Origin of the sequence: Companilactobacillus sp. FL22-1, assembly GCF_043951805.1 — a bacterium.
Lineage (GTDB): Bacteria > Bacillota > Bacilli > Lactobacillales > Lactobacillaceae > Companilactobacillus.
This window is the reverse complement of the sequence record NZ_JBINJY010000001.1, coordinates 57,672-173,014: the sequence shown is the minus strand read 5'-3', so window position 1 is coordinate 173,014 and position 115,343 is coordinate 57,672. Positions and strand designations below refer to the sequence as shown.

The 115,343-nt window shown below is 37.3% G+C and carries 104 protein-coding genes and 2 pseudogenes (2 of these 106 cut by a window edge); 75 read left to right on the top strand and 31 right to left on the bottom strand.

The features are described from left to right. The 6 genes from ACG72T_RS00785 to ACG72T_RS00760 all read right to left on the bottom strand — a co-directional run. Positions 1–685, bottom strand: the 5' portion of a protein-coding gene (locus tag ACG72T_RS00785) for a sulfite exporter TauE/SafE family protein (RefSeq protein WP_395264033.1). 50 nt of this gene lie to the left of the window's left edge; only the first 685 of its 735 coding nucleotides appear in the window; its start codon is at positions 683–685; its stop codon lies off the left edge, out of view. A gap of 91 nt (positions 686–776) precedes the next feature. Beyond that, positions 777–2,243 (bottom strand): cardiolipin synthase, encoded by a 1,467-nt coding sequence (gene cls / locus ACG72T_RS00780; RefSeq protein WP_395264032.1) that lies wholly within the window; start codon positions 2,241–2,243, stop codon positions 777–779. Between the two features lie 111 nt (positions 2,244–2,354). Then, positions 2,355–3,053: a zinc metallopeptidase gene (locus ACG72T_RS00775; RefSeq protein ID WP_395264031.1), complete on the bottom strand. Its 699-nt coding sequence runs from the start codon at positions 3,051–3,053 to the stop codon at positions 2,355–2,357. 5 nt (positions 3,054–3,058) lie between these two features. After that, positions 3,059–3,508 (bottom strand): hypothetical protein, encoded by a 450-nt coding sequence (locus ACG72T_RS00770; RefSeq protein ID WP_395264030.1) that lies wholly within the window; start codon positions 3,506–3,508, stop codon positions 3,059–3,061. A 29-nt stretch (positions 3,509–3,537) separates the two neighbouring features. Beyond that, entirely contained in the window at positions 3,538–6,297 is a 2,760-nt protein-coding gene (locus ACG72T_RS00765; RefSeq protein ID WP_395264029.1) for a YhgE/Pip family protein, read from the bottom strand. 33 nt (positions 6,298–6,330) lie between these two features. Then, positions 6,331–7,086, bottom strand: a complete 756-nt coding sequence (locus tag ACG72T_RS00760; protein WP_395264028.1) for an alpha/beta hydrolase — start codon at positions 7,084–7,086, stop codon at positions 6,331–6,333. A 69-nt stretch (positions 7,087–7,155) separates the two neighbouring features. On the opposite strand from ACG72T_RS00760, the gene ACG72T_RS00755 reads away from it, so the two are divergent. Next, the gene (locus ACG72T_RS00755) at positions 7,156–7,866 is read left to right on the top strand and encodes a ribonuclease H family protein (protein ID WP_395264027.1); all 711 of its coding nucleotides are present in this window, start codon (positions 7,156–7,158) and stop codon (positions 7,864–7,866) included. Between the two features lie 86 nt (positions 7,867–7,952). On the opposite strand, the gene ACG72T_RS00750 is transcribed toward ACG72T_RS00755, so the two are convergent. Further along, positions 7,953–8,900: a DUF1002 domain-containing protein gene (locus ACG72T_RS00750; RefSeq protein ID WP_395264026.1), complete on the bottom strand. Its 948-nt coding sequence runs from the start codon at positions 8,898–8,900 to the stop codon at positions 7,953–7,955. Positions 8,901–9,074: 174 nt separating this feature from the next. Here ACG72T_RS00750 and ACG72T_RS00745 point away from each other — a divergent pair, with 174 nt between their 5' ends. The 18 genes from ACG72T_RS00745 (at position 9,075) to ACG72T_RS00660 (ending at position 27,207) form a co-directional block, all read left to right on the top strand. Beyond that, positions 9,075–10,130: a D-alanine--D-alanine ligase gene (locus ACG72T_RS00745; RefSeq protein WP_395264025.1), complete on the top strand. Its 1,056-nt coding sequence runs from the start codon at positions 9,075–9,077 to the stop codon at positions 10,128–10,130. 102 nt (positions 10,131–10,232) lie between these two features. Next, entirely contained in the window at positions 10,233–11,144 is a 912-nt protein-coding gene (locus ACG72T_RS00740) for an L-lactate dehydrogenase (RefSeq protein WP_395264024.1), read from the top strand. 171 nt (positions 11,145–11,315) lie between these two features. Beyond that, positions 11,316–12,239, top strand: coding sequence for an L-lactate dehydrogenase (locus ACG72T_RS00735; protein WP_395264023.1), 924 nt, complete (start codon positions 11,316–11,318; stop codon positions 12,237–12,239). Between the two features lie 320 nt (positions 12,240–12,559). Next, entirely contained in the window at positions 12,560–12,997 is a 438-nt protein-coding gene (locus ACG72T_RS00730; protein WP_395264022.1) for a CAT RNA binding domain-containing protein, read from the top strand. 51 nt (positions 12,998–13,048) lie between these two features. After that, positions 13,049–13,417, top strand: a complete 369-nt coding sequence (locus ACG72T_RS00725; RefSeq protein WP_395264021.1) for a PRD domain-containing protein — start codon at positions 13,049–13,051, stop codon at positions 13,415–13,417. A gap of 199 nt (positions 13,418–13,616) precedes the next feature. After that, a complete protein-coding gene (locus tag ACG72T_RS00720) occupies positions 13,617–15,098 on the top strand; it encodes a PTS transporter subunit EIIC (RefSeq protein WP_395264168.1) in 1,482 nt (493 codons plus the stop codon). Between the two features lie 16 nt (positions 15,099–15,114). Further along, the gene (locus ACG72T_RS00715) at positions 15,115–16,332 is read left to right on the top strand and encodes a MalY/PatB family protein (protein ID WP_395264020.1); all 1,218 of its coding nucleotides are present in this window, start codon (positions 15,115–15,117) and stop codon (positions 16,330–16,332) included. Continuing rightward, on the top strand, positions 16,325–16,801 hold the full coding sequence (locus tag ACG72T_RS00710) for a PTS glucose transporter subunit IIA (protein WP_395264019.1): 477 nt from the start codon (positions 16,325–16,327) through the stop codon (positions 16,799–16,801). Before ACG72T_RS00715 ends, ACG72T_RS00710 begins: the two co-directional genes overlap by 8 nt. 352 nt (positions 16,802–17,153) lie before the next feature. Further along, a complete protein-coding gene (locus ACG72T_RS00705; RefSeq protein ID WP_395264167.1) occupies positions 17,154–17,870 on the top strand; it encodes a GntR family transcriptional regulator in 717 nt (238 codons plus the stop codon). Positions 17,871–17,900: 30 nt separating this feature from the next. Continuing rightward, complete coding sequence (locus tag ACG72T_RS00700) at positions 17,901–18,389, top strand: PTS system mannose/fructose/N-acetylgalactosamine-transporter subunit IIB (protein WP_395264018.1); 489 nt, start codon at positions 17,901–17,903, stop codon at positions 18,387–18,389. A gap of 26 nt (positions 18,390–18,415) precedes the next feature. Further along, positions 18,416–19,345 (top strand): PTS mannose/fructose/sorbose/N-acetylgalactosamine transporter subunit IIC, encoded by a 930-nt coding sequence (locus tag ACG72T_RS00695; protein ID WP_395264017.1) that lies wholly within the window; start codon positions 18,416–18,418, stop codon positions 19,343–19,345. Next, positions 19,332–20,147 carry a PTS system mannose/fructose/sorbose family transporter subunit IID gene (locus ACG72T_RS00690; RefSeq protein WP_395264016.1) on the top strand — a complete coding sequence of 272 codons (816 nt, stop codon included), beginning with the start codon at positions 19,332–19,334 and terminating at the stop codon, positions 20,145–20,147. The genes ACG72T_RS00695 and ACG72T_RS00690 overlap by 14 nt, the downstream gene beginning before the upstream one ends. A gap of 12 nt (positions 20,148–20,159) precedes the next feature. Further along, positions 20,160–20,585, top strand: coding sequence for a PTS sugar transporter subunit IIA (locus ACG72T_RS00685; protein ID WP_395264015.1), 426 nt, complete (start codon positions 20,160–20,162; stop codon positions 20,583–20,585). Further along, positions 20,578–22,593, top strand: coding sequence for a hypothetical protein (locus tag ACG72T_RS00680; protein WP_395264014.1), 2,016 nt, complete (start codon positions 20,578–20,580; stop codon positions 22,591–22,593). The genes ACG72T_RS00685 and ACG72T_RS00680 overlap by 8 nt, the downstream gene beginning before the upstream one ends. A gap of 28 nt (positions 22,594–22,621) precedes the next feature. Further along, the gene (locus ACG72T_RS00675; RefSeq protein ID WP_395264013.1) at positions 22,622–23,794 is read left to right on the top strand and encodes an SIS domain-containing protein; all 1,173 of its coding nucleotides are present in this window, start codon (positions 22,622–22,624) and stop codon (positions 23,792–23,794) included. 79 nt (positions 23,795–23,873) lie between these two features. Continuing rightward, positions 23,874–25,034, top strand: a complete 1,161-nt coding sequence (nagA, locus tag ACG72T_RS00670) for an N-acetylglucosamine-6-phosphate deacetylase (protein WP_395264012.1) — start codon at positions 23,874–23,876, stop codon at positions 25,032–25,034. A gap of 148 nt (positions 25,035–25,182) precedes the next feature. Further along, entirely contained in the window at positions 25,183–26,343 is a 1,161-nt protein-coding gene (nagA, locus tag ACG72T_RS00665; protein WP_395264011.1) for an N-acetylglucosamine-6-phosphate deacetylase, read from the top strand. Positions 26,344–26,463: 120 nt separating this feature from the next. Then, complete coding sequence (locus ACG72T_RS00660) at positions 26,464–27,207, top strand: glycerophosphodiester phosphodiesterase family protein (RefSeq protein ID WP_395264010.1); 744 nt, start codon at positions 26,464–26,466, stop codon at positions 27,205–27,207. Positions 27,208–27,630: 423 nt separating this feature from the next. On the opposite strand, the gene ACG72T_RS00655 is transcribed toward ACG72T_RS00660, so the two are convergent. The 6 genes and pseudogenes from ACG72T_RS00655 to ACG72T_RS00630 all read right to left on the bottom strand — a co-directional run bounded on the left by ACG72T_RS00655 (position 27,631) and on the right by ACG72T_RS00630 (position 36,704). Further along, positions 27,631–29,028, bottom strand: coding sequence for a hypothetical protein (locus tag ACG72T_RS00655; RefSeq protein WP_395264009.1), 1,398 nt, complete (start codon positions 29,026–29,028; stop codon positions 27,631–27,633). A 244-nt stretch (positions 29,029–29,272) separates the two neighbouring features. Continuing rightward, positions 29,273–29,548, bottom strand: a complete 276-nt coding sequence (locus tag ACG72T_RS00650; RefSeq protein ID WP_395264008.1) for a hypothetical protein — start codon at positions 29,546–29,548, stop codon at positions 29,273–29,275. A gap of 272 nt (positions 29,549–29,820) precedes the next feature. Further along, positions 29,821–31,773 carry a hypothetical protein gene (locus ACG72T_RS00645; RefSeq protein WP_395264007.1) on the bottom strand — a complete coding sequence of 651 codons (1,953 nt, stop codon included), beginning with the start codon at positions 31,771–31,773 and terminating at the stop codon, positions 29,821–29,823. A gap of 330 nt (positions 31,774–32,103) precedes the next feature. Further along, entirely contained in the window at positions 32,104–33,483 is a 1,380-nt protein-coding gene (locus tag ACG72T_RS00640) for a zinc ribbon domain-containing protein (protein ID WP_395264006.1), read from the bottom strand. Between the two features lie 231 nt (positions 33,484–33,714). After that, positions 33,715–35,618: pseudogene (locus tag ACG72T_RS00635) on the bottom strand (ATP-binding cassette domain-containing protein). Positions 35,619–35,951: 333 nt separating this feature from the next. Next, positions 35,952–36,704, bottom strand: a complete 753-nt coding sequence (locus ACG72T_RS00630; protein WP_395264005.1) for a tyrosine-protein phosphatase — start codon at positions 36,702–36,704, stop codon at positions 35,952–35,954. 93 nt (positions 36,705–36,797) lie between these two features. On the opposite strand from ACG72T_RS00630, the gene ACG72T_RS00625 reads away from it, so the two are divergent. Beyond that, positions 36,798–37,526 (top strand): glycosyltransferase family 2 protein, encoded by a 729-nt coding sequence (locus ACG72T_RS00625; protein WP_395264004.1) that lies wholly within the window; start codon positions 36,798–36,800, stop codon positions 37,524–37,526. A gap of 913 nt (positions 37,527–38,439) precedes the next feature. Continuing rightward, positions 38,440–39,117 (top strand): type 1 glutamine amidotransferase, encoded by a 678-nt coding sequence (locus ACG72T_RS00620; RefSeq protein ID WP_395264003.1) that lies wholly within the window; start codon positions 38,440–38,442, stop codon positions 39,115–39,117. A 74-nt stretch (positions 39,118–39,191) separates the two neighbouring features. On the opposite strand, the gene ACG72T_RS00615 is transcribed toward ACG72T_RS00620, so the two are convergent. Then, complete coding sequence (locus tag ACG72T_RS00615; RefSeq protein ID WP_395264002.1) at positions 39,192–39,779, bottom strand: hypothetical protein; 588 nt, start codon at positions 39,777–39,779, stop codon at positions 39,192–39,194. A gap of 218 nt (positions 39,780–39,997) precedes the next feature. Between ACG72T_RS00615 and ACG72T_RS00610 the strand changes: the two genes are divergently transcribed. From ACG72T_RS00610 to ACG72T_RS00595, 4 genes and pseudogenes are all read left to right on the top strand, one after another. Continuing rightward, a complete protein-coding gene (locus ACG72T_RS00610) occupies positions 39,998–40,963 on the top strand; it encodes a helix-turn-helix transcriptional regulator (RefSeq protein WP_395264001.1) in 966 nt (321 codons plus the stop codon). A 14-nt stretch (positions 40,964–40,977) separates the two neighbouring features. After that, a pseudogene (locus tag ACG72T_RS00605) lies at positions 40,978–42,170 on the top strand (oligosaccharide MFS transporter). A 177-nt stretch (positions 42,171–42,347) separates the two neighbouring features. Next, on the top strand, positions 42,348–43,028 hold the full coding sequence (locus ACG72T_RS00600; protein ID WP_395264000.1) for a hypothetical protein: 681 nt from the start codon (positions 42,348–42,350) through the stop codon (positions 43,026–43,028). A gap of 25 nt (positions 43,029–43,053) precedes the next feature. Next, positions 43,054–44,289, top strand: a complete 1,236-nt coding sequence (locus ACG72T_RS00595) for a hypothetical protein (RefSeq protein ID WP_395263999.1) — start codon at positions 43,054–43,056, stop codon at positions 44,287–44,289. Between the two features lie 48 nt (positions 44,290–44,337). On the opposite strand, the gene ACG72T_RS00590 is transcribed toward ACG72T_RS00595, so the two are convergent. After that, a complete protein-coding gene (locus tag ACG72T_RS00590; RefSeq protein WP_395263998.1) occupies positions 44,338–44,577 on the bottom strand; it encodes a hypothetical protein in 240 nt (79 codons plus the stop codon). 121 nt (positions 44,578–44,698) lie between these two features. Here ACG72T_RS00590 and ACG72T_RS00585 point away from each other — a divergent pair, with 121 nt between their 5' ends. The 5 genes from ACG72T_RS00585 to ACG72T_RS00565 all read left to right on the top strand — a co-directional run bounded on the left by ACG72T_RS00585 (position 44,699) and on the right by ACG72T_RS00565 (position 50,773). Beyond that, positions 44,699–45,079 (top strand): YueI family protein, encoded by a 381-nt coding sequence (locus ACG72T_RS00585; RefSeq protein ID WP_395263997.1) that lies wholly within the window; start codon positions 44,699–44,701, stop codon positions 45,077–45,079. A gap of 14 nt (positions 45,080–45,093) precedes the next feature. Continuing rightward, positions 45,094–46,074, top strand: a complete 981-nt coding sequence (locus tag ACG72T_RS00580) for a ribose-phosphate diphosphokinase (protein WP_395263996.1) — start codon at positions 45,094–45,096, stop codon at positions 46,072–46,074. A 264-nt stretch (positions 46,075–46,338) separates the two neighbouring features. Further along, positions 46,339–47,172, top strand: a complete 834-nt coding sequence (locus ACG72T_RS00575; protein WP_395263995.1) for a PRD domain-containing protein — start codon at positions 46,339–46,341, stop codon at positions 47,170–47,172. Positions 47,173–47,280: 108 nt separating this feature from the next. Then, positions 47,281–49,284 carry a beta-glucoside-specific PTS transporter subunit IIABC gene (locus ACG72T_RS00570; protein WP_395263994.1) on the top strand — a complete coding sequence of 668 codons (2,004 nt, stop codon included), beginning with the start codon at positions 47,281–47,283 and terminating at the stop codon, positions 49,282–49,284. Positions 49,285–49,321: 37 nt separating this feature from the next. After that, positions 49,322–50,773, top strand: a complete 1,452-nt coding sequence (locus ACG72T_RS00565; protein ID WP_395263993.1) for a glycoside hydrolase family 1 protein — start codon at positions 49,322–49,324, stop codon at positions 50,771–50,773. A 102-nt stretch (positions 50,774–50,875) separates the two neighbouring features. Here the strand turns inward: ACG72T_RS00565 and ACG72T_RS00560 are convergent, their stop codons facing one another. Beyond that, entirely contained in the window at positions 50,876–51,253 is a 378-nt protein-coding gene (locus ACG72T_RS00560) for a hypothetical protein (protein WP_395263992.1), read from the bottom strand. Between the two features lie 234 nt (positions 51,254–51,487). On the opposite strand from ACG72T_RS00560, the gene ACG72T_RS00555 reads away from it, so the two are divergent. Together ACG72T_RS00555 and ACG72T_RS00550 are read left to right on the top strand one after the other, a co-directional pair. Continuing rightward, positions 51,488–51,685 (top strand): hypothetical protein, encoded by a 198-nt coding sequence (locus ACG72T_RS00555; protein WP_395263991.1) that lies wholly within the window; start codon positions 51,488–51,490, stop codon positions 51,683–51,685. A 64-nt stretch (positions 51,686–51,749) separates the two neighbouring features. After that, entirely contained in the window at positions 51,750–51,914 is a 165-nt protein-coding gene (locus ACG72T_RS00550) for a hypothetical protein (RefSeq protein WP_395263990.1), read from the top strand. Between the two features lie 73 nt (positions 51,915–51,987). On the opposite strand, the gene ACG72T_RS00545 is transcribed toward ACG72T_RS00550, so the two are convergent. Next, positions 51,988–54,312, bottom strand: coding sequence for an HAD-IC family P-type ATPase (locus tag ACG72T_RS00545; RefSeq protein WP_395263989.1), 2,325 nt, complete (start codon positions 54,310–54,312; stop codon positions 51,988–51,990). A gap of 87 nt (positions 54,313–54,399) precedes the next feature. On the opposite strand from ACG72T_RS00545, the gene ACG72T_RS00540 reads away from it, so the two are divergent. From ACG72T_RS00540 to ACG72T_RS00520, 5 genes are all read left to right on the top strand, one after another. Then, positions 54,400–55,062, top strand: coding sequence for an HAD hydrolase-like protein (locus ACG72T_RS00540; RefSeq protein ID WP_395263988.1), 663 nt, complete (start codon positions 54,400–54,402; stop codon positions 55,060–55,062). Positions 55,063–55,130: 68 nt separating this feature from the next. Continuing rightward, complete coding sequence (locus tag ACG72T_RS00535) at positions 55,131–55,883, top strand: hypothetical protein (RefSeq protein ID WP_395263987.1); 753 nt, start codon at positions 55,131–55,133, stop codon at positions 55,881–55,883. Between the two features lie 14 nt (positions 55,884–55,897). Next, on the top strand, positions 55,898–56,260 hold the full coding sequence (locus ACG72T_RS00530; RefSeq protein WP_395263986.1) for an iron-sulfur cluster biosynthesis family protein: 363 nt from the start codon (positions 55,898–55,900) through the stop codon (positions 56,258–56,260). 66 nt (positions 56,261–56,326) lie between these two features. Further along, positions 56,327–58,006 (top strand): hypothetical protein, encoded by a 1,680-nt coding sequence (locus tag ACG72T_RS00525; protein ID WP_395263985.1) that lies wholly within the window; start codon positions 56,327–56,329, stop codon positions 58,004–58,006. Positions 58,007–58,099: 93 nt separating this feature from the next. Continuing rightward, positions 58,100–59,758, top strand: coding sequence for a hypothetical protein (locus tag ACG72T_RS00520; RefSeq protein ID WP_395263984.1), 1,659 nt, complete (start codon positions 58,100–58,102; stop codon positions 59,756–59,758). A gap of 59 nt (positions 59,759–59,817) precedes the next feature. Here the strand turns inward: ACG72T_RS00520 and ACG72T_RS00515 are convergent, their stop codons facing one another. Continuing rightward, positions 59,818–61,206: a hemolysin family protein gene (locus tag ACG72T_RS00515; RefSeq protein ID WP_395263983.1), complete on the bottom strand. Its 1,389-nt coding sequence runs from the start codon at positions 61,204–61,206 to the stop codon at positions 59,818–59,820. Between the two features lie 226 nt (positions 61,207–61,432). Between ACG72T_RS00515 and ACG72T_RS00510 the strand changes: the two genes are divergently transcribed. The 7 genes from ACG72T_RS00510 (at position 61,433) to ACG72T_RS00480 (ending at position 65,718) form a co-directional block, all read left to right on the top strand. Beyond that, entirely contained in the window at positions 61,433–61,990 is a 558-nt protein-coding gene (locus ACG72T_RS00510; protein WP_395263982.1) for a hypothetical protein, read from the top strand. Between the two features lie 123 nt (positions 61,991–62,113). Then, positions 62,114–63,010 carry a phosphogluconate dehydrogenase (NAD(+)-dependent, decarboxylating) gene (gene gnd / locus ACG72T_RS00505; RefSeq protein WP_395263981.1) on the top strand — a complete coding sequence of 299 codons (897 nt, stop codon included), beginning with the start codon at positions 62,114–62,116 and terminating at the stop codon, positions 63,008–63,010. A 56-nt stretch (positions 63,011–63,066) separates the two neighbouring features. Beyond that, positions 63,067–63,483: a fluoride efflux transporter FluC gene (locus ACG72T_RS00500; protein WP_395263980.1), complete on the top strand. Its 417-nt coding sequence runs from the start codon at positions 63,067–63,069 to the stop codon at positions 63,481–63,483. Continuing rightward, complete coding sequence (locus tag ACG72T_RS00495; protein WP_395263979.1) at positions 63,480–63,824, top strand: fluoride efflux transporter FluC; 345 nt, start codon at positions 63,480–63,482, stop codon at positions 63,822–63,824. Before ACG72T_RS00500 ends, ACG72T_RS00495 begins: the two co-directional genes overlap by 4 nt. A gap of 13 nt (positions 63,825–63,837) precedes the next feature. Beyond that, complete coding sequence (locus tag ACG72T_RS00490; RefSeq protein ID WP_395263978.1) at positions 63,838–64,257, top strand: DUF805 domain-containing protein; 420 nt, start codon at positions 63,838–63,840, stop codon at positions 64,255–64,257. Between the two features lie 57 nt (positions 64,258–64,314). Then, the gene (locus tag ACG72T_RS00485) at positions 64,315–64,881 is read left to right on the top strand and encodes an SOS response-associated peptidase family protein (protein ID WP_395264166.1); all 567 of its coding nucleotides are present in this window, start codon (positions 64,315–64,317) and stop codon (positions 64,879–64,881) included. 6 nt (positions 64,882–64,887) lie between these two features. Continuing rightward, the gene (locus ACG72T_RS00480; RefSeq protein ID WP_395263977.1) at positions 64,888–65,718 is read left to right on the top strand and encodes a methyltransferase domain-containing protein; all 831 of its coding nucleotides are present in this window, start codon (positions 64,888–64,890) and stop codon (positions 65,716–65,718) included. A gap of 71 nt (positions 65,719–65,789) precedes the next feature. On the opposite strand, the gene ACG72T_RS00475 is transcribed toward ACG72T_RS00480, so the two are convergent. After that, positions 65,790–66,344 carry a TetR/AcrR family transcriptional regulator gene (locus ACG72T_RS00475; protein WP_395263976.1) on the bottom strand — a complete coding sequence of 185 codons (555 nt, stop codon included), beginning with the start codon at positions 66,342–66,344 and terminating at the stop codon, positions 65,790–65,792. Positions 66,345–66,483: 139 nt separating this feature from the next. Here ACG72T_RS00475 and ACG72T_RS00470 point away from each other — a divergent pair, with 139 nt between their 5' ends. The 3 genes from ACG72T_RS00470 to ACG72T_RS00460 are packed head-to-tail and all read left to right on the top strand — an operon-like array spanning position 66,484 to position 70,479. Then, positions 66,484–68,868 carry an ATP-dependent DNA helicase gene (locus ACG72T_RS00470; RefSeq protein ID WP_395263975.1) on the top strand — a complete coding sequence of 795 codons (2,385 nt, stop codon included), beginning with the start codon at positions 66,484–66,486 and terminating at the stop codon, positions 68,866–68,868. Beyond that, positions 68,849–69,565, top strand: a complete 717-nt coding sequence (locus ACG72T_RS00465; protein ID WP_395263974.1) for a hypothetical protein — start codon at positions 68,849–68,851, stop codon at positions 69,563–69,565. Before ACG72T_RS00470 ends, ACG72T_RS00465 begins: the two co-directional genes overlap by 20 nt. Further along, complete coding sequence (locus ACG72T_RS00460; RefSeq protein ID WP_395263973.1) at positions 69,562–70,479, top strand: sce7725 family protein; 918 nt, start codon at positions 69,562–69,564, stop codon at positions 70,477–70,479. Before ACG72T_RS00465 ends, ACG72T_RS00460 begins: the two co-directional genes overlap by 4 nt. A 143-nt stretch (positions 70,480–70,622) precedes the next feature. On the opposite strand, the gene ACG72T_RS00455 is transcribed toward ACG72T_RS00460, so the two are convergent. Next, a complete protein-coding gene (locus ACG72T_RS00455) occupies positions 70,623–71,486 on the bottom strand; it encodes an NAD(P)-dependent oxidoreductase (RefSeq protein WP_395264165.1) in 864 nt (287 codons plus the stop codon). A gap of 146 nt (positions 71,487–71,632) precedes the next feature. Between ACG72T_RS00455 and ACG72T_RS00450 the strand changes: the two genes are divergently transcribed. The 7 genes from ACG72T_RS00450 (at position 71,633) to ACG72T_RS00420 (ending at position 80,122) form a co-directional block, all read left to right on the top strand. Further along, a complete protein-coding gene (locus tag ACG72T_RS00450) occupies positions 71,633–72,484 on the top strand; it encodes a YitT family protein (RefSeq protein ID WP_395263972.1) in 852 nt (283 codons plus the stop codon). 185 nt (positions 72,485–72,669) lie between these two features. Next, the gene (locus tag ACG72T_RS00445) at positions 72,670–73,248 is read left to right on the top strand and encodes an NAD(P)H-dependent oxidoreductase (RefSeq protein ID WP_395263971.1); all 579 of its coding nucleotides are present in this window, start codon (positions 72,670–72,672) and stop codon (positions 73,246–73,248) included. Between the two features lie 103 nt (positions 73,249–73,351). Next, positions 73,352–75,238, top strand: a complete 1,887-nt coding sequence (locus tag ACG72T_RS00440) for an LTA synthase family protein (protein ID WP_395263970.1) — start codon at positions 73,352–73,354, stop codon at positions 75,236–75,238. A gap of 120 nt (positions 75,239–75,358) precedes the next feature. Continuing rightward, positions 75,359–77,245 carry an LTA synthase family protein gene (locus ACG72T_RS00435; protein ID WP_395263969.1) on the top strand — a complete coding sequence of 629 codons (1,887 nt, stop codon included), beginning with the start codon at positions 75,359–75,361 and terminating at the stop codon, positions 77,243–77,245. Positions 77,246–77,369: 124 nt separating this feature from the next. Then, entirely contained in the window at positions 77,370–78,476 is a 1,107-nt protein-coding gene (locus tag ACG72T_RS00430) for a DMT family transporter (RefSeq protein WP_395263968.1), read from the top strand. A 114-nt stretch (positions 78,477–78,590) separates the two neighbouring features. After that, positions 78,591–79,514, top strand: coding sequence for an aldo/keto reductase (locus tag ACG72T_RS00425; RefSeq protein ID WP_395263967.1), 924 nt, complete (start codon positions 78,591–78,593; stop codon positions 79,512–79,514). 14 nt (positions 79,515–79,528) lie between these two features. Next, the gene (locus ACG72T_RS00420; protein ID WP_395263966.1) at positions 79,529–80,122 is read left to right on the top strand and encodes an NAD-dependent epimerase/dehydratase family protein; all 594 of its coding nucleotides are present in this window, start codon (positions 79,529–79,531) and stop codon (positions 80,120–80,122) included. 21 nt (positions 80,123–80,143) lie between these two features. Here ACG72T_RS00420 and ACG72T_RS00415 read toward each other — a convergent pair whose 3' ends face one another. Continuing rightward, positions 80,144–80,812 (bottom strand): ABC transporter ATP-binding protein, encoded by a 669-nt coding sequence (locus ACG72T_RS00415; RefSeq protein WP_395263965.1) that lies wholly within the window; start codon positions 80,810–80,812, stop codon positions 80,144–80,146. After that, positions 80,812–81,870: an ABC transporter permease gene (locus ACG72T_RS00410; protein ID WP_395263964.1), complete on the bottom strand. Its 1,059-nt coding sequence runs from the start codon at positions 81,868–81,870 to the stop codon at positions 80,812–80,814. The genes ACG72T_RS00415 and ACG72T_RS00410 overlap by 1 nt, the downstream gene beginning before the upstream one ends. Positions 81,871–81,997: 127 nt before the next feature. On the opposite strand from ACG72T_RS00410, the gene ACG72T_RS00405 reads away from it, so the two are divergent. The 5 genes from ACG72T_RS00405 (at position 81,998) to ACG72T_RS00385 (ending at position 88,234) form a co-directional block, all read left to right on the top strand. Continuing rightward, positions 81,998–82,558, top strand: a complete 561-nt coding sequence (locus ACG72T_RS00405; RefSeq protein WP_395263963.1) for a TetR/AcrR family transcriptional regulator — start codon at positions 81,998–82,000, stop codon at positions 82,556–82,558. 95 nt (positions 82,559–82,653) lie between these two features. Continuing rightward, positions 82,654–84,276: an APC family permease gene (locus ACG72T_RS00400; RefSeq protein ID WP_395263962.1), complete on the top strand. Its 1,623-nt coding sequence runs from the start codon at positions 82,654–82,656 to the stop codon at positions 84,274–84,276. A gap of 830 nt (positions 84,277–85,106) precedes the next feature. Beyond that, the gene (locus ACG72T_RS00395; RefSeq protein ID WP_395263961.1) at positions 85,107–86,735 is read left to right on the top strand and encodes an APC family permease; all 1,629 of its coding nucleotides are present in this window, start codon (positions 85,107–85,109) and stop codon (positions 86,733–86,735) included. 108 nt (positions 86,736–86,843) lie between these two features. Then, positions 86,844–87,380: a DUF1836 domain-containing protein gene (locus ACG72T_RS00390; protein ID WP_395263960.1), complete on the top strand. Its 537-nt coding sequence runs from the start codon at positions 86,844–86,846 to the stop codon at positions 87,378–87,380. A gap of 5 nt (positions 87,381–87,385) precedes the next feature. Further along, positions 87,386–88,234: a DegV family protein gene (locus ACG72T_RS00385; RefSeq protein ID WP_395263959.1), complete on the top strand. Its 849-nt coding sequence runs from the start codon at positions 87,386–87,388 to the stop codon at positions 88,232–88,234. A gap of 90 nt (positions 88,235–88,324) precedes the next feature. Here the strand turns inward: ACG72T_RS00385 and ACG72T_RS00380 are convergent, their stop codons facing one another. Together ACG72T_RS00380 and ACG72T_RS00375 are read right to left on the bottom strand one after the other, a co-directional pair. Next, positions 88,325–89,722, bottom strand: a complete 1,398-nt coding sequence (locus tag ACG72T_RS00380; RefSeq protein ID WP_395263958.1) for an SLC13 family permease — start codon at positions 89,720–89,722, stop codon at positions 88,325–88,327. A gap of 16 nt (positions 89,723–89,738) precedes the next feature. Next, on the bottom strand, positions 89,739–90,728 hold the full coding sequence (locus tag ACG72T_RS00375; RefSeq protein WP_395263957.1) for a hydroxyacid dehydrogenase: 990 nt from the start codon (positions 90,726–90,728) through the stop codon (positions 89,739–89,741). A gap of 296 nt (positions 90,729–91,024) precedes the next feature. Here ACG72T_RS00375 and ACG72T_RS00370 point away from each other — a divergent pair, with 296 nt between their 5' ends. After that, positions 91,025–92,245 carry a mandelate racemase/muconate lactonizing enzyme family protein gene (locus tag ACG72T_RS00370; protein WP_395263956.1) on the top strand — a complete coding sequence of 407 codons (1,221 nt, stop codon included), beginning with the start codon at positions 91,025–91,027 and terminating at the stop codon, positions 92,243–92,245. 14 nt (positions 92,246–92,259) lie between these two features. After that, complete coding sequence (locus tag ACG72T_RS00365) at positions 92,260–93,387, top strand: lactonase family protein (RefSeq protein ID WP_395263955.1); 1,128 nt, start codon at positions 92,260–92,262, stop codon at positions 93,385–93,387. Positions 93,388–93,401: 14 nt separating this feature from the next. On the opposite strand, the gene ACG72T_RS00360 is transcribed toward ACG72T_RS00365, so the two are convergent. After that, positions 93,402–94,313, bottom strand: a complete 912-nt coding sequence (locus tag ACG72T_RS00360) for a LysR family transcriptional regulator (RefSeq protein WP_395263954.1) — start codon at positions 94,311–94,313, stop codon at positions 93,402–93,404. 97 nt (positions 94,314–94,410) lie between these two features. Here ACG72T_RS00360 and ACG72T_RS00355 point away from each other — a divergent pair, with 97 nt between their 5' ends. After that, positions 94,411–95,739 carry an enolase C-terminal domain-like protein gene (locus tag ACG72T_RS00355; RefSeq protein WP_395263953.1) on the top strand — a complete coding sequence of 443 codons (1,329 nt, stop codon included), beginning with the start codon at positions 94,411–94,413 and terminating at the stop codon, positions 95,737–95,739. A 162-nt stretch (positions 95,740–95,901) separates the two neighbouring features. Here the strand turns inward: ACG72T_RS00355 and ACG72T_RS00350 are convergent, their stop codons facing one another. Continuing rightward, the gene (locus ACG72T_RS00350; RefSeq protein WP_395263952.1) at positions 95,902–96,429 is read right to left on the bottom strand and encodes a PadR family transcriptional regulator; all 528 of its coding nucleotides are present in this window, start codon (positions 96,427–96,429) and stop codon (positions 95,902–95,904) included. Between the two features lie 71 nt (positions 96,430–96,500). Between ACG72T_RS00350 and ACG72T_RS00345 the strand changes: the two genes are divergently transcribed. Next, the gene (locus tag ACG72T_RS00345; RefSeq protein ID WP_395263951.1) at positions 96,501–97,919 is read left to right on the top strand and encodes an MFS transporter; all 1,419 of its coding nucleotides are present in this window, start codon (positions 96,501–96,503) and stop codon (positions 97,917–97,919) included. A 59-nt stretch (positions 97,920–97,978) separates the two neighbouring features. Here ACG72T_RS00345 and ACG72T_RS00340 read toward each other — a convergent pair whose 3' ends face one another. After that, complete coding sequence (locus ACG72T_RS00340) at positions 97,979–99,325, bottom strand: cytosine permease (RefSeq protein ID WP_395264164.1); 1,347 nt, start codon at positions 99,323–99,325, stop codon at positions 97,979–97,981. A 199-nt stretch (positions 99,326–99,524) separates the two neighbouring features. Here ACG72T_RS00340 and codA point away from each other — a divergent pair, with 199 nt between their 5' ends. Both codA and ACG72T_RS00330 read left to right on the top strand, forming a co-directional pair. Next, on the top strand, positions 99,525–100,757 hold the full coding sequence (gene codA, locus ACG72T_RS00335) for a cytosine deaminase (RefSeq protein WP_395263950.1): 1,233 nt from the start codon (positions 99,525–99,527) through the stop codon (positions 100,755–100,757). Positions 100,758–100,812: 55 nt separating this feature from the next. After that, on the top strand, positions 100,813–101,496 hold the full coding sequence (locus tag ACG72T_RS00330; RefSeq protein WP_395263949.1) for a GTP pyrophosphokinase family protein: 684 nt from the start codon (positions 100,813–100,815) through the stop codon (positions 101,494–101,496). Between the two features lie 110 nt (positions 101,497–101,606). Here ACG72T_RS00330 and ACG72T_RS00325 read toward each other — a convergent pair whose 3' ends face one another. Then, on the bottom strand, positions 101,607–102,149 hold the full coding sequence (locus ACG72T_RS00325; protein WP_395263948.1) for a GNAT family N-acetyltransferase: 543 nt from the start codon (positions 102,147–102,149) through the stop codon (positions 101,607–101,609). Between the two features lie 283 nt (positions 102,150–102,432). Here ACG72T_RS00325 and ACG72T_RS00320 point away from each other — a divergent pair, with 283 nt between their 5' ends. Together ACG72T_RS00320 and ACG72T_RS00315 are read left to right on the top strand one after the other, a co-directional pair. Continuing rightward, positions 102,433–104,103, top strand: coding sequence for an alpha,alpha-phosphotrehalase (locus ACG72T_RS00320; protein WP_395263947.1), 1,671 nt, complete (start codon positions 102,433–102,435; stop codon positions 104,101–104,103). A gap of 48 nt (positions 104,104–104,151) precedes the next feature. After that, positions 104,152–104,883 (top strand): GntR family transcriptional regulator, encoded by a 732-nt coding sequence (locus ACG72T_RS00315; RefSeq protein ID WP_395263946.1) that lies wholly within the window; start codon positions 104,152–104,154, stop codon positions 104,881–104,883. A gap of 59 nt (positions 104,884–104,942) precedes the next feature. On the opposite strand, the gene ACG72T_RS00310 is transcribed toward ACG72T_RS00315, so the two are convergent. From ACG72T_RS00310 to ACG72T_RS00300, 3 genes are all read right to left on the bottom strand, one after another. Beyond that, positions 104,943–105,665 (bottom strand): GntR family transcriptional regulator, encoded by a 723-nt coding sequence (locus ACG72T_RS00310; RefSeq protein ID WP_395263945.1) that lies wholly within the window; start codon positions 105,663–105,665, stop codon positions 104,943–104,945. A 142-nt stretch (positions 105,666–105,807) separates the two neighbouring features. After that, positions 105,808–106,884, bottom strand: coding sequence for a GDSL-type esterase/lipase family protein (locus ACG72T_RS00305; RefSeq protein WP_395263944.1), 1,077 nt, complete (start codon positions 106,882–106,884; stop codon positions 105,808–105,810). A gap of 162 nt (positions 106,885–107,046) precedes the next feature. Beyond that, positions 107,047–107,886 (bottom strand): hypothetical protein, encoded by an 840-nt coding sequence (locus ACG72T_RS00300; protein ID WP_395263943.1) that lies wholly within the window; start codon positions 107,884–107,886, stop codon positions 107,047–107,049. A gap of 301 nt (positions 107,887–108,187) precedes the next feature. On the opposite strand from ACG72T_RS00300, the gene rpsN reads away from it, so the two are divergent. The 8 genes from rpsN to ACG72T_RS00260 form a co-directional block, all read left to right on the top strand. After that, complete coding sequence (gene rpsN, locus ACG72T_RS00295) at positions 108,188–108,457, top strand: 30S ribosomal protein S14 (protein WP_395263942.1); 270 nt, start codon at positions 108,188–108,190, stop codon at positions 108,455–108,457. Between the two features lie 511 nt (positions 108,458–108,968). Then, entirely contained in the window at positions 108,969–109,118 is a 150-nt protein-coding gene (locus ACG72T_RS00290) for a teichoic acid D-Ala incorporation-associated protein DltX (RefSeq protein WP_395263941.1), read from the top strand. Positions 109,119–109,139: 21 nt separating this feature from the next. Continuing rightward, positions 109,140–110,660, top strand: coding sequence for a D-alanine--poly(phosphoribitol) ligase subunit DltA (dltA, locus tag ACG72T_RS00285; RefSeq protein ID WP_395263940.1), 1,521 nt, complete (start codon positions 109,140–109,142; stop codon positions 110,658–110,660). Continuing rightward, complete coding sequence (gene dltB / locus ACG72T_RS00280; RefSeq protein ID WP_395263939.1) at positions 110,653–111,873, top strand: D-alanyl-lipoteichoic acid biosynthesis protein DltB; 1,221 nt, start codon at positions 110,653–110,655, stop codon at positions 111,871–111,873. The genes dltA and dltB overlap by 8 nt, the downstream gene beginning before the upstream one ends. 11 nt (positions 111,874–111,884) lie before the next feature. Continuing rightward, positions 111,885–112,124: a D-alanine--poly(phosphoribitol) ligase subunit DltC gene (dltC, locus tag ACG72T_RS00275; RefSeq protein ID WP_395263938.1), complete on the top strand. Its 240-nt coding sequence runs from the start codon at positions 111,885–111,887 to the stop codon at positions 112,122–112,124. A 3-nt stretch (positions 112,125–112,127) separates the two neighbouring features. Continuing rightward, complete coding sequence (gene dltD, locus ACG72T_RS00270) at positions 112,128–113,396, top strand: D-alanyl-lipoteichoic acid biosynthesis protein DltD (protein WP_395263937.1); 1,269 nt, start codon at positions 112,128–112,130, stop codon at positions 113,394–113,396. Positions 113,397–113,732: 336 nt separating this feature from the next. Continuing rightward, on the top strand, positions 113,733–114,857 hold the full coding sequence (locus tag ACG72T_RS00265; protein ID WP_395263936.1) for an acyl-CoA dehydrogenase family protein: 1,125 nt from the start codon (positions 113,733–113,735) through the stop codon (positions 114,855–114,857). A 9-nt stretch (positions 114,858–114,866) separates the two neighbouring features. Then, a protein-coding gene (locus tag ACG72T_RS00260) for an electron transfer flavoprotein subunit beta/FixA family protein (protein ID WP_395263935.1) crosses the window boundary here: on the top strand, positions 114,867–115,343 show its 5' portion. The gene runs 321 nt beyond the window's last position; only the first 477 of its 798 coding nucleotides appear in the window; it begins with the start codon at positions 114,867–114,869; the stop codon falls past the right edge of the window.

Sequence of the window (115,343 nt, the reverse complement as noted above, 5' to 3'; positions counted from 1 at the left end):
AAACATATTTTGTAAATTGCTGACTATCAATCTTTGACCCAATCCAGTTACCAAGTGGTACAACGATAAAAAGTAGCGGAATAATGGCTGCCAAAAGTTTGACCACTTCCATGCTCCACATTCCTGATCCAAGTTTTCTTAATACGACTAAAGTTCCCACACAGACGAAGTGTCCTTGAAGGATGCCGCGCAATTTATCAGCATCCCATTTTTTAGCGGTTCCATAGACGACGATCGGTACGCCATGACTATTGAAAGATGCTCCTAAAATTCCCGAGATAATTCCAGCCACATAGTCGTATTTATCGCTAAGCTGCAAGCTTTTTTGACTAGGGTGTCTCAATGCATAGAGGTTGTAAACTCCGTACAAGATAATGAAACTTCCCAGGACTTTCATGATGATAATTGGTGAACCGAGTTTAATAATCAAAATACCTACAGGAATACCCAGCAATGAACCGAGAACAAGTCGTTTCAAGGTAGGCAAATCAATGTGCTGACGGTACTTGATTGCTACTGGAATAGCGACTAGAAGACCGAGTGCCCCAATTAAAGCAGTAGAGGTTTGGATATTAAACGAAATTAAGGCCAATAGAGGCATAGTTACGAGTGCTTCTCCGAAACCAAACACAGTTCTCATCAAGGCCCCAAACAGAGCAATCAGTACTACGAGTATGTAAGTCATTAAATAAATCTCTCCTTATTTTTTTACTAATCATAAATAAGAGTGACAACCTTTTTTAGCTGTCACTCTTATTTTGTAAGCTGATTTTTAATTAGAGAATTGGTGATAACAATCTGGAGAACCGTTGCTTGAAGTGGAGCCAAGCACCTTGTTCTTTGATTATATCTGGAGTCAAAAGAATCGAATCGTCCATATCTTTTTCAAAAGCCCGAGCAATTTGATGAGCTACCTTGGCATCATAAATAAAAGCGTTGGCCTCAAAGTTCAAGGAGTAACTTCTAAAGTCATGATTCATTGAACCAACGGAACAAATTTTGCCATCAAAGACAGAAGTCTTCGAATGTAAAAAGCCTTTTTGATAACTGTAGATTTTGATACCATAACTCGTCAGCAAGTTAGCGTAATACTGAGTAGCCCGATAGATAAAGGGATGATCAGGCATACAAGGAATCATGATCCGGACATCAACACCTGATCTGGCAGCAATCGTTAAAGCTGTAAACATAGGATCATCTGGGACTAAATAAGGTGACTGAATCCAGACACTCTTCTTAGCTGATACGATCATATCAATGAAGCCATCCTTAAGGATCTCTTCTCGACTATCAGGACCATCAGTAATGATTTGGATAGGTAAATTAGCGTCCGTATTAAATTTATCGGATGGGAAGTACTTTTCAGTAAAGGCTAACGGCTTAGCATTTCGGTCTAGTGAAGCATTCCAATCTCTGAAAAAACGTTCCTGCAATAGCAAGGTAGCCGGACCAAAGATCCTAGAATGGGTGTCTCGCCAATAACCGAATTTTTCAGTTGTATTAACATATTGATCACCAACATTGAAGCCACCGACCCAACCAAATTTACCATCAATGACAACAATTTTTCTGTGCAAGTGATAGTTGAGTCGAGTTTTGGCAATGACGTTTTTTGAAGTGATGAAAGGTAAGACCTCGCCACCAGCAGCTTGGAAAGTCTTGAAATATTTAGGCTTAGTCCCATTAGATCCCCATGGATCGTAGAGTAAGCGGACTTCCAGACCCTCTTTGGCTTTTTGCGTCAAAAGTTCTAGGAATTCATCCCCAATGTGACTTTTGATGAAAGCATAATATTCAACGTGGACGGTTTCTTTGGCGTTTTTAATGTCTTCAAACATCTTTTCAAATTTAGCTTTACCATCGAAGAAAAGTTCAATCTCGTTGTGACGTGTCAGAGGAGCTTCCTCAGTCTCATTAAAGAATCGAATGATATGTTCTGCATAGCGCGTTTCATCGTACCGTGAGGCGTTTTGAGGTCGCTTTTGAGCAGTGATCGCCATTTGCTTCAACTGACTTAAACTGTAGTGTTCCTGTTTGCTAATATTAAAGATTTTTTCTTGAGCAATCCCACGACCCAAGAAGGCGTAAATTAGGAATCCCACAATTGGTAACAAGACCAGCACTAAGATCCAAGCCCAAGTAGTAACAATATTACGAGGTCGATGGAAAACTGTAATCAAGGCTGAAATGGTATTGACTGTTAAGACAATGAGAACTAGCCAGATGATCCATACATCAATCATAAAATAAATTCCCCTCTATTATTCTTACTAGAAAGTTTACTTCAAAAAACTAATAAAATCTAATTTTTACGGCTTTTAAGAAAAATAAAAAAGCCGTTTGCACGGCTTTCATTAATTTCGATTGTTACCAAATATTAAAATTAAACGTAATAGCTGTAGAGCAGTTGAAATAACCGCTGCTACATATGTTAATGCAGCTGAGAATAAAACTTTTCTGACCATTGGCACTTCATCGCTGTCGAGAATGTCTCCTGAGCTTAAAATACTAATAGCTCGGTTGGAAGCATTGAATTCAACTGGTAAAGTTACGACTTGGAATAAGACGACTAGAGCAAAGAGCCAGATTCCGATGGTGATCAATGTGTGGTTCATTCCTAAAAGGGCACCAATAATGATCAAGGGAATTGATACATTCGATCCTAAATTGACGGCTGGGACTAGAGCAGCTCTCATTCGCATAGGAGCATAGCTGGTCTGATCTTGAATCGCATGTCCACATTCGTGAGCAGCGACACCGATGGCCGCAACTGAAGTTGAATCATAAGTCGATTCAGATAAATTTAAAGTCTTATTGCCAGGATTGTAATTATCGGTCAGTTTACCACCGACACGATTGATTTGAATATCTTGTAAGCCCGCACTATCCAGAATATATCTGGCGGCATCAGCACCGCTTTTACCACGATGACTGGTGAACTGATCATATTTTTGGAAATTATGATTTACGTACCAGGATGCCCAGAGACTGATGACTAAACCAATCAGAATCAATAAATAGCTCGGACCAAAACCATAACCATATCCGTACATATATGTTAACTCCTCTTTAATGTATTGTTGTTAGAAGTATTATATCCATTATTTGTGAAGTTTTCTTGAAAAAGATGATCAAGTTGATTAATTTTGATTGTTTTTAAAGCCAGTTGGTCTTTGACAAAGCTTAAAAGTCGATCGGCAATCTCTTGCTTTTCCGCATTCGTCAAAGTTTTAACAGTGACCATTAAGGCGGCAGAATGCTGATTCAAATCAAGGTCGCTCAAAGAGATCTCAGCTACGATTTCGTCATGGTGTTTCCGATTCAAAAACCAGTAGATACCTTCATTCCGCATGATAACTTTGGCGGTATTAGAAATATATTCTGTCGTCGGATCGATCTGCATACCCAAGAATTCACTTACAGCTTTTAAATTAAAATGGGTTGGAAAATCCCAAAAGAAATTTTGGGTGATGAAAGGTCGATAAGACTTCATTTTTATCTCAGACATTGAAACAACTTCTCCCTTTTACAAACAAATTACTCAACGAGCATACTCTTCTTAGCACTCTTGTGTAGCTTGTGGATGAATGGTTTGAGCTTTTCAGTCGTAAGTAGACCTAATAAGTAGAAGGCTACACCAAAGGCTATTAATATAATAATATCTTTCGTGGCATTAGGCCAATATATTCCACCGACAGCTTCACGGATCAAGTTGACCGCATAAGTAAATGGCAAGTACGGATTAATAAATCGGAAGAACCCATCTGACAAGACTACTGGGAAGTTTCCACCGGCACCAGAGATGGACAGAACTAAGATGATGATTCCTAGGCCTTTACCGACGGTCCCAAACATCTGAACTAGTGAGTAGAGAATGGAAATAAAGACTAGACTGACCAGCATACAGAATACTACCAGCAAGACTTTTTCCTTGGTATAAGCATGCAGAATGTATAAGTTACCCAGAGCTGCGGCAATGGCTTGAAGTTGATTCAAAAAGCCAAAGGTCAAGAAACGGCCATTAAATCTTTGCTTAAAGGTGTAACGCTGTTTTTGACGTTCATTGAGTTCAAAATGCACTGTGAAGACACTGGAAAGCAATAATGCACCGACCCAAATACATAGCGCCAAGTAGAATGGAGCACTAGCTGAACCGTAATTTGGTACGTCATACAAGTTATCCTGCTTCAACTTAACAGGGTTAGAGAAGAAGTCGGATTCCTTATTCGCATCGGATTTCATCAATTTGATCAAGGCGTCTAAATCGACATTCTTTTCGCCTTTCTTGAGCAAGGAAGCGGAATGATGAATATCTTTCTTCAACTGTGGCCAATCATTTTCGATGAAGTTGTTGGCAGTAGATAGAGCTTGTTCAAGTTCAGGTGTCTTGGAGTTGACCAAGTTCAAAGTTGTAGTCAATTCATTTTCGATCTGAGGCAATTGATATTGTACAAAGAACGTTGCTGTGGCCAATTTCTTTTTGAGGGTAGGGTAATCATTATTGTAGAAATCATTAGTTAAGTTGATTCCGGTAATAATATTACTCATATTGCCGTTCAGTAATTGATTGGCATCGTGTATTTCATTGCCCACGGCAGGTAATTGTTTTTGATACTTTTGCAGATAAGTTAAAGCTGTTTCTAGGATACCCTTGGTATTGTTCAAAAGACCAGGAACAGCAGGGATGATGTCCGTGTTGATATCGCTTAGAGTTGTTCCAGCATCTTTTAAGAAGGTCGAAATACTACTAATAGTGCTAGATACACTATCCATAATATTGAGACCCTTCAAGGTATTGATACCATCGGCTATCTTATCAGCCTGTGTTTGTAGATCAGCTAGTTTAGCCTGCAATTGAGTTGTATCCAAGCTGTCATAATTGTCCAAAATGTCATTAGCTTTGGCAGCTAAAGTATCATTCAAAGCAGACAAGTCATTTAAGTGTTGGATTGGCTTATCCAAAGCTGTAGTTGGATCTTTGCCAAGTTGTTGAGCAACATTGTTGTAAAGTGTTTGTAAGTCAGACAATGAAGAAGCAATCTGCTTACTTACAGTTGATAGTTGAGTTGCATCGTCAGCTACATTTTGAATTACAGTCTTTAATTGTTCTTTAAGTTGTTGATTGGTTGGGTCATCTTTGATCTTATCAATCAACTTACTGATATTTTGCATTGAGTTACTGATCTGAGTAGCAATATTAAAGATCATCGACAATCCTGTATCAATGGTAGTTTTGATCACTGGTATAGCCTGCTGGATCTTTGGAATCAGTTCATTGTTGGCTTTTTCAACAGCACTTTGCGCATCTTTACCAAGTTGTTGCACTTCAGGCATTACTTTTTGAACTTTTGTAATCACGGAAATACCATTTTCAACTTGATTTATGCTGTTGGTCATTAATCCAGAGATTTTTCCAAAGTCATTGTCGACTTCATTGATCTGTGAACCAGCGTTTTGAATTTCGGGGATTTTTGTCTTAAGGTCCTTGGCAGCAATCCCACCAGCATCTGCTAGAGGCAAGAAATTATTCAAATTAACCAATTTTTGTGCATCTTGATTCAATAGTGGCAAGTAACCGTACATATCGTTGGCTTCTTGTAACTTCTGGTTCAAGTTTGGAACTAAGGTGTTAGCCTTTTGGACTTTGTCCATAATACTTTGTAATTCAGGCATATTATCATTGGTCGTGATCAATAAAGCCGATAGACGTCTTAACATAGGTAGATTATGTTGTAGATCACCACCGGATTTGTTCAGTACGCTAGTTATCGTTTTACTGATAGTTCCGACAAACTCATCTGAGATAGTATTTTGTAACGTCGTTGCACCTGTCTCAGTCAGCTTCGGGGCAATGGCGTTTATCTTCTGATTAACTTTGAAGACCAGCGTAGGTTTCTTGATATTACCAGATAAGAAACTAATGATATCCTTCGAAAAGTTTTTAGGGATATAGATACCAGCATAGTAGGAACCGTCTTTTACCCCTTGATCAAGTTTTTCTTTGGAACTGACAAAAGTCCAGCCCAATTTGTGATTCTTTTTTAGATTGGAAATCAGTTGATCACCAATTTCGATTTTTTGACCTTGCAATTCAACAGCTTGATCATCTGAATAAACTGCGACTTTCAGGTCACTAGTGTTGGAATATGGGTCCCATAAGGCCCAGACGTTGAACCAACAATAAAGACATGGCAAAATGACCAGTGCCAACATGAGTAATGTCGCTGGTTTTGATTGTAATGTCCGTTTAATATCTAGTCTGAATAGCTCCCAAGCTTTGATAGAAATCCCCTCCAAATTCCTGTTAAAACTGAATGCCGTTATATAACGCTAGGATAACGGATTGTTGTAAATAAATCCATTAACAGTGTCTAAGATTTCCGAATCATCGTGAAGCATTGAATGCTCAGCGGTTGAGCCTTTAATTAAATATTCAGTGTACTCCTTGACCCTTGGTTTAAGGATGTAGGAGATGGATTTGGCTGAAGTCACTGAAATGTATTTGTCGCTGTTTGAGTGGTCATCAACATTACCAAAAATATTTATAACACGAAGATCATCTGAAACGTTATTACGGTTAACAAAGATTCTAAAATATGTTGGACTCATAAATGCTGGACGTCCATTTGGTTTGAGACGATTAATATTAGGTAAGTCGCCTAAACCAATAATTCCATTGAATGGTCCAGCAATGAGTACTAATTTCTTTAGCCTTGGCATGTATGAACGCATTTTTTCACGTAAACTTGTCAGTACTAAAGCTACGGCACCTAAAGAGTGCCCAATTGCGTCATAGGTTTCAAACTCGTGTTTTGTCCGTAAATCGAATAAGAGTTTTAATAACCAATATTCCATCTGGTTGCTGCCAACCCATTTATTTTGAAAAACCACTTGAACAATAGGATGTTCATCCTCAGTCCAGATTCCTTCATATGTGATTTTGCCACGCCAGTTGATGGTGGCTTTAAGGAACTGGTCTTTTTTCTTACCATTACAGTTCAAAGCTGATTCAATCATTTTCTGTGTCGTATAATCCCCACCCCGAAAACCGTGGATGTAGAGAATTGGCCATTGCCCATTTTTCATAAATTCACCCCAACAAGATATTATTATATAATTATTATTGAGAAATTTTAACCAAATGAGGTATGACAATTGCAAAAATATTATGCAGTAAGACGTGGAAAGAAACCAGGTATCTATTTGACCTGGGCAGAATGTAAAGCCCAAGTCGATGGATTTTCGGGTGCGAGATACAAAAGTTTCACTGATCGAGCCCAAGCTGAAGCCTTTTTGGGTGGCAAGGATTCTTACATTAAGAGTACAACGAAATCAAAATTGAAACCACAAACAGAAGCAAATAAGCGAAAAACTTTAGATATTGCAGATTTTGAAACTGTCGTTTATACCGATGGTGGTTCCAGAAATCATGGTAATTTTAAAGGTGGACACGTCATGACATCGGACAAAGGTGCCTGGGCCTACCATATCAGCAATCATGGTGAAACATTTGAAGGTACGGCAGGTGAATTTGGTGCAACTAATAACCGGATGGAGATAATGGCCCTAATCCAGAGTATTAAACGATTAAATGAATTAAAAATCAATCAACAAAATACGATATTTGTCTTAGATTCTCAATATGTATTGAATGCAATCACCAAGGGATGGCTCAACGGCTGGAAAAAACGCGGTTATAAAAAAGCTGATGGAAGTGTCCCTGCAAATGTTGAATTATGGAAAGAATTAGATGGGTTGTTACCAACTATTCCACAAAAGAGCTTTGAATGGACTAAAGGTCACGCACAGAATATCGGTAATAATCGAGTTGATGAATTGTTGAATGAGACGATGGATAAGATGTAATAGGAAATGATCAGATAACCGAGATTTCAGCAGTCAAATAAAAAAAGCCCACAAAGTTAAAATAACTTTGCGAGCATAAATTACTTTTAATGGAACAAACCGCTAAAGAAAGATACGATACTATCCCAAATTCTTTGTAAGAAGTTACGATTTTCTTGAGTATTTAAATTGTTGAAGATGTTTTTAGCTTTACTCATGATATCGTTACTCAATTTTGAAGCTTGTTCTTTAAAGTTGGAATTCTTCAAAGCTCCAGAATCTCTAATTTGGACCATCAAATTGATAATTTGTTGTTTTTGATTGTCAGTAATGATGTTTTGAAGATTATTCTTTTGTAAGTTGTTATTAACAATTGTAGTAATTTGGTTGACGGTAATATTGCTACCTTCTTTAGCCATGTCTGATTTAATACCAGCAACGGCATTGTTTAGTTGTTTGTCAGTATAACCATCGGTACCCTTATTGGCGTCAGTAATGCCACTCAAAACGTTCATTTCTTTTTGAGCTGCGTTAACTTGGCTCTGATTCAAAGAATCACCACTATTAGAATAAGCGGCATAGATACCAGCTAAGGCACCAGAACCATCGATTGGGGTAGCGGATGTTACATAAATATTGGCATCGCTGATACCTGCTGTAACAGCGGCATTCCGATATTGATCGGCAGTAATAGTTGTAATATTGTTTTTACCATTATAATCGACGATTTTGACATTGATACCAGAACCGGATGATGTCTTTTGAATCAAAGCAGATGACCAAACTCCAGAGTTACTTGTAAATGAATTACCACTTGGATTTAAGTATTTCACTAGAGTATCGCCGGTAACGGTAATTGTATTGTAATTGCTACCGCCGCTAATTTGTGAAGACAAGGCATTGATTGTTCCTTGCTTTTGGTCAGAAGTTAAAGATGTACCTAAGGTCATAACTGGCTGGTCGCTTAAACTATCAGCTTTAACATTTTGTGCTGAAAAAACTCCCAGTGTAATCACAGATAATAAACCTAATAAAATAATGTTTAATTTTTTCAAGGCTATATCCTCCTTAACGCTAATTAAACCAAAAATGTGTGAATAATTCGAGAATTTATAAAAAAAATTTCTTAAACCTAAAGCTGAAATGGTTTTCTGCTTGGGATTGTGCTATTCTATAGGTTCTAGGAATACGCTTAAATAAGAAAAAAATAAAGGATTAGGTGAATAACAATGAAAATTGTCGTTCTTTCAGGTGGAAGAAGTACGGAAAGAAATGTTTCTTTATCTTCCGGAGTTAAAATCACCAACGCACTTCGTGGCAAGGGTTATGAAGTAGCTTATATTGATTCATTTTTAGGTAAGGATGTTGCAGAAGATCAAATAGACGATCTCTTTACAACTGAACCAGAAAGCGAAAGCAAGTTGATCATTGATGACGAAGTTTTAACTGATGAAAAGATCAACGCTCTTAGAACTGACGGTACTAGAGGGTTACTTGGCCCCAACGTATTAAAGATTTGCCAACATGCTGATATTGTTTACATGGGCTTACATGGTGAAGATGGTGAAAATGGTAAGATGCAAGCTGTTTTCGATGTCTTTGATATCAGATATACCGGAAGTGGTACGTTAGCTTCTGGTTTAGCAATGGATAAGAAATATTCTAAAGAAATTTTTGTTCAAGACAATATCCCAACTGCTAAGTATACAACTACTAAGACAGCTAAGATTTTGTCAGAAGATATTCCATTCAACTACCCAATGGTTGTTAAACCTTCCAATGGTGGTTCAAGTGTCGGAACACATATCGTCGAGAATGCAACAGAATTGAGAGAATCAGTTGCTGATGCTTTGAGATTCGATAGCGAAGTTTTGATTGAAGAATATATCAAGGGCCGTGAATTTTCAGTTGCGATTGTTGATGGCTTGGTTCTTCCAGCGGTTGAAGTTACTGTTGATACTGGTTGGTATGACTTCCAACACAAGTTCCAAGAAAATAATGTTACACACTTTATCACACCACCAAATAACTTAGACGATGAAATTCATAGCAAGATGCAAGCTTTGACAAAGAAAACTTTCGAAGCTTTGGGCATGAGTAATTACGGCCGTGTCGACTTCTTACTTCGTGATGGTCAATTGTATGTCATGGAAGCTAACACACTTCCTGGTATGACACCATTGTCATTGATGCCAAGAGAAGCCGAAGCAGCTGGTATTTCATATGCTGACTTGTGTGAAAGAATCATTAAGAGCAAAGTTAAGTATTACGAAGATAGAAAATAAACGTAAGCCGTTAATTCAATTTTGAATTAGCGGTTTATTTTTTTGAGTGTAGAATAAAGAGGGAAAGATATTAAAAAAATTAGATTGCGAGGAAGTTTGCTTATGACAAGAAGAATTGGAATTATTGGTATGGGTAATGTTGGTGCAGCTTGTGCGCACTATATCGTTGCTGGTGGTTTTGTCGATGACTTAGTATTGATCGATCAGAACGAGAAGAAGGTTAAGGCAGATGCACTTGATTTTGAAGACGCTATGGCTAATTTGCCTTATCATACAAACATCTTTGTAAACGATTATTCACAATTAGACGATGCTGATATTATTATTTCAGCAGTCGGTCATATCAGTTTGATTGGTGGCGATCATCCTAATCGTTTTGGCGAACTAAAACCAACTGGAGAATCGGTAACTGATGTTGCTAATAAAATCAAACAGACTAAGTTCCATGGAATTATGGTAGTTATTAGTAATCCTAATGATGTTATGACTTCAATGTATCAACAAATCCTTGGTTTCCCTAAAGAACGTGTCATTGGTACGGGAACGCTTTTGGATTCAGCGAGAATGAAACGTGCAGTTGGTAACGCCTTTTCTGTCGATCCCCGTTCAGTTGAAGGTTATAATTTGGGCGAACATGGTAACTCACAATTTACTGCTTGGTCGACCGTAAAAGTTATGGACCAACCAATTGAAAAATTGGCTAAAGAGTCAGGATTAGATTTGGAAAAAATCAATGAAGATGTCAGAATGGGTGGCTTCACAGTCTTTGATGGTAAAGGCTACACCAACTATGGTATTTCTACAGCTGCTGTCCGCCTCTCATTAGCCATCTTAAATGATGCAAAAATCGAATTACCAGTTTCAAACTATCGTGAGGAATATGGCGTTTACTTATCATATCCAGCTATCGTTGGCCGTGAAGGTATTCTCAAGCAATTGCAATTGGACCTTCCTCAAGAAGAGCTAGATAAACTTCAATATTCAGCCGATTATATTAAGAAGAATCTTAAATAGAGAAGATTGCTTAATTTCAAAATATTATGAATTCCCAGTGGATAACAACTGCTGGGATTTTTTTGTTGCCAAAATGGCTACAATTTAACTAATTAAGTTAAATTAATTATTTTTTAATGAAATTAGAGTATAATGTCAAATACAACTTAAGTTTGAATGAGAGGTAATTTTATGACAAGAAAAGTAGCAATTATTGGAACAGGTAACGTTGGTGCAGCTTGTGCACATTATATCGTTTCAAGTGGTTCCGTTGATGACTTAGTAATGATTGATATTAATGAGAAAAAAGTGAAGGCGGATGCCTTGGATTTTGAAGATGCGATGGCCAATTTACCATTCCACACCAATATTTTTGTCAATGATTACTCTCAATTAGATGATACTGAAGTAATTATTTCAGCAGTCGGAAATATTAAACTGCAAGATCGTCAGACACCAGATCGGTTTGCGGAGCTTGATTTTACTAGTAAAGCAGTTGAAGACGTCGCCGAAAAAATTAAAGCTACTAAATTTCATGGCAAAATTGTGGTAATTAGTAATCCTAATGATGTGATGGTTTCTATTTATCAGAAAATTACTGGTCTACCAAAAGAATGTGTCATGGGAACAGGAACCTTGCTTGATTCTGCACGAATGAAACGCGCAGTTGGTGCAGCGTTACATGTTGATCCACGTTCGGTTGCAGGATATAACTTGGGTGAGCATGGTAATTCACAATTTACTGCTTGGTCAACGGTTAAGGTTCTCGATCATTCAATTACTGAATTGGCACAAAAAGACGGATTGGATTTGGATAAGTTAAATGAAGATATCCGAATGGGCGGTTTTACAGTTTTCAGTGGTAAAAAGTATACCAACTATGGTATTTCAACTGCAGCGGTCAAGTTAACAATGGCAATTTTGAATGACGCATACATTGAATTGCCTGTATCAAATTTCCGCCAAGAATATGGCGTTTACCTCTCATATCCAGCAATTGTAGGACGCAAAGGAATCGTTAAGCAAATTCAATTGGATTTACCTCAAGAAGAGTTAGATAAATTACAATACTCTGCTGACTTTATTAAGAGCAAGCTACCCGCTGAATTTAAATAGTGTTAGGTGAGCGTATCCGTTTGTATGTGTTCATATAATTTAAAATATTTTTAATATAGGTTTTTAAAATTAGTATATTCAAAAAGTAAAAGGCATATCGCTAGTATAAGAATATGCCTTTTTTTTGCCGTTATAACGGGGAATAAGAAAATACAAATATTATTTTTTTTGGATTATAGTCAAGCCTTGATGAAACGGGGATATGTTTAAACTGGTATCACTTTTTTTTGGTTTGCTTAAAAATACACCGTTGACATAACGGCGTTATTAATCTATTGTTCGAAATGTAAACGGTTACTAAAAGACTGGTGGTGCCATCCATGTTTATACGACAGATTCTTAATAACAATGTAATCTTAGTCGAGGATTCTAACCACATCGAAAAATTAATATGGGGAAGGGGTATAGGATTTCAAAATAAAAAAAATCAAAATTATGAGCTAGGGACCAACGATAAAGTTTATACAATACAAAATAGTGAAAAAAATGATGAATTTATTAATCAATTTAATCAATTACTGAAAAAAGTACCGTATGAATATTTCAAGGTCACCAGCAAAATTATTGATATTGCAAAAGAATATACTGGCAATAAATATGACGATTTTCTTTTAATTACCTTAACTGATCATATTTATTTTTCAGTTGGTAGAATGAAGGACGGAATATTTATCGGAAATCCTTTTTTAAATGACTTGAGAGTTCTTTATGAGAGAGAGTTTAATGCGGCAAAGGTAGGTCTCAAGCTTATTGAATAGGTTTCAGGGATAAGTATTCCAGACGATGAAGCTGGATACATTGCGATACATTTGATTGAAAGCAAAATTGAAAGTAATGATGAGCCGAGTGAAATTAAAACAGAGATACTTTTACAGAGAATTGAAGAGATAAGCAATCTTGTTTCTAAGAAAATTACAATAGACAAGAGTGATATTAGCTACAATCGTTTTTTAATTCACTTGAAGTACTTAATGATTCGTTGGGCAAGGGGAACTGATGAAACTGACGAATTGAGTGAATATGAATCAAAATTATATTCTGAAATGGTAAAACATGATCGTAGATTGAGAAAAATATTAAATCTTGTCGTAAAGTATTTTGAAGATCAATTAAACTTTTCACTGAATACATCAGAAAAACTATATCTTGCACTACATATAAAAAGATTATTCAAATAATGGGCTTGTAACTTTAAGTAGGCAATACCTTGTAATCAATTTTATTGGTTATTTGGTTTTGTCTCTTTTTTTGCTTTCAATTAATAAAAAAACAAGGAGGAAACTTCAATTGAGTAATAACAACGAAGCAGTAAACGAAGAAAAGATTAGCCGCAAAACGAAAATCTATGGTTTTTTTCAAGATCTAGGTAAGTCATTTATGTTCCCTATTGCCACTTTAGCAGCAATGGGAATTTTGGTTGGATTAGGTAGTTCTTTTACCGCTCCAGCAATGATGGCAAGAATGCCATTCTTTAAGATTCCAGCCGTTTACAGTATCTTTAGTTTTATGAACACTGTTGGAAGTTTTGGATTTACGTATTTACCTGTAATGTTTGCAATGTCGATACCTTTTGGATTAGCAAAGAAAAATAAAGGTGTTGGAGCAATTTCAGCTCTTGCAGGTTACATTTCTTTAAATATGGGTATTAATTTTATGCTTCAACAGCAACATCAATTAGTTAGTGCAGCTAAAATGCAGTCTGCTGGACAATCATTGGTCTTGGGTATACAGACATTAGAGATGGGCGTTTTGGGCGGTATCTTTGTTGGATTGATCGTTTATGCATTGTTAGAAAGATATCAAGAAATAAAACTACCAGATGCCTTTTCTTTCTTTGGTGGTATTAGATTTATTCCCATTATTAGTGTGATTGTATGTTCGATACTGGGATTAGGTGTGCCATTTGTTTGGCCAACTATTCAGGGATGGATTATTGGATTAGGCCATGTTATTCAAAATGCAGGTGTCTTCGGTCCGTTCTTGTATGGAATTGCCTTAGCTGTCTTAAAGTTAATGGGACTCCATCATATTTTGTTAGCAATGATTCGTTTCACGGATGCTGGTGGTACTGCAGTAGTTGCAGGAAAAACAGTTCATGGTGCCTTAAATATATTTTATGCTGAATTGAATGCAGGAGTTCCAATTTCTGGTAAAGCAACGGCGTTCTTATCACAAGGATTTATGCCAACTTTCATGTTTGGTTTACCAGCAATTTGTTTAGCAATTTATTTCACAGCTAAGTCTAAAAATCGTGACCGAATAAAAGGTATTCTGATTTCCGCAGCTTTAGTAGGTTTTGTATCTGGAATTTCTGAACCAACAGAATATCTCTTCCTATTCGTTTCACCAATTCTTTATGTATTCCATACAATTATGCAAGGTCTATCTTTGTCTGTTATGGCATTGTTAGGCGCTAGAATGGGTAATACCGATGGTGGTGTTATTGATTGGATCTTGTTTGGCTGGTTACAACCCGGATCTAAGTGGTGGATATTAATTCCAGTAGGGATAGTCTGGTTTGCAATATACTTCTTCGTTTTCCGTTGGTATATTTTAAGGAAAAATGTCAAAACACCAGGTAGGGAAGATGATGGAGCTGCGGTTATGACTAAAGGAAATGGAATCTATGATCCAAAGGTTATCTTAGGGGCTCTAGGTGGTGCTGGAAATATCACATCACTAGATAACTGTGTTACACGTTTGAGATTGATGTTAAAAGATCCTTCAAAAATGAATGAAGATACTTTGAAACAGTCAGGGGCTCTTGCAGTTGTTAAAGCTGATAAAGCCGTTCAGGTTGTATACGGTGCTCAAGTTCAAAGTGTAAAAGATGGTCTAGAGAAGGAAATGGGTATATAGGAGGAGCAACTTTAAAATGAAATATGATTTTGACGATATTGCAGACAGAGGCATTGACAATGCTAGAAAATGGGATAAAGAAATTGTTAATAAAAAATTTCCCGGACTTCCAGATGATTTTATTCCACTTTGGATTGCTGACATGGACTTTAAAGCTGCTCCAGAGATCAGAGATGCGCTAACTAGAATGTCACAAAATGGAGCATATGGCTATACATACGCTACTCAAGAATGGTTTCAAAGTGTTATCAATTGGCAGCTGAAAAAACATAATAATCACATTGAACAAGAATGGGTGACCTTAGGATATGGAACAGTTCCAAACATGCACTGTTTAGTTCAAACTTTAACTGAACCAGGTGATTATATAATAATGAATACACCTGTATATGGTCCGTTTGCTTATGCTGCCGAGCATAATGATAGACGAGTTATCACAGTTCCTTTGATTTTAAAAAAAGATCGTTATTATTTAGACTTTGATAGAATCGAAACAGAGATGAAGAAGAACCATCCAAAGATAATGATGTTTTGCTCTCCACATAATCCTAGTGGAAGAATTTGGAGTAAAGACGAGCTACTTAAAATAGCACAGCTATGTTTTGAAAATAATGTAGTTATGGTTAGTGACGAAGTTCATTCTGAGCATATTATGGAAGGACAATTTATTTCTGCACTCCAATTGCCAGAAAAATACCTGAATAATTTAGTTATGTTCACTTCCCCAAATAAAGCATTTAATCTTGGTGGACTTAAACTATCATACTCAATTATTCCAAATGAACAGTTAAGATCAGCACTTAGGATGCAATATATAAAAAATTCTGTTACCTCTCCTAATGTTCCGGGACAAATTGCAATGACTACTGCATATAATGAATGTGGTGAGTGGTTAACACAGTGTGAAGCTTATATAAAAAAGAATTTACAAATTTTCGAAAAGGCTTTGGAAAGCGATTTTCCAGAATGGAAATTATTAAAGGTAGAATCCTCATATTTACCATGGGTAGATATTTCAAATTCTGAATTCGATATGCATACTATTGCACAAAATATGGCAATGAATGCTGGTGTCGTTGTTGGTATAGGTGATGATTACGTGGCAGACGCCAATGACTTCTTGAGATTCAACCTAGGTACTTCCAGAGAACTTGTTGAAGAGTCAATGGAGAGGATGGCTAAGGAATGGAAAAGAATGAAACTAAATAGTCAAAGGGTGTTGAAAAATGTTTAATTTTTTTAAGAAGAAAAAAGGCAATGAACTAGCTGCTCCCATAGATGGAAAATTAATTTCAATTGAAAATGTATCGGACCAGGTTTTTTCTCAGAAAATAATGGGTGATGGTTTTGCGGTCGAGCCAGATTCAGATGTAGTAGTCTCACCAGTGAAAGGTGAAATTGTAAGCATTTTTCCAACAAAACATGCAATCTCTATAAAAGACACTAAAGATATGGAAATATTGCTTCATTTAGGGATTGATACTGTAGATCTGAATGGTAAGCCATTTGAAATGTTGGTAGAAGAAAAGCAACATGTCGAGGTTGGTGATCCGCTAGTAAGAATGAGTAGACAGGAAATTAAAGACAATAAAAAAGACGATACCGTCATACTAGTGCTACCTGGACAAAATAACCTTCACTTTGATCCAAGTATTACAGAGCGAGAAGTTAAAGCTGGTGATATGTTAACAACAGTTGGATAATTTTATATATCAAAAATTATCAATAAATAGATATAGCACTATATGAAAGAACGCATGCATAACGCTACGTTCTTTTTTCTTTATCTTGGTATATAAGACATTTGAGTGATTGTAAATTCATTAATGAAAAAAGATTATACTTATGAAAAATTGGTTAGACCAATTTCAAAGTGGTATCTTTTTATGAACCCATAATAAAAAATACCACTTAATTTTTACAACGTTATAAGTGTTGATATAAAAGGATTATTAAAATAAACCACTCAAAAAATGGTCTATTCCACATGTTGCCATGCTATTTGTAACCGTATACAATGGTCTTGTGGTTGATACCAGAAAGGATTCGATTCGTATGAAAATTACTCTTCAAGAACAGTTAATCAACTTGCTGACTAATTACATTCAAACTTTACCAGCAAATGCAAAGTTACCATCCGAACGCGAACTGGCAGAAAAATACGAATTATCGCGTACGACTGTTAGAGCTGCTCTAATGGAGCTAGAAATTACTGGCTTGATCAGACGTGTTCACGGAAAAGGCACATTTGTGAATAGAGTTGATTTAAATAGTGATTTGAATAGTAGTTACAGTTTCAACAAGCAGATGATTTCACTGGGGAAGAAACCACAAACCAAACTTCTTAGTTTTGAACGAAAGGAGGCTAACGCATACTTTGCTAAGAATTTGGAAACTGAAGTAGGTAGTCAAATCATTAAATTAAAGCGACTACGTTATGCTGATGGAATTCCTGTGATGCTGGAGCGCACCTATTTACCAGCTGATCACTTCAGTTTAATGACTGAATCGATGTTGAATAATCGCTCATTATATTCAGTTTTTTCAGAAGAGTTCAACGAACAGGTTTATTATGCCGATGAATATTTTCTCGCAGGCATCACGAGTGTTAATGATAGTAAATATTTAGACATAAAAGAGGGAACCCCTTGTTTGAACCTTCGGCGCCAGACGTATAATCCGCACAATCAAATTATTGAATTTACATTGAGTGTTGCAAGAAGCGATCAATTTGCTTATCACATTCGACACGATGTCAGTAATAAATCCTAAAGAAGAGTAAACATTTGGAGGTAGAAAGTTATGGGTATTATTGCAGTAAGAATTGATGAAAGATTAATTCACGGTCAAGTGGCCAATTTATGGACAACAAAATTACAAGCTTCAAGAATTATGGTAGTTGATAACGATATTATAAAGAACGACATTCAAAAGACTGCCCTTAAATTGGCTAAACCAGCTGGAGTTAACTTGAGTATTTTAGGAACAAAGAAATCTTCAGCTAACATTTTAGCTGGTAAGTACGACTCACAAAAAGTATTCCTTGTAGTAAAGAAACCTGAGACATTGGTTGAGATGATCAACGAAGGGGTTACATTCGACACTATTAATGTTGGAAATATGTCACAAAAGGATAATACTCAACATCTTACACAATCAATCAATGTTACTAGCGATGATTATGATGCATTCCAAAAAATCTTGGATGCTGGTGTAAAAATCACTGCCCAAATGGTTCCAAACGACGATGCAAAAGACTTCTCAGGTATCTTAAAGGAATTCAAGAAATAACCACATATTAATTGGGGGAAAAAACAATGGAATTTACAATCGTTCAAATATTACTTTTAACGGCATATTCTATGTACAACATCTATGATGAACTTCAAATGAACTCATCATTAAGTCAACCAGTCTGGGCCGGAATGATCTCTGGTTTAGTCATGGGGGATATGAAGACCGGTCTTATTATCGGTGCTGCTCTACAACTAACAGTTCTTGGTGTTGGTACTTTCGGTGGTGCTTCAAAGATCGATGCTAACTCAGGTACAGTTTTGGCTACAGCCTTTTCAATCGGTACAGGTATGAAAGCTGCTACAGCTGTTGCCGCTATCGGTGTACCAGTTGCTGCTTTGTTAACATCATTTGATATCTTAGCTAGATTTGCTAATACTTATTTCCAACACAAAGTTGATAAGGATATTGAAAACTTCAACTACAAGGGTATTGAAAGACATACTATCATGGGTGCACTTCCATGGTGTCTATCACGTGGTATCCCAGTATTTCTAGCTTTGGCATTGGGTCAAGGCGCTGTTAAGACAATGGTTACATATCTAAACGGTGATCTTCAATGGTTAAACACAGGTCTACAAACAGCCGGTGCTACATTACCTGCTGTCGGATTTGCTATCTTGCTACACTACTTACCAGTTAAGAAACACATCGCATACTTGATCCTAGGTTTCACAATTACAGCCTTGCTTTCAACATTATTCTCAAGTATCCAAGCACTTGGAACAGGTTTGACTGCTGCTAGCAAAGCATTTACAACAACCTTCAATTCTCTACCAATGTTAGCAATTGCCCTAATCGGTGGTGCCTTTGCCATTCTTGAATACAAGAAATCAATTGCTAAATTGAACGCCACACCAGCTGCTGGTTCAAAAGCCGGTTCTGATGACGAAGATGAAGAAGACGAAATTGAAGACGCTAATGGGGAGATAAACGGTGATGAAGAAGAATAAAGAATATACATTAACTAAAAAAGATTTCACTCAAATTAATAAGCGTAGTTTGTTCGGTTTCCAAATGGGTTGGAACTATGAAAGAATGCAAGCCTCTGGATATCTGTATACAATCTTGCCACAACTAAGAAAAATTTATGGTGACGGTACTCCTGAATTGAAGGAAGCTATGAAGACTCATAACCAATTCTTCAATACAAGTAATTTCTTTAACACAATCGTTACTGGTATCGATCTTGCCATTGAAGGTAAGGAAGGTGCCGACGGTCTTGATACTGTTGCTGGTATTAAAACTGGTTTAATGGGACCATTCGCTGCCATCGGTGATTCATTGTTCGCTGCTTTAATTCCAACTATCATGGGTGCTATTGCTGCTACAATGGCCGCACAAGGTAACCCAATTGGATTGTTCCTTTGGTTAGCTGTCAACATTGCAATCATGGTCTTTCGTTGGAAACAATTGCACTTTGCTTATACAAGAGGTACAAAACTTGTTTCAGAAATGCAAGGTCAATTGAACGCTTTAACAGATGCTGCTACATTGCTTGGTGTTTTCATTGTTGGTGCTCTAATTGCAAGTATGATCAACATTCAAGTTCCATTTATAGCTCATTTGGGTAAAGTTACACTTCCTGTTCAAAACAATATCGATATGATCTTACCAAAACTTGTTCCAGCTGTAGTTGTAGGTTTGGTTTACTGGTTACTAGGTAAGAAAGGTATGACATCTACAAAAGTTATCTTTATCGTTATTATCGCAGCTGTTGCTCTATCAGCAATCGGTGTACTTGGCAAAATCTAGGAGGATTTAACAATGGCATTAATCTTGATGAGTCATGGAAATATGGCAATCGAAACTTTAAAATCAGCTGAATTAATTATCGGAGAATTACCAGAGACATCAGCTTTGGGTCTTCAAAAATCTGACGGACCAGAAGATCTTAAGGCCAAAGCTGAAGCAGAAATCAAAAAGTATTATGACAAGGAACCAGTGTTCTTGATCGTAGATTTACTTGGTGGAACTCCAGGAAACGTCGCTGTCAATTTGACGCAAGAATATCCTAAGATGCAAGTTATTTCTGGCTTGAACTTGCCAATGGTCATTAATTACGCTAATCAAAAATTCATCGGCTCAGATATCAAAACAGCCGATCTAATGAAAGAGGCCAAAGACGGCATCGTTGATGTCAACGCCTTTATCAATGCTGATTCAGATGAGGATGATGAAGAGGATGAATAATCCTTACCGGTATACTTTACGATTAGCGATAGATAAAAATATTTATGATGCTGAAAAAAAACAAAATTTACTTGAATTTGTTAAAGAAGCACATATTTCCGACGTAGCTTTTTTTATCAATCAAGAAGAATTGTCAGACGCACATATAACTCTTGAAAAAGCCAAAGAATTAATCACTAATGTTGATGAAATCAGTCAACCTTTGAAAGAATTAGGTATAACGATCAGCTTGAATCCATGGACAACTATGAATCACTCCGACCGAGGAATTCATATTAAGCCGGAACTCGATATTAAGTCAATGGTTAATTATCAAGGTGTTAAAAGTATTTCAATGGCTTGTCCTGGATATCAAGGCTGGGCTGATTATATTAGTGATATCTATGCAATTTGGGCCAGCATTCAACCACATGAACTGTGGCTAGAAGATGACTTTAGACATTACAAGAATGCACCATTTAAATTGGGATGTTTTTGTGATGATCACATGAAACAATATAACGAGCTTTTAGGAACAGATTTGTCACGGGCAGATTTTGTTGAAAGAATGTTTACTGGTGGCGAAAACAAGTATCGCAATGCCTATTTGACTGTTGCCAGAAAAGAGATTTTACAAGTAGCTCACTTAATTGAACAAAAGGTCCATGCTGTTTCACCCACGACGACCTTAGGTTTAATGAGTTCATGGCCTGAAGTTCACGCACTGGAAGGTCGTGATTGGCAAAAGCTCTTGGATGAATTGAGTGGTGAAAACACTCCAGCGGTGTCACGTCCACATTTGCCAGCTTACAACGAAGTAAGTCCACAACAATATGCACGTGATTTTGAGAAATATACCGTTGCTACAAGAACAGAAATCGGTCAACGTCATAAAATCTATCCAGAAATGGAAAGCTTCTTGTATTCTCCATATGCAAAATCAAACAAGTTTACGCAATTTCAACTAGACACGACTAGTTTAGTTCATGCCAATGGCGTTTTACTCAACATGTTCAGCATGATGGGTGATGGAATCAATCCAACTTATCGTTATGCCTCCCTGTTAAACGATGATAAAGCATATTTAGACTTCTTAATGGAGAACGGCATTGATATTGAACATCGAAGTGGCGTAATAGTGCCGATGAATCAGGATGTTGCTAAAACTAAGATTGATCAAACAGGTACGCTTGAAGGATTGATGGCTTCGCAAACACAATGGCTAGAATTGCTTTCCACAATGGGAATCGCAACCAAGCCAGTAAATTATCTTGATCAGGAAATCAAAAATAAGTGTGTTGCGATAACTGGTAATTTCCTCAATACCTTGTCTGATGATCAAATCAAGCAGATCTTTACCCGTAATTTCGTCTTGTTAGATGGGGATGCGGTGATTATCTTGAATAATCGTCATTTGTTAGACTTGATCAATGCTACAGAGATTGAAGTCATCAAGAATCGTTCAGGACATCAATCGTTTGAACAATTCGATGGTGAAACTATTTCTGGTATCAATAATCCAAGATTGACGATGCTGACGCACACTGGCGACTACGTGAAAATTACTTATAAAGCCGGTGTCAACGTGCATTCATCTGCTTATGACCGCTTAGAGAATAAATTGGGTCCAGTTACAGTAACTGATGATAAATTTTATGTATTACCGATGACTGATTCGCCTAAGTACGGTTGGCAAGCTCAATATACTGACATCCGCGAAGGTGACTTGAAGAAGTTCTTTGAAGAAGAATTGAGTATAGCTCATTTGGTCGATATGTATAATTGCAAGTTAGTGATTGATGAAGATCAATCTCAGATGATCCTCAGTAATTGGTCGATCGATGACATCAAGGGTATTAATTTCTTCTTAAAGGATCGCAACGTTAAACAAGTTTCCATCACTTATCGAGGGGAAGACGGTACTGTTCAAAATGAAATTTTAGATGTTGAGTTAGATTCAAACGGAATCTATCACGTCGACTTCACAGTCAAAGAGTTGGCTGTCTTACACATCAAGTTCTTAGGTTAAAAATTATTTAGAGAAGGGATTCAATATCATGTTTACAAAAACAGATCAAGAATTAGAAAAAATGGGTGCTAAAATCACTACCCGTGAAATTCAACAACAACCAGATTTATGGAAGGAGGCTTTCCAAAACTATACCGACAAGAAATCAGAAATAGATGACTTTTTGAACAAGGTAACTTCTAGCTACCCTAACCAAAAAATCAGAGTCATCTTCACTGGTGCGGGTACATCGGCATATGTTGGCGATACCCTCAGACCATATTTAAATCGTGTTGGTGATACTGCCCACTTTGTTTTTGAAAGCGTTCCTACAACTGATATTGTATCTGCACTGCTAGATAATTTAAGAAGTGACGATCCAACTATTCTCGTATCATTCGCTAGAAGTGGTAATTCTCCAGAAAGTGTTGCCACAGTTGAACTTGCAGAAAAACTAGTTAAGAATTTGTATCAAATTACAATCACTTGTGCTCCAGAAGGTCATTTAGCCAAAAAGGCTGAAAACGAAGCCGGCAATTTATTGCTACTTCAACCAGCCCTTTCAAACGATAAGGGATTCGCCATGACCGGAAGCTTCTCTTGCATGACTTTGACGGCAGCTTTGATTTTTGATACAAATGCTGAAGACCAGAAAAAAGCTTGGGTCGACACAATGATCAAGATGGGCCAAGAAGTGATCAGTCGTGAAGATGAAATTCAAGCCTACGCTGATTTAGACTATGATCGAATCACTTACTTAGGTAGTGGCTCACTTTCAGGTCTAACACGTGAAGCTCAATTGAAGGTACTTGAATTGACAGCGGGCGCATTGACTACGATCTTCGATTCATCAATGGGATTCCGTCACGGTCCTAAATCATATGTTAACGGTAAGACAATCGTCTTTGATTTCATGAGCAACGATAAATATACTCGTCAATACGACGTTGATATCTTGGAAGAAATCAAAGCTGATGAAATTTGTAAGAAAGTCGTTGGAGTGGGGACTTCAACTGACAATGATTTCACTGGCGACAATTTCTTCATTGCAGCCGGTGACAAAGATCTTCCAGAACTTTATCAAGCTTTACCAGATGTTGTATTTGCCCAAACATTTGCTCTGTTGAATTCAATCAAAGTGAATAATACTCCAGATACACCATCAGCTAGTGGAACAGTTAATCGTGTTGTTAAAGGGGTTACCATTCACGATTACGAATAGTTACTAATGAGTTTGAAAGGTTGGAACATTAATTTGTTTCAGCCTTTTATATAGCAATAAATTATGAGGAGACGTTTAAATGTCATATTATATTCAAGCCAAAAAATTCTTTTTGAAAAATGCAACTGAAAATGGTGGTTATCTAGAAGTTACCGACGATGGTAAATTCGGTGAGTTTTATCCAGCCGGAACTGAAAAGCCAGCGGGCAAAATTGTTGATTATTCCGATAAATTCATTGCCCCAGGTTTAGTAGATACACATATTCATGGTTTAGTAGGCCATGATGTGATGGACGATGATTTTGATAAGTTGAATGAAATGTCAGAAGGATTGTTGAAGGCTGGTGTTACTTCATGGTTACCAACCACTTTGACAGCCTCACATGATCAACTGTTGAGCATTTGTCACACTATCGGTGATAATTATCAAAAAGTTACAGGTGCAAAAGTACAAGGAATTCATTTTGAAGGACCTTTCTATACAGAAAAACACAAGGGTGCCCAAAATCCTAAGTACTTCCGAGATCCTGATGCTGAAGAATTTAAAGATTGGCAAGATGCTGCTCACGGAATGATTAGAAAGATTTCAATTGCTCCAGAACGTAAAGGTGCTCCTGAATTCGTTAAGGCTGTTGCCTCTGATAAAGTTGCGGTCTATCTGGGCCACAGTGATGCTACCTTTGAACAAGCTAAAGCCTGTGTCGAAGCTGGTGCGACTGGATTTACACATACTTATAACGGGATGAGCGGTTTGAACCATCGTCTACCAGGTATGGTCGGTGCAGCTCTTTCAATGAAATTAGTTGATGACGAGTTGATCTGTGATGGTCACCATGTCAATCCATACGCTGCAAGAATCGTTATTGAAAAGAAGACTCCTGAACATGTTGCTTTGATTACTGACTGTATGCGTGCCGGTTTAATGCCTGACGGAGATTACATCTTAGGTGAATTGCCAGTTGTCGTAGCTGACGGTACAGCCAAGTTGAAAGAAGCTCCCCACAGTTTAGCTGGTTCAATTCTGATGTTGAATGAAGCTATCAAGAATGTTGTTGATTGGAATATCGCGACTGATGAAGAAGCCGTTGAAATGGCTAGCTACACAGCTGCTAAGAGTTCTAAGATCCTTGATAAATGTGGGATCATTGCTGGCGGTCGTGACGCTGACTTTATCGTCTTGAATGATGATATGTCCTTGTCAGAAACATACTTAGACGGTGTTTCAAGATACCAAGCTTAATCTGTTGATTGATTTTTAATAGACGAAAAGTATCCTCTGATTCTTTAGAATCAGGGGATATTTTTCAGTTAAAACGCTTTATTACGGTGGTATAGACCGGTGAACAATGGTATAATGAAAACGTTAAAATTAGTAAGGAGACTGGATAATGTCATATTATATTCATGCTAAGAAGTTCTTTTTAAAAAACACAACTGAAAACGGTGGCTATCTTGAAGTCACTGATGATGGTAAATTTGGTAAATTCTTTACTGCTGCTGAGGAAAAACCAGAGGGCAAGATTGTCGATTATTCTGACAAGTTTATTGCACCTGGTTTAGTAGATACACATATTCATGGTCTAGTTGGACACGACGTGATGGACGATGATTTTGAAAAACTCAACGAAATGTCAGAAGGATTGTTGAGAGCTGGTGTTACTTCATGGTTGCCAACAACTTTGACAGCTTCACATGAGCAACTAAAGCACATTTGCCAAACAATCGGGGATAATTATCAAAAAGCAACCGGTGCTAAGATTCAAGGTATCCACTTTGAAGGACCTTTCTACACTGAAAAACACAAGGGTGCTCAAAATCCTAAGTACTTCAGAGATCCTGATGCGGAAGAATTCAAAGACTGGCAAGATGCTGCTCATGGTATGATCAAGAAGATTTCAATTGCCCCAGAACGTAAGGGTGCTCCTGAATTCGTTAAGGCTGTTGCTTCAAACGATGTTGCAGTTTACCTTGGTCACAGTGATGCTACTTTTGAACAAGCTAAAGCCTGTGTTGAAGCTGGTGCTACTGGTTTCACACATACCTACAACGGAATGAGTGGCTTAAACCACCGTCTTCCAGGTATGGTCGGTGCAGCTCTTTCAATGAACCTAGTTGATGACGAATTGATCTGTGATGGTCATCACGTTAACCCATATGCTGCAAGAGTTGTTATCGAAAAGAAGACTCCTGAACATGTTGCTTTGATTACTGATTGTATGCGTGCTGGCTTGATGCCTGATGGTGATTACGTTCTTGGTGAATTACCAGTTGTCGTTGCTGATGGTACAGCTAGATTAAAGGACGAAACTCATAACTTGGCTGGTTCAATCTTGATGTTAAATGAAGCTATCAAGAATGTTGTCGACTGGAACATTGCTACTGATGAAGAAGCCGTTGAAATGGCCAGCTACACAGCCGCTAAGAGTTCAAAGATCCTTGATAAATGTGGTGTGATTGCTGATGGCCGTGATGCCGACTTTATCGTGTTGGATGACGATATGACATTATCAGAAACATACTTAGATGGTGTTTCAAGATACCAAGCTTAGAAATTATCGCTATACCGATAGTTATTTTTTAAAATACTTTAAAACCGGGAATACACCTTGTAAACTCGGTTTTTTTGTTACAGGTCTTTTGTTGTATACTCTACTTATTGGAGGATTACTATGAATAAAAAGATAATTGCTCATAGAGGAATACCAACCTTAGCACCAGAAAATACGATGGCTGCATTCAATGTCGTTGTCAATCACGATGTCAAGTGGATTGAGACAGACTTGAGCATTACTAAAGATGAAAAAGTTTTTGTTATTCATGATGACAAATTAAATAGAACAACTAATCAATCAGGTTCGATTGAAACAGTCGATAGTGAAACAGTCCAAAGTGCCGATGCTGGCTATTGGTTTGCTGAAAAGTTTCGTGGTGAGAAGGTCCCTACTTTAGATCAATTAATTGATTTTCTTAATATCCATAAGATAAATGCCAACATTGAGCTAAAAGGTGTTGTAGGGGACAATGCCAATTACTTAGCCGATAGATTGGTTGAAGTTTTTGCGAAGGCTTTAGAGAGATTAGATGATCATGTCGAGCTGATCATCTCTAGTTTCAATCCCATCATGTTAGAAAAAATGTATCAGTTGAGACCGGACTTAAAATATGCGGTATTATTCAGCAGAGTGACACTAGGGGAAGACTGGAATTTAGTTATGCAAGCTTGCCATGCTCAAATTGTGCATCCAGAGAGTGCTGGCTTAACTGAAGCTAAGATTCAAAAAATGAAGGATTATGGTTACGAGATCAATGTTTGGACTGTCGATGACATTAATCGAGCTCGTCAATTGCTTAATTGGGGTGTCGATGGTGTTATTACCAACATTGCTGATCGGATGAGTTTTTTAGAAGAATAAACAAAAACACCTCGGGATTTCAGTAATGACTGAAAAGATCCCGAGGCTTTTTTGTCTAGACGAAATTGTCTTTTGGAGGATTCATTATGAGAACTAATAGCTTACTGGTTTTTAAAGGGGCAGAAGCTACTCCAAATACAATGATTTTAAATCAACAATGATCAAAACCGCAAAATCAACAACTACTCTTGATCTTGCCTCATCTCAATTCAACGTGTTTCAGAACTTATCCCATTCAATACGATCCACCTAGATTACGATACTTTTAATCGATGACGTCTTGGTAGATGTATGCTCACGATCGTGAGACTTCGAAGAAGGGGAACTATTGGTTACATTTCCTTTCTTCTTATGGACAAGTATAAACAGAATTGATTAATATCCAACGAAGGTGCTATATATCATACTGATTGTACAATATGTTTAAACAGATTGTGTAAAACACCAATCTAGTTTTGATGTATAAGTCCCAGCAGGGACATTAGCGTTTTTAACATGCAATAATATGCCCTCGTTTTTGTTCCAACTAAGGGATTTTACTGGCTGTCCTTTGAACGTTGTATAAATATTGGTCTCATTGTTCAAGGGTTGTGGAGCCTGATCTGATTTATAAAAATACAAGTTAGCTGGCAGCTGGGTATTTTGATCCAGTGACTGAGTTTCAGGTAGATATTTCATGAAGGGAGTTTCTTGCTTTAGAGATAAGGTAGTGGCGTTTTTATCACGACGCTGATCGATAATGGTTGCAACTTCGTTAGGGCTGTTGGTTTCAGCCGTTCGATATTTAATCGTGTTCGTATCAAAAAATTCCAGTGGTTCAAAATTGATATTTTGGGGATACAAGATAATTCCATTGGAAATGTAGTTTAGTCTTAGTTCGTCGCCAAGCGTTTGATATGAGTTGTCGGAACTATCTACACCGATAAAGAAAGGCTTGGAGGAAAAATTCTGGTGATCAATAATACCTTGAGTAATTGTATTGATTTTTATTTTTTTGGTTGTGTTTGGATCGAATTTATTCAGTTGAATCTTAACTTTTTGAAAGTTATTAACTGCATTTAAAGTGAGACCAAAATCCTTTATTTCTTTATCATCAACGGTAATTTTACTAATTTGAGAAGTTAAATTTAAGTAGATAAAAAAATAGCTATTACTAAAATCGATATTACCGTTATTATCCAAATCAATTTCATATTGAATCTCATCACCGTTAGTGACCTTATTCAAAGTTTGCGTACCATTGTCATCACTGTTAAAAGATAGATTAGTAATGGAACTAGTTACTTTTACATCAGGATCAAGTCTTGGCAAAACTGTTAAAAGACCATCACTGGTGGTTAGTGTTTTATTTTTAAATTCGATAACGGCAAAGTATTTCTCGCCATTATTTTTTTCAGATAAAGTTTCAGTTGTATATTTAAACTGGTTGGAGTTGTAATTGCGGAGACCGACGATTTTGCCGCCCTCTCGTTTGAACCAAGAAACCTTGACATCCTCGTCATCACGGTCTTCTTGTTGATCAAATCCTTGGATGGTGAAAGTTGCTTTGGTCCCGGACCGAGCTTTTTGGTCATATAAACCACCACCAACGTTCATCAGTTTAGTCTTGGTAACAGTACTGCCATCGGAATTAATAGCTGTGGCTGTAATGAAAAAACTGCCTTCTTTGCCAGTCTTGGCAGTTACCTTACCATTATCATCGATCGTGGCCAGATCATCAGGACTAATACTCCAATTAACCGGCACAGTAGAATCAGATGGAACCAAGTGGGCACTTGCAAAGGCTTCGTTTTTGCCAAAGTTATTATTAGTGTTGTACAAGTAGTCAGTGTCGACATTAATATCACTAATAGCAGTTGCTTTTATTTCTTTCGGTAGGACATGTACAGTAGCGATTTCCGAGTAATTTTTTTTCAGAGAAAATGAAACCAGTGTACTTGTCGAAAATCTGAAAGCGATAAGTGCCAGTTTGTTCGGGCGGAAATTTTAAAGTTGCATCTTTATATTTCGAAATGATTTCAGGTGGTTGGTTTTCAAAAGACATGTACCAAGTGTGACTCAGCGGTTAAAAAGGATTTTCAATAACGCTGAATGATGGTCGAACTGAGCTTGTAGTGATTTGGACGTAGTCACCCAATGTGACATAGTAATCTGACCCGGGTTCAATATTGAAACCTCCGGTAGTCCAAAAGCCACGGTACTTGACTGGTCGAGGACTGGGGGCAGGGAAACTTGCTTGAGATGCAGCCGCTTTTATCACGGCACTATGAGCCAATAAAAGAATTAGAATAATGGCAATCGGGATGATTAGGTAATGAATTTTCGCTAATTTAAATTGCATTTTTAATCCCCCTTCAAGTTATCTATACCAATAATAAATAGTATATAGAAATTTAGAAAGTCGATAAAGCATTTTTTTTGAAAAAAAGTTATTGAATAATGAATAAAAATATTGATTATTAAAAATAAAATCACCTTTATTTAGCTATGAATTAGCCAAGTAAAAATATAAAGAGAATTTTACGACTAAAAAACCCTTCAACGATTTGGATTTCGTTGAAGGGTTTGATTAAACTGCTTCTTTATCAATCTGCAAAAGCAGGCAACATTTGGTTAAATACTTTCCGTAAAATTCCAATTAAGTGTGGCTTGATAGGAACCGCCCAATGTAAATTTGTTATTAACATAGAGCAGCAGACCGTCTTCTTCCATCCAACCGATCGAATTCAGCTCTTCTCCAGAGTTAGTTTCAGAAATTAAAACTGGTGCATTCAGTATATCGGTAAAGGAGCCATTTTCGTAATAACGCATTACCGCTTGAAGAGTTTCTCCATTTTCATTGATGAAATCAGTTACTTGTGAGACGTAAACTTTCAAAGCCGTTTTATCCCTTCTTTGATCTTCGACATTGACAATATTATTTGGCGAATTTAACTCGGCCGGGCGTTTTTGTAACAAATCTTGGTTACTAGGACCTACCCAACCATAATCAATATCAGCAATGTCAGTGGAAAAACTATCAATGGCATAATTGATTGTTTCTTGCACTCCTTCTTGACGATAAATTTGCTCATCTGAAGTGGAGCCATAAGCATAATTGGTGAAATTAAATTCCTCTGATGCAGAAATTCCAGCGACAGTTGTAAAGACATCGATTGCTGCAGTTTCTTGTTTACCGATAGTACCAATTTTAATGACTAAATTGTCGGTATTATTATCATCGTCATGAATGATACTGTAGTCTTCTTTTTCTACGGGTACACCATTTAATCTAACATCATTGACGATAGTTTTATTATGTAGTGGAATGACATAATTACCATCGATCAATTCGGCATCGGGACTCTTATTGTAAATATTGTCATGGTAGCTTATTTGATCACCGTTGACGACGTTATTCAAGAGGTTATCTGTATCATCGGAATGATTATAGGTAAGATTTTGAATCTTATTGGTAATCTCCAGTTCAGGCCCAGAAGGGATGACAGTTAGTAGTGCTTTGTTAGTAGTCAGTTTTTTACTAACACTTCCTGACTTCAATGTGATCACGGCCTGATAATAGGCACCGTCATCGTCCATAGTAGTCGGATTGGTTGTATAGAAGTCGTCTTTTCCAGAAGCAACTTGCGTACGCTTGGTAGAACCTGGTTCATATCGGTACCAAGCAATGGTAATTGTCCCCGTGTTCTCGTCGTCTCCATCACCACCGGTATTACCCATGAGGGTATAGGTAGCACTTTGACCAGACTTAACAGTTTGATCATCTAAACCACCACCAATTCTTACTTTGGCAGTGCCAGATACACTAGAGCCGTCATCATTGGTCATTGTACCAGTTACCGTTACGACACCATCTCGATCTTTCTTATTAGCCGTGATTAGACCGTCTTCATCAATTGTGGCTAAACTAGTATCGTCGATGGACCAGGAGATAACCCCGGTAGCGTTTTCAGGCGTTGGAACGGCATGAGCATAAGTCGTATTAGATATTTCATCACTCGTATTGTATAAATAGTCATCATCTGTTGTAACGTCCAGTTTAATCGCATTTACTTCTTCAGGGAGAGTATGTACCGCTGCGACCTCTGAATAAAGATGTCTTTTTATGGTCGGAATCGTATAGTATTGGGTATCTAGTTGATACCAAACGGTTCCCTCTTCGGTAGGCGTTATAGTTAAATTTTTCTTTTTACCGGAATCGCCCTTGGGAACTTCAGTCCAATTTTTTCCATCAGTAGTTTTCCACCATTGATAATGTGGCGTATCAAAAAGACCTAAAATAACAGCCCAAATTGACCGGCCAGCACTGGTTCGTAATGTGACCGGTTTGTTAACTACGGTGTATGAATTAGCATTAGGTTGTAAACCATAACCACTAGTCATCCAAATTCCAATGAATTTCTTGGGTGGTTTAGTTGGTTTGAATTGGGGGGTTACTTCAATATCTTCCTTAGTATCTTGAGCCTTTATCTCATCAGGTAATGAAGTTGAAAGGTTGAGTAAAATAATTGGGATTATAAGCAAAAGTAAGAATTTAAATGTTTTAATATATTTTCGATGTCGCAAAATTAGCACCTCCAATATCTTGGGACAAAACACATTATATCGGAGTATTAATATTATATTTGTTCAAAAAATATAAGAACATTTATGATAAAATGAAAGTTAATTTATGCACAAAGTATTAATTCTTAATTTTGTATACGGTAAGTAAACAAACTAACTATCAAAAGTGAGTATACGAAATGTCGATAGGAAATGTGACACAAAAAGTCCATCAAATCAATCGTTGACTTGATGGACTTTTTAATTAAATAGATGTGTAATTGTTCATTAATCGTGAACACACATAATGAATATCACAATTGCTTTTATTTGATATAGTAATAATTAATATTATTTAACAACTGGACGTAATGTATATGACATTATCAGTGAAACTATGGATGTGATCAATAATACATAAAAGCTTGTTCCAAAGGAGCCATTAGTTGTAACAGCCACTTGACCGGTAATTGCTGTCGAGTTAACGATGCCAGCGTAAAGTGCAGCATAGAGAGCGGCGTAAAGGATTGTTGGAAGCATGGTAAAGATTCTGACTAAACGAATGCTACCGCGTGATCTAAAGCAGGCTGCAATCAGAGCAATGACTGGTGACAAGAAACAGATCAATCGAATTGCTGAGAATCCATTGGTTATCCAGGTTGGCTGAGCCGCACCAAGATTAGCTGTATAGTTGGCTGCAGTTGCAATTGTACTGGAAAGAGAAACGCTGTTTAAGAATGGTCCACCAATGGTTGCAATAAAACCGATAATTGAAGCGGCGATGATGATTTTCTGACTAGTGGTTTTCTTATGACTAACAATTCTTTCGGCAGCAGCAGCTTTTTTATCGATTTTCCTCTGTTGATGCTTGGAAATTGTGGGTTCATTTTCTGATCTAGGAGCTTGAGTTTGATCATCAGTGTTATTTTTCTTCAAAGAAGTTTCATGCTTTAAGGCTTTGTTAGCACCTGTCTCATTGCCGTGGCCCAATTGTGAAAGTAAGAACCACAAGATGATGACGATTGCCAAAGCAATAAAACCATAATTCCTTTTGACTACTAAAAGAATTGCCGTGACGATTACAGCTAAAATGCTGATATAAGCGTTGTTTTTGGCAAACTTCAACATGTTATGTAAGAAGCCATCGTTAGGGTCAGTTTCTTGTGCCTCACGTTTTGCTTCGGCAGCTCTTTTTTCGCTTTCAGTTGGTTCGAAAGGATTTCCCATTGGCTCTTTGATAGGATCTTCAAAACTCTTATGAGGAGTAGTATTTTCAGTTCGTTCTGCTTTCTTATAAGGTTTTTGAGAGATAGGGTTAAAATCATTTTTACTATATATTTGTGTTTTATCATCTAAGGGTTCTTCTGATTTGGGTTGATTGAACGATGAATTGTTAGAATGATTTGAACTCGTATATGTTTTCATTGCTTCCTCTGGATCGGCTCGAGGGGTGAATGAAGACTTAGATTCATTAGTTGATGGTGTTGAAGTAGGGTGGTTGAATGAACCATATTCGCGCTTTTGTGCGGGTGCTTGTTGCAAGGGAGCTTTAGTTTGACTAGTTGGTTCTTCCTCATTTAGTTCATTTTCAATTTCAGATAATGACCGAATTTTATCATCATCTTTGACATTACTTGAATCTTCAGTTTTTTTATTTTTTAGGGCCCAACCACAGTTATCACAGAATTTTTGATCTGGGTCGACTTTATGCCCACAATTTGGACAAAACATTATTCGCATTCCTCCATTATGTTGACAAACCAAGTATACAAGACAACTCTTTCCATAGGAAGAGATTAAATGAAAGTTCACAGAAAGGTCACATGTTGTATATCCGAAACTCAATTATACAAAATTTTCTTAAAGTTTGCTAAAGAACACTAAGCAGCTTCCGAACTTAAATATAAAAAAGGACCCAATTCAAAATAAGAATTAGGTCCTCGTTGAGTTTAAACATGGTAATTATTCATCTGTTAATGAGTCACGTGGGTCCAATTTAGCTGCTCGTCTAGATGGAGCAAGAGCGGCCAGTAAACTAATAACGACACTGACTAAGATGCCAAAGATAAAGTTACCGGGTGAAATTGAGACGATTGTAGCTTTGAAAGCACCTTGAGCAATGGAATTAGCTCCCATTTGGGCTAACCAATCAAGAAAGATTCAGAAATAAACATATTCCGGATATCTTTCTTTCTGGCACCGATAGCTCGTAAGATACCGATTTCTTGCGTACGTTCGGAAACACTGATGTAAAGTACAACAATAATCATGATTGCTGAGACGATCAAGGAGATTCCGGCAATGGCTGCCAATACATCAAAGGCTAATCTCAAGTAAGTATTCAAGGAGTCAATAATGGCCCCAACACCGGTGATCGTGTAACGATTTTGTTTCTTATTATCGATCGTCGTCTTGTAAGACTTGATCTTAGTTTGAACATCTTTGACATTCAAAGTATTGTTAACTGTCAAAGTAACGAAGTTTGGTTGTAAATCAACGTTGCTTGATTTAGCCGCCGATTCTAAGGTGTTAAAACTAATAGCTGAAGAGCCCGAGGTGATGATTCCAGAAACTTTGAGATTCATCGTAATTTGGGTAGGCTGATTATTCTTATTCAGACTAGTAATGTACAACTTAACTGTCTTACCAACGATATCTTTGTAATTCTTCTTATCTAACTTTTGAGCATCCGATTTTAAGAGAATAATTTCATTGTTACCCGGTTTTTTACCTTGGGTAATATCATTAGTTTTTTCAGTAGCGTTCCAAGTTTGGAAAAATTGCATCGAAACGTTCTTGGTATTGTAATTAACCTTAGGCGATTGGGCAAAATAAGCCTTTTCAACCTTCTTAACATTTTTGATACCTTTTAAGCGGTCAATATCCGCATTAGTCATGTTGATACTGTTGGCGTCAGTATTGTCACGAGAGACGTTCTTGGTAACTTGAATAGCATCGGGATTGACCTGCTTAGCCATTTCTCCGTTGATGTAGCTAGTGATACCAGAACCCAAACCTAACATAAAAATAACGGAGAAGATACCAATTGCGGCACCAAGGATGATCAAAATATTGCGCCCCTTAGTGTAGCGCATGTGTTCCCAAGCTAAACGGAAAGTATCATTAAAACTTAAGTGAGTGATCTTTTTTTTGTCCGAAGTTTCATTGGGAATTGTGTAGGAATCACGCAGTTGCTCGTCGGAGTCAATCTTTCCATCTTGTAAATGGACCACTCTGGTACCATAGTCGGCAACCATTTGTGAGTGGGTAACGGCAATTACTAATTTTCCTTCTTTGGCAATGTTGTCGAGGATCTTGAGCACTTCCTCGGTATTTTGTGAATCAAGTGCTCCAGTCGGTTCATCTGCGATGATGATCTCAGGATCGTTCGCTAAAGCATGGGCGATAGCAACACGCTGTTTTTGACCACCGGATAATTGGTTGGGATGTTTCTCCAAATGTTCAGAAAGACCAACCTTAGCTAAAAGCGACTTAGCTCTATCGGTTCTTTCTGATCAAGAAAGAGCTGACATTTCCAACGGTACCATGACATTTTCGAGGATCGTCAAGTGGCTGATCAAATGAAAACTTTGAAAGACAAAGCCGACAGTGTGGCTACGATAATTGTCCAGAGCCTTATCTGAACCTTTTTTCAAAGATTGACCGTTGACGAGGACATCACCTTCAAATTGGGAATCCAAACCACCAATGGTGTTCAGCAGGGTAGTTTTACCGCCACCAGATTCACCGAGAATTGAGACGAATTCACCGCGGTCTAATTTTAGATTAATACCCTTTAAAACTGGAAATTCTTGTTTGTTTAACGTAAAAGATTTTTTTACGTCCTTTAGTTCCAGTAAGCTCATTTGTTTACCCCGTTCATATTTATTTGGTCCAAAGTATAAGCCTTATGCTACTAAGTGTAAAATGATTTCATTTTTGAAGGAAATTTATTGCTTAAAAAATTTTTCAAAAGACAAAAAAACCTCATACATTGGGAGGTGTATGAGGAAAACGATTGCTGGTTTTGTATTAGTCAAACTATAAGGTATGAAATGTTGCAAAGTGGTAATGGGCAAGGGGAAGCAGGTTAGATTTTGTAAGAGGTGAGGTTCGTTCCCCCTTGCTGAAATAATTATAGCGAAAAACAAATTAACTTTGCCAACCTAGTTTGATATAAATAGATATTAACGTCTTGATTATTCAGTATAAATAGCTTTGAGACGGGCTAATTTGGCTTTATCAATTCCAAGTGCTTTGTCCAAGTAGTTTTCAAAAGTTCCATAGTAATGGTCTATGGCCTCAAAGACTGAACTGATACTCTCTAAATCAGCCTTGGTCATATTCATTTGATTGACATCTTGATTGCCATCTTTATCGTTGAGAATCTTCGCGATTGTTTGGCGATTTTCGTACATCAAGTTGGTTAGCAGATAGTCCTTGGTAATCGTTTCATTATCCACTCCAATCGCCTTTAAAATCAGTAAAGCGCCGATACCAGTCCGATCTTTACCAGCGGCGCAGTGAAAGAGCAATGCTTGCTTATCTTGATCATTGTGTAAAAGTAAATCGAATAATAATTTATACGCTGCTTGACCGTGAGTATCTAAAACGACACTTTGATAAATCATTCCCAGATAATTAAAGCTTCCTTGGTTAATAATGCCGGCTAATTTGTCACCGTTACCTTTTAGTGGATAAACTGGGTCCGAATAGATCTTGTAAAAATCAGACGTCGTATCAGCCCAAGTTCGTTGTTCATCATTGGAACGAAAATCAACAACATATTTCAATCCGTAATTTTTAAGGTAGGCTAAAGATTTTCCTGTTAAATTACTTATATCCCCTGAACGTAAGAGTTTATTATATTTAATTGTCGTACCATCAGCAGTGGGATATCCGCCAAGTTCACGTAAATTTATTGCCCCTTCAAGATTTAGGATGCGTTTCATTTTTTCTCCTCCCCGAGTCGTTGCGTATTTTAGGTCATTAGAAGTAAAATAATATTAAGGTGATATATGGTGAAGAATAAACTTTCAATTATTATGACAGCTTATAATGTAGCTGATTATATTTCTAGCTCGATTGAATCAGTGATTGCTCAGACTAATGAGAATTTCAATCTGATCATTGTCGACGATTGCTCAACAGATCAAACCCAGAAGATAATCCGAACCTATGAAAAAAAGTATGATTGGATATCTGTTGTTTGCCATCAAGAAAATTTAGGAGTTTCAGCAGCTAGAAATACTGGACTCGCAAAAGCAAGTGGTGAATTTGTAACCTTTATTGATGGAGACGATTGGGTGGAACCTAATTACGTCGACCACTTTTTGACAACTTTTAAAGATAAAGATGTCGATATGGTTACTTGTGGATTTTTCAATCAAACAGAGACTGGCAAAACTAAAAACAAAGTTGTTAAACGTCAATCATCGATTGTTGGAAGAGATGAAGTCGTCAAACAGATCATTAAGATGACCGGTTCAGTGATGGGCTATACATGGAACAAAGCCTATATACGCTCCATCATTCAAGACAATGACTTATCATTTCAGACCGACTTGGATTTGATGGAAGATCAAGTTTTCAATGTTGAGTATGCGACACTAGCACGTAAGTTTTACATTGACAACGTTCCACTGTATCATTATATTTCTCGCAAGGGCAGTATTACGCAGAAGTTTGCAATGGAAAATGTTCGTGATGTCGGTGTAGCTAGAATGAAAGTTTACAAGACTATTCGAGATAGTTCTCGAAATGAAAAAGATTAGATTTTGTATATATTAATGAGGGTGGGTCTGGTTGTAAAACCAGGCTCTTTTTTTGATGTGCAATGGTGGATGTGGATAGCTGGTTCACTGCCGGCTTCCGTTCGGCTCTGAGGGGTCTGGAACGCCATGGGCATCGCTTTGAACCAATTGAAGTACGCAATTGTTTCAAAGTCGAGCCTTGTTCTAAGTGTGCTTCGCCCACTAAGAACAATTTCATGGCTTAGACCCCTCAGAGCTCTCACTACAGCCTGGGGTGTTAAAACATGTTGGGATAACTCTCAAGTGAATAAGTTCAAGAACTAATGCTAGTTCAAAGGCTAAAGATAAGGGTCAAAAGATTGGATTCTTAAAGAAACTGATGTCTTTTGGCGTTTATGAATATTGATGTATGTAAACATGGGTTAATATATCATAGTGTGATTTTAGAGTGTGTAAATATTAGTTTAATATTTTTCCCTGTTCTTGGTCTTTTGTCCTTAAGCACCAAGGCTTTTCCAGCTTCCACTCCGACCAAGCAAAATAAGGAGTGTAGGATTCCTATAAATATCACTAACAAATAAACTATGCAGTAACCCTAGTCAGGAGCGGAAGTTCTGGGGGATATCAGTGGTGAAATTTTACTTAATTGGCGTCCTTTGCCAATTTAGTAAAAGGACGAGCTTGAAGACAAGCGGTTTTCTTGGCTCCAAGTCGGCCCACCACGTTCCATATCCCCCAGAACTGGAGCGGATGACGGCAGTGAACCAAAACCACTGCAATATTAAAACCTATTGTTAAGAATAACATTGAACCCCATAGTTTTGCTTTCAAAAAATAACTGAAAAACATATCAAAATTTTGCTATAATTGGGTCATCTTGGGGAGTTGCAGGCGATACCCATTAAAGATTGCCGTTGATGTGAAAGGAATTCCTATGAGAATAAACGTTTTACAACATACTCCTAATGAAAGACCAGGAATGATTCAGGATTGGTCTCAAAAAAATGGCTATGAAATGTATATCTATCATCCCTATCAATTTGGACACCTACCAACTGCTGACCAAACAGATATGTTGGTGATTTTAGGCGGTCCTATGAGTCCGAATGACGATTTTGCTTGGATCGAACAAGAACGTGTCTTGATCCAACAATTGATGGCCGCAGATAAGCCAATTTTTGGTGTCTGTTTTGGAGCACAACAGGTCGTGAAAACTTTGGGCTATCAAATTTCTAAAGCACCAGCTAAGGAGGTTGGTTTCGCACCGGTTTATCGTCGGGATGTGAAATTTTTGAATATTCCTGAAGAGTTGAATGTCTTACATTGGCATGAAGAAATGTTTGAAATACCTAAAGAGGCTCAATTATTGTTTTCTAGCGATGCCGTTGAAAATCAAGGTTTTATTTTGAATCACCGAGTGGTCGGCTTGCAATTTCATTTGGAACCTAAGCCCGACAATGTGCGTGAGATGGTAGTGAACGATTTTTCGTATCTGGAAGGTTCGGTTTTGCATCAGAGCCAATCAGACATCTTACAGGCCAAGATTTCTGATGATAACAAACAGACGCTCTATAAGTTGTTAGACTACATTAGTCAAAGAACCAAATCATAAAAAAAGCACTGTAATAAGCAATTTCAAACCGTTAAAAAATTAGTTAACGATTGATTGCTATTACAATGCTTTTTTTACTTTGTGAGAATTTCTGAGATTTGTTGTTTTGCCTTTTCAGCTGTCCAATGTCCATTATTGGCGTTTGAATAATGATACATAGTAGCAACTGGACGTTTTGCAAATTTTTCTAATGGTTTATAAGTTTTGCCACCTAAAGCGATCAAGACGGCATCTTCGGGAATACCTAATTCATCTAGATGTTTTTCCAAGGCAGCGACATTTTTTTGATCAAGCTCAACGTTTGTACTGTCACTTTCAATCACTGTTGAAAGATCGGTCATAAATGTCCCCCATAAATCAGTGTTATATAGAGCAGCTGCCAAACGATAATCAGCACTCTTCTTTTGACCATGGAAGTTTAAGAACGATTCAGTAGATTGATTGGCTGCGGCATTGCCAGGATTCATACCGACGATAACAGCCTTTGTTTGTTGTAAATAATCTTCCAGATTTGCGGGTAGCATCTCACTTGGAAAATGATTTTCTTGATAGGAATCTTTGAATAAGTCCTCAATCGTCTTTGCGTCTTTACCGGATAAATCTCCAGCAGGAATATTCCAGAATGCCCAACTGTCGACTGAAGTAAATTTTGAATCTGCCATAATTTAGTAACCCTCCAATATTTTTTGTAAATAAATTATTTAACAAGGTCACTTTAAGCCTTGGTACTGTCACTATGTGTCATTCTGAGATTGCAGTTAACTTTTTTTGAAAAAATATACAAAAACCTTATTAAATAAGCATTTTCAATATTTTTTTTAGTATATAATTGTGTAATCGGGAAATTTAATGAAGGGAAAATGTCTTCGGGGGTGTCAAAATGGACGAAGTCGATCAAAGAAAGTTACCTAAAAGCTTGATTCGGATAATTGATATTATAATGCGACTTTTACAAGGTGAAAAAATCAATTCTGAGACGGTTGCTAATTTATACGGCGTCAATAAACGAACAATTTATCGAGACTTGCAAGTTATTCGTGAAAATTCCATCTTTAACTCTAATTATCAGATGCAGTTTGATCCAAAGCAGAAGATTCATTTTGTAGTCAATGAAGGCAAGATCAGTACTAAGGAAGTTTTGACAATAAGTCAAATTGTTAGAGGATCGCGAGCTTTATCAAAAGCTGAACTGACCAAAGTGATCAAACACTTACAAGAGTTAGTTGACGCCAAGGATCAGCCCAAAATCGAAAAATTGTTGAATCGGGAATATCTACCGTTCAAAACTAACGGACATCTTTTGGAATATATTGACGACTTTACGAGATTTGTCGAATCCCAGACGCAAGTGGAGTTCACTTATCAGGGAAGTCGACCTAATAGTGATACGAAGAAGGTTCGCCGTGCTGTTCCCATGAGTCTCTACTTTGCGGATTTTTATTTTTACGTCACGATGTTTTCTGAAGAAAAAGGAGCTCGAGTCTATCGATTGGACCGAATCCTTTCTTACACTTCACTCAAAAAAGCAGTTAATGTTCCGAGGATAAATTGGCAAGATGGAGCATCTGTTAGAAACTTCACCTACTTGTTAAATGGGGGACCTAAGAGTTATTTTAAGCTTCAATATAAGGCCTATCCTTGGACGGCTTTGGACAAGTTGCCAAATTCTCGAGTCGTTAGTCATGAGGCTGATGGGAGCGTCATAATTGAGGGCTATATGTATACTCAAGGATTGAAACATTGGGTCTTAGGTCAAGGGACTTTTGTCAAAGTTATCGAGCCACATTCTTTAATTGAGGAAGTAAAACAAGAATTACAGGCTTCATTAGATCAATACAAAAACTAGGGGGTTCAACACTAATGCGCAATCAGATCTATATTCGTTTTAGTGCCATTTTTTTCATCTTTTTTCTAGGTTGGGCGCTAACTTACACCATGATTACCATTTGGTTTGGTCAGGTGTTACATCTAAGCGGTGCTGGAATTGGGACGCTATTTAGTATCAATGCGATTTTTACGATGACGTTGCAATTTTTATATGGATATTTATTAGATAAATTTGGGACACGTAAAAATATTTTGATTTATTTAGGCGGAGTTTTATTATTAACCGGGCCCTTTTTCATTTATGTCTATAAACCTTTATTACAAACTAATTTTTTACTCGGTGGTATTTTAGGCGGTATCTTTTTAGGTGGAAGTTATTTAGCTTCCATGGGGGCAGTTGAATCTTATGTTGAAAAAATCAGTCGCAAATATGACTTTGAGTATGGAAAGGTCAGAATGTGGGGTTCATTAGGAACTGCCATTGGTGCTTTTTTTGCGGGACATATTTTTAATTTTAACCCCAATTTTAATTTCTGGATTGGAACGATTGCTGCAGCGTTTGTTCTCTTGATTCTATTCTCAACCAGAATCGATGTGACTGAAATAGAAATCAAGGATTCAAAGACGGTCAAAGTGCGTGATATTTTTGAGCTGATTAAATTGAAGAACTTTTGGATATTTGTCTTCTTTATTTTAGGAGTTGCATCAATGAATACCATTTATGATCAGCAGTTTCCTCGCTTTTTTGCACAACAATTTGCGACCGTAGTGCAAGGGAACCAAATGTACGGTTACTTAAATTCGGCACAAACATTTTTGGAAGTCGGAATGATGTTTTTGGCACCAATGATTGTTAATAAAATTGGTGTCCGTACGTCGATGCTTTTGGTGGGGGCAATCTTTGCAGTTAGAATCGTTTTAACTGGCTTAGCCGCTGGTCCAATTCTTATTTCCATCGTCAAACTATGGATTTGCCTTTGATGTATATTGCCATTTTTAAATATATTCATTTGAACTTTGAAACTAGATTATCTTCAATTCTTTATTTAGTTGGTTTTCAGTTCATGTCACAGTTTGGCGTGATTATGTTCTCACGTATGACAGGAAGAATGTATGACTTATTGGGATATCAAACGACTTATTTGTATTTAGGCATTATTGTCAGTTTATTTGTGGTAATAGCATTTTTTACCTTGAATAAGGATTCTGAAGCCTTGAATAAATAATCATTATTTAATGAAGTATCCTTTGATTCATTTTCGAATCAAAGGATATTTTTTTGTGGTTTATTTGAAAAAAATTCGAATCGACTCCATAACGACATAATGTGTCGCTCCAACATGCTAATCTGAAAAACGTAAAGAGAGTTTAGGGTTTTAGAACGTGATTGGGGTTGAAAATAGATGAATAGTACTGAACGAATTGTTGATGTTTTATTGAGACTTTTAAATGGTGAAAAAGTTTTTTTAGATGATATGGAGTCAAATTATGGTGTGTCTGATCGAACTAGCAGACGTGACTTGACAACTATCAAAGCAAATAAAAATTTTTCTAAAAGGTACATTTTGAATTATCGAGGGTCGACTAAAGAGTATTTTGTGACAAATAAGGAATCTCTCACTAGCCACGAAACTCTGGCGATACTAAATATTTTGATCAGCAGTAAAGCTTTGGGAGCTATGGAGCTGGAGACAATAATTAGTAAACTTTTGAAGTCGATGAATTCAGAAGAACAAATGAAGGTTAAAAAGTTGTTAGCCATTACACCTGAAAATTATGTTTCTGCAGCTGAAAAAGCTATGATATTGCCAATCGGTAAATTTTCTGATTTGATCATCGAGCAGAAAGAAATTTATTTTGACTATGATGATGGAGTATCCAAGCCGTTGAAAAGAAAAGATGGCCTGCCTTTAGGTCTATATTTCAATGCAGGTCATTTTTATATTTTGATGTATCTAGTTAAGGAGCAAACGAATGTATCATATAAGTTGGAAGGGTTTAAGAAGATTATTGTACAAAGAAATTCCATCAAGTTAAACCAAGATATTGATGTTAGTCGAATTATCCAAGCAGAGCAAAAGTAAATAATTATCGAAAGCAGGAGTGGAAATGACGGAAAAACAACTTGATCTTTATCCATATATTGATGCCGATGACTTAGATGTTAATGTTCTTTATTATCGAACCAGTCCAGTTGAGCCGATAGAAAAGGACTCTACTGCGACGTTATTTTCAGATGAACGGCGACGCTTGACAGAGAGCGAAGATAGATTCCAATTATACAATCAGTCTGGCGAATTATATGTTGATAAGGTATCATTCGATGAACTCTTTGAAAAAATAATTGAGATTCGAGAAAATGGACTTCCAGAAATTGACGATAACGATGAAGACATCAATCAAGATTTGATTATGAAGTTGGTGGATGATCTTGCGGCAAAAGGAATCACCGTTTGGGGAAACAATCAAGGTGGTTACGATAGTTGGGATGTTTTAGATGATATATTATTAAGTAATGCGGTTTCCGATCACCAGAAAACAGGACAAAAGCAACTAACTACTGTAGTAGCGGCTGACGGTCGAACTTATAAGATCGATTTTGGCGATCATCAAACATTAGTCCGAAATCCACAAAAGTCCAATCTATCCGACCATGATTATAGTGATTACTATGAAGTAAGAGACGCAAACGGATCAATAATGGTCAGTGAAGTCCCATTGCGTAGCTTGGCATTAGTTTTGTTAGCGATTGATCATGATTTTTCATCTCAACAAGTTAAGCAAGAGTTCTTGTGGCCTAGATTATCCGCTAATCAAGTGGGCGATTCGAGACTAGTTTGGGAACGAAATTTCAGTTCAGATATGAAGCAAATCAAAACTATCCAAGACTTGAATCAAATTAAAAGTTTGACGATCGTTGAAGATCAAGATCATATGATTGAAAAATATCGTTTTGTTGATCAGACAGAGAGATGGATCGGAAAAATTGCTTTTCCAGCTGACGATTTATTGGCGGTCTTTGATAATTTGTATTATGACATGCGAGTCGATTCCAAAGATGTCGGCAAGTCTTTGTCAGACTTTATAATAGATCTTGGCAAAAAGAATAATTTGATGATATTCAGACAACAGCAAACCTTACTCAATATTAGAAACGTCAAGCGCCTCTTGGTCAATCCTGATGGCAGTTATGACCTTGGCATATCTAAAAATCCTGAAGATTCGAAAGTAAATTTTGTGACGAATACTTTTGCTTTGGTTGACCAAGATTCTAGACTTCCATACAAAGATAATTTATCAATCGAGATGTTGGTAGCTTATCTTTGGCGAAAAGCTGATAAATAAAAAAACAAGGACAGCAAAAATTGCCGTTCTTGTTTTACTTTTTAATAATCAAATTTTTTTCTTTAAGTGATAAGGAATAACGCTTTTATCATCATCTTTAACTGCCGATTTTTCATCTTTAGCAAAGTAAACGGCAAAACTCTTGTTGTCACTGACATCTTGAGCAATGATGAGGGATGATTCATAAGGATCTTTTGCTTTATAAATTTGTGCTCCACGGACTGCTTCACCGTAATCTCTTGAATTAGCAATTGCGTCGCCCGGGTTAAAAAATACCATTTCGTCCATAAGTAACACATCCTTTCTCTTTATTACTATTATACCTTTTTAAGAGTAAATAGCGCAGTTATCGTCCTTCTTTAATAAAGCTAAGAAATTAGATATACTGTGCATATTGGAGGGTAAAAATATGACGGATGTTGAACAATATATTAAAGATAATATCTTTGGAAAGCCGCAATTAAAGCCTGACGAAAAGAAAAAATTTCTCGGTAACTTTGCGGAACGGGTTGCAATCGCTCTAACAGTCTCCCAGCTAAAGAATGAGGCTAATCAAGCGACTGTTGAAAGCGTTATGAAAAAATATCCACAGTATCATCTGTATTTAAATGGAAAAATTGATTCATATATACTGGATAATTACCTTCGTTTGAGTGTAAAATTAAAGTATAAGTTTACAATAGTTTCACAATCGGGAATGCGGAATCGGGACCAGAAGATGACAGATAATGATATGGGCCTGGTGATCGCAAACGAGGGTAAACCTGTTGATAGACCAGTGCTTATATAAATTTGGAGGACAATATGTCTAATAACGCATTAGATAAAATTGCTTTGCTTTCTTTAAATGGTAATAAACCATTAGCCAAAAGAATTTCGGATTACATGGGAATTCCTTTATTGGATGCCTCGGTCTCACACTTCAGTGATGGGGAGATCAACATTCAAATTAACGAGAGTATCCGTGGACGCGATGTTTACATTATTCATTCCGTTTCAGATCCCGTTAACGATAATTTCATGGAATTGATGATTGCCGTTGACGCTTTAAGACGTGCCAGTGCTGATAAGATCACTTGCGTCTTGCCATACTTTGCCTATACTCGTTCAGATAGAAAATCTCGTTCCAGAGAACCTATCTCAGCTAAACTATTTGCCAACATGGTAGAAATGGGTAGCGTTGATCGAGTAATTGCACTTGATATGCATGCTGATCAAATTCAAGGTTTCTTTGATATTCCAGTTGACCATTTGCGTGCCATGCCTATCTTTGCCAGCTACTTTGAAAAGAAGATCAAGAATCCAGATGATTTTGTCTTCGTAGCACCAGACCACAATTCAACTAAACGAGCTCGTTCACTTGCAGAAGTCTTTGGTTCACAAATTGCTATTGTTGACCAAAGATCGACCGAAGATGAGGATGTTGTGCCAGATATTATCGGTGATGTCGATGGTAAGCAATGTGTTATTGTCGATGACTTGATCGATACAGGTACTAGAATGATCAATAGTGCCAAGGCAGTTAAAGTTGCCGGTGCTAAAACAATCTCTGCTGCAGCAACGCACCCAATTTTTTCAAAGAACGCTGCTAAGAAATTAGAAGATTCAATTTTGATGGAAGTTTTAGTTTCTGATTCGATTGTTGTTCCTGATGACTGTCGTTTTGATAAATTAAAGATTTTGTCAGTCACAGATCTTCTCGGCGATGCTATTCGAATGACAGAAGCAAATGAATCAATCGACTCATTGTTTGAAGTTCGTGAGAGCTTTACAGAGATCAAATAAAGTTTTGATTAACACAGATTGCGGAAGAAAGATACTTTTGATAAAGAGTATCTTCCTTCCGTTTTTATTTGCTTAAGTTCCAACTGGTATTCAGAGTCAAAAGTAAATTTATAAAAAAAACTTGACTAAAATAATAGTAAGCGCTAACACATTGTAAGTAAACAAAAAGCGTGTTACTGATTCGATCAGGCATAAACCTACTAATTTGAGATACACTATAAGTGTGTAGTCAATTAGTAGGTATTTTTTTTGGAGGGTAAATTATTGAAATTTGTTAAGAATTATAATAATAATGCAGCCCTTGTAGTCGATGATGAAAACGTTGAGTGGATAATTGTTGGTAAGGGCATTGGTTTTGGTAAAAAAAAGGGTGATTTGGTGGACGCATCAAAGATCTCACAAAAATTCAAATCTGAAAATACTAAAGATGTGGATACTTTAGATCAATATGATGAATCAATTATCAATGTGACCTCTGATATTGTTAGTGATGTTGAAAAATTTCTGAACGTTAAATTCAGTGATTATCAATATTTAATATTGGCTGATCACATCAATTATGCCTATGAACGAGCCATAGAACACATTGAGTTTACAGACAGAGCAGTTAGTTGGGAAGTAAAAAAATTATTTCCAAAAGAATATGAAGCTTCCAACCGCGCCTTGGAAATTCTTTTACAGGATCTAGGTGTGATGTTTCCCAAGGGTGAATTGGTTTTTCTTACATATCATTTTGTTAATTTGGAAAATGAGAAAGAGAGTCTTCAAGATACCATTCAAATTTCAAAAATGATTGCGGATATTATCAATATCATTCAGTTGAGTTACCATATGACTTTAGATGATGAGTCGTTTAACTATAGTCGGTTGGTTTCACATTTAAGGTACTTCTTGATTAGGAAAATCAAGTCGGAACATTCAACTGATGAACAGTTGGATCCTAGTCTTTTGAAATTAATGATTTTAAAATATCCTGAAGAAAATAAAACTGTTCAAAAGATTGCGATATATTTACGAAATACTAAAGGATGGGTTCTTTCCCAAAATGATCAAGTATATTTGATCTTGCATGTTTGGCGAGTGACTCATCGAGAATGAAATAAATTAAAAAGCGTGTTACTGTTCGGCAGGCATAAGCTCAAGATTTATATCACTTTTTGGAGTGGTGTAATGTCTTGAGCTTTTTTGTTGGAAAAGGAGGATATTATGACGAAAGATTATACTAGTTTGGCTACAAAAATAGTTAAACTTGTTGGTGGCAAGGAAAACGTTATTAGCGTTGTTCATTGTGCAACTAGATTACGGTTTAAATTAAAGAATGAAAAAAAGGCCAATACTGAAGAACTAAAGGATACAGATGGTGTTGTGACTGTTGTTCAAAGCGGTGGACAATATCAGGTAGTTATCGGAAATGAAGTTGCTGATGTTTACGATAAGGTAATCAAAGTTGGTGGCTTTGCCGACGGAGGAGTTGTCCCCGATGATTATGAAGAATCTGACAAAAATATGAGTCTGTTAGATAAATTCATTGACTTGATCTCTGGCATTTTTGCACCAGCACTGGGAATTTTGGCAGCGACAGGGATGATTAAAGGTTTAGCCACGATTTTATTGACAGCAGGATTAATCACTAAAACCTCTGGTACATACGTAATTTTATATGCAATTGGTGATTCATTCTTCTACTTTTTACCAGTTGTATTAGGATTTTCCGCTTCTAAAAAATTTAGAGTTGATCCATTTATTGGGATGACGATTGGTGCTTCACTAGTTTACCCAACGATTGTTGCATTAAATCCAACGGCAGTAACTGGAAAACCGCTATTCACACTATTTTCTGGGTCAATGCTTGCTTCCCCAATTCACATTACTTTCTTAAAAATACCAGTAATTATGATGAATTATACTTCTTCGGTTATTCCAATTATTGTAGCAGTTTGGATTGCCGCTAAAGTGGAAAGATATTTTAAGAAGATAGTTCCAAGTGTTGTAAAAACTTTCTTAGTACCATTCTTTACATTACTTGTTGTCGTACCATTGACACTGCTAGTAGTTGGACCTATTACTTCATGGATTAGTGATGCTTTAGCTGCTGGTGCTTCAGCTTTATATGGACTCAGTCCTATCATTACAGGTGCTGTACTTGGTGGTTTGTGGCAAGTACTTGTTATTTTTGGCCTACATTGGGGCTTGGTTCCACTACAAATGCTCAATCTGCAAAATTTACATAGTGATCCCATTTTAGTTTTGACGATTGGTGCTTCATTTGCTCAAATCGGCGCTGTTTTAGCTGTTATTTTAAAAGTAAAGAACAAGAAAATTAAAGGATTAGGTTGGTCCGCCTTCTTGTCAGGGATTTTTGGTATTACTGAACCAGCTATTTACGGTATTACACTTCCTCGTAAAAAAGTGTTTGCCATGAGTTGTATTGGTGCCGCCATTGGCGGTGCTATCTTAGGACTATTTGGTACCAGATATTATATGACTGGGGGCTTAGGAGTATTTACATTACCTAGTTTGATTGGTCCTAAAGGAATCGATATGGGATTCTATGGAGCATTAATTGCATTTGCAGTTTCATTTATTTCAGGATTGGTTTTATCTTTGATGTTTGGATTTAGTAAAGAAGATCTCAAAGAAGAAAATAAAATCACTGAAACTACTACAAATTCTGATTCTGAACTTGCAACTGCTATGGTAAGCGCTGGTACAAGCAATACAACTAGTGCACCGGAAACAGTTGAAAAAGAACCTGTCGAACCAGAAACAATCCTCAGCCCAATTAAAGGTGTCACCGTACCTTTGAGTGATGTAAAAGATGAAGTTTTTGCTTCGGAATCGCTTGGTAAAGGGGTGGCTATTCTACCCGATGAAGGAAAAGTTTATTCACCAGTTGATGGTAAAGTAACTGTTGTCTTCCCAACTAAACATGCTATTGGTATTAATTCAGACAATGGAGCTGAATTATTGATCCATATCGGTATGGATACGGTTCAATTGGAAGGTAAAGGTTTTACCAGTCATGTGGAACAGAATCAAATGGTTCATAAAGGTGATTTATTGATGGAATTTGATGTCGATGGCATTACTAGCCAGGGATATGATGTAACGACACCTATTATCATCACGAATACTAAGAATTATAATAAAGTAGACATAGTCGCTAGTGGTCAAGTAAATCACGGTGACGAAGTTATTAAATTATCATAAGGCTATTAAAAAATTAAAGGGTAAAGGAGCAATTAAAATGACAGAATTTCCAAAGAACTTTTTATGGGGTGGCGCTACAGCCGCTAATCAATACGAAGGGGCCTGGAATGTTGATGGTAAAGGAATTAGTACCGCTGACCTATTGTTAGGTGGAACTTATGACAAGCCACGTATCTTTACTAAAGAAGTAAAAGATGGAGCCTATTATCCATCTCACGAAGGCAGTGATTTTTATCACCACTATCAAGAGGATATCAAGCTATTGGCAGGCATGGGCTATAAGACATATCGGATGTCGGTTGCTTGGACGAGAATCTTTCCTAATGGAGACGATGCCACACCTAATCAAAAAGGACTAGATTTTTATCGTCATGTTTTTGAAGAATGTCATAAATATGGTATCGAACCACTAGTTACGATCTCACATTATGAAATGCCTTATCATTTAACAGAAGCCTATGGTGGCTGGGGTAGTCGTAAGGTCATCGACTTTTATGTTAAATATGCTCAAACACTCTTTAATGAATATAAGGGCTTGGTCAAATATTGGTTAACGTTTAACGAAATCAATATTGGTATGATGTTTGGTGGTTACATGTCACTAGGCTTGCCGATTAAAGATGGGGCAGCTCCTTTTAATCCCAACATGTCTGACGAAGATATTCAAAATAATCTTCAAGGATTACACCACCAATTCGTAGCCAGCGCTTTAGCAGTTAAAATTGGTCACAAGATTGATTCAAACAATATGATTGGCTGTATGATTGCCGGTAATGTCAATTATCCTTTAACTTCAAATCCTGATGATGTCTTGAAAGCTCAATTGGCTAATGAAATCAATAATTATTACTGTGGCGATGTCCAAGTTCGTGGGGCTTATCCTCATTTTGCACAACGCTTCTGGAATGAGCATAACGTTAAACTAAACATTACCGCAGAAGATTCAGAAGTTTTAAAAGAAGGTACTGTTGATTACTATACTTTCAGTTACTATTCATCTAACGCCTTGACTACCGATGAATCAAAAGGTTCAGCTGCTGGTAATTTTTCAACGGGAGTTAAAAATCCTTACTTGAAATACAGCGAATGGGGCTGGGCAATGGATCCAAAAGGCCTCCGTTGGTATCTAAATGATGTTTATGGACGCTATGGTATTCCAGTGATGGTAGTTGAAAATGGCTTGGGAGCTCGAGATAAAGTCGAAACCGATGGTTCAATCAATGATGATTACCGCATCGAGTATCTCAAAGGTCACATTGAACAAATGAAAGAAGCTATCAAAGATGGTGTTGATTTGATCGGTTACACGCCTTGGGGTTGTATTGATTTAGTTTCTGCCGGTACTGGCCAAATGGCAAAGCGTTACGGTTTCGTCTATGTTGATCGTGATGATGAGCAAAAAGGTGACTTCAGCCGTACGCCAAAGAAGAGTTATTATTGGTACAAACAAGTTATCGAATCAAACGGTGAAAACATTCAAAATAATTAATTAGAAAATTAGATATCACTTAATTCACAACTAAAAATAGTCCTAGTTAACCATCGAAAAATGGCTTACTAGGACTATTTGGATACAAAGATTTTAGTTAAATTAGAGTTGCGTTTCCAACTTCTTGTTATTTTTGACAACGTATTCATTTTTATTTTGGAGATTGGGTAAGATCTTGTTACGTAACTGGTTATTTTCAAAGACGATTTCGTCATAAGGGTGTGTTTTTAAGTAACGGGTCACGCACTTAGTAAAATAATTAAATGTTGCCAAGTCACGTTGGAATGGTTTCTTGTGGAACTTTTCAAATAGTTGGTTGAGAAGATTGTCAACAAGTTTGATATGCTTAGGAATCTCAATTGATTGAGTATTGGCAGTGTACCAAATCTTTTGGCGACCAGGCGTGAAGATGATTTCAGCATCATTAACGTAGGGAATCTTGTTGATATCCAGAGCTACGGCAATTACTTTTTTTGACATGAAAAAGACTCCTTTCATTTACTGTAAAATCATCATATCATAAGAAGATTTATAGAATTTAAAGAATGCTTGATGTTTTTGTGAACTTGTCAAAGGAATATTATTAAACCAATTTTTTTAAATGCTGGACAATTTGTAAAATGATACTGACAAATTCATAAGCTTGAAAATTGCATCAATCGAATTAAGCTTTCATAATTGAAGTGAAATCTCAAAGCTGAGAGGTAGATCTTTATGAAAGAAAATGTCCCGAAAATAACGTTACGAGTTGCAATCATTGTTTTGGTGATATTATCCGTTTTATTCTATTCATTGAATCAACCCAATGCTATCTTAGCAATGTTTGCGGTGGTGGTCTTATCCGTCATCTATTTAGGCGGCATGGAAAAGAATCACGAAAAAGCTATGCACCATCGACGCCATTCGGAGTAAAAGGTTCCCCAGTTGCATTAAGAGCTTGATAAAAGTAGACTGAAGTTGATTAAGGGGTGATTGTATGCGACAGATGGTAAAAATGTTGATAGTAGTTCTGGTGGCGGCCTTAATAGTCGCAATTATTTCAACTTTGAAACTCAATGGAATCGTACAGAGTGTTATCTATGCGGTTTTGATTGGGTTGGTCGTCTATGCAATTGACCTTATTTTACGATTAGATAAATAAATACCCATTTTTGATTCCATTCAAAAAGCCCGCTGATTTCTAAATTTAGAATCAGGGGGCTCTTTTAAAAAATTTATTTCCAATTGATTCTTGAGAAGACTCGTCGACCTAAGACTTCACGCATAAACATAAATAATGGCCAAGCAATCAATGACAAAGCAACGTATAAATAAGCGTAATGCCAGTCTAAAATGCTCTGTAATCCAAAGGTATTACCACTGAAAATGAAGGTAATGATGAATAGCACAATTGAGAGAGCAATCATGACTTTTTTGCGGGTAATCAAAGGATTACTGATGGATATTAACGCACAATAACCGATGATACCGATAGTAAAGACTGATAGAGTAGAAGTTGTGTTGTAGTTGAAATTGAAATGATTTCCCAGGATTGAGATTGCCATGATCAGTAAAATATTGCAGATTGCTGATGGTAAGGCGACTTCCATAACGTTGCGCATGAAACGACCAGCTGGTGGAGTGTAGTTAGGTTCCAAAGCGAGTATGAAAGTTGGTATTCCAACGGTCAAGGCATTGATTGGTGTCAATTGTGATGGCTGGAAAGGATAACCGGTTCCTAAAACGATAAAGATGATTGATAAAACCACCGAGTAGATCGTCTTGATTAGAAATAATGAGGCCACGCGCTCAACGTTATTGATAACTCGACGACCTTCATTGAGCATAAAAATCATTGAATCGAAGTTGCGATTCAAAAGCACAAAGTCGGCCGTTGCCTCAGCCGCATCACTTTCACCCGCAATGGCAACGCTACAGTCTGATTGACGCATAGCTAAAACGTCGTTGACGCCATCACCGGTCATACCAACTGTCAAACCATTGTCTTGCATAGCCTTGATCAAATCGGCTTTTTGAGCAGGACGTACACGGCCAAAAATCTTATATTTTTTGACTAGATCGTGATAGTCTGTTTCATCAGAGATAGTACCCATGTCAACGTAGTCATGACCTGAAGAAATTCCGGCTTGGACGGCTACGTTAGCAACAGTGACGGGGTTATCACCCGAAATAATTCGCAATTTTATACCTTGATTCTTCAAGTAACTAAAAGTATCCGGAGCTTGTTTACGAACTTCGTCAGAGATCAATAGTAGTCCTTGAAGTTTTTCATCAGCTAACACAGCAATGACACGAAAGCCTTCTTGAGCAGCCGTTTCAACGGTCTGTTTGACCTCTGTAGTCGGATTCTCAATGATAAATTCAGGAGCACCCATGATATAGCGGGTATTGTCGGTGGCAATAAAACCAGAATACTTTGTTTCCGATGAAAATGGTATGACTTCCTTGATATCTTTTTGTAACGGCGCAACACCTAAGTTTTTGACCGCCAAAGCAGTGGCATTGGTTTCTTTAGTAGCGTCAACGATTTTTTGAGCGATGGCTTGGACGTTACTTTCTGAAGTTTGATAAGCCACAGTTTTTTTGATAGTCAATTTACCAGTGGTGATTGTACCCGTTTTGTCGAGGCATAAAACGTCGACGCGGGCTAAGGTCTCAATAGCGCTTAGTGAACGGACGAGGATCTGCCGTTTAGTTAAATTATAGGCACCAGTTGCTAGAGCAACAGAAGTCAAGAGTACTAGACCTTCGGGAATCATCCCAATCACAGAAGCGGAAGTTCCTAAAATGGCTTTGGAAATATCGCCATTTTTTAGAAATGAACGAAAGAATAAAAGAAGTCCGACGGGAATAATTGTGTATGTTAAAATCTTAATAATATTGTTAATGATTTTCATTAGGACACTGACGTTGCGTTTTTCTTTGCCGACAGCAGAAGAAATTTTTGAAACAAAGCTTTCCCGTCCTACTTGTGTCAATTGAACTTTAGCTTGACCAGCGACAACGAAACTGCCGGAATAGATTTCATCATCAATCTGTTTACTGATGGTGTCAGCTTCACCGGTGATACTTGATTCGTTGGTCTGCAAACCGTTAGTGTAGCGGACGATACCATCTGCTGGAATCGTATCGCCACGTTTGAGCGTAACGATATCGTCTTCAACTAAGCTGGCAATATCAACTTCTTGATCTTTTCCATCCCGTGTAACGGTAAAAGTTGCTGCATGAACGAGACTGATCTTATCGATGGTAATTTTTGCACGGATTTCTTGATAGCTACCGATAATGATATTAGCGATCACTGGTCCTAAGAAGAAGAGATTTCGATATGAACCAGTCCAAGCAATTAATAAGGCGATGATTAAGTTTAAAAAGTTGAACAAAGTGAATAAGTTGTCAGCCAAAATTTTAGGGATTGGCCGCGATAATTTTTTGATTTGAACGTTACTTAGTCCCGCTTGAGTCTGTGAGGCAACTTGTGTCGCAGTTAAACCCGCATCGAGACTGGTGTATTCTTGAGGACGTTTTATTTTTGCCATACTCTACCTACGACTGTTAGTTATTTTCGATTGAATGCTATATAATCTTTACATAACTTAAATTTAACACAAAAGGATGAAGCTAATTTGAACAATTTGTTTTTTGATTTGGATGGAACGATTATTAATTCAGAAATTGGAATTATGAAGAGTTTAAAGTATATGTACAATAAAACTTTAGGCTATGTGCCGCATGATGATGCCACGTTACATACTTTTATCGGACCAACGATTGGGGCTTCATTACAAAAATATGACCACGTTGCAGCAGATGATCCATTTATTAACCAAAGTATAAATGCTTTTAGGGAATATTATCAAGCGCAAGGCTGGGAAGAATATACAGTCTTCGATGGGATTTATGATATGATGGAGTCCTTAAAGTCGGCTGATAAAGAAATCTTTATTGCCACTTCTAAACCGGAGATTTTTGCAAAAAGAATTATCGATCAATTAAATATGAAACAATATGTTAGACACGTTTTTGGTGCGGCTGAAGATGAGTCAGTTCGTTCTTTGAAAGAAGACGTCATTTCTTACGGGATTAAGAAAACTTCAGTTGATTTGGATACTAAAAACCTTGTTATGGTTGGGGATCGTAGCAGTGATATTGTCGGGGCACACAAGAATAATCTCAAGGCTATTGGTGTCACTTATGGCTTTGGTGATTACGATGAACTAAAAGCTGCTAATTCTGAATGGATCGTTAAGAATCCACAGGAGATTGCTAAACTAGCTATGGAGAATTAGAAATTATGAGCAAGTCATCATCGTACAACAGACACGGTTTTACATTAGTTTTATTATCGATTTGTTTAATGGTAATTGTTTTTTTCGGTATTACACTTTCGACAGTTTTAAACGCGAATTATGTCAAAAAAGTCGTTAATAGTGAGAGTAATGTTACCTTAATTAAAAATTATACTAATCAAAGATTAGGTCGCTTGGTGAACAGTTATTCGGCTTCAGCCAACCTTTCAGCGGTCAATCTGACTAATAGTGATGTAAAGAAAATCATCGATACTTCCGTGGACGAAGTGTATAGTGGTGACTCTAAATTAACAGTAGGTAGCGCTATTTTGGCGACTATCAGTACTAAATTAAAAAAAGAAGCTCAAGACTACGGACTTAATATCGACAGTGAGATTGATACGGTCATCAACAGCAATGAGGCGATCATGAATCAAATTGTCGATAATGACCTGGGGCAAATCGAAAAGGTCATCAGTCAAATTCAGACGATCAAACGACTGATCAAGGCCATTATGATGATTGCGGCAGTAGTCTTTATTTTGTTGGCGATTCGATTGCGGGTCAAAGTCGGTTCCAACATGTTATTCTTCCATCATTTAGGAACAGTGGGAATCTGTACCTCGATTTTGTTAGCCGCTTTGTTGGGAGCAACTTATTATCCTCTGCAAGATATGATCGTAAGCAACATCGATTACAATATTCGAGATGTCTTATATAATGTACTAAATGGCATTTTGCTCAGCTATATTTCCATTATCTTCATGGTTTTCATCGTGAGTTTATTGGATTGGGGCAGCACGACCAAATATAAGTATTAAAAGAGGAATCCGCTATGAAAATCGAAATTACTGAACCAGCACAGGCAAAACTACAAAAATACGTCGATGCAGGCAAGAAGATTTTACTTGATCTTGATGATGGATTTGGTAAATTCTCCAATGAGGGTACTTGTGCTTTGCTAACCAAATTTCGAATTATGGTAGTTGACACTGATGAGGATTTGAGTGATTATTCGACACATTTGGAAAGTGAATTGGGAACGATCTACTTTAAAAACAGTGCTAAAGAATTTTTAGACGACAGTATGTCACTAAAAGTTGATCCAAAGACCCAACTCATAATTTTCTCCAACTCTAAAGAGATCATCGATAAGAGCGTTAATATCATCGATTACGATTTGGTGAAAAACAATTAAAAAATATTGAGGGAGCTTAAAGACATTTGTCTTTAGGCTCCCTTTTCTCGTCAAGGCGGAAATACTATGAAGAAAATAATAGCTCAACATAAATTCTTGTTAACTTTATTATTATTTATATTTGTCAGTCTAGCCTCAATCTATTTAACGGGTTTAAATGGTCATATTTGGACTTTTCTAGGGATGAATAACGATGGGCGATTCCATGTTGTTCGAATGGAAGGTCTCTATGAATCCATGCGGGATGGAGTTTATTTGCCAGCCGTCAATATGACCTTTATGGACGGTTTTGGTTATATTTCTAATATCTTTTATTCCAATTTGTGGCTTTATCCAGTAGCGCTCTTGAGAATGGCAGGTTTATCGATAGCAGAGTCATTTGTTGCCTATTATGTGATTTTGAACTTTTGTACCTTGTTGATTTCCTTCTGGTCGTTTTATCAAGTCAGCCACAGGTATGATAAAAGTTTAGTGTTTAGCTTGATTTATAGTCTCTCAATCTATCGTATTTTTGATATGGTGCGACGTTTTGACATTGGGGAGACTTTGACTTTTACATTCTTACCCTTGGTTGTTTTAGGAGTCTACGCAATTTTTTACGGCAATCGGCAAAAGTGGATCTATTTAGCCATCGGAATGTCAGCGGTAATCTATTCCCACGCCTTATCACCAATTTTGATAGTGATTTTTATCTTAATGGTGATGGTGTTGAGAAGTAAGACTCTTATCAGAGAACCGAGGCGACTATTGTCGTTGTTATATGCGAGCTTAACGTCATTAGCCTTAACCTTAGCGTATTTTTTACCAATTTATGAGCAATTGAAAACGACTCAGTTTAAACTGACTCACGATCCGTTGTTATATATTTCTCAGGGGAGTATGGGACTAAGCGATTTGTGGCATTGGAGTTTGACTAGTGATCTCTACAATCAGAACATTGGGGCGCTATTTTTATTAGTTATTTTAATTATTCCTTTTACAGTTTGGTTCGTAAAAAATCCACCGATTCGAGACTTTGCAATTATTGCAGAAATATTGTTTTTTATGACGACTAATTTATTTCCTTGGCAGCTTTTTGTTAATACGCCTCTAAATATGATTCAATTTCCGTGGCGCTTTTTCATGATTATTTCGATTTTAATAGCTATTATTTTGGCAAGTGATCCAATCAATTGGTTCAAACAGACCTGGAAGAAAGTTTTATTAGTTGGAATTGCGTTTGGATTGACCATTGGTTCAGAACAAATGTTGATCAAGAATCATCCCGATGAATATCAATTATATTCACAATTCAATGATTTAAATAAGTTTAGTATCGGTGCCGGACAAGAGTACTTACCTAAGTCTGCGCAACTAAATGCATTGGCCGCAACTTCACATTTGCCGCAATTACAAAGTGGAACCGCAGAGATCTTTGACTTCAAGCAAAAAGGGTCAAAAATACAGTTCAAATATAAAAATGCTCAAAAGGCAAAAGTTGATGTTCCTGTAATCAGTTATCACGGTTATTCCGCTAAGAATTCCACTGGCAAGGTGTCGGAAATCAGAATGAATCAGGAAAATAATGGCCTAGGTCAGTTGACGATCGATGGCGCAGGGAAAGTTGAGATCGATTACTTCAAAACGACCATTCAAAGAATTAGCCGTAACTGTTCAATTTTTAGTCTGTTTATTTTAATTCTAGGAGTTATCTTTCAGAAAAAGTTACAAAATAGAGTATCTTTAGAGAATAATGAATTAGTATAATAAGGTGTGTTGCATGTATTACAAGGAAGGTATTCTATTTTGCAATTAACTTTTCTGAAAAATAAAAAAATTAAAACGAGTTTGCTGATTATTTTGACAGCATTACTCTTTGCTTTAGTCAGCCTTTTAGCGCTATATCAGGCTGAAATCAGTCATGGAAAAATCTGGGCCTATATCGCCTCGAGTGAAAATAGATTTCAGATGATGCGGATTGAAGGATTGTATCATTCGATGCAACGACATCAATTCTTTCCACTGATCAATATGTCATTTTTGAATGGATTTGGCTATATTGCCAGTATTTTTAATTCTGACTTATTACTGTATCCAGCGGCCATATTACGGTTGATCGGCTATTCTAGTGCTCAAACCACTGTGATTTATTTTTGGTTAATGAATTTTTTGACGTTTGGAATTTCATTTTTATGTTTCTACAAGGCGGTTCCAAAGTATTTCAATAGTCTCGTTTTTAGTTTTGTGTATACTTTATCGACTTATCGCTTGCATATGATGTTGTTTCGCCAAAATATCGGTGAAATCGGGGCACTGCTCTTTTTACCGATTGTGGTATTAGGAATTTATGAAGTCTTTTATGGAGATGAGAAGCACTGGCTGTATCTAGCTTTTGGTATGACTGGTTTGGTATATTCTCAAGCTATTTCACCACTGTTGGTGGCCAGTCTGATAGTGCTGATAGCAATTGCTCAATTTAAGGAATTGCAAAGTCACCGTAGGCGTTTGGTGTCATTACTGTGGGCCGTGATTGCTTCAACTTTGATGAGCCTAGCTTATTATGTCCCCATTTTTGAGCAGCTCCATCACACGAAGTTGATTTTGTCACAAGCTCAAGGCAGATTACCTGATATGGCAACTGACTTCGCAGACATTTTAGGGTGGAGTTTCAATAATACTATCACTCAACCAAATATCGGTTTGATTTTGACTGTCACAGCCTTGATATTATTGATTTCGTTGCCCAAGATTAAGGCGCCTGCTTTAAGACATTTTTCAATTCTAGGTATCTTGATGTTATTAGCTACTTCTAGCATTATGCCGTGGGTCGTGTTTAACCATACGGTCTTGAAATTTATGCTTTATCCTTGGCGCCTAGACTTGTTAGCCACTATTTTGCTGGCAATCGTGCTAGCGGCTGATCCTTTGAAGATTTTTGATAAAAAAACTTTCAAGTTAGGTTTGATTGCATTGACGATGATTTTTGCCGTTTCCGCAAGTTATCGATTAGTCACAGGTGCACCGGTACAAATGAATACCTATGACGCTTATAACCAACAGGAACCCTTTACGATCGATAAGGAGCAGTCGTATTTGCCAGTTGGGACAACTTTAAGTCAATTGCAAAGAAGCGCCCACAAGCCAAAGGTGGTCCAAGGACAGGCTAAGTTGAAAAACTTTAAACAGTATGGAACTAGATTGAGCTTCAACTTCAAACAAGCCAAAAAGGCCAAGGTTGATTTGCCGATCATTGCTTACTATGGTTTCCAATCCACGCAATCGAGTGGGAAGGTTTCTAAACTGCGTGTTGATAAGAACAATAACAATTTAGCTCAAGTTACCATCAATGGTTCGGGAAAAGTCACTGTCGATTACTTTGAGACTATGGCTCAAAAAGTCAGTCGTCGAATTTCCTTTTTAACCCTTTTGATTATAATTGCCGTCGTGTTTATTAATGAGTTAGAGTTAGTTGATTTCAATCGTATCGAAGGATTGAAGATCAATAATAAAGCCAAATGAAAAATGCCTTGCCAACAATCAAATTAGATTGTAGCAAGGCACTTTTTATTTGTTATAGGTTATTCTTTCAAATCATCAACGTCGGTCAATGATGCTAAATTATCTTGTTTAGTAACGGCGGTTTTATCGATGGAAACTTTAAACCAGTTAACGAAACCGTGGTCGAATTCAGCAACGACAAACTTGAAGTTACCCAATTCAATTTCTGAATCCTTCTTTAGGTTAGGGAACTTCTCAATCAAATATCCACCAACGGTGATAATATCGGATTTTTGGAATTCCTTAACATCAGTTCTAAAGTAACGTTCGAAATCGTATAACGTCGTTTTACCTGAAACGTTATAAGTACCATCATCATTTTTGACGATATATTCATCGGAAACATCATCAATCTCATCTTTGACAGTTCCAAATAATTCTTCGTAAATATCTTTATCTGTAACGATACCACTAGTCCCACCATACTCGTCAACGACAATAACGATAGGGGTCTGTTTCTTGATCATCTTGTTCAAAATATCTTGAATAGGCATTGTTTCTGGTACGGTATTAACTGATCTCAAGATCCGGCTGATACCAACATCGCCATCAACTTGGTTCTGACGGACGATATCGTAGGCGTAGACATACCCCAGAATCTTATCTTTATCGTTGTCAGCCACGACAGGGAATCTTGAGAAACCTTGTTGGAGGTAATCCTTGATGACGTCCTTGACCTTGTCAGTAATATCAACGACATAAAGACTTGTCCGATCGACCATGATATCTTTAGCTACTTTATCGTTTAACTCAAAAGCTCTTTGCATAAAGATAACGTCGTCTGGCTCCATATCGCCACCTTCAATCGATGACTTAGAGAGCCGTAAGATCTCTGACTGTGAAAAAACTTCGTTTTCGCTATCGGCTGGTTTCATACCAATTAAGCGAACGATTCCAGAGGCTGAAGCGTTCAGTAACCAAACGAATGGATAAGTTGCCAAATGGAAGAATCTCAATGGTGTAACGACCAACATCAACATGGTCATTGGCATATCAATGGAAATATTCTTTGGCACGATTTCGGTCAAAACAACTTCCAAGTAGGTTAGTAGCAATACCCCGATGATGGAACTCAAGGCATGAAGACCGCTGCTGCCCCCAGCTGATAGATGAACAACACCGAAAACTTCGACTAGCAGATATTCAATTGTACTTTCACCGATCCAACCTAAAATGATACCGGCAATACTGGTACCAACTTGGGTTGTCGAGAGGTACTCGTTGAGGTTGTTGACCATCATCAGAGCCCGTTTTAGCTTCTTTACATTACCTTCGCCCTTTTGAATTGCATCTTCTAGTTGGCTGGAACGAGTTTGCACGAGAGCAAATTCCGCTGCCACAAAGAAGAACGCAAAAATAAAAGTTATTAGAATGATAATAAAGTTTGTTGTTATCGTAGAACTAGACAATATATTATTTCCCTTCTATTCCTGTAAAACGCATTATACACCAAAGAAAAATTAACTGCTTTGGTCACGAGTAAATATTTTATTTTTACATCTTAAGTATAGCCAATTTTGTGGTTAAAATATAGTTAACTAGCACTAAATTTGCGAGGCTAACAGAAATTGTGGTTGAACTTAACTGGCTTTATTTTTATAATGAAGAGAATGAAACGACCTTGGGGGAATCCTTTTGAGTAAAGTAAAAACTAATAATTTATTAACTCCTGCACAAGCTGCTAAGGACTTAGACATCAGCGTTGCAACGCTACGCAAGTATTCTTTGATCGTTGAGAAAACGACTGAGAATAGCAAATATTTTGAACGTAACAGTCAAAATAATCGTCTTTATACAGACAAAAATATCGAAGATTTTAAGGAAATGGTTAAGGTGAGCCATGGCCCTAAAATGACGTTGGAAACTGCCGCTGCTCAAGTGTATCCTGCCGTGACATCAAATAATGACGATAATCCTAAAAGCGATGAGTTATCAGAAATGCAGACGACCATTGCTAAATTGGAATCTGAAAATAAAAAACGCGAGTTAACAATCAAAGAACTTCAACAAGAGTTAACCGATGCTCAAAAGACTAAAGAGCAACTTCAAGCTGAATTATCAACTTTGAAACAACAAGCTGAAGAAAAAGCTGAAAATACACATGTGAAAAATGATGAAACTATCAAAGAACGTGTAAATGAAAAAGTAGACGATGATAAACGAGGTCACTGGTGGAATAGATTCATGGGCTAGTCAGCCAATCAATCCACTAATATCAACCTTTCACACAACCGGTCCGCACCAAAATGTTAACTTTGGGGCGGATTTTTTATGTATAATTAGAAACTGTGATAAGACATATTAGGAGGATTAATTTTGAAATTAGCAATGATTGGGCTTGGCAAGATGGGAATCAATTTGACAGAAAATTTGATTCGTAACGGTAACGAAGTGGTGGCGTTTGATTTAAGCGACGGAGCCAGAAATGACGCTTCAACGCTTGGGGCACAAGTAAAAGACAGTTTGGAAGAAGCTGTCAAAGCTTTAAGTGCACCCCGTATTGTATGGGTTATGTTACCAGCTGGCGATCCAACCAACAAAACCATTGATACTCTAAGTAAGATTCTCGATGAAAATGATATTGTAATTGACGGGGGAAATTCATTTTACAAAGATTCATTAAGACACAACGAGATCCTAACTGCACAAAAGATTAAGTTCTTCGATGCTGGTACATCAGGCGGTATGCGTGGTGCTAACCGTGATGGTAACTTTATGATCGGTGGCGACGATGAAAAGACGTTTGAATATATCGAACCAATTTTCAAAGGAATTGCTCAGACTGATGGTTATCTATATACTGGCAAAGCTGGTAGTGGACATTACCTTAAAATGGTTCATAACGGTATCGAATATGGTATGATGCAAGCTATCGCAGAAGGCTTCGATGTTCTAGCTCACAGCCAATTCGACTACGATAATGAAGCAGTCGCTAAGGTTTGGGAACATGGTTCAGTTATTAGAGGTTGGTTGATGGAATTGACTCAATCAGCATTTTCAAAAGATCCTAAGTTAGATGAAATTAAAGGCGTTATGCATTCATCTGGAGAAGGCAAGTGGACTTTAGAAGAAGCTTTGAACTTGCAAGTTCCAACGCCAGTCATTGCGGCTTCGTTAATGATGCGTTATCGTTCACTAGAAGATGATACCGTTACTGGTAAAGTTGTCGCCGCTTTAAGAAATGAATTTGGTGGCCATGCGGTCGAAAAATAATAAATCGGAAAAACTTGTCTGGGACAAGTTTTTTTTAATTTAGAAAGGATGTAACGATGAAGCAACGCAGTGAAACTTTTATCTATTTATTGGTAGGAGCCTTTGTTGGTAGTGATCTTCGTTATTTGGAGAGTCTGATTTTTAAAACGAAGAGCGGTTTTCCCTTAGGAACGTTGATTGCTAATATCAGTGGAGCGTTATTGTTGCCGTTTTTGATCCATTATTTGCAAGACCGCTTCAAGCTGCCTAAAAAGATCATTTTGACTTTAAGTACTGGTTTATTAGGTTCTTATACTACTTTTTCCACTTTTACAGCAGACACATATTGTCTATTTAGCAACAGTCGGTGGCTTGATTTAGCAATTTATCTGTCCATCACGATGATAGGTGGTTTCTTGGCAGCGTTAGTAGGCAACTATTGGGCCGCCTCAAGGGCATTTAGTGATTATGTGAAGAGGAGACGTCTGAAATGAGTAATTTTTTGATCGTCGGCTGTGGTGCCACGTTAGGAGCCTTTTTAAGAAATGAATTAACACAATTACAGGCAAAAATAGCAATCGATTTTCCCATAATTACGTTGCTGATAAATATTTCGGGAGCCATTTTGTTAGGTATTTTAACTGCACAAATTCATGATGGTGCGATATTATTATTGCTAGGCACTGGATTTTGTGGTGGCTTTACCACTTTTGGAACCTTCAATATGGAATTGAGTCAATTGTGGTTCCAACGTCGAATGTGGCGTTGCTTTTGGTATTTCCTTTTGACGTATGTCTTTGGGATAATAGGTTTCGTCATCGGTATTCACATTTAGGAGAACATTAAACATGCAAATGAAAGAATCAGTCTGGAACGAAAGTTTTCGACCAGGAATAATCTCTTCAACAAAATTGTACTTTCAAGATTTATTTGTTGGTGCTAAACGTATGAGTCGTAAGGACTTTTGGTGGGGTGCTTTGGGCATCTCAATTATTGCTTATTTATTAGTTGCAGTTTTGATTTGGCTAATGACCAAGATGCCAATCAATGATTTCTATTGGAGCTCAATTATTGGTGTCGCAATTGCAATGACCATGAGCTATTATTGGATTGCTTTGTTTACGGCTATTATCAGACGGTTGCATGATCGTAAGTTGAGCGGTTGGTTAATTTTACTTTCCTTAATTCCATTTGGTGGATTGGCGGTATTGATCTTATTGTGCTTACCACAAAAGAATGCTGGTAATCGTTGGCCTAAACAACTATAGAATTTGTTAAACTAGAACAGAGATGTTCTAGTTTTTGTTTTTGAAGGAGGAATGATGATGTGTGGCCGTTTTTTGTTTGACCCTGATAAAAACCCGGAAATAAAGCGAATTTATCAATTGGCAGTAGCTGATGGCTATACTCCCAAGACAGGTGAAGTCTTTCCCACTGATGAGACAGCTCTAATCGTGGCTGGTTCTAAACAGGTGAAAGTCGTGGCGATGAAGTGGGGCTTTCCTGGATTCAAAGCGGGGCAGTCCTTGATCAATGCTCGTTCGGAAACAGTCTTAGAAAAATCAATGTTTTCCCAATCATTCTTGCAACGGCGTTGTGTTTATCCAACAACTGGATTCTTTGAGTGGAATAAATCCAAGCAAAAGTATAAATTCAATTTCGATAATAGTCCCCAAACATTATTTATTGCTGGTTGCTATAATTACTTTGACAATGTGGCCCGAAGTATTTTATTCACGACGGCACCGAATGAGTCAATGATTCAGATTCATGATCGTATGCCCTTGATTTTAGCCAAGAATCAGATCAATGCTTGGATCTATGACACCGATTTTGCCAAAAATTTTTTAAGTAGCGCCATGCCCCAGTTAAAGTCGCAAATAGAGGAATAGGTATTTATGAATAGTAAAATTCAAAAATTTAGTGAAAGTAGTGATTATTTTCAATGTCCCATCTGTGGAGAAGTCTTAGAATTTAACAATAATAGTTTGACTTGTGGACAAAATCATAATTTTGACATCTCTAAAAAAGGTTTCGTAGATTTTGTTTTAAACAAAAAACAAGTGAAAAATTATGATAAGGCTTCGTTTGAGAAGCGTCATTTGATTTTAGAGAGCGGAATGTACGATCATATTGCGGACAAAATGATGTCATTGATTCAACAGCTGAACTTGACCAGTATTTTAGATGTCGGCTGTGGAGAAGGCTATTATTCCAAAAAGATGGCTACGTTAGAGGGCCGAAAGGTCTTAGCCTTTGATATTTCTAAAGATTCAATTCAATTAGCAGCTAAAGGTGTCAATACACCTGTGCAGTGGTTTGTCGGAGATTTAGCTCACTTACCAATTCAAGACCAAGTGATTGATGGGATTGTGGATATCTTTTCGCCAGCCAATTACAACGAGTTTAATCGAATTCTTCAACCGGGAGGATTTGTGCTCAAAGTTATTCCCAACCAATATCATGTCCAGGAATTGCGAAAACAAGCTCAAGATCAACTGCAACAAGCCAGTTATTCCAATCAAAAGGTGTTGGATTACTTCCAAGAGCACTATCAACTGGTCGATCAGATTGATGCCACTAAGACGTACTCAGTTTCCGAAGCGCAAAGGGCAGCTTTTATCGGTATGACGCCGTTATTATTTAATGTGGATAACAGCCTGATCGATTGGAGCCCAGTTTCTGAAATAACTGTTGGTGCCACCATCTTAGTAGGAAAAATGAAGTAAGAATAATTTTTTAATAATTGCTTAAAATTGCAAAGAGCCATCTAACCCTTGTCTTGAGGTTTAGATGGCTCTTAATTTGCATATTTATGTAAAGCGCTTTTGAAATCTCCGCCGATTAATACTTCGATCTCATTAACCAGTTCTTGAGGATCTTCTTTCATATCATGACGGAACCAATCGAAAATCAGTGAAATGAAAGCCAAACTGTAAAAATGGGCGATGAAATTCTTGTGACGTTGTTCAACGTTCAAACCGACAGCTTGCTTTTCCACAATGTTTATCACATAACTGTATAGTACTTTAAAAAGATATTTGAGCATAACGTCGCGATAGGCAGATTGATAAGTATTCTTGGTGATCTTTTGATTTTTTTTAGTTAAGAGCATGATCTGATAAAAACCTTCCTGCCAGTGTTCGTAGTTAGCAGTCCGCTCAAGAATCTCTTTAGCTTCTAGACTAGCGGAATATTCAACTAACTCATAAATATCAGAGAAATGATTGTAAAAGGTCTGTCGAGTCAGATGGCATTCCGTCACAATATCTTTAACTGTAATTTGATCGATATTTTTGTGGTGGAGTGTGGTACACAAGGCTTCACGTAAAATCCGTTTCGTGTCTTTGGTCATTTTGCGTCCCTCCCTGCTCAATCGTGTGATACATATAATTATATAAGTTTCTAGTGAAAACGTCACCGAAAAAGAAATGATTACAGACAAAGTCGAACACATGTTTTACAATGTAACTTAGTAATTTGGGAGGTAAGTCATGACGACTAAGATTGGAATTCGTCAATTGGTAGAATTCGTTCTGCGTAGCGGAGACCTCATTGAGGTTAAGAACAGTCAGAACACGGCGCAAAATGGAGCCCGAATCCATCGTCATCTCCAAAAGTTGCGTTCAAAAGACGTAAATTATCAAAGTGAAGTTTATTTAAAGACGGCTGTTACTATGAATGATACGCAATACCTGATCTCTGGTAGAGCCGATGGCATCACTGCCCAAGCTGACAAAATAACGATTGAAGAAATCAAAACTTCAGAGCAAGCTTATGAAGATTTAAGCGATAACACCCTAGAATTGTATTGGGCTCAGGTCAAAGTTTATGGTTATATCATCTTACAAGACCATCCAGAATTTGATGAAGTTACCTTGCGTCTGACTTATTTTCAAGTGAATAACGAAGCCGTAACGACTAATGATCAAGTATTGAATCGGGCTAGCTTGACGAAATTTTTTCAAGAATTGATCGACGAGTACGAATATTGGTTAGTTCTTAGAGCAAAGTTACGAAAAACGCGCAATGAATCTATCAAACAATTGGCGTTTCCTTTTCCAAAATTTCGAACTGGCCAACATGAATTAGCGGCGGCCGTGTATAAAACTATCGTGCTCAAAAAAAGATTATTTGTGGAAGCACCGACTGGTACTGGTAAGACGATTTCAACCCTTTTTCCAGCAATTAAGGCTATGGGCGAAGAGAAGATTCAACGACTGTTTTATTTAACTGCTAAGCAAAGTACGCGCCATGTGGCTGAAGAGACGGTTACTTTAATGGCCAATCACGGATTAAAAATCAAAAGTATGACTTTGACGGCCAAAGATAAAATTCGTTTTCCTGAAGAAATCGACGTTCCACCGGAAGAAAATCCTTATATGGTAGGCTATTATGACCGCTTGAAACCGGCTTTGGCAGACTTGTTGACGAATGAAGATGCTATTACACGTTCGGTGGTTGAAAGATACGCACGAAAACATATGGTTGATCCATTTGAATTTTCCTTAGATGCTTCTTTGTTTTGCGACTTGATTATTTGTGATTACAACTACTTATTTGATCCACTGGTTTACTTGCAACGTTTCTTTGTGGAAAAAGATACGGACAACTTTTTCTTGATCGATGAAGTTCACAATTTAGTGAGTCGTTCGCGGGATATGTATTCGGCCACGATCAGTGATCAAGCAATTGCTAAATTATTAAAGCAGGCCAAAGCTATTGAAACGAAGGCAAGTGCTGATTTTCAAAAGCAGTTAAAAAAGGTTCGCCGAGTTTTTAATCAGATCAAACGATCGCTCAAAGAACTTGATAAGGAAGAGCAAATCTCAAGTGATGCACCTTTAGAACTACTAAAGGCGCTCGGTAAGTTTGATGATTTTGTTAGTGATTGGATGGCGGAACAAAAAAATTCGGCATTTTTAGACGATGTGAAAGACTATTTTTTTGAAGCTCTAACCTTTGTTAAGATTGGAGCGTTATATAACGACAGCTATAAGACTAGAATCGTTATAGAGGACAAGCATCTCATAGTTAAACAGCTTTGCTTAGATCCTAGTCATTTTATAGATGAATCGCTTAATTTAGGTCTGGGTGCGGTCTTGTTTTCAGCAACCTTATCGCCAATGGATTATTATCAGAGTGTTTTAGGTGGGATTGATAACAGTCTAGCTTACCGATTGCCATCGCCATTCCCCATTGAAAATCAGGAGATTTTGATCACCCAGTATATTCAAACGACTTATAAGCAGCGTCCGTTCAGTCAGGATAGTATTGTGGAAAGTCTCAAGCAAATGCTTGATGGTAAACTTGGTAATTACTTGTGCTTCTTTCCTTCTTACAGCTATTTGAAACAAATTCAGACCGCTTTTGAAACTCGCTATCCACAAATAAAGACGATAGTTCAAGCTAACGAGATGGATAACGCTGCCCGGCAACAATTTTTAGCTCAGTTCGTCGAAAATCCTACGCAGACAATGTTGGCTTTTTGCGTACTGGGAGGAATTTTCTCGGAAGGAATCGATCTGCGAAAAGACCGCTTGAGCGGTGTGGCAATCGTCAGCGTTGGTTTGCCGGGATTGAGTGCTGAGAATAATTTGATTAAAAACTACTATGATCAAAAAAACGGCCAAGGTTTTGAGTATGCCTATCAAATGCCGGGGATGAATAATGTTTTGCAAGCAGCCGGACGTTTGATTCGCGGCAGTCATGATGTGGGAGTCGTCTTGTTATTGGATCAGCGCTTTGCGAGTTTTCGATACACAAAACTTTTCCCCAATCACTGGCAGAACTATCGTCGGGTCAGTTCGTTGCCTCAATTAAGAGGAGCAGTTGATAACTTTTGGAAGGAGCAGAGCCATGAAAACAAAATTGACTAAGAATCTCGAGAGTACGCTCTATCAATATTGTTACGAACAAGGAGCTTATGTGGTCGAAGAAGTCTCAATGCCAGACAAAAAGGGAATCGTGGATACTTTAAGTTATCAACAATTGTCAGATGACCAAATCGAGTGGCGTTGCTATGAACTCAAGGTTACCAAAAATGATTTTCACTCTAAGGCTAAATTGTCTTTTATTGGAAATTACAATTACTTCGTTTTACCACAGAAGTTATACACCGAAGTAGCAGCAGAGATTCCTGCTCACATTGGCGTATTGATTTATCGGCCGTTTGATAAAAAGGCACTTGAAGCGACACCTCAAACTTTACGAGCTCCCGGTTTTTTAACCGTGGCCAAAAAAGCTCAATATCAAGACTTGCAAGTCGATGAAAAGCAGTTAACTAGTCACTTTGTGGCCTCGCTGTTTCGGGAAGTGGATAAAGCTAAACGGGTAGAAAAAGGGTTGCAGTTATATTCAGATGATAAATTGTACAAAGAACTACAAAAGCGCAGTAAGATTGGCTACGATATTTACCATCCTGACCATAATTTTTATGATCGCTTCAATGATGAATTAAAAGATCAAGCTATAACGGCGTTACAGGAAGAATTAGACGCCAGAAACGAAGAACTCCAAACTTTGAAGTTACAAATACAAGAATCACAGCAACCTGATTTGGAGGATAAGTTATGACCTATTTTCCTTATCTTCGTGGCCGGATGTACGATTTATTAGCCTTAAAAGAGCTTTGTGAAGCAGATCAATTAGGTTCTCAAATAGTTCCCATTATTGAGCCTGTGCGGGATTCCAAAGAATTGCAACAGACGGTTCAAACTTTCATTGAACATCAACAACCATTTAGTGTGATAGCTAATCCGCAAGTGAGTGTCTATGGCTTGAATGATACTAAGCTTTTCCCGTTGCCTGAATTGACTGATTTAGATTTTTATTACCCCAGCGCAATTTTAGCGGCCGATTTTAGTGGGGACTTTTTAAAACATAACCGCCAGCAATCAGCCCTTCTCATCGCGAATAACTTTGAAATGTTGAAAGCTTACCAAAATACCAGAGTTTTGCAGACCGTTAAACGTGTTTTTATTCCTGATGAGGCGCGAATGCATCGACTGGTTCCCAAAAAGGCGGCTCTCTTGAGTGATCCGTTGACTTCGATTAAACATGTTGAAGATTATGACATCTTAACGGATGAATTCTTTGAACCAGCATATTGGTATCAACAAGTTGACAATTTTACTGATTATAGCGATTATTCAATGGTCGGGCATATTTATTTTGACAAAGGAATGCCAGCTCGGGCAATCACCTTGCATGTAATTTATGTGACAAGTAAAGGCGATCTAAGAATTCATCATTTTGTTTCCGATAGTAATCAGACGATGGGTGGGCAAAAACAGAAATTTCAAGAAGCTTTAGCAAAATTAGTCGATTGGTCAGCTGAAAATATCTCTGGTCTCAACCAAACTCCTGCGTTACAAGAATTATTGAGTTATCAACAGGTGGATAAGTTTCCCGGCTTAGGGACGGTCAAAAAATTGTCGTTAATGCATCATTTTCAATTGATGAATCGATTACTGAATTTAAAAAATTAGGAATGAAAAAATTAATTATGCTATGGATCAAAAAAATCTCAGTGAATGTAACCATTAAAGGCGGTTAGTTCACTGAGATTTTGCTTTGCAAGACAGTCTATTTTCTTCCGAGACTGTGCGTTAGAGTTAGAATTAAAAACTTTTTACCACCATAATTTCACGAGGGCTTGAGTACCATCGTTACCAAGCTGTTTGTCATCAACTAATTTTTCGTAAAGCGCTTTGGCCTGTTTGGTCATTGGCAGATCCAAGTGCATTTTTTCACTCTCGTCTAGAGCGATTCGCAAGTCTTTGAGGAAGTGTTTTGAATAAAAACCAGGCTCAAAATCTCCTTTAAGAATGCGGGGACCATAATTTTCCAAACTCCAATTATCGCCGCCACCACCTTCGACAGTTTCTAAGACAGATTGTAAATCGAGACCTGCGGCCTTTGCATATACGAACATTTCTGTTAAACCTGTCATAGTACCAGCAATCATGATTTGATTAGCCATTTTTGCGTGTTGACCGGCTCCGTAGGGACCGAAGTAATGATTTGTCTTACCGATGATCTCAAAGATATTTTGCAGTTGCTCAAAGGCTTTTTTCGAACCTCCGACCATGATTGTTAAATTGCCATCACGAGCGCCAACGTCACCGCCAGAAACAGGGGCATCAAGGCATTCGACACCGGCAGTTTCAGCTTTTTCACCAATCTTTTTAGCCAAAGTGGGAGTACTTGTGGTCATATCAACGATAACATCACCAGCACTAACCCCAGCAAAAATTCCATCATCTTTAAAATAGACATCCTCAACATCTTGAGGGAAGCCAACCATGGTGAAGATAATCTCGGCATCTTTTGCGACTGCTTTAGGGGTTGAGAACCAATGAGCTCCCTTAGCAATCAGAGGATCAGCTTTGGACTTAGTCCTTGTATAAATATCAACTTCATAGTGGGCTTTTAGTAAGTTATTTATAATACCGCTACCCATTACACCAGTACCAATAAAACCAATTTTTTGCATCATATTGCCTCCAGTCATTAAAGTCATTATAAAATACAATAAAACTTGTCCACAATAATATGCTTAAACGGTTTTTAAACTAAGTTTGTTTGCTATAATTCTTGTGAAACGTATTCAAAATTAAACAGAATAAGGAGGGGATTTTTATGACATTTGTGAAGGATTATTATAAGAGTATATTAGCGGCCTTATTTTATGGGGTAACTTCGGCCTTAGGTATTCAATTATTACTGCAGCCAGCTAAACTCTACACTAGTGGCGTTACAGGGGCGTCACAGTTAATTGTCAACTTGTTACATGGATTTGCTAATATAAATACGCCAGTCTATCTCTGGTACACATTGCTAAACTTGCCTTTGATTTTATTAGCATGGTTCAAATTGGGTAAAAAATTTACCATTCTATCAATTATTTCATTTGTTTCAGCAGCAATTTGTATTCTGCTCATTCCACTGTATCCCCTCACCAAAGATCCGATATTATCGGCTGTCTTTGGAGGAATCTTGTCTGGTGCGGGAATCGGCTTGTGCTTCCGTTACGGATTTTCCACTGGCGGGACGGATATCATTGCTTTAATCGTTCAAAAGAGTACTGGCCGTTCCGTGGGACAAGTCAGTTTTGCCATTAATGCCATTATTATTATAATTGCAGGATTTGCTTTTGGCTGGAGTTTGGCACTCTACACAATTATTTCCATTTATATTACCAATTGGGTAATTGATAAGATGTACATTCAACAACAAAAGATCACCGTTACGATTTATTCCCACAAGATCGATGAGATTTCAAAAGAATTGCTCAAAACGCTCAATCGTGGCTTAACCCTTGATTATCATTTAAGAGGAGCCTATTCAGGTGAAGAGATTGGTTCAATTACCACTGTTCTGACGAAGTATCAGTTGTTCTTTGCCAAAAAAGTAGTAATGGATATTGATCCGGATGCTTTTATCAATATTCAACCAACTATGTCGATCTCTGGTAAATTTAATGACAATTAATTTTTTAGATGTGAAACCTTGATAAGTTAATCCTGACTTATCAAGGTTTTTTTAGTGATACCAGTTAGTTTAGTAAAGAAATCAGTGATTCATTTTTAATAAAAAAAATCTTACGTTATTGAAATCAAAAGTTTGTTCAAACAGATTATACTGCTATGTATGGAGAAAAGTGAGGAGGTTAAAAAATGAAGACTATTATCTATACGCATCCATACGCTGGCAGTTTTAATCATGAAATTCTTAATCGCTTAACATTCTCGTTCTCGAAGAATGACGAGGAGTTTGAAGTAATCAATCCTTATGCAGATAAGTTTAATCCGACCTTGACTGAGGCCGAGATGAAACTTTATAGCTCTGGTAAAACAGATGATGAATTAGTGCGCCGCTACCAAAGACGGATTGCAAGATCAGATGAATTAATTTTCATTTTTCCTATTTGGTGGCAGGGGATGCCTAGCATGTTGAAGGGCTTTTTTGATAAAACGATGCTTAAGGATTTTGCATATAACGAAGATAACGGGTGGAAAGGGCTACTGACTTATATTGATCGTGTAACGGTGATAACGACTTCAACTGTTACTAAGTCATATTTAGAAAAAGAGTGTGGTGATCCGATTCAAGCGGTCTTTATTGGACGTACTTTAAAAGATTTAGGAATCGATCCTCAAAAGGTTGATTGGATTCATTTTGGTGAGGTTAATACAACCACCGATCAAAAACGAGATGAATTCCTTGATAGTTTACCTGAACGATATTATCAGTAATGATTAATTTCAGCACAATGTCTCATTCTGCAAAATTAGACTAGATATAAAAAAAACTTGGTTTAGAATATATATAAGAATTATTAATGAGGATGTTGTGTAAATGCATATTAAAAGAAATATAGTGATAGGATGCTTGCAGATTTTCTTTATGCTGGCGTCTTCTTTTTTCATCGGGGTAGTATTGAATTATGCGCAGACGAATGATTTTATCTTTACGACGCAAATTGTGTTCGGTAGTAATTTAAATACTTATTTACTGACAGTATTGATTTTGTTCGTAATTTATTTGGGGTTATATGGTCTGTTCAATCGATTTTTCTATGCTTCGGCCATTTATTACTTGTTTTTTATGATTTATGCCGTCGCTGATCGCTTAAAAGTGACTTATCGTTCTGAACCAATTTTACCAAGTGATTTGTCGATGTTAAAAAACGTTAAGAGTCTTTTGGCAATGGTGACGCCTAAGGCTATTGGAATAGTCGTTGTGGCGCTTATCGTTATAGCATCGTTATCAATTCTTTTGGAATTGAAATTTGGGAAATTTATGTTGAAGTTCAAACCTTGGTTAAGGATGATCTTCATTGCTTTGACTGCTTTTAGTATCGGGATTTTTTATACCGCCAGTGATACTAATTCTTTGACCTATAAAACTTTAATGGCCGCGGGCTACACTAATCTGGATTCAAATATCAACCGTTCTGCTAATAGTAACGGTCCGATGTTAACCTTTTTGGGGAATATGTACGTCGATATTATGGATCAACCTAGCGGCTATAATAAACAAAATATGTTGAAGATTGTTAAGGAATATCAAGCTGAGGCTAAGAAGATCAATAAGAAGCGTGCTAACAATAATTTGAGCAAGCAAACTTTGATTTTTGTTTTGAGTGAAAGCTTTTCCGATCCCACACGGGTGCCTAATATTAAGTTGAACCAAGATCCTATGCCTAACATCCGAAGTATCAAGGAGAATAATACTTCTGGTCTGATGATGAGTTCGGGCTATGGTGGCGGGACAGCCAATATGGAATATATGGCAATGACCGGATTAGCTATGAATCTCTTCTCAGATACCTTGCAATCTCCTTATACTCAAGTTGTGAATAAGCAAGATTCACCAATCAATATTTCTAATAGTTTTAAAACTAGTGCTGCGATCCATCTTTATCATGGTAATTTCTATAACCGTAACTCGGTTTATCAAACTTTTGGGATCAATACTTTTAGAAATCTTGATACCAAGGGTAAGCTTGCACTGAAGTATACGAATACGATTCCAGGGATGGAGTATATCAGCGATGAGTCGGCGTATAACGATACCTTGTGGCAAATTGATCAAACATCTGGCGGCCAGTTTATCAATCTTGTAACGATGCAAAATCACATGCCTTATGAAAATAAGTACTCGAACAACGAGTTTAAAAGTACTGGCTCTGGTGTAACGGACAGCAGTCGAAGTCAGGTCAATAACTATACTAAAGGTGTCAGTTTGACTGATACCGCTACAAAGGACTTTTTGGCCAAACTAGATAATATTCAAAAGCCTATAACGGTAGTCTGGTATGGTGACCATTTACCAGGCATTTATGATAACGATGATATGTATAAGTATGATGTTGCGGAACATCAAACTGATTATTTTATCTACAGTAATAAGTATGCCCGCGAACATGGTCAGGGAACGACTAAGTTGACTGATGCTACCGCTGTGACAGATCCTAATGGTTTTATTCCATTAGCCTTGGAACAGATGGATCAAAAGGTAACACCATATTATGCATTGTTGACTAAAGTACAAAAAGAATTACCAGCCATGGCGAAAAATAGTGTTGAGAGCAGTAATTCCTTGTATGTTAATCAAGACAGTAAGGAAGTTTCGGAAGATAGTTTAACGACTAAACAGAAGAAATTATTACACGATTATCAGCTAGTTCAATATGATCTCACCGCTGGTCAGAACTTTACGAAGAATATCATCAATAAATAAAATGATTAATTAATGTAAATTTCCTTTTGGGAGATTTGCATTTTTTTTATTTTTAATTATAAGTAACGGTCAAAAAAGGTTAAGATATGTATTATGATTCAATAATTAAGGGTGTTTATTATGCATAGGAAAAAATCTTTTATTACTTATATTCTGCAATTGGTTTTCATTGTTGTGTCGGCTTTTGTGGTCGGATATTTATTAAACTATTCGCAAACAGGGTCATTCCAAAATACTGACGCTATCTTGTTCAAGACTAATATCGCAACCTATCTTTTGACGGTATTGATATTAGGATTGCTATATCTGGGATTTTATGCTTTATTCAATCGTTTCTTTTATTCGACCGCTCTATATTATATTTTGTTCACTATTTATATCATTGGTAACCGCATCAAAGTGACTTATCGTTCGGAGCCAGTTTTGCCTAGTGACTTGTTATTGTTGTCCAATACTAAGGAACTGCTTTCGATGGTCAGCCGCAAAGTTTTAATCGTCGCTGTAGTGGAGATAGTCTTAGTTATAACGATCAGTATTATTTTAGAAAAAATCTTTTCACAAGAGATGCTACGCTTCAAGCCGTTAACTAGAATCATCTTTTTGACTTTAGCTTGTTTAAGCGTTTTGAGTTTTTACAACGTCAATGATGAAGATTCTCTTATGAGTAAGGCAATGCTAAAGCTTGGTTATTCTAATTTCACTCCTAATATTGGTATGACAGCTACGACTAACGGTCCGCTCTTAACTTTTTTGGGTAATATGCATGTGGATATCATGGATCAGCCTAGTGGTTATAGCAAAGAGACCATGGATAAACTGGTGACCAAATATCAAAAAGTCGCAACCCATATCAATGAAACTCGTCCTAACAATAATCTGGACAAGCAAACTTTAATCTTTGTTTTGAGCGAAAGTTTTTCTGACCCCAGTCGAGTGCCAAATATCAAACTCAATGAGGAAGCTGCCCCAAAGATTATGAAAATCAAACAGGAGAATACTTCAGGTTTGATGTTGAGTTCGGGCTATGGTGGCGGAACAGCTAATATGGAATATATGACTTTCACCGGCTTAGCTTATAATCAATTTTCTAAATCACTGCAATCGCCTTATACGCAACTTGTTCCTAAGCAAGACCACCCCGTCAATATCGTTAACAGTTTCAATAATTCTGCTGCGATTCACCCTTATTATGGTAATTTTTATGATCGGCAGACCGTCTATCCTAAATTTGGCTTCCAAACTTTCAGGAATCTAAACACTACCGGTAAACTGGCTTTGAGATACACTGACAAAATCGGTAGCAGCACTTTTATTAGTGATGAGTCCTCCTATAAAGATACGCTTTGGCAAGTTAATCAAACCCAAAAGGGGCAGTTCATTAGCTTAGTTACGATGCAAAATCATATGCCTTACAATGTGCTTTATCCGGGCAAGCAATATAAGATTTTGAACGGCAAAGCGGCCGAGATTCCCTTGCAAGTACCACAATATGCTCAAGGACTACACTATACCGACGATTCGACCCAATCATTCTTAGAACAACTAGATGAAATCAAAAAGCCTATCACGGTTGTTTGGTACGGTGATCATTTGCCAGGGCTCTATGCCAAGAATTCTATGAAAAAATATAATGTTGTCCAGCATGAGACCGATTATTTTATTTATAGTAATAAATATGCGATCGATCATGGATACGGTACTAAGAAGTTAACTAGCAAGACTAAAGTTACCGATCCCAATGGGTTTATTCCGTTGGCTTTGGAACAGATGCAACAGAAGGTAACACCTTATTATGCACTGCTAACTGAAGTTCAAAAGAAGCTACCAGCCATGGCGAAAAATAGTGTCGGTCAGGATGAAAACTTATATGTTGATCAATCTGGTAAACAAGTTTATGCCAAAGATCTGACAACCAAACAGCGACAATTGTTACATGACTATCAATTGATCCAGTACGATTTAACGGCTGGCAAGGGTTATAGTAAGAGCAAGATCAATCAGAAATAAAAAATCTCGAAGTCGAAAGATTTCGAGATTTTTTATTTTGAAAACATTTTCATTTTTTACATCATTAAAATGAGAGTAGACTTAAAGTATTCACTTACAAAAAAATTGGGGATGAAATTAAGTTTTGAATTTTAAGAGTTTTCTTTATATATTGATACCAACGTTCTTATTCAGCTCAATGGAGATTGCGTTGAAAATTGCCGGAGGACAGTTCAATCCAATCGAGTTGAACTTTATTCGTTTCTTGATCGGTGGCTTGGCACTATTGCCATTTACGATTCTTTACTTAAAGAAAAATCAGATTCAAATCGATAAAGCAGGCTGGTTGAAAATTGCTTTGACCGGTTTTGTGATCGTAGTTGTCTCTATGACCTTGTATCAAATCTCAATCGGTATGTCGAAGGCATCAGTCATCGCTATTATGTTGAGTGCTAATCCAATCTTTGGGTTGATTATTGGTTTTATCTTCCTGAGAGAAAAATTATCTCGGACAAATGTTTTAGCTTTGATTTTGACTTTGATCGGTTTATTAGTAATCATCAATCCCTTGCATCTTTCGGGTGCCATGGGTATCTTCTTAGGTTTATTGTCATCTATCATTTTTGGAGTTTATGGCGTTATGTCTCGGGTCTATGGTGGAAAGCTCGGTTTAAACGGACTTTCAATGACTTGCTTAGCTTTCCTATTTGGTTCAGGTGAGTTAGGGATTTTGATGGGCTTGAGTCACTTGCCAATTGCTCAAAAACTACCAAGCAACTATTCGGAATTCGTCAATATTCCATTTTTCAAAGGTATTTCTTTACAGACACTGCCTTTGATCTTATATATTTCCGTTTTAGTTACCGGAGTAGCTTTTGGTTTGTACTTCGTTTCCATGGAAAAAGTCGGGATCTTACAAGCTTCCCTGATTTTTCTAGTTAAACCAGCTTTAGCACCTGTCTTAGCTCTACTTGTTTTAGGCGAAGCTATGACAGCTAATACAATCGTCGGAATCGTGATCATCTTACTCGGTTCATTGATCACTTTGATGGGCGAAAAGATTGCTTACAAAGTTATGGATATCTTTAGACGTGATAATCCTGAAGGCCATGTAGAAGTGGACGAAATGGCAATTGTTAAAGATAAAATTGAACACAGCGAACTAGCTCAAAAACGTCGTGAAGCTGAGGCGGCTGTTCGGAATTCACTGGAAGAGAAACGTCAAGAAACAGAAGCTCCTTCTGAAGATTAATTATTAATAAGATTATGCCAATGTGCATAATCTTATTTTTTTTGATTTAAATGAGCTATTATATGGGTAACGGTTTCAGAATGATCTGATTTTTAACTAGGAGGTCCAAATTTTATGGCGGATTTAATTAAAATTGGCAATACAGATGTTACTAGTAAAAAAATGGGATTAGGAACGAATAAAGTTGGCGGCAGCAATCTGTATGACGTCAAGGATGAAGATGGCTACAAGGTCGTCAAAGAAGCCCTAGATCATGGATTGAACACCTTAGATACAGCTTTTGCGTATGGCTATGGTCGTTCAGAAGAAATTATCGGCGATGTGATGCAAGGATATGACCGCAGTAAAATCGTCATCGCTACCAAAGCAGCACAAGATGCGAACAATGATTTTAAAATCAATAATGACCCTCAATTTCTCAAGTCAGCCGTCGATGAATCCTTAAAACGGCTCAAGACGGATTACATCGATATTTTTATCATTCATTTTCCAGATGAGAAAACACCGAAGAGTGAAGCTATCGGGGCATTAAATGAGCTCAAAGAAGCTGGTAAGATCAAGGCTATTGGCGTTTCTAACTTTTCTTTAGACCAAATTAAAGAAGCTAACCAAGACGGGTTAGTTGATCTGGTCGAAGACAATTACAGCCTGGTACATCGGGATGCCGAAAGTACCTTGTTCCCGTATTTACGTAAGAATCATATTTCTTTTATACCGTACTTTCCACTAGCGTCGGGCTTATTGACTGGGAAATACAGTGCGGATGATGCGAAGAAATTCAGTAAGAAGTTTAATCAGGCACAGTTCAGCGATATTTTGGCGGCAATTGAAAAGATTCGCCGAGTTGCCGATAAACACGAAGCAACTGTTACCCAAGTGGCGTTGGCTTGGTATATGAAGAATTCTGATATTTCTATCGTCATCCCTGGTGCTAGAAAGTCGGAACAAGTTGATCAAAATATTAAGGCCTTGGATATTGAATTGAGTAATACTGAGTATCACTTTATTGATGAGGCTTTTACAGAATTTGCAAAATAGGAGGAGTAGTATTTATGGCAAGAAAAGTAGTAATTTTTGGAGCAAATGGTTTTGTTGGCGGAGAGTTTGCTAAACAATTTATCGATAAAGGCGATCAAGTAACTAGTGTTTCAAGAACTGGTGAACCATTGGGCAACGAATCTTGGTATGACAAAGTAGACTGGAAGGTTGGTAATGCATTGACACCAGGATTTTGGAGCCAGTATTTAAAAGATGCTGATGTAGTTGTCGATACGATTGGTGAATATAAAGAACAACCTAATGAAAATTTAACTTATGAAAAAGTCAATTATCAAAGTGCTTTAAACGTGGCTGATGCCGCTGAAGAGTATAAGGTTCCGGTCTTCGTTTATATCTCAGTTGACGATATTCCTGGTGCTAATGAGCGCTATATAAGTACAAAACGTGATGCTGAAGAGAATTTGAAGAAGCGTAGTTTCAGATCAGTTTTGATGAGACCAGCAAGTATGCTTTCGGATGACGATCGAGCTGATAGTAAAGAGCCCCACCGTAGTTTGCCAGTTAAAGTAGTTGTTGCTGCCGCAATTAAGGCCGTCGATAATGAAAAAGATAACGTTACCTTGGGAATTGACGATATTGATCAATAGACATCAAAAAAGATGGGCTGCTTAGCTCATCTTTTTTAGTTTGCCATCTTCAATTTGCCAAATCGAGTCGACAAGATCGAGGACTCTCTCATCATGTGTCACCATAACGGCTGCCTTGTTTTCCTGATGAACGGTCTGTTGGATCAATTGGACGACTTCATGTCCACGTTGCGAATCTAAACTGGCGGTAGGCTCGTCAGCTAAAATCAAATCAGGCCGGTTGATAAAGGCTCGGGCAATGGCAACTCGTTGTTTTTCACCACCGGATAAAACATTCGGATAACTATCCAAGCGCTGTTCAAGACCCAAACTTTTAAGCAGGGTATTCGCATCACTCGGTTCTTTGGAAGAGATTTTTTGAATGAATTTCAATTGGTCGGATATTTTTAAATATGGAATCAAATCAGCATTTTGGAAGATAAACCCAATTTGATTTAACCGTAATTTAGTCTGTTTTGCTTGAGATAAGTGGCTGATATCTTGACCGTTTAGAGAAATTGTCCCAGAAGATGGGGTCAAGAGCGCACCCATAATCGTCAAAAGGGTACTTTTGCCAGCACCACTAGGACCGACGATCGCCGCAAATTCACCTTGTTTTACTTGAAAAGAAACGTCTTTTAAAACTTCATTGATTTGTTGTCCGTCAGGATAATTTTTGATGATATGCTTTAATTCTAAAACGTTTGACATTAATTGTTACCTCCAATTGCCTTAATAGGATCAACTTTGATGACTTTGAGTAACGAGAGACTAGCGCTGATCAAGGTTATCAATAAAAAGATCGCACCCGTTCCTAAAACAACCGTTGAACTGATACTAAATGGCATCGAAGCTGGCATTACTGAACTCAGCGCAAAAGTCACACCAAATGAAATTAAAATTGCCACTAAGGAAAGTAGTCCCATTTCCGAAATTACGTGTTTAACTAAATAGTTAGTTGTAGTACCAAGAGCTTTAAGCGTTCCAAAGTCGCGTAATTTTTGAAGATTGATGATGTAGAAGAAAACGGCCAATACGAAGAGGGAAATTATATACAAGAAACCAATCATTAAATAAAGCGACCCTTGTTCAGCTGAATAGCCTGGGATGGCATTGATTAGAGCTTTTTTACTAATGACTTGATAGCCAGATTTTTTTTGCAGTTGTTTTTTCAAAGCAATAGCATTAAAACCAGTCATTTGTGGAATGATGGTTTGAGACTGCTTTTGATTCAAATAAATGACAGGTGTGTGGGAATAGGCTTTATTATTGGTGAATCCAGCAATAGTAAAAGTCTTGCCACTGGCGGAATCTTTAAACTTATCACCTAATTTGTAGCCAGAAGTTTTTAATTTTTCGCTAACGACCACCTTTTTATTATCGTCGTTGGTCAACTTGTGGCCACTGACGATTTTGGGAGCTAAAAAACTGTTGGCATTGATGGTGAAATAAGCGATGTCAGTTTTCTTATTAGCCTGCTTTTGATGTTGAATCGTTGTTTGATTAACAGTCAATTTAGCAGCTGCTTGAGTTTTGAATTTATTCCAATCAGAGTCGGATAATTTAGAGCGGTTCAAACGAGCTTGGGAACCTTTCTGCAAAATGAATGTCTCAGCGGAAGTTTCTTTGATCGCCGAGCCACTGTCATTGGCCAAACCATTTGCAAGTCCGGTAATGAAGAGCACCAAAAAGACGATTAAAAAGATAATTAATCCCAATGCGCTAAATTTGAGTTTGTCATGACGAAATTCTTTCAGTGTTAAAAACATGATATTTCTACCTCCTTGATGCTTTCTATCTTAAAATGGAGGAGTATTAGGAACAATAAACAAAGAACTCATTTTTGTGTTTTAATACACATAAATGAGTTCTTTGTGCAGTGAAATGAGGAAGATTATGAATGAAAACGATCGTCGAACGAGACGCACTCAAAAATTAATCCGGGACAACTTCATTGATTTAATGGCCCAAATGCCAATTGATCAGATAACTATTCAAACTTTGGCTGATAAAGCCGATATCAATCGCCGAACTTTTTATCTACATTACACTGATATCTATGATCTTTTGCATAAGACCGAGGATTATGTGATGGAACACTTTTCTCAAACGTTGACCGAATTTGAAATTCCAGATGATCAAACTGTGATTGGAGCGGCCTTTTTCAAAAATGTTATGGATTATATTGGTGAGAATCAAAAAATGATTGGAGTTTTGTGTCGTAATCCTGATTCAGAATTGATGCAGAAGTTAATTCAGTTAACGGTTATTCACGGTAAAACTGTGATTCCTTTTGTGCATCCGGAAAATGCCCAATATATCTTGAATTACTGTTGTTGGGGGATGGTCGGCGTTTTACACACAGCTATGCGTCAAAAAGATTTTGATATTACAAAATTATCGAAATTGGCAGATCGGCTATTGTCTGTCACCCTTGAAGCGGACGGGATTGAATAAAAAATGACAAGAAATCGTTTTCAACTATAGGTAAATAACACAATAAGTTGTAAAATTTACGTCTGTAGTTAAAAGTTTTTATAAGGGGAACTATTATGGACGATTTAGAACCAAAAAAAAGCTATATTAGCTGGCCTGTATTAGCTCTGATGGATTTTGTTACCGTTATCGGTTTTGATGATTTAACTTATAACTTTCAAAATCAAGGTATGGGAGTTATTACATCCTGGATTATCATGTTATTTTTATATGTCATTCCTTATTCGTTAATGGTGGGTCAATTAGGGTCAGTCTTTAATCATGAGGGGGGCGGATTGACTTCTTGGGTTCGTGGAACTAGTGGCGAATTCTTAGGCTACTTTACCGCTTGGACATACTGGGCTGCCTCGATTCCTTACGTTGTTGATACGGCGAATTCAATCGTTGTTGGACTTGGTTGGGTCTACTACGGGAACGAGCATTTACAAGATCAAATGTCTAATGGTTGGTTTACTTTTTGGACCTTAGTAACATTCTTAGTCTTTATTGTTGTTCAATCACGTTTCAAACATTCTTTGGAAGTTTTGAGTACTATCGGTGGGGCAGCAATGTTTGGTATGACGGTCTTATTCGTTATTATGACGATTGCCGGTCTCGCTAACGGTGGTCATATTGCTACACAACCAATGAATATTCACACAATTATTCCTAAATTCGATTTACATTACTTAACGACGATTGGACTCTTGATCTATGCCGTTAATGGTGCGGAATTGATTGCTCCATTCGTTACTAAAATGCGTCATCCAAAGCGGGAATTTCCTAAAGCCATGATTATGTTGGCTGTGATGACTGCTTTCTTAACAATTTTTGGATCATTTGCCTTGGGTGTCTTCTTTGATGGCTTCCACGTGCCAAATGATTTAAAAATGAATGGTTCATACTATGCCTTCCAAGCCTTGGGAAGACAGTATCATATGGGTAATACTTTGATGTACATCTTCGCATGGACCGAAGTATTCTATCTCGCAGCACTATTGGCGGTGTTACTAGATGCCATGACCAGAATGTTGATTTCTGATACTGGTGCAAAGTACATGCCAAAAGTTTTGAGCAAGAAAAATGCTAATGGTTTACCAGTTAATGGGTATATTTTAACTTGTGGTTTGAGTGCTTTCATTATGTTATTAGGTGTCTTCTTACCAAGTATGAATGATATCTTCAACTGGCTCTTAAACTTAAATGGAATTATTTCCCCCGGTGTTACTTGCTGGATCTTCTTTGCCTTTATTAAGATCAGAATGGATAGTCAAAAATATCCATCAGATTATGTCTACATTAAAAATGATAAATTAGCGCTTTCTGTTGGTTGGTGGTGTTTAATTGTCACTGCAGTTGCAACCATCTTCGGAATTGGACCACAAGATGTTAAGTTCAATTCAGGTACATGGTGGTATGAATTAGCAATCAACTTCGTTGCCATAATCGTCTTGATCGGTTTGGGCGCTATTTTACCTTACGTCACACGCCGTGAAAACCGCAGTACAACCGGATCTGCATTCACACCTTTACAATGGACTGGAATTTTGACAGCTATCGTTGTAACGATCGTTGGTGATTTGTACTTAGGAGGTTCCAATTATATGCACAACATTGCTGCTATTCTTGGATTAAGTATATTAGGAATCGTGCTAGTTGTGCTGTTTGGTTGGAAAGAGTTTAACTTGAAAGACGCCTAAGAAGATTTGATTTGATAGTTCACTGCCGGCTTGCGTTCGGCTCTCAGAGCTCTCACTACAGCCTGGGGTGTTAAAACATGTTTGGATATCCCTTAAGTGAACAAGTTCAAAAGCTAAAGATAAAGGTCAAAAGCTTAAATGCTTAAGGTCTTAAAGATTTAAAGGCTTAAAAACAAATAGAACTGATACTTTTAATAGAAATTAAAAAAATGTATTGAATTGATATGAATATGTCAGTTCAATACATTTTTTGTCTTGTCTTTTATCTTTTGCTCTTAAGCACCAAGGTTTTCCAGCTTCCACTCCTACCAAGCTAAATAAGGAACGTAGGATTCCTATACATATCACTAACAAATCAAATATGCAGTAGCCCTAGTCAGGAGCGGAAGTTCTGGGGGATATCAGTGGTGAAATTTTACTTAATTGGCGGTTTTTGCCAATTTAGTAAACGGTCGAGCTTGAAGACCGTCAGCTTGCTGAGGGGCTCCAAGTCGGCCCACCACGTTCCATATCCCCCAGAACTGGAGCGGATGACGGCAGTGAACCAAAATAACTGCACTCCCAAAAAAGAGTCCATTTGTAAAACAGTAAACTTACTATATCCCACCCAGATTTTTTATGGTAAAATATTTCGAGTTGCTTATTTTCCATAATGTACACCAAAAGGTCAATCGTCAAGATTGCGGTCATGTCGGGTAAGTAAGCGCTTTAAAAATTTTGATATTTTTGAATCATTTTTCAACTATTTAGCTAAAAATATTGTATATTTGAAGTAACCGTTAGGTGAATAAATTAGGAAGAATGATTTATTTTCACTTGAGGAAAACGCCATGACAGAATTAGAGACAAAGAAGAAATACATTAGCTGGCCAGTCTTGGCCCTTATGGATTTTGTAACTGTAGTTGGATTTGATGATCTAACGTACAATTTCCAAAATCAGGGGATGGGCGTTATCACGTCCTGGGTAATTATGATTCTCTTGTATGTTATTCCATATTCATTGATGGTAGGCCAACTAGGGTCAACTTTTGATGATGACGGTGGAGGATTAACATCATGGGTCAGAGAAACTAGTGGAGAGTTCTTAGGCTATTTTGCTGCTTGGACTTATTGGGCTGCCTCGATTCCTTACGTCGTTGATACGGCGAATACGATTGCGGTCGCTTTAGGTTGGGTCGTAAATGGGAATGCTAAGTTGCAGTCGCAAATGTCTAATAGCCACTTCGCTTTGTTTACACTCTTGATCTTTATCTTTTTCATAATTATTCAATCCCGCTTCGAGCGTTCGCTGGAAATACTTAGTACTATCGGTGGAATTGCAATGTTTGGTATGACGGTCTTATTTGTTTTAATGACGGTCACAGCCTTGTCAATGGGTGGTCATATTGCCACTAAACCATTGACTTTCCATACGATTGTCCCAACTTTTAATTTGCATTATTTGACAACTTTAGGATTTTTGATTTTTGCAATCAATGGTGCTGAAAGAATTGCCCCATTCGTAACGAAAATGCGTAATCCTAATCATGATTTTCCTAAAGCAATGATCATGTTGTCGATTATGACGGGATTTTTAACAATCTTCGGTTCATTCTCATTGGGAGTATTTTTCAACGCCTATCATTTACCAGATGATTTGAAGATCAATGGTTCCTACTATGCTTTTCAAGCTTTAGGAGAGAGATTCCATCTGGGGAATACTTTAATGTATCTATTTGCTTTTACCGAGATTTTCTATCTAGCCGCTTTGCTAGCAGTTCTGCTGAATGCAATGACTAGAATGTTGATCTCCGATACAGGCAATCGCTACATGCCAAAATTCTTATGGAAAACCAATTCCGCAGGTTTACCAATTAATGGGTACATTCTAACCGTTGGTTTGAGTGCCTTTATCATGGGATTAGGTATCCTGCTACCTAATATGAAAGATATTTTCAATTGGTTATTGAATTTAAACGGTATTATTTCACCGGGTGTTACTTGTTGGATCTTCTGGTCCTTTATCAAGGTCAGGATGAATGATGATAAGTACAGTTCGGGCTATGTATACATTAAAAACAAAAAATTATCATTGGCTGTTGGTTGGTGGTGCTTGATCTTAACTGGTGTGGCCACAATAGCCGCAGTTGGACCACAAGATGTTCCATTCGCCTCATCCATGTGGTGGTATGAATTAGTTATCAATTTTGTAGCTATTATTGTTTTAATAGGTTTAGGATTCGTTTTACCTTACATTACGAAGCGGGAAAGACGCAGTCAAACTGGCACAGCTTTTACCAAAATCCAAAGTTTTGGCATTTGGGTTGCGATACTGGCAACGTTGTTAGGAGATTTGTATCTTGGTGATATTAATTTCAATCGGAATGTAGGTTATATTATATTATTAACCGCCGTAGGTCTCATCCTAGTGATTGCGATGGGATGGCGTGAACATGATGTGAAAGAAAGTCTTGAATAGAATTCAAGGCTTTTTTTTTTAAACATTTTTATACCTAGTTTTAAAAACTAGATTGCATAGTTAAGATAACTATGATAGATTGTAACAGTAATTATAAAAGGGGCGCAGATGATGGATGAATTAACAGCATGGTTGAATGAAATGGAACAATTTCGGTTACCAAGATTTGAGGAATTACCAGAGTTGGATTTGTATCGAGACCAATTATTGACTTTAGTGGATAAGTATATCGGTCCAATTTGGTTGGAAGATGGTCCAGTGGTAACGACTTCGATGGTCAACAACTATGTTAAAAATGGCTTATTGCCACATCCTGAAAAGAAGCGCTATACTCGTGAACATTTGGCTTATTTGATTGCCATTACTTTCTTAAAGCAAGTTGTATCAATCAATGAGATTCAAGAGGGATTGGAAGTTCAAACTAGGTTGAATGGTGGAATTGGCAAAGCTTATGATTTCTTCTGCGATAAACAGGAGTTAGCCTTGAAGATGTTAAACCATCGAGAAGAAGGACAAGTTTTATCTGAAAAAAATCAATCATCGGCTTATTTGTTAGTCGAAATGGCCACGATTTCCTTTGCCACGAAATTAGTTACGAAAAAGACATTAATGATTGAAAAGCATAATTCAAACGAAAAGAGTTAATAATAATGGAAAAGATTGCTGTATTGGTAGATTCATGTTGTGATTTGCCAAAAGAATATCTTGAAAAAACCGGTATTTACGAATTACCAATGCAAATTGCTTACCATGACAAGACTTATCTTGATCGGGTCGAGATTTCTGCAGAAGAAGTATATCAACAATTACCAGTAGAGATACCTAAAACATCCTTGCCATCCGGTGATTCAATTCAAACAACCTTAGACCGTATTGCTCAAGATGGATATGATCATATCGTATCGATTTCAGTTTCTTCTGGCTTAAGTGGAACTTTTAATTTCTTGAAAGTTTTTCTAGATGAAGATGATCGTTTCACGACCGCCTATTTTGATACGAAACAAGTTGCGGTAGCCGCAGGATTAATTGCCGTCGGTGCTAAGAATATGATCGATGAGGGCGATTCATTTGCTGAAGTAACCAGTAAAGTTGCAGAGATGATTACCAAAACGGTAGTTTACTTCTGTATTCCAACTTTGACTTATTTAAAAGCTGGTGGTCGAATCAGTGCTACAGCTGCTGCCGTTGGTGGGATGTTGAAATTAGCACCAATCATTACTTGTAAAACCGATGGATCCTATACGATTGCTGCTAAAGCTCGTGGCATGAAAAAGGGTCAAAAGATGATGTTAAATTTTGCCGAAGAGTTCTTAGATGATAATGAAAAATATCTCTTGGCGGTCGGTCATGGTGCTGATGAAGCAGGTGGTCAAAAAATGCTAGATCTATTGCATGAGAATGGCATTAAGGGTCAACAAGAATTTTTAGGACAAGTTGGGCCAGCGCTTGGAGTTCATACCGGACCAGGTTTAGTCGGTGTTGGAATTGTTAAAATCTAAAGTATCAATGTTGATTAAGTTGTATTTAAATTTATTATTGAATGAAAAAAAGTCGTCACTCCTTTTGGAATGACGGCTTTTTTGATCAAATTAAGCAATACCCATTAATTGCCAGATAGGTACACAAACGAGTAAACCGATAATATTTAATATCATATAACCGATAGATGATTTGGCCATTGCACCACGAGAAGCCATACTATCTTGAACAGCAGCACTACCAGTTAATATAGGAGCGTTCATGTAAGATAGAATCCAGACGTTAACGCTGGTTGTAACAATGATGGCGATAATTGCTGGGCTAAAGCTCATTTGTGAAAAGAATGGAAGCAGGCCAATCGTTATCAATGTACCTGTGGAAATCAAAGATACGACAACAAACTTACATAGATAAATAATGATAGGCAAGGCGATTACCGTAATGTAGATATTATCGATAATTGGTGAAATAGCTGGAGCTAAGATTTTTCTCAACCAAGTTGTTAATCCAGCTGATTGCATGACATTACCTAAGGCCATAACGGTACCAATAAAGATGATGGTGTTCCAACTTAATCGAGTCTTGAAATCCTCCGGAGTCAAAACTTTTAATGCGACAAGAACACTGACACCAATAATGGCAGTAATAGCTGCAGGGATATTGAAGACTGATTCCAAAATCCAGAAGACAATTGCTATTAGGATGACAGTCGCAGTGATTTTTTCCTCACGTGACATAGGACCCAATTCATTCAATTGTTTAGAAATAAATTCCCGTGAAACAGGCTTATCATCCTTAGGCTTGAATAAGAAGGTCAATAAGAAATATCCCCCGATTAAAATAATGATAGTCCAAGGGATCATCATGATAAACCAATTTCCCCAGTTCAATTGGGCTTGAGCTTTCGCAGGTAATAATCCTTTGAAAGCATAGTTTTGAGCTGTAGCGCTTAAGAAACTAGCTTCAGTGACAAAGAACCCCCAGAGTGCAGCAAGAAATAGTCCTGAACTGCCTTTACCGAAAGGCTTATATCCCAAGGCATTGCTGATTCCCTTGGCAATAGGGGTACTCATAGCTGTTTTGGGATGGGCACTGGGAATCATAGGAGCAATAATTGTACCCGCTGTAAATAGAGCAAGTGTTTGACCCCTAAAATTAGCTGGAAAGAAAGTCATGATTTTTAAAGCAATACGTTTGATTAAACCAGTTTTGGTGGCGGCAGCACCTAAGCCTAGACCTCCAATAATAATCCACATCGTCGTTGTGGAAAAAATTTGATAAGCAACTTCAAATTTAACAGCGCCTAAAACGACCCAAGAAGATAGCATTAACAAACCAGTGGCAAAACTAGGAATAACATTAAAAATCCAGAAGATATTTGCTGTGACTAGAGAAGCCAAAACAATCATACCTGCATGTGTTAGACCATGAGGAGTTGGAATAAAGAATGTGATAATAACTCCAAGAACGATCCCAACTATGCCGGCAATTAACTTTTTGTGTTTCATAGTGGGTTACCTCTTGTTATTTATTTTTCGATGCTAAAGCTTCTTGATTAACTGGAAATTCTGGCGTTTTACCGTTTTGAAAGTCAATTATTGCTTGTGCAGCACCTAGTCCGAGTGCTTGGTTAGCTTCAACTGTCGTACCGGCCATATGACTCGTCAAAATAGTATTTTTACTTGTAAATAATGGGTTGTCTGGAGCTGGTGGTTCAGGATTAAAGGAATCAATGGCAGCACCTGCGATAGTTCCTGAATTTAAGGCATTTGCTAAGTCCTTTTCATTAATAATTCCACCACGAGCTGAGTTAATAATGAAAGCTGAATTTTTCATTTTAGTCATTTCATTAGCAGTGATCATATTTTTTGTTTCTGATGTCAGTGGCATGTTGATGGACAGAAAATCTGCAACTGGATAGATGTCAGTTAAGTTTTTGTAGAGTTTTATAGGTGAATTTTTCAAATATGGATCATATCCTACGACATTCATGCCGAAAGCTTGGGCCAACTTAACAAGCTCCTGACCAATTTTTCCTAAACCTAAGATAGCTAAAGTTTTACCTCGTAATTCATTGCCGTTTAGTGAGAATTGAGTTGAAAATCCAGGCAGTGAACCAATCTCGGCTAGTTGATCTTTCTTTTCATGGATCAATCTATTAGAATCTAGAACTTTTCTACTGAGCATTAGCATAGTGGTCATAACATATTCCGCAACTGCAAAAGCATTTGCACCGTTGACCTTAGCAACTAAAACATTTCTTCTAGTTGCCTCATCAACATCTACATTATTTATACCGGTACCATTACGTGAAATAATTTTAAGTTGTTCGCCAGCATCAATTACCTCCGCAGGCAATTCTGATGAACGCATAATTACGGCATATGCGTCTTTAATTTCTTTTTTCATCGTTTCAATATCGGTTCCAGCAGAAACATGAACGTCGAAACCGTTATCCTCAAGAAGCTTGATTCCTTTATCGTCAATCTTTTCGCTTAACAAAACCTTCTTCATAATGTAAAAACCTCCTAGAAAAGTTACGTATATCACTAACTCGATTTCAATGACAATTATAGTTATTTTTTTCACTATATTACAGTCACCAAATGGACCCCAGACGAACTAAATATTACATATAAAATACTTGAAGAATGAATTTGTTTGGTTTTGCAACCCCTTACAAAAATAAAATAACCAAAAATATGAACAAAAAGTTCAGCAGGGGTAAATAGTTGAACTGTGCATTAGTGAAAAATGTAACTACAATTAATTTGAAAATAGTTGCACAATGTAAAACGAACGGAGGGAAAATGATGAAGATTGTTAGCGTTGATATTATGAAGGTTCCAAGTGAAGATCCTAGTTTTAGTGGTAATGGTCAAGGGTCTAAGGAAGATTGGTGTCCACTAGTAATCAGAATTAATACTGATACCGATATTTGTGGTTTTGGTGAGGCCGGTTTGGCTTACGGTAAAGGTTGGCGTGGTGGTTTTGGTATGCTGCAAGACTTTAGCCAGGTAATTATTGGTGAAGATCCACTAAATATTGAAAAGATCTGGAATAAACTTTTTAGTACAACTTATTGGGGGATTGCTGGTGGTGTTGTTGTTAATGCAGCTATAAGTGCTATTGATATTGCATTATGGGATATCAAAGGTAAATATTACAATGCTCCAACTTATGAGATTCTTGGGGGTAAAACTAATGATCATCTCAGAGCGTATGCTAGTCAATTGCAGTATAACTGGGGCGAGCACATTGATAAACTAAAGTTGATAACGCCACAAGATTATGCTGAAGTAACGAAGAAAGTCTTGTCTGAAGGTTACGACGCATTAAAATTTGATCCCATAATGTTGAGTGATCAGCCAGACGGCGGAAGAGAATGGACAACCAAAGGAACAGTGTCACAACATGTAATTAAAGTGGCCTATGATCGTGTTAAAGCCATGCGTGAAGTTGGTGGAGATGATCTGGACATAATTATTGATATGCATGCCAACTCAGATACAACGTCCGCTATTAAAATTGGGCAAGCACTTGAAGATTTGAATATTCTTTATTATGAAGAACCAGTTAATACGTTGAATCCTGACAATACTTTGGAGGTTTCGAGGAAAGTTAATATTCCAATAGCAGCTGGTGAAAGAGTTTTCACACGCTGGGGCTTTAGAAAATTCTTTGAAGACCGTTCTATCGCAGTTGCTCAACCAGATCTATGTTTAGCTGGTGGAATTTCCGAGGCAAAAAAGATTTGTGATATGGCACAAACATATGATGTCAATGCTCAGGTTCATGTCTGTGGAGGTCCAATTGCAATTGCCGCAGCTCTTCAAGTTGAGGCAGTTATTCCCAACTTCTTAATTCATGAAGTTTATCAGCGTGCAATCAATGCTAAAGACCGTTCTACATGTAAATATGACGATTATCAGCCAGTTAATGGATTCATTGATATTCCAGATAGACCTGGTATTGGTCAAGAATTGAAACCTGAAGTTATTGCTCAATGCAAGAAAGTAACTATTAAATAACGGAGGCTTTTAAAATGAAAGATAAATTTATTTTAGGTGGTTATACAGAAAATAGTTATACGCCCAACAATCAATCAGAAGGTATGTATATTGCTACGCTTGATACCGATAAAAAGAAAATTACGGATATAAGTTTATTAGCCAAGGTTGACAATCCAGCATTTCTAAATTATTCACAGACAGATGGAAAAATTGCGACAGTTTTGACTAAAGATGGTAATCAAGGAGGAGTAGGTATTGTTGACATTAAGTCCGGCAAATTAATTTCTACTAGTTATTTGCCTAAGAAGCATGGATCCTATGAAGCGTATGATGCGGCTAAGAATCTCTATTTTTGGAATGAGTTACCCTATACAGTGCCTTCATATATTTCAATTGACAGTGAACACAAGGTTTTGTTTGCTGCAAACTATAATACTAATGCTATTCATACTTTTAAGATGAATGATAGATATGAGATTACTGAAAGCCATACTTATCCAATAGAGGGCCATGGTCCACTCGTTGAACAAGATCATGCTCATATCCATTTTGCAAGAGAATTACCAGATGGAAGATTGATTGTTTGTGGACTGGGTTGTGATAAATTGTTCATTTTTGATGTTAATTTTGATACAGCCGAATTAACTTTAAAATCAACGTTTGAAACTAAACCAGGTTTTGGACCCCGTCAATTGGCGATTGCTAAGAAAACAAACTACATTTATGTTTTAGGAGAATTGTCAAGCCGTGTCGGTGTCGTTGAGTATAACCATGAAAATGGCGAATTGAGCAGAATTGAAGATTATTCTAATATTCCGGAAGGTTACGTTGGTCATAGCGGTTCGGCCGCTATTAGATTGTCAAACGATGAGAAGTTCTTGTATATTTCAAATCGTGGACATGATTCTATTACTGTTTATAAGGTTTTAGATGGAGGGCAACATCTAGAAAAAATTCAAAACATTAAAACAGAGGGTATTTTTCCACGAGACTTTAGCTTGAGTAAAGACGGCGACTTCTTACTTTGTGCAAATCAAAATACTAATGATCTGATTCTCTTCAATCGAGATAAAAAGTATGGTTATTTAAGCATTGCTCAAACTGATATTAAACATGATGCTTGTGTTCGGGTCCTTGAAGCAACAGATTTTTTGGCATAAAAAAAGAGAAGAAATTATTTGAAATTTCTTCTCTCCAATTCAGAAATTAAGTTTTTAAGTGATGGATTTTTATTGGTAGGTCGGTATAAGAAAGCTGAAGCATAATATTTGTTGACGTTGTCTGTGATTTTGAGAAATTTTATCATGGGATTCTGAGCTTTTTCTTTAGATAAAAAGGGACTTGGATAGAAACCAACTCCATTATTAGAAGCAACCAACATGTCACGTTGTTCTAATGATGAAACCCGGCTGATTTGTTCAGGTGTGAGGAAACCTTCAAATTTATCGAGAAAAACTTCTCTTAAGTAATATGATTCAGAGGAACTGTAGTAAAGTACTTTCATGTGTTTTATTTCATCCAAGCTCACAGAATCTTTTTGACTTAAAGGGTTATTGACGCTGACACCAATCATTAATTCACCTTCAGCCAATTTAATCATCTTCATAGACATGAAGTCGGCGTTTTCACGGGATAGATTGTAATACGGAGTGACTGCGAAGTCTAAATTATTTGCCTTCAATAGTTTGATTAAGCGAATACCGCTTTCCTCTTTTAATTCAAGCTTGATTTTAGGATATTTTTTCATAAAAGGGGCAATTACGGTTTCTAGAATCACCGTCTGATTTAGCGATGAAAATCCGATTCTTAAGATTGGTGTTAGTTTTTCATTGATAGTTTTAATTTTAGTTAAAGCATCATCATAGGTATTGATAATATCTTGTGCTGTTACGACGAATTGCTTGCCGGCACGATTTAATTTAGTACTATTTTTCTTTCGCTCAAATAGTGAGATTCCCAGTTCATTTTCAATCTGATCCATCTGTTTTGAAACTGCTCGTGGTGAAAGAAATAATTCTTCAGCGGCGGATTTGAAGCTACCATTTCTGGCGACAGATAAAAAAGTTTTAAGCCGGTTAATTTCCATTAAACTACTCCCAAATTAAATAAAAAACTTTAACACTTAATATTATACATGAACCATTGTTGCTTTTATTCATCATTAATTAGACAAGGAGAAAATTATGAATATTCCAAAAATTGAAAAGATGGATGTATATCCAGTTGCGGGTTATGACAGTATGTTATTAAACCTAAGTGGAGCTCATGGCCCATACTTTACTAGAAATATTGTTGTTTTAACTACTAATGAAGGTCAAGTCGGTGTTGGTGAAGTTCCTGGTGGTCAAAAGATCACTGATACTTTAAATCAATCAAAAGATTTAGTCGTGGGAAGAACAATCGGTGAATATAAGGATGTTCTTTTAAAAGTCAAAGAGAAGTTTTCATATTTGGACAAGGGTGGCCGTGGACAACAGACATTTGATCAACGAATTATGGTTCACGCACTAACGGCTATCGAAACTTCATTCCTAGACTTATTAGGTAAACATTTTCATGTTCCTGTGGCCGCATTATTGGGAGATGGTCAACAACGTGAAAAAGTCGGAGTTTTAGGATATTTATTTTATGTAGGCGATACCAGTAAAACAGATATGCCTTACTTACAAGATGATGATACAACTAGTGATTGGGGTAAGCTACGGCGTAAACCAGCCATGGATCCAGAATCGATTGTCAAATTGGCCAAGGCCGCTTATGACAAGTATGGATTCAAAACCTTTAAGCTCAAGGGTGGAGTCTTTGATGGCGAAGATGAAGTTGCTGCAATTAAAGCTCTGCATGAAGCATTTCCAAATGCCAAACTTGATTTAGATCCAAATGGTGCTTGGTCATTGAAACAAGCCATTCATTATGCCGATGAATTGAAAGGCATTTTACATTATATTGAGGATCCATGTGGAGGTGAAGATGGTTTTTCTGGTCGAGAGATCCTTTCAGAATTCCAGCAAATTACACACATGCCTACAGCTACAAATATGGTTGATACCGATTGGCGACAAATGTCACATGCAATTGCATTGAACTCTGTGTCAATTCCATTGGCTGATCCACATTTCTGGACAATGGAAGGGGCTGTAAGGGTAGCTCAATTGTGTAATGAGTTCAACTTAAACTGGGGAGTTCACTCAAATAATCACTTTGACATCTCTTTAGCAATGGTTGCCAATGCTGCCGCTGCTGCTCCTGGTCGTGTTTATGACGTTGACACTCACTGGATTTGGCAAGATGGTCAAAATCTTACTAAGAATCCATATAAGATTGAAAATGGTCAGTTGACGGTTCCTAAAACTAATGAAGGTTTAGGAGTTGAAATTGACCTTGATAAGATTAAACAAGCTAACGAATTGTATGTTGAAAAAGGACTGGGGGCACGTGATGATGCAAAGGCTATGCAATTCTTAATTCCAAATTGGAAATTTGATCCAAAGAAACCATCAATGGTTAGATAATTAGAAAGTAAATGAAATAATACCCCGCAATTACTAGTTGCGATAATCCTTTTATGATTGTCAGATGAAATAAATTCATTTGATATTCATGGAGGGATTTTTTAATAGCGTAAAGTTTGTGCAATACAATAAAACCAAGTACCCGGGATATTAAGATATAGCTTAATTATCTTGAAATTGTTTTTGCCAGAGGATTAATTCAGCCTTCTTATTTGTTAATTCTTTCTCAATGATCAATTGTCTTCCTAATTGTTCAGGGTAGTTAACCACCTCGTTCAATTCTAATTCCAATTGAGCTACTTCAATTCGGAGTGTCTGACAGCGCAAATTTAGTAAATGTTTTAAAACTTTTTCATCTGTTGAACCTAAAAAGTGCAACCTCAAAATAAAATTATCGTTATCTAATTGGGTATTACCTTGATTTAAGGGTGCTAGAAGCCATTCTTTAAACAAAGTGTGACCGTCGGCAGTTAATTGATAAGTCTTTTTTCGAGAAGCTTCTTTGGGCATTATTAAGGCAATCAATTCGGCCTTTAAAAGACGGTTAAGTTCAGGATAAATTTGGCTAAAAGGAGCGGTCCAGAATTCAGCTTTTTCTTGATCAAAAGTCTGCTTAATATCGTAACCGGTCATTGGTTTTCGACTCAATAAACCTAAAATCATATATTGTAAAGTATTGAAACGTGCCATATAAATCTCCTTTAATAATTAATATTTATATATTAATCTATATATATTAATATATAGTATTGAGGCGGATTATGGAACAAGTGAAGAGTAAAAATTTGACGATGATTTTGATTGGGATTGGGATTGTCACATTCATGTCTACACTTGATAGTAGTATTGTAACTGTGGCATTACCAGTTCTGAGTAAAGCATTGCAAACTAATATGAGTTTGATCAATTGGGTCGTAACCATGTACTTGATTGTTTTAAGCAGTACTTTGATGATTTTTGGAAAGTTAGGGGATAAGTTTGGCAAGATAAAGTATTTTAAATGGGGAACAATGATCTTTCTCATCAGTTCTGCTTTTTGTGCTTTATCAGTTAACTGGTGGACTCTAATAGTTTCTCGAAGTTTACAAGCTATTGGTGCGGCAATGACGATGGCAACTTCTAACGGTATCATTGTGGAACTTTTCCCTGAAAACAGACGGGGACAAGCGTTAGGCTGGATGGGTTCATTTGTATCCCTAGGAGGGATCGTTGGCCCAAGCTTAGGCGGTATTTTATTAAACTTTTTTTCTTGGCATATTATTTTTTGGTTGAACGTGCCGATTGGTATTTTTGCCTCGATTATTTTATTCAAATATTTGCCTAGTGAATTGGATAAAGTGTTTGCCAATAATAGTTTTGATTCAATTGGCTCAATTATGCTTTTAACTGGTTTCACCAGTGTTTTCATAGGTATTTTATTGGTTCAACAATGGGGATGGACTGATTGGCGAATTATTTGTTTAATGATTGTCGGATTATTATTATTAGTTGCGTTGTATCATTATGAAATCAAACAGGCAGATCCCATTTTACCAGTGTCATTATTTAAAAATGCTTGGTTTAGTATGCAATTGTTAGCTTGTTTTATGGTATTTATCGTTGATTTCTTTTTTGACGTATTAGCACCCTTTTATTTGCAAAATGCTCGTGCCTTTAGCCCACTATTTAGTGGCTTCTTTCTCTTGATTTTTCCAGTCGTACAATTATTTATTGCTCCAATTTCTGGCTCATTGGCGGATCATCATGATCCTTTTAAAATAACTTTATTGGGATTAGCGATAATTAGTTTTGGTCAGATTTTCTATGTCATGAGTAATTTGAATAATACCATTTTGATTTTTGCAATAGGTGCTGCCTTGGCAGGATTAGGTAACGGATTATTTCATTCACCTAATAATGTCTTAGTTATGAGTAATGTCTCTGAAAAAGATTATGGTTCGGCAGGTAGTGTTTACAGCTTGGCGAGAACGGTGGGTATGGTAGTTGGTTCAACGATGTCGACGACTCTGCTTTTCAGTTCAATGTCGATTTTTCATGGCAGTCGGGTCAAATCGTATTTAACAAGTGATCCGCAATTATTTATCGACGGAATGCATGTTACATTTGGCTTTTCTTGTTTTGTCAGTGTGGTTTTACTAATAGGAATCTTTTTATGGCACCAAAGAATTAGTCGAAAATAAATGAAAATAGGCCTGTCATTACATGTGCAAGTGTAATGACAGGCCTATTTTACTGTGGGCTATTTTGCAGACATTTTAGCAGCTACAAAATAGCATAAAGCAGTGATGATCATAGCAGGGAAAGTTGCTCCGACTGTATTCACGATAAAGCTAAGTTGGTTGAGTCCTAAATAACTGGCGACACCGATTGCCCAAGTGACAATGGCTACGAGGTTGACACCCTTAGAGTACCAATAAGTCCCATTCGGTTTGGAAAATTGATCAACTTGATACTTTTGTTTCTTGATGAAAAAGAAGTCAATCAAGAAGATAGCAATTTCAGGTCCCAGAAACATTCCGATTCCATCCAGGAAGGTTTCAAAAGTAGTCAGGAAGCTGGCCACATAAACAGGGATGAAAGTCATGACTGTAGCGACTAAGGTTACGATCCAAAGAGCTGGAGTCAGTTTTAGGCGATGAAAGATATTAGTTAAAGCTGAACCAGCGGCCATTAAGTTAACGGCATTGGCAGTAGTACTCGTGATAACGATGACTAACATCGCCAAGATACCAAGGCCAAGTTTGGCGGCAATCGTACTAGGGTCAGCATTGTTAGGATCAAATTTATTAATAGTGATGGCTGTGGCAATCGTGGCAATCAAGCCAATAAAGGCAAACCAGAATAGTCCGATATTAGCACCGAAGAATGAAGCTGTTGTAGCTGCCTGTTTATCTTTGGTGAAACGACTGAAGTCAGCCGCCGCCGTTACCCAGGCCAGATTAAAGGCAGCTAGGATATCGACGATTTTACCACTAGGCAATTGGAATTTGGCGGCAGGTTGATATTTTACGATATCGTTAAAGGGAACTGTTTTTAAGACGACGACTGATTCCCAAGTTACTAAAACGATAACTAGAATAATACCGATTCGTTCGATCCATTTAACTGATTTTTCTCCTAATGAAATGGAGATTAGATGTAGAATGGACATGACGACAATCCCAATGATAATACTGAATTGATTATGGAATGAAGAATTATTCCAACCTAGGATGTCTTTTAAGATGATACTGATCGAGGTTGCGGCAATAAACGTGTTGATGGCTGCCCAACCAATGAATTGGACGACATTGACGATTGAAGGAATGATCGAACCTTTCACGCCAAAGGATGGCCGGGTCAAAACCATCGCCGGTAAGCCAGTTTTATAACCCATATACGAAGCTAGGCCTAACAAGACGTAAGATAATGAGCCGACGATCACCAAGAGTGTTGAAGCTTTGATCAAACCGACTGCGGCAATTACCCCACCGATGTACCAAGTCCCGTTGTTAGCATTAGCCCCGATCCAGGTGGCAAACATGTCCCACTTCGACATTGCTCTTTGATCAGGTGTTGTTGCTTGAATATGTTCTTTATTAGCCATCATAACCCCCATAATCTTGAGCAGTAAAAAAGGACCGCACGTAAAGTGAGCAGTCCCTCAATTATCAAATTTACCGCTCTTTTGTCAGCCTCTCTGGACTGCTTTTAAAAAGATATATTGCTGTAAGTTTAAGGGAGAAATTTGGCATTGTCAATTAAAAAATTGTATACTATATCAAAATTTGAAGGAGTGTAGCGTGATGTTATTACAACAAGTCAGAATTGAAAATCAACCTGCTCAAGATATCAGAATCGAAGATGGAAAATTTACTGAGATTGCCGATCATCTGACGCCTAAGGGTGATGAAGAAGTGATTGCTGGTCATGAAAAATTAGTTCTACCACCATTCGTTGATCCACATGTGCATCTGGATAGTGCTTTGACAGCCGGACAACCAGAGTGGAATGAAAACGGAACTTTATTCGATGGAATTCGCATTTGGTCAGAACGTAAAAAGAGTTTGACCTATCAAGATGTTAAAGAACGGGCAATTCTTGCTTTGAAAATGCAAGCAACTCACGGAATTCAATATGTCCGCTCCCATGTGGATGTAACTGACCCTAGTTTGAAAGCTCTGAAAGCTTTGATCGATGTTCGTGAAAGTGTTAAAGATTGGATGACTCTGCAACTAGTTGCTTTCCCTCAAGAAGGAATCTTGTCCTATCCACACGGTAAGGAACTGATGGAAGAGGCGGTTAAATTAGGTGTTGATGTTGTCGGGGCAATTCCACATTATGAATTCAATCGTGAATATAGTGTTGAATCGATGCACTTTGCTTTTGACCTAGCTCAAAAAAATGACTTGTTGTTTGATGCACATACTGATGAAATCGATGATCCAAGTTCTAGAAGTTTGGAGACCATCGCTACTTTAGCCTATGAAAGCGGTATGGGACAACGTGTGACGGCTTCACACACCACCGCTATGGGTTCGTATAACGATGCTTATATGTATAAATTGATGCGTCTTTTGAAGATGTCGCAGATGAACTTTATCTCCAATCCGCTAGTCAATATGTACTTAGGCGGGAGATTCGATACCTATCCAAAACGTCGTGGTTTAACCCGAGTTAAAGAATTGAACGCTGAAGGTATCAATGTTGGCTTCGGTGAAGACGACATTAAAGATCCATGGTATCCCATGGGCAACGGCAGTATGCTGGATGTTTTGGCTGAAGGATTACATGCTACTCAAATGATGGGCCATCAGCAAATCATGGACTCATACAAATTTATTACCATTAATAGTGCTAAGATCATGCAAGTTCAAGATCAATATGGCATCGAAATCGGCAAACCAGCTAACTTTGTTTTGATGAATGCTCATACGTTCTATGAAGCTTTGAACCGTAAGGCACCAGTCTTATTATCAGTTCGTAACGGCAAAGTTATCGGTAAAACAAAACCCGCTGAAACAGAATTATATATTTAAATAATTCACGATATTAATGTCTTGAGTTTACGATTTTAAGAATAGGGATGAACGAATGATATTAGAAAAATCTAGTGTGATTAATGTAAAGAAGTTACAATCACAATTAGGCGGCCTCAGCAATCAGCCTAACATTGAGGAACTAACCAAGTTGATCAAGCTGTATCAACTGTATCAAGCAGGTCAAAAAGAAATCAGTACTAAGTTAGAGAACTTGGATTCAGAGTTTCAAGTCAACTACGATTACAATCCGATTCATCACATGGAATCAAGAATGAAAGATCTGCAAAGCCTGCTCCAAAAAGCTGAACGTAAAGGCTATCCGCTGACCGCTGACAGTATTAAAGAACATATCTTTGATATTGCCGGAATTAGAGTGATTACCAATTACCGTGATGATATTTACAAAGTCGAGAAATTATTGACTGATCAGACTGACGTAACGCTCTTAAAACGTAAGGATTATATTAAAGATCCTAAGCCTAGTGGGTATCGCAGCTTGCATATTGTAGTTAAAGTTCCCGTCTTTCAGGCGAGTGGAACAATTGATATACCAGTTGAGATACAGATTCGTACTGTGGGTATGGATATGTGGGCCAGTTTGGAACATAAGTTGCGCTACAAAACTGATGCCGATCAAGCATTAGTCGACCAATATGGCGGTCAATTGAAAGATTACGCGGCCGAATTGGAGCAGATTGAACGTGGTATGCAGGAAATTCATAAGACACTAATTTAAATAATTTCACAAAAAAAGTGTATTGAATTGGAAAATTCAATACACTTTTACTCTTTGGTAAACTTTGTTGATAATGGGACGATTTAAATAGATAGATAAAGATTTCTTCATTAAACTGCTGCTTCGGTGTCGTGTCCCATTAACCAATCAGTTTTAGTCAACTCATAGGCCATTAATTGTCGAACTTCGCCAGTATGAGGTGAGGGGAAGGTTCCTAATAATCCTAGATCGTTCATGCCCATCTTTTTCATTACTAAACCGGAGCGGGTATTGGTACTTGCATAATGGGCTTCGATTCGTTCGAAATTCAAATTGTTGAAGCCATAACCCATCATGGCACTACCAACTTCAGCCACATAGCCATGACCCCAGGCACTCTGTGCTAAAGCATAAGTTAAAATACCAGTGGTATTTTCAGGATGGAATTCATAGAAACCGATCAACTTGTGTTCATCTTTTGTTTCGATTCCAAATGTATAAGCCGTATTATAAAAATGGCTTTCAAAAATCGCAGTGAAATTAGTTGGCGTTTTGACGTCACGATATCGAGTGTAACGGACGACCTTTGGGTCCAACAAAATCGCTTGTAATTCATCAAAGTCCTTCAATTGAATCGGACGAATGATTAATCTCTCTGTTGTAATTTGACGCATCCTTCTTATCTCCATTATTAAATTAGAACTAGAATATAAACTATTCTGACGCCCGTGTAAACAATTTTATTTTTAAATTTTGCTGGCGGTGTCATATGTTACTGGCATAGGGTTTACATATTATTTGATTGAAATGTTTATTATTCAATAATATGCAAAATAATAATATAATGATGTATGAAATTGGAATTTTTAATCAGTTTGACAGTTGTATAAACATATTATAAACTTGACGGCGTTAAGTAGAAAAAAAAGTAATTTTAAATTGAGGAGTAACATTTATATGAAAGAATGGCAAAAGGAAACTGTCTATCAAATTTATCCCCGCAGTTTTCAAGACTCTAATGGTGACGGAATCGGTGATATCAATGGTATCATTTCGCGCCTAGATTACTTGCAAGAATTGGGAATCGGTTTGATCTGGTTGACACCAATGTATCGTTCACCAGGAAATGACAATGGTTATGATATTGCCGATTATTACCAAATTGATCCAGTATTTGGAACCATGGATGACTTTGAAAATCTATTGAAGGAAGCACACAAGCGTGATATCAAGATCATTATGGACATGGTATTGAATCATACTTCAAATGAGAATCATTGGTTCAAGGAAGCTTTGAAGTCTAAAGATAATCCTTACCATAATTTTTATATTTGGCGCGATCCCGTTGATGGTCATGAGCCAAATAACTGGGTTTCTAAATTCAGTGGCAGTGCTTGGAAATATGTACCAGAATTAGATCAGTATTATTTGCATCTCTATGATGTGACAATGCCTGATTTGAACTGGCGTAATGAAGCCTTACGTCAAAAAATCTTTGAAATGTTGAAGTTTTGGGCCGAAAAGGGTATCGATGGTTTTCGCCTGGATGTTATCAATAATATTTCTAAAGACAAAAACTTGCCCAATGACACATTTGCGACGCCTTTGGATGATGGTCGGAATTTCTATACTAATGGACCTCATGTTCACGAATATATTCATGAAATGTACGAGAAAGTGTTTGGACCCAATAAGTTTATAACAGTTGGAGAACTTTCTTCGACTCCCATTTCTGAAGCGGTCAAGTATACCAATCCCAATCGTCAAGAGTTGTCGATGGCGTTCACTTTCCATCATGTTAAAGTCGATTACACCGGGGGCAATAAATGGACTCTGGGTCACTATAATTTGACTGACTTAACTAGGATCTTGAGCGACTGGCAAGTGAAGATGAATTCCCAAGGCGGTTGGAATGCTCTATTTTGGAACAACCATGATCAGCCACGAGCAATTTCTCGTTTTACTGACGATGACAAGTATCGTGATCAATCAGCAAAGTTGTTAGCGATGGTCGAATTTGGATTGCAAGGTACACCGTATATTTATCAAGGCGATGAGATCGGCATGAAGAATGCTTACTTTACTGATATTAGTCAATATAAAGATCACGAATCGATCAATGCCTATAACGAAATGATCAGTAATGGCGTTGATAAAAAATTGGCGATCAAGATCTTGCAACAAAAGTCGCGTGAGAATTCTCGATTACCAATGCAATGGGATTCAAGCAAATATTATGGCTTTACCACTGGAGAACCTTGGTTAAAGCCACTGTATCATGATGACTACTCTGTCGAAAAAGTTCTGAAAATGAAAAATAATATTTTTAATTTTTATCGTGCTTTGATTTTCTTGCGAAAAAATAAGGTATTATTAACAGAAGGGTCATATCGATTACTGAATGCCCAAGACAATAGCGTTTATAGTTATGAAAGATATGATGATAAGAGTAAAATTATTGTTATGGCTAACTTTACTGATCAAGAGCAAAGAAGGCCTCTCTTGGACGGTTTCAATTTATTGTTGGGAAATTATGAGGGAATTGAAATTGACAATGGAGAAGTGATTTTACGGCCTTATGAAGCAGTCATGTTGGAGAAAAAAACAGCACTTGTGGGGAGTGTTTAACTAGCAGAGGGTAACTTTATTAAACGTAGTACCAATTGAGGAGACATTATGCCAAAGAATTTATATTCAGATATTTATCATATTTTAAAAGGAGAGATCGACAGCAATGTCTATCCTCCAAAGACGATTTTACCTGGTGAGGAAGATTTGTCACAACGGTTCAGTGTTACACGGAACACAATTCGCCGTGCCCTAAAAAAATTGCAAGCTGATGGCTTAGTATACACAGTTAAGGGACGTGGAGTCGTAGTCTTGGAACCAATCGTTGATAATCGGGTAATCTTTTCTGCCGCTAATCATTTTGGCTTTCAAGATCTCATGAGTTTTCCTCAGAATAAATTCATCAAGAAATTGACGACGAAGGTTTTAGAATTTAAAGAAGTTGAAATTGATGATAAGCTGTCCAAACACACATCATTTACCGTCGGAGATACAGCTTTTTACGTTGAACGTTTGAGAATGGTCAATGGCAAAGCAATGGCGATCGATACGAGTTACTTTAGAAAAGAGAGTATGCCCAACCTTTCGATTATTGATGTTGAAGGATCTGTTTATCAATATATTCGTGATGAAGACCTCTTTAAAATTGCGGCCGCACGTTCAATCGCTTCGGTGGAGACAGCAACTAAGAAGGAATTCGATAACTTGGATCTTGAAGATGCCAATTGTGTCGGCGTCTTAAAAAAATATGTTTACAGCGACCTAGGTAATTTATTTGAATGTACTGAGACAAAATATATTCCTAACCACTATTCACTAGTTGGTTTTGAATCGTATTAAAGTGTAAAAGAGCTCTGATCCCGTTGACGGAAACAGAGCTCTTTTTCATAGTCTTGGCTTTAGAATTTAATGATCTGGTTGAAGATAAAATTATCAGGAATAAAGTGAGATTCAGTATATTCGAATTGCTTACCATCATCGTTAAAAGCAAAACTAACCATATTGCCAATACAATTGTTAATGCCAAGATTGAGATTTTCATAATCGACTTGGTTTGCGTGTTCGATCCTCAATTGGCGTTTGACCACGGCAATTTTCATGTGTAAAACATTTTTAATGTAATCGTAGATTGATTCTTTAGCAATCTCCGGAGTAATATTCGGAACAACTTGTGCATTGAAATAGTTAATATCGAGGACGGCATTTTTGTTATTGATTCGACGAACTCGCTTGATTGCATAGACGGGAAGGCCGACTGCAAAGGAAGTTTTGTGGCTGAGGTCCTCATCGACGATAACTTGTTTGAAATCGGCTATGATCGTTGCGCGATGGACATCTTCAGCATTATTCAAGGCATGGATACTGTCAATTTCTCTAAGACTCAGATTGATCTCGTTGGCATGAGAAGTCTGTTCAAGTACCACGACACCTTTACCTTTAACAGAATAAACTAAACCTTCATCGGAAAGTTGTTTGATGGCCTTGTGGATGGAATAGCGACTAACATGAAATTCTTCAATGAGTGAATCTTCGGTAGGCAGGCGCATCCTGATATTATATTTTCCATTGATAACTCTTGATTTAAGTGTTTGATAAATATCTTTGTTAGTAGTTTCAGTCATAAGTAACGCTCCAATGTAATTGTTAATACTATTTAATAGTATATTATATTGAAAATGATTTAAACCTGATTTACTTAAAAATGGAATAAAATTATAAAAAGATATTCCAAAGTTGTTATAGAACTGACTGGACTGTTAAAAATTAAATCATTTTTTGCCTAATCAGTTGTTGCTGGACATACTTTGCAACTAACTTACCTCCTGCAGTAGAGAAGTGAACGTGATCGCCACAATCGAATTCAGGTTTTAAGCGATTGTCATGACTAGTCAGACTATCCAAATCAATCGCGTGGGGCATTGTTAAAATCTCTTGATTGATAGCTTTTCTGAGAGCTTCTTTTGTTGGACTCCAAGCTTGAACGTCTGCATTGATATTACCTTGTGCGGGAGTGATCGTCATAGGGATAAACTTGATGTTTTGTTGTCGGCATTTTTCTTTTAAGAGTTTAATAGCTGTAATCACAGCGGACTTACTAGGTAATTCATTCATGGGTGTACCAGTGCCAGGATGCAATAAGTCGTTGATTCCTTCCATAAAGATAACGATATGGGGTTGATAATCGATCAACATATGGTCAAATCGGGTTAATCCCGCTTCGCCAAAGCTTGTTGACCATTGTGAAGTACTGTGGCCCGGATGAAGGAGACGGTTGCCGGAGATGCCATAGTTAGCAGTCATAATTTGAAAGTCTTTCTCCAAGTTATAAGCTAATGGGGCGGAAAAGTTACCCTGGTTAGTTAGAGAATCACCAAAAAATGCAATGCGCCGATAGCTCTGATTAGTCTGGACTTGTAATCCACAGATACCAAAGAAATATTTCGCTACTGTCGGATCAGTTTCGCTTGTCTTAAGCAGTTGATTTGAGATAGTTGATCCAATGGTATGAACCGTTTGATTAGGTGAATCCAATTCGATTGATAAATATGCATCGCCAAGCAGATTGAAATTGATCCAGTCAGACCAATCAGTGATTCGAGGCTCAATCGAAAAATCGCTTTGACCATCCTTAGTGATGACTGTTTGGGGCTGATCTTTAGAATAAATAGTCAGCTTGGAAATATGTAATGGTTTTTCATCGTATAAGGTGCAAAATTGTAAACGAAGTTTGTGAGAAGCCAGCGGTTGAAAAATTGCTAGAGACTGATGACCGGATTGGTTTATCTTGTCAATATTTTGATAATTTGAAAAATTATGTTTCCAAGTAGTTGTTGCAATCATTATCGACCCTTCTTTTTACAGGTGTTTGAATTACTTTAATGATAGCATGTTTAAACATTTTAAACTGACAATTAGTTATATTTTTGTATTTTTTTTGCAAAAAAATACTCATAAAATCCTCGAACGGGAATTCTATGAGTTATTACTTAAAATTGAATTTGACTAGTTAGTCTTTGTTGGTGCAGCATTCAAGGTCCAAGTTACGACAGCATTCATATTTCTTGAAGATGGTTTAGTAGTACTATTGTTACCGTCTTTAGGAATATGTAAACTAGCTGTATCGGGGGTATTGAATTTAGCACTAATAAGTCCGCCGTTATATTCACCAGGTTGTAGATTAATAACGTTTTCTGCAGCCTGATCACTGCTAAGAGATACCTTTTGGGTATATAGTTCCGTAGCATTGTTCGAAACATTATTGTTGTCATCGTCCAATAATGCAATTTTATTTAGATCCAAAATTGCAATAAGTGAGCTTGTATCTGTATCACTTTGGGTGGGATGCAACACACTAAGTGAAGCTGAGAGTGAGAATCCAGGCGCAGTTTCAGAATAATTACGTGAATCGATTACTTCTAATAAGCCACTGTCATTACCATCACGACCGGCAGTAGCAGTGGAATTATTAGTCCCATCATCAACAACAAAATCAGATGAATCAACGGTGTTATTAACTAGTTTTTTAGTATCACCGATTACCATTTTTCCAAAATTAAAGTCAGGGACCGCTTCTAATGTTAAGACCCCTGAGACTACGTTTACTGTAACTTGGGAAGTTGCTTGCGCTTTGCCCGTACTATCGACGGTAGCAGTGGTTGTATCATCAGTAGGAGTAGCAGCTGCAGATGTAGAACTGGCGGCAGTATCGGATGCTGTTATTGCCGAGTATGTTATCGGCATACTTGAAGTTGTAGAAGCAGCTTGGGCTGTAACGGTGGGTGCGAGGGACAAACTAAGGCTAGTCAAAAAAAGCAAACTTGCAATACTTTTGAACAGTTTCATTAGTCGCCCTCCTAACTTGATTTTTGAAAGTCTTTTTGAGCTTTCCCTATGCTTAAATTCTAGCAAAATATCAAGATTAATTTGTATCGTTATTGATAAATGTTTTTTATCTAAAATGGAATAAAGCACTGATGTAGGCGTTCACTATTGATTTTATTTTTTTTTTTTGGAAAAACTTATTATTTGCAAGTAATCAATTTATTTGCTATTGTACCGTTCTATTGTTAAGTTTGTGATGACGATAAAAAAACTAGCGAAGACTTTCTACTATATAAAGTATAAAAAGGAGTCTAGTTAATAAATGGCACGTAAAGCAAAAATTGAACGTGAAAAGCGGCTACAGGAAACAGTTGCACGTTATGCTTCAATTCGACAGGAATTGAAAGCCAAACATGATTACAAGGGGCTAAGCGAATTACCTCGGGATGCTTCACCAGTAAGATTACATTCACGTGATTGGAGTGATGGACGTCCCCACGCTTATTTGAGAAAATTTGGGATGTCCCGTTTGAACTTTCGTAAGTTAGCTCACGAAGGAAAGATCCCTGGTGTTAGAAAAGCCAGTTGGTAAAACCAAATTTACATAAATTTGAATAGTATCATATCACTTTTAATGAGAGCGGGGCAAAATTCGTTTAGTTTCCGGGCATTAATAGTAAAAAGAGCGGCAACTCAATTTTGAGTTGCCGCTCTTTTTATCAGGAAAATCTCCACCTTACAAAACTGTCACATGAGACTAACACTTTGGTAATTATGGGATTCAATTATTTACTTTTATATACAGTCGCTTGATAATAAAACACGTTAATAAAGTGTGAAAACTAGTCGTGAAAATATTTGAATAGAATGAAAACAGTTACAATGCGTATATTTTGAAAAGGAGCTAGTGTTTCTTATATAATAAACGTGTTTAAACATGCTACCAGTTTTTCAACTGAATAAGTTGGCGAAATTGTAAAAAAAAATTTACAAAATATGCCAATTACGACTATCACTTTTTTATTATAATGTTTATATGGGAAGTATATACAGGCGTTGATATAGTTTCCACTTAGGCAAACTCTTTCGTGAGGTGTTGATTTATGAAAAATGACTTTATCAATTTTTTGAAGAAGCCAGTGACAATGTTCATTATTAAAACAGTGGTATTTTTCGCTATTTTCATAGTGCTTCTATATATCTACGGTTATAACGGCGTTGGAAGTGCCAAATTTATTTATAACGAATTCTAGCAGGACGAAAGGAAAAAGTTTATGAATACAATTATTGAAAAAATCACCACCGCTGCATTACAAGCACCAGAAAAAATTTGCTATCGAAATGGTGATGAGACGCATACTTATCAAGAACTTTTGCAAAAGTCTGATCGTGTCGCAAGTTTCTTGCAAGATAAGTTTTTACCTGCTCAGAGTCCAATTATTATTTTCGGTGGACAACAATTTGAAATGTTAGTAATGTTTTTAGGTGCTATCAAGGCTGGACATGCTTATATTCCAGTTGATGATGGCTCAGATCCTTCGAGAATTATTCAAATCGATTCAGTTGCTAACCCAGCTCTGATCCTCAATTGGAGTGATATTAGTGATTTTGGAGTCGATACACCTCAAGTTTCTAAAGATGAATTAACAACAGTTTTTGCCTCAGAGAACAATATTTATGATGACAGCCGTAGCGTCGGGCCTGATGATAACTTCTATATTATCTTTACCTCAGGTACTACTGGTACGCCAAAGGGTGTCCAAATTAGTACTAATAATATCTTAGATTTCTCACAATGGGCCCAAGAGGAATTTGACTACAACTCAGAGATGAGTATGTTGTTGCAAGCACCATTTTCATTTGACTTGTCAGTCTTTGATATTTATCCAGGCTTGATGAGTGGCGTAACACTTAACGTTGTCGACAAAGATACAACTAAGAATTTCGGTTTGTTACAAGAGGCAATCGTTAATTCTGACTTCAATACTTGGGTATCTACACCATCATTCTTTGAAATGTGTCTTTTGTTTAGTGGCTTTGATGCCGAACATATGCCTCAGTTGAATAAATTCATCTTCTGTGGAGAAGAATTAACCCATGCTACGGCCAAAAAACTATTAAAGAAATTCCCTGATGCGAAGCTCTACAATACTTATGGCCCAACTGAAAATACTGTGGCAATCACCTCAATTCAAATCGATCAAGCAGCGTTAGAAAAGTTTGACCGTTTACCAATCGGTTATTTGAAGTCAAATATGGATTATCGTATCAATGGTGCTGTGGATGAGAAGACCGGCCGTTTGACTGGTGAATTGCTTGTCAGTGGTCCGGATGTTTCTAAGGGTTATTTGAACAATCCTACTCAAACTGAAAAAGCCTTCGAAGAAATTGACGGTAAAATTTTCTATCATACAGGTGACATGATCAGTGCTGCTGATGATGGATTGTTATTCTATCATGGTAGAACTGACTTCCAAATCAAGATGCATGGTTACCGAATCGAACTTGAAGAAGTCGACTCAATGCTTGGTAATTTGGAACAAGTTAAACAATCATGTACAGTTCCGCTATATAACAACAAGAATCAAGTCAGCAAGATGATTGCTTGTATCGTTCTTGAAGATCAATTTGAAGATGACGACGAAAACGACTTAAGTTCTGATATTAAAGATTCACTAAAAGAAACCACAATGGAATATATGATTCCTAATGTGTTGAAGTTTGTAAAGCAACTACCAATCAGTAAAAACGGCAAGATCGATAGAAAGACTTTGATAGGCGAAATTAATGGGTAATTTTACAAATATCACGCCTTACAGCAGTCCCCACTATTTTATCTACTTAATGTTGCTTTTACTGCCCATAATCATCGGATTGTGGTTTGGTAAACGTTTCAGAATTTATGACTTCTTCGCAACGGTCGTTATTTTAGCCACAGCATTTTTCGGTGGCAATATGAAGCAAGGTATTTCATTACTGTGCTACGTTTTATTCGAAATAATCCTTGTTTCCATCTATCTGTCATATCGGAAAAAACATAACGATTTCTGGATCTTTACTCTGTTCGTTGTCTTGGCAATCGTGCCTTTGGTCTTCGTCAAACTGGACCCATTGCTAAATAATCAAACTATTTCTTTGTTTGGATTCATGGGTATCAGTTATTTAACCTTTAAATCGGTTGAAGTTATTATGGAAATTCGTGATGGTTCGATCAAAAAAATTACCCCATACGAATTTGGCCGATTCTTACTATTCTTCCCAACTATTACTTCTGGACCTATCGACCGTTTCAGACGTTTTCAAAAAGATGTCGATAAGGTTCCTAGTCGGGACGAGTATGTTGAGCTGATGAGAAATGGTGTTAACTATTTAATGAAAGGCTTGCTTTACAAGTTCATCATCGGATACTTCTTTGGAACATTATTGCTTCCTCGAGTTCAACTCTTAGCATTGTCGTACAAAGATTCTGCTCCACTGGGATTATCTTGGTGGGTATTAGCGTACATGTACGTATACAGTATGTATTTATTCTTTGATTTTGCTGGTTATTCATTATTTGCCGTTTCAATCAGTAATTTCATGGGTATCAAGACACCAATGAACTTTAATGCGCCTTTCAAGTCCAAGAATATTAAAGATTTCTGGAATAGATGGCACATGACACTTTCATTCTGGTTCCGTGATTTCATTTATATGCGTTTGATGTTTACGATCATTAAACACAAGTGGATCAAAAATAAAGTTACTATCGCTAATCTTGGTTATGTGACCTTATTCTTGATCATGGGATTTTGGCACGGTGAGACTTGGTATTACATTGTTTATGGTATTTTCCATGCATGCGCAATGATTATAAATGATGCATGGCTCAGATATAAAAAGAAACATCGCGACAGTATTCCAAGCAACAAGTTTACGCAAGCATTTGCGATATTCTTGACGTTTAATATCGTATGTTTCAGTTTCCTGATCTTTTCAGGATTTTTCGACAAATTATGGTTTAGTTAGGAGAGTTTATTATGGATGAAATTAAAACAAAGGTAATTGATATTTTAAAGGATGTAACAGGTTTGGACGACGCTGGTCAAGATGCTGATCAAGATCTATTTAAAGATGGTGTGCTTGATTCAATGGCAACTGTAGAAGTTTTGGTTAACTTACAAGATGAATTTGGTATTACGGTACCAGTTTCAGAATTTGATCGTTCACAATGGTCAACAGTTAACAAAATTGCTCAACAAGTACAAGAATTGGAATAGATTATGAAAAAAAAGTTATGGATGATTTTTGGACCTGTTATAGTTGCCGCAGTGGCTTTAATGCTGCTTCTCTGGACTCCAATCAACTTTAAGACCTTAACACCACAAAAAGTTAGACAAGCTGCTACTTCATTGGATGTTAGAGTTCTTAAAGGTGAGAGCGTGAAGAACGCCGCTGAGAAAGAGAATTACATTCCTATCATTGGTTCATCGGAACTTTCTAGAATGGATCCGTTCCATCCATCTTCCATGGCGCAAAAATATCATTGGAAGAACAAGCCATTTTTACTTGGTAATCCAGGTACGGCTTCGCTCACTCAAGCAATGAATGTTGGTGGAATGGAAAACCTCAAGGGAAATAAAGCTGTTTTTATTATTTCGCCCCAGTGGTTTACCAAAACCGGTGTCCCAGCCGATGCTTTTAAGTACTTCTTATCGCCCTTGCAATTGACAGGATTTATTTTGAATTCTGATCATGGTGATAAGGCCATGAATAAGTATGTTGCCAATCGAATCCTTGATTTGGGTGTCGATAAAGGACCCATTGAGGATGAGGCTTTAGAAAGAATTGCTGCTGGTAAGCAAATTACTTCGTTTGAACGCTTTTATATTCAAAGATTTGCCCGCTCTAGCTTAAAGAGCCAAGATGATCTGTTTGGTTCTATCTCGATGAATGATCATGAAGATGTCATCAGCGATGCAGCTAGCAAATTGCCTGACAAGTATAATTATAAAAAATTGAATAAATTAGCTATCAAGATGGCTAAAGAACATTCAAATGATAATGCCTATCAGATTGGTAATAAGTTCTATGACAAGCAATTGAGAAAACGAATGGAAACTTATCGCAATGCTCATCGACACGTAACTTATACTCATTCGCCTGAATACAATGACTTCCAAGCTTTACTTTATATGTTTGCTCAAAATAAGACCGAAGTATTGTTTGTGATTCAACCAATTAACCCATATTGGGTCAAGTATACAGGGATGCCAATGAGCACAATCACTAATTTTGACACCAAGATCAAGTATCAATTGAGATCTCAAGGATTCAATAATATTGTTGATTTATCCGAACTTAAAAATCCCAACTATATCGCCGAAGATACGATTCATATGGGCTGGCGTGGTTGGTTATTGTTAGATCGTCATTTGAAAGATTATTACAAAGATAAGAAGGCTAATCCCAAGAATACCCAATATAAGATGGACAGCTACTTCTTAACTGACAAGTGGGCTAATAATACAGACTTTTCAAATAACAAATAAAAAGTTAAAAGAAAAAGTTCAGCTTTCTAGTTTTGCTAAATAAGGAGAGCATAACAAAACACTTTTAGCTTTCAGTATTAAGTAAATAGAGCGGTAACTCGATTTTTGAGTTGCCGCTCTATTTGGGTTAAGCGAAAGAAGCTGTTTTTTACGCAAGATTAAAGTTAAAAATGGTTATGCCTACTGCCAGCCTTTTTTAATATTTATATGTAATTCGATACATTATAATTATATTTACAATTACTATTTAATGCCTTATTATTATTTTATTAGAATATTGCTGTGATATTTTTTTATAGATATTTGTGAATAAATTAACATGTGAGGAGTAAGCTGATGGATCAAAAACAGATGAGTAAAGAAATCCTTTTAAGAATGGTCAAGGCTTTTACTGAAAATGAAGTTGCACCATATGACATGGAGATCGATCATACCCGTTCTTATGTCAATAATCTTTTGGATAAAATTAAACAAGCTGATTTTCTCAGCACGATGTTGCCAGAAGAGTACGGTGGAGCTGGATTTGATGGTGAGACCACTGCGGCCATGATCAATGAAATTGCTCGTGGGAATGCCAGCTTAGGTGTAACTTTAGAAGGTCATTTCAAGTTGATCGATCAAATCGTTAAGTATGGAAATCAAGCTCTAAAAGATGAATATTTGCCACAAGCTAAGTCGAGAATCATTGGCTTTTCAATGACTGAACCAAGTGGTGGTTCAAATCCGTTGGGGATAACCTCACATGCTGAAAAACATGGCGACAAGTGGATCATTAATGGTGATAAAATTATGATCACTAATGGTGGATTAGCTGAGATCTATTGCGTTTTAGTTAAAACTGCACCAACAGAGTTGTCATTTTTCGTTGTGGACAAGGACATGCCAGGATTTGAATATGGTAAGCAAGAAAACTTCTTAGGTCTTACTGGTGTGCCAGTTGGCGAAATTGTGATGAATAATATTGAAGTTGATGAGAACCATCTTTTAGGCAAAGTTGGAATGGGAAAAGAAATCGGCGACAGTGCTCATAATGATGCTCGAATCTTAATGGGGGCCGTTTTGACCGGTATCATGGAACATGAGCTGAACATTGTGACTGACTACGCCACGCATCGTAAGGCCATTGATACACCGATTATTCAAATGCAAGGTATTCAGCGTAAAGTGGCTGATATTGCTATTGCTAAAGAGACAACGAAATTACTCTACCAAAAGGCAGCTTGGTTAAAAGATCATGGCCAAGACTATGAAGAAGAGGCTGCAATGGCCAAGGCTTATGGTAGTCGTAGTGCAGTCAAGTCAGGCGATGATGCCTTACAAGTTTTAGGCGGCTATGGATACAGTTTAGATTATCCAGTGGAACACTTGATCAGAGACGCTCGGGCAATGGAATTAGCTGAAGGAACTGTCGAAAAGATGCGGACAGCCATTGCTTTGATTGAAGCAAAGAATCGGGCCTAGGAGGTTATTATGAAAATAGTTGTTTGTATTAAACAAGTGCCAGAAACTACCAATGTAAAGATTAATGAAAAAACTAAGAATATCGATCGTCGCGGCTTAGGCGGTGTAATCAATCCCTATGACTTACACGCAGTCAAGACGGCACTCGATTTAAAAAAGAGTGTCGGCGGCGAAGTGATCACAATGACCATGGGTCCAAATGATTTTGCGGTCTCTTTACGTGAAACTTTAGCTCTAGGTGCAGATAGTTCAATCTTACTGTCAGATAGAGCTTTTGCTGGGGCCGATACTTTAGCCACTGGTTACGTTTTAGCTCAAGCAATCGAAAAGATTGGCGACGTAGATGTAGTCTTATTAGGACAACAATCAGTCGATGCTGATACAGGTCAGGTAGGTCCAATTATGGCAGAATTATTAAGTATGCCTCAAGTGACTTACGCTAATAAAGTCGAGGCTAATAACGATAAATTAGTGATCGACCGAAAC

Coding starts and splice junctions, on each gene's coding strand:
- cls (WP_395264032.1), bottom strand. CDS start 2,243: ATGATTGATGTATGGATCATCTGGCTAGTTCTCATTGTCTTAACAGTC.
- ACG72T_RS00775 (WP_395264031.1), bottom strand. CDS start 3,053: ATGTACGGATATGGTTATGGTTTTGGTCCGAGCTATTTATTGATTCTG.
- ACG72T_RS00770 (WP_395264030.1), bottom strand. CDS start 3,508: ATGTCTGAGATAAAAATGAAGTCTTATCGACCTTTCATCACCCAAAAT.
- ACG72T_RS00760 (WP_395264028.1), bottom strand. CDS start 7,086: ATGAAAAATGGGCAATGGCCAATTCTCTACATCCACGGTTTTCGGGGT.
- ACG72T_RS00745 (WP_395264025.1), top strand. CDS start 9,075: ATGAAAATTGTCGTTCTTTCAGGTGGAAGAAGTACGGAAAGAAATGTT.
- ACG72T_RS00740 (WP_395264024.1), top strand. CDS start 10,233: ATGACAAGAAGAATTGGAATTATTGGTATGGGTAATGTTGGTGCAGCT.
- ACG72T_RS00735 (WP_395264023.1), top strand. CDS start 11,316: ATGACAAGAAAAGTAGCAATTATTGGAACAGGTAACGTTGGTGCAGCT.
- ACG72T_RS00730 (WP_395264022.1), top strand. CDS start 12,560: ATGTTTATACGACAGATTCTTAATAACAATGTAATCTTAGTCGAGGAT.
- ACG72T_RS00720 (WP_395264168.1), top strand. CDS start 13,617: ATGTTCCCTATTGCCACTTTAGCAGCAATGGGAATTTTGGTTGGATTA.
- ACG72T_RS00715 (WP_395264020.1), top strand. CDS start 15,115: ATGAAATATGATTTTGACGATATTGCAGACAGAGGCATTGACAATGCT.
- ACG72T_RS00710 (WP_395264019.1), top strand. CDS start 16,325: ATGTTTAATTTTTTTAAGAAGAAAAAAGGCAATGAACTAGCTGCTCCC.
- ACG72T_RS00705 (WP_395264167.1), top strand. CDS start 17,154: ATGAAAATTACTCTTCAAGAACAGTTAATCAACTTGCTGACTAATTAC.
- ACG72T_RS00700 (WP_395264018.1), top strand. CDS start 17,901: ATGGGTATTATTGCAGTAAGAATTGATGAAAGATTAATTCACGGTCAA.
- ACG72T_RS00695 (WP_395264017.1), top strand. CDS start 18,416: ATGGAATTTACAATCGTTCAAATATTACTTTTAACGGCATATTCTATG.
- ACG72T_RS00690 (WP_395264016.1), top strand. CDS start 19,332: ATGAAGAAGAATAAAGAATATACATTAACTAAAAAAGATTTCACTCAA.
- ACG72T_RS00685 (WP_395264015.1), top strand. CDS start 20,160: ATGGCATTAATCTTGATGAGTCATGGAAATATGGCAATCGAAACTTTA.
- ACG72T_RS00680 (WP_395264014.1), top strand. CDS start 20,578: ATGAATAATCCTTACCGGTATACTTTACGATTAGCGATAGATAAAAAT.
- ACG72T_RS00675 (WP_395264013.1), top strand. CDS start 22,622: ATGTTTACAAAAACAGATCAAGAATTAGAAAAAATGGGTGCTAAAATC.
- nagA (WP_395264012.1), top strand. CDS start 23,874: ATGTCATATTATATTCAAGCCAAAAAATTCTTTTTGAAAAATGCAACT.
- nagA (WP_395264011.1), top strand. CDS start 25,183: ATGTCATATTATATTCATGCTAAGAAGTTCTTTTTAAAAAACACAACT.
- ACG72T_RS00660 (WP_395264010.1), top strand. CDS start 26,464: ATGAATAAAAAGATAATTGCTCATAGAGGAATACCAACCTTAGCACCA.
- ACG72T_RS00650 (WP_395264008.1), bottom strand. CDS start 29,548: ATGCAATTTAAATTAGCGAAAATTCATTACCTAATCATCCCGATTGCC.
- ACG72T_RS00640 (WP_395264006.1), bottom strand. CDS start 33,483: ATGTTTTGTCCAAATTGTGGGCATAAAGTCGACCCAGATCAAAAATTC.
- ACG72T_RS00630 (WP_395264005.1), bottom strand. CDS start 36,704: ATGAAACGCATCCTAAATCTTGAAGGGGCAATAAATTTACGTGAACTT.
- ACG72T_RS00625 (WP_395264004.1), top strand. CDS start 36,798: ATGACAGCTTATAATGTAGCTGATTATATTTCTAGCTCGATTGAATCA.
- ACG72T_RS00620 (WP_395264003.1), top strand. CDS start 38,440: ATGAGAATAAACGTTTTACAACATACTCCTAATGAAAGACCAGGAATG.
- ACG72T_RS00615 (WP_395264002.1), bottom strand. CDS start 39,779: ATGGCAGATTCAAAATTTACTTCAGTCGACAGTTGGGCATTCTGGAAT.
- ACG72T_RS00610 (WP_395264001.1), top strand. CDS start 39,998: ATGGACGAAGTCGATCAAAGAAAGTTACCTAAAAGCTTGATTCGGATA.
- ACG72T_RS00600 (WP_395264000.1), top strand. CDS start 42,348: ATGAATAGTACTGAACGAATTGTTGATGTTTTATTGAGACTTTTAAAT.
- ACG72T_RS00595 (WP_395263999.1), top strand. CDS start 43,054: ATGACGGAAAAACAACTTGATCTTTATCCATATATTGATGCCGATGAC.
- ACG72T_RS00590 (WP_395263998.1), bottom strand. CDS start 44,577: ATGGACGAAATGGTATTTTTTAACCCGGGCGACGCAATTGCTAATTCA.
- ACG72T_RS00585 (WP_395263997.1), top strand. CDS start 44,699: ATGACGGATGTTGAACAATATATTAAAGATAATATCTTTGGAAAGCCG.
- ACG72T_RS00580 (WP_395263996.1), top strand. CDS start 45,094: ATGTCTAATAACGCATTAGATAAAATTGCTTTGCTTTCTTTAAATGGT.
- ACG72T_RS00570 (WP_395263994.1), top strand. CDS start 47,281: ATGACGAAAGATTATACTAGTTTGGCTACAAAAATAGTTAAACTTGTT.
- ACG72T_RS00565 (WP_395263993.1), top strand. CDS start 49,322: ATGACAGAATTTCCAAAGAACTTTTTATGGGGTGGCGCTACAGCCGCT.
- ACG72T_RS00560 (WP_395263992.1), bottom strand. CDS start 51,253: ATGTCAAAAAAAGTAATTGCCGTAGCTCTGGATATCAACAAGATTCCC.
- ACG72T_RS00555 (WP_395263991.1), top strand. CDS start 51,488: ATGAAAGAAAATGTCCCGAAAATAACGTTACGAGTTGCAATCATTGTT.
- ACG72T_RS00550 (WP_395263990.1), top strand. CDS start 51,750: ATGCGACAGATGGTAAAAATGTTGATAGTAGTTCTGGTGGCGGCCTTA.
- ACG72T_RS00545 (WP_395263989.1), bottom strand. CDS start 54,312: ATGGCAAAAATAAAACGTCCTCAAGAATACACCAGTCTCGATGCGGGT.
- ACG72T_RS00535 (WP_395263987.1), top strand. CDS start 55,131: ATGGTAATTGTTTTTTTCGGTATTACACTTTCGACAGTTTTAAACGCG.
- ACG72T_RS00530 (WP_395263986.1), top strand. CDS start 55,898: ATGAAAATCGAAATTACTGAACCAGCACAGGCAAAACTACAAAAATAC.
- ACG72T_RS00525 (WP_395263985.1), top strand. CDS start 56,327: ATGAAGAAAATAATAGCTCAACATAAATTCTTGTTAACTTTATTATTA.
- ACG72T_RS00500 (WP_395263980.1), top strand. CDS start 63,067: ATGAAGCAACGCAGTGAAACTTTTATCTATTTATTGGTAGGAGCCTTT.
- ACG72T_RS00495 (WP_395263979.1), top strand. CDS start 63,480: ATGAGTAATTTTTTGATCGTCGGCTGTGGTGCCACGTTAGGAGCCTTT.
- ACG72T_RS00490 (WP_395263978.1), top strand. CDS start 63,838: ATGCAAATGAAAGAATCAGTCTGGAACGAAAGTTTTCGACCAGGAATA.
- ACG72T_RS00485 (WP_395264166.1), top strand. CDS start 64,315: ATGTGTGGCCGTTTTTTGTTTGACCCTGATAAAAACCCGGAAATAAAG.
- ACG72T_RS00480 (WP_395263977.1), top strand. CDS start 64,888: ATGAATAGTAAAATTCAAAAATTTAGTGAAAGTAGTGATTATTTTCAA.
- ACG72T_RS00475 (WP_395263976.1), bottom strand. CDS start 66,344: ATGACCAAAGACACGAAACGGATTTTACGTGAAGCCTTGTGTACCACA.
- ACG72T_RS00470 (WP_395263975.1), top strand. CDS start 66,484: ATGACGACTAAGATTGGAATTCGTCAATTGGTAGAATTCGTTCTGCGT.
- ACG72T_RS00465 (WP_395263974.1), top strand. CDS start 68,849: ATGAAAACAAAATTGACTAAGAATCTCGAGAGTACGCTCTATCAATAT.
- ACG72T_RS00460 (WP_395263973.1), top strand. CDS start 69,562: ATGACCTATTTTCCTTATCTTCGTGGCCGGATGTACGATTTATTAGCC.
- ACG72T_RS00455 (WP_395264165.1), bottom strand. CDS start 71,486: ATGCAAAAAATTGGTTTTATTGGTACTGGTGTAATGGGTAGCGGTATT.
- ACG72T_RS00450 (WP_395263972.1), top strand. CDS start 71,633: ATGACATTTGTGAAGGATTATTATAAGAGTATATTAGCGGCCTTATTT.
- ACG72T_RS00445 (WP_395263971.1), top strand. CDS start 72,670: ATGAAGACTATTATCTATACGCATCCATACGCTGGCAGTTTTAATCAT.
- ACG72T_RS00440 (WP_395263970.1), top strand. CDS start 73,352: ATGCATATTAAAAGAAATATAGTGATAGGATGCTTGCAGATTTTCTTT.
- ACG72T_RS00435 (WP_395263969.1), top strand. CDS start 75,359: ATGCATAGGAAAAAATCTTTTATTACTTATATTCTGCAATTGGTTTTC.
- ACG72T_RS00425 (WP_395263967.1), top strand. CDS start 78,591: ATGGCGGATTTAATTAAAATTGGCAATACAGATGTTACTAGTAAAAAA.
- ACG72T_RS00420 (WP_395263966.1), top strand. CDS start 79,529: ATGGCAAGAAAAGTAGTAATTTTTGGAGCAAATGGTTTTGTTGGCGGA.
- ACG72T_RS00415 (WP_395263965.1), bottom strand. CDS start 80,812: ATGTCAAACGTTTTAGAATTAAAGCATATCATCAAAAATTATCCTGAC.
- ACG72T_RS00410 (WP_395263964.1), bottom strand. CDS start 81,870: ATGTTTTTAACACTGAAAGAATTTCGTCATGACAAACTCAAATTTAGC.
- ACG72T_RS00405 (WP_395263963.1), top strand. CDS start 81,998: ATGAATGAAAACGATCGTCGAACGAGACGCACTCAAAAATTAATCCGG.
- ACG72T_RS00400 (WP_395263962.1), top strand. CDS start 82,654: ATGGACGATTTAGAACCAAAAAAAAGCTATATTAGCTGGCCTGTATTA.
- ACG72T_RS00395 (WP_395263961.1), top strand. CDS start 85,107: ATGACAGAATTAGAGACAAAGAAGAAATACATTAGCTGGCCAGTCTTG.
- ACG72T_RS00390 (WP_395263960.1), top strand. CDS start 86,844: ATGATGGATGAATTAACAGCATGGTTGAATGAAATGGAACAATTTCGG.
- ACG72T_RS00385 (WP_395263959.1), top strand. CDS start 87,386: ATGGAAAAGATTGCTGTATTGGTAGATTCATGTTGTGATTTGCCAAAA.
- ACG72T_RS00380 (WP_395263958.1), bottom strand. CDS start 89,722: ATGAAACACAAAAAGTTAATTGCCGGCATAGTTGGGATCGTTCTTGGA.
- ACG72T_RS00375 (WP_395263957.1), bottom strand. CDS start 90,728: ATGAAGAAGGTTTTGTTAAGCGAAAAGATTGACGATAAAGGAATCAAG.
- ACG72T_RS00370 (WP_395263956.1), top strand. CDS start 91,025: ATGATGAAGATTGTTAGCGTTGATATTATGAAGGTTCCAAGTGAAGAT.
- ACG72T_RS00365 (WP_395263955.1), top strand. CDS start 92,260: ATGAAAGATAAATTTATTTTAGGTGGTTATACAGAAAATAGTTATACG.
- ACG72T_RS00360 (WP_395263954.1), bottom strand. CDS start 94,313: ATGGAAATTAACCGGCTTAAAACTTTTTTATCTGTCGCCAGAAATGGT.
- ACG72T_RS00355 (WP_395263953.1), top strand. CDS start 94,411: ATGAATATTCCAAAAATTGAAAAGATGGATGTATATCCAGTTGCGGGT.
- ACG72T_RS00350 (WP_395263952.1), bottom strand. CDS start 96,429: ATGGCACGTTTCAATACTTTACAATATATGATTTTAGGTTTATTGAGT.
- ACG72T_RS00345 (WP_395263951.1), top strand. CDS start 96,501: ATGGAACAAGTGAAGAGTAAAAATTTGACGATGATTTTGATTGGGATT.
- ACG72T_RS00340 (WP_395264164.1), bottom strand. CDS start 99,325: ATGGCTAATAAAGAACATATTCAAGCAACAACACCTGATCAAAGAGCA.
- codA (WP_395263950.1), top strand. CDS start 99,525: ATGTTATTACAACAAGTCAGAATTGAAAATCAACCTGCTCAAGATATC.
- ACG72T_RS00330 (WP_395263949.1), top strand. CDS start 100,813: ATGATATTAGAAAAATCTAGTGTGATTAATGTAAAGAAGTTACAATCA.
- ACG72T_RS00325 (WP_395263948.1), bottom strand. CDS start 102,149: ATGCGTCAAATTACAACAGAGAGATTAATCATTCGTCCGATTCAATTG.
- ACG72T_RS00320 (WP_395263947.1), top strand. CDS start 102,433: ATGAAAGAATGGCAAAAGGAAACTGTCTATCAAATTTATCCCCGCAGT.
- ACG72T_RS00315 (WP_395263946.1), top strand. CDS start 104,152: ATGCCAAAGAATTTATATTCAGATATTTATCATATTTTAAAAGGAGAG.
- ACG72T_RS00310 (WP_395263945.1), bottom strand. CDS start 105,665: ATGACTGAAACTACTAACAAAGATATTTATCAAACACTTAAATCAAGA.
- ACG72T_RS00305 (WP_395263944.1), bottom strand. CDS start 106,884: ATGATTGCAACAACTACTTGGAAACATAATTTTTCAAATTATCAAAAT.
- ACG72T_RS00300 (WP_395263943.1), bottom strand. CDS start 107,886: ATGAAACTGTTCAAAAGTATTGCAAGTTTGCTTTTTTTGACTAGCCTT.
- rpsN (WP_395263942.1), top strand. CDS start 108,188: ATGGCACGTAAAGCAAAAATTGAACGTGAAAAGCGGCTACAGGAAACA.
- ACG72T_RS00290 (WP_395263941.1), top strand. CDS start 108,969: ATGAAAAATGACTTTATCAATTTTTTGAAGAAGCCAGTGACAATGTTC.
- dltA (WP_395263940.1), top strand. CDS start 109,140: ATGAATACAATTATTGAAAAAATCACCACCGCTGCATTACAAGCACCA.
- dltB (WP_395263939.1), top strand. CDS start 110,653: ATGGGTAATTTTACAAATATCACGCCTTACAGCAGTCCCCACTATTTT.
- dltC (WP_395263938.1), top strand. CDS start 111,885: ATGGATGAAATTAAAACAAAGGTAATTGATATTTTAAAGGATGTAACA.
- dltD (WP_395263937.1), top strand. CDS start 112,128: ATGAAAAAAAAGTTATGGATGATTTTTGGACCTGTTATAGTTGCCGCA.
- ACG72T_RS00265 (WP_395263936.1), top strand. CDS start 113,733: ATGGATCAAAAACAGATGAGTAAAGAAATCCTTTTAAGAATGGTCAAG.